Origin of the sequence: Micromonospora sp. H61 (genome assembly GCF_018070325.1) — a bacterium.
In the GTDB taxonomy this organism is placed as follows: Bacteria; Actinomycetota; Actinomycetes; order Mycobacteriales; family Micromonosporaceae; genus Micromonospora; species Micromonospora salmantinae.
The window spans coordinates 1-114504 of the sequence record NZ_JAGPXY010000003.1 but is presented as its reverse complement, the minus strand read 5'-3'; the positions used below and the strand labels follow the sequence as shown (position 1 = coordinate 114504).

Sequence of the window (114504 nt, the reverse complement as noted above, 5' to 3'; positions counted from 1 at the left end):
ACGTGGCTTTCGCCACTGTGCTGTTCCACAAGAGCCGTGGCGGCACGACGGCGCCCCGGATCTTCGGCCGCCCTCAGCCCCAGCCGCGCCTGCGGGCCATGATGCACGTCTGCCTGGGGCTGGGGACGGGCGTCGGCTGGCTCGCCAAGGACATCTTCCCGCCCCGCTCCACCGGCGACACGGTGCTGTTCAACGTGGTGATGGTCCTGCTGGTGGCTGCGGTGGCCTCGGCCCTGCTGAGCGCCTTCCGGCACTCGCGACCCACCGGTGACAGGGCCGCCCGCTAGCTCTGGCGCTGGCCGTCCGGGCGCGAACGGGGAAGTACCCGCAACGGCCGAGTGATGATCACCACCTTCGGTGAACTCTCCTCTGACGGAAGGGTAGGTTCGCTGTCGGCTATCAGGGCGAGGCCGGATGGCTCCCCCGGCGACCGTGACGTGTCCGGGCAATGGCGCCCTGAGGCCGCTCGACCGGCTGTCGCTGATCGTCGGGTAGCTGCCCCGATCCAGGGCGGAGCTGAGCGCGTCCACGGGACGCCCGAGTGGAAATGGCTGTATGTCTTCTGTGCTGTCCGCGGTCAACCGGCCGCGTCTGTCCCGTCCGTCCTGGTTGTCGCCGAAGGTGTTCCGCACCGAGGTCCTCGCCGGTCTGGTCGTCGCCCTGGCGTTGATCCCGGAGGCGATCTCGTTCTCGATCCTCGCCGGTGTCGACCCCCGCGTGGGGCTGTTCGCCTCGTTCACGATGGCAGTCACCATCGCGATCTGCGGTGGGCGTCCGGCGATGATCTCCGCCGCGACCGGAGCCATCGCCCTCGTCGTCGGGCCGCTGGCGAAGGAACACGGGCTGGACTACCTGATCGCGGCGGTGATCCTCGGCGGCGCGATCCAGATCCTGCTCGCCGTGCTCGGCGTGGCGAAGCTAATGCGGTTCATCCCGCGCAGCGTCATGGTGGGTTTCGTCAACGCCCTGGCCATCCTCATCTTCGCCGCCCAGGTCCCGCACCTGCTCGGCGTGCCGTGGCTGGTCTACCCGCTCGTCGCCGTCGCCCTGGCGATCATGGTGGGGCTCCCCCGGCTCACCCGCGCCATCCCGGCACCGCTGGTCGCCATCGTGGTCCTGACGCTGGTCACCGTCTTCGCCAGCGTGGCGGTGCCGACCGTCGGCGACGAGGGCGCCCTGCCGGACAGCCTGCCCACCCTCGGCCTTCCGCAGATCCCCTGGACCATGAACACCCTCACCCTCGTAGCCCCCTACGCCCTGGGGATCGCGCTGGTCGGGCTGATGGAGTCGCTGATGACCGCCAAGCTGGTCGACGACATCACCGACACCCCGTCCAGCAAGACGCGCGAGTCCTGGGGCCAGGGCGTGGCCAACATCGTCACCGGTTTCTTCGGCGGCATGGGTGGCTGCGCCATGATCGGCCAAACGATGATCAACGTGAAGGCATCCGGCGCCCGTACCCGGCTGTCGACGTTCCTGGCCGGCGTGTTCCTGCTGGTCCTGGTCGTCGCGCTCGGCGACGTCGTGGCGGTGATTCCGATGGCTGCCCTGGTCGCCGTGATGATCATCGTGGCGGTGTCGACCTTCGACTGGCACTCCGTCGCCCCGGCCACGCTGAAGCGGATGCCGTACGGCGAGACCACCGTCATGGTCGCCACCGTCGCCACCACCCTGGCCACCCACAACCTCGCCATCGGCGTCGTGGTCGGCGTCCTCACCGCCATGGTGATCTTCGCCCGGCGGGTGGCCCACCTGGTCGAGGTCACCAGCGTCCTGGACCCGGACGGCACCACACGGATCTACTCGGTGCGCGGCGAGTTGTTCTTCGCCTCCAGCAACGACCTGGTGGGCCAGTTCGACTACGCGAACGACCCCGAGACGGTGGTCATCGACATGACTTACGCCCACGTCTGGGACGCCTCATCCGTCGCCGCCCTCGACGCCATCACGCAGAAGTACGCCACCCGCGGCAAGACCGTCGAGATCATCGAACTGAACAAGCCCAGTGCCCGCATCCACGACACCCTCGCCGGCCAGCTCGGCGTCGGCCACTGATATGGCCACCACCACCACCCGGGAGACCGGGCCGGAGCAGCACGGCTCCGGCTCGGCCACCGGCCGGCTCATGCAGATCGGCGAGGCCGCCGAACGGGTCGGGCTGAGCATCCGCACCATCCGCCACTACGAGGAAGCCGGCCTGATCGTGCCCTCCGCCCGCAGCGAGGGCGGCTTCCGCCTCTACACCGAGCCCGACCTCGACCGCCTCGCCGTCGTCAAGCGCATGAAACCCCTCGGCTTCACCCTCGACGAGATGCGGGACCTCCTCACCGTCCTCGACGCCCTCGACACCGCCACCGGCGCCGACCGCGCAGCCCTGCTCGACCGGCTCGCCATGTTCCACACCGCCGCCACCACCCGCGTCACCGCCCTGCGCGACCAACTCGCCATGGCCGAAGGCTTCGCCGACACGCTCCGCGCCGAACTCGACCACCACCAAGGCCCAACTGTCTGAACGGCCCCGCATGGGTGGCACCCGAACGGCGGTGACCGGTCGACAAGCTTGCTGAGCGTTGGGCTTGCATCCGGTACTCAGGTACACGCTTACCGTCGTTGGTATGACCACTGACTCCCAGCCGTGGGTGCCCGAGTCGTGCACCCTGCCGAGCGGGCAACGGCCGCTGCGGCTGGCCGAATTCGACTACCTGTTCGCCACCGCCCTGTTGGCGCAGCAGCGGCTGTCCCCCACCGAGATGCGGTGGCGTCTCGACCCGACCGCCGAGGCCACCACACGGGACCTGATCGGCCGGGAGAGCTCCTGCTGCTCGTTCTTCTCGTTCACCCTCGCCGCCGACACCGGCACGCTGCGTCTCGACGTGCGGGTGCCGGCCGAACACGTCGACGTCCTCGACGCGCTCGCGCTGCGAGCCGCCGCCGGGATGACGGCGTGAGCGGATTGCGCAGCGGCCAGGTCGCCGCCGCAGCCGGGGTGCACCCGCAGACACTGCGCTACTACGAACGTCGCGGACTGCTCGCCGAACCGGACCGAAGCCTGGGCGGGCACCGCCTCTACCCAGCCGAAGCGGTCACCGTGCTGAGGGTGATCAAGGCGGCGCAGCGGCTCGGGTTCACCCTCGACGAGGTCGCCGAGCTGCTCGACGCGGGCCGGCACCGTCACGGCCGCCACACCGATGCCGGCCTGCGGGTCCGCGCCCAAGCGAAGCTCGCCGAGGTCGAGGCGAAGATCGCTGATTTGCAGGTCATCGCCGGCACACTGCGCGCCGCAGTGAAGGCCGGCTGCGACGACCTCGTCGAGTGCGCCGGCCAGCCGTGCTGTCCCATCCCCTTCCCCACCATCGCTCCAGGAGGTGCCTGTTCGACCGGGTCACCGGCATGATCGGGGTCCGCGGGCACATCGGTACGGTCCACGGATGACCGTCGTCCGCTCGATCCTGCTGTTCATCGTCGCCGCCCTGTTCGAGATCGGCGGGGCGTGGCTGATCTGGCAGGGCTGGCGCGAGCACCGCGGCCTGTGGTGGATCGCCGCCGGCGTCATCGCCCTCGGCGCGTACGGATTCGTCGCCACCTTCCAGCCCGACCCGAACTTCGGACGCATCCTCGCCGCCTACGGCGGCGTGTTCGTGGCCGGATCCCTCGCCTGGGGGGTGATCGTCGACAAGTTCCGACCCGACCGGTGGGACGTCATCGGCGCCGGCATCTGCCTGATCGGCGTCGCCCTGATCATGTACGCGCCGCGTTCGGCAGGCGGCTCCTGATCGTCACGGAGCCGATCCTGCACGCTCAGGCGCCTCGTCGAGGCGCACGCCTGGCACCGCGCCGTAGCGTGGCGGGGTGGCAGCACCCCAACATGGCCGCCCGCACGATCAGCGGCGCATCCGAGCCGCCCACCTCACCGGGTCGGCGTGAGCGACGCTGGTGGACGCGGGGCGCACGGCCAAGGCCACGGTCGCCGACATCAGCGCCCGACTCGCCGGGTAACCCGGGAGGAAAACCGCGGCCCGTGTGTCGTGGCCTGGGTCGTGGGTGGCCCGGCGGGCGGCGACGAGGGCGGCGTCAGGCGCTTGGGCGCAGCTCGGTGAGGAGCTTCTCCACCCGCCCCCGGATGTCGTCGCGGATCGGGCGGACGGCGTCGACGCCCCTGCCGGCGGGGTCGTCGAGTTTCCAGTCCTCGTAGCGCTTGCCGGGGAAGACCGGGCAGGCGTCCCCGCAGCCCATGGTGACTATGACGTCGGAGGACTCCGCGGTCTCGTACTCCAGAAGTTTCGGGGTCTGGTCGGTGATGTCGATGCCGACCTCGCGCATGGCCTGCACGGCGGCGGGGTTGACGGTGTCGGCGGGGGCGGAGCCGGCGGAGCGGACTTCGACGGTGTCGCCGGCGAGGTGGCGCAGCCAGCCGGCGGCCATCTGGGAGCGGCCGGCGTTGTGGACGCAGACGAACAGGACGCTGGGCTTGTCACTCACGGTGTTTCCCTTACCGGTTAGGCGGCTGTCGTGGCGGAAGGCGTAGACGTGAAGAAGCGGCGGCGTGCCCACAGCGAGACGTAGACGAGGCCGACGAGGACGGGCACTTCGATCAGGGGGCCGACGACGCCGGCGAGGGCTTGGCCGGAGGTGACGCCGAAGGTGCCGATCGCGACGGCGATGGCGAGTTCGAAGTTGTTGCCGGCGGCGGTGAACGCCAGCGTGGTGGTGCGCTGGTAGCCGAGGCCGATGGCCCGACCGAGGGCGTAGGAGCCGGCCCACATGAGTGCGAAGTACACCAGCAGGGGCAGGGCGATGCGGACGACGTCCAGGGGTCGGCTGGTGATGGCGTCGCCTTGCAGGGCGAACAGGATCACGATCGTGAACAGCAGCCCGTAGAGGGCGGCCGGGCCGATGCGGGGCAGGAAGCGGGCCTCGTACCAGGTGCGGCCCTTGGCGCGTTCGCCGAGGCGGCGGGTGAGGTAGCCGGCGAGCAGTGGGATGCCGAGGAAGATGAGCACGTTAGCGGCGATGTCCCAGGCCGAAACCGTCAACTCGGCGCCGGAGAGCCCCAGCCACTGGGGAAGCACGGCGAGGTAGAACCAGCCGAGCAGGCCGAAGGCGATGACCTGGAAGACCGAGTTGAGCGCGACCAGGACGGCGGCGGCTTCCCGGTCACCGCAGGCGAGGTCGTTCCAGATGATGACCATGGCGATGCAACGGGCCAGGCCGACGATGATCAGGCCGGTGCGGTACGCGGGTTGGTCGGCCAGGAACAGCCAGGCCAGGGCGAACATCACGGCGGGGCCGACGACCCAGTTGAGGACCAGCGAGGAGATAAGCAGCCGGCGGTCGCCGGTGACGGTGTCGAGCCGGTCGTAGCGGACCTTCGCCAGCACCGGGTACATCATGATCAGCAGACCGGCCGCGATCGGTAGCGAGATCCCGCCGATCTGCACCGCGTCCAGGGCGCTGTTCAACCCGGGGATCAGCCGACCGAGGAGCAGGCCGGCGACCATCGCCAGCCCGATCCACACGGGGAGGAACTGGTCGAGTCGGGAGAGGCGGCCGACGACGGCGTTCTCGCCGGAGTCGATGTCAGGGGCGGTGCGGGTGCTCACGGGCACTCCCGTCGGTTCTCGGTCGCTGGTGGTGTGGATCGGGTCTGTCATGCCGGGTGGGCGACGTGGAGGTCGTCGAGGAGGCGCCGGACGCGGCGTTCGATGTCGTCGCGGATCGGCCGGACGTCGGCGAGGTCGCGCCCGGCGGGGTCGTCGAGGTCCCAGTTCTCGTAGCGGGTGCCGGGGAAGACCGGGCAGGCGTCGCCGCAGCCCATGGTGATGACGACGTCGGCGGCGCGGATGACCTCGTCGGTCCACGGCTTGGGGAACTCCGCGGCGATGTCGATGCCGCGCTCGGCCATCGCGGCGATGGCGGCGGGGTTGACCTCGGCGCCGGGTTCGCTGCCGCCGGACCACGCGACCGCCTGGTCGCCGGCGAGGTGGGTGAAGAACCCCAACGCCATCTGCGAGCGGCCGGCGTTGTGGGTGCACAGGAACAGGGCGACGGGGCGGCCGTCGCGGTGGTGGCCCTCGACGCGGGCGAGGGCCTGCAGGCGCTGGCGGGCGAAGCGTTCGGCGAGCAGCGGCAGGTAGTGGGGGATGCTGCCGGCGGTGGCGAACTGGTCGTAGCTGGTGTGCAGGAACCGCTCGATGGTCTCGGTGCCGTAGACGCCGGTGAACTCCTCGGCGAGGCGGGTGGCGGCGGTGCGCAGGGCGAGCTGTTGGTCGATGGACAGCTGCGGATGGGCGTGAGTGTCAGTCATGGGGTCCTCGCGAGCTCATGGCGGGGGTGATGACGGGGGCGACCCGGTCGACGCGGGCTGCGAGGTCGGCGAACGCCGCCTCGAAGGCGTCGTCGGTGTCCAGGCGGACGGGGTCGGGCACCGACCAGTGCAGCCGGGGCTGGGCTGGGGCGGTGAGTTCCTCGTGGGCGTTGTCGCAGACGGCGATGACCAGGTCGTCGTCGCGCACGATGTCCGCGACACGGTTGGTGCTGCTCGGGTCGAGGGCCAGACCGTGCCGGTGGGCGACGGCGACGGCACGGGGGTGGACCCGCTCGGCGGGCTGTGTCCCCGCGGACGCGGCCGGGGTATGGGTGCGCTCGGACCAGAGAGCGGCGGCCAGTTGCGAGCGGGCGGAGTTGCGGGTGCACACGAACACCACCCGTCCCACGCCGGTCAGGGGCGTGGGGCGCAGTGCGGTGAGGGCTTCGGGACGCAGCCGCAGGTAGGTGCGGCGCCGGTCACCCTCGGAGCGGCCACGCACGACGAGGCCCGCGTCGGTGAGGACTTTGACGTGGTGGGCGACGAGGTTCGTCGGTATCTGCAGGTCGTGGGCGATTTCTCCGGGCGAGGCGTCGCCGAGGGTGAGCGCGTCCACGATCGCCAGGCGCGCCGGGTCGCCCAGCGCGGCGTGGATCCGGGCGCGCCCCCGCAAGGAAACAAGCTCAGTCATCATTGACTCAATGATTACTGAGCGATCGTGGGAGTGTCAAACGACGGTTGGGTGGCGGCGCGGGGCGGTCCGCAGCCCCCTCGGGGCGGGGGTCGGTGCAGCGGCAGGTCTTGAGGTAGGACTGTAGTTCGGCCAGCGCTGCCTGAGCCACCCACGTCGCAACCACCCTGGCCGACCCGGGTCGACGGCCAGACCTCAGGCCACGGCGGCCGGTTCGACGCTGAGCAGCCCGGCGAGCTGGCGCAGGATGGCCGGCCGGGCCCGGTAGTACACCCAGGTGCCGCGGCGTTCGGCGTCGACGAGGCCGGCCTCGCGCAGCGTCTTGAGGTGGTGCGAGATCGTCGGCCCGGTCAGGTCGAACGCCGGGGTCAGGTCACAGACGCACGCCTCCCCGCTCTTCGCCGAGGCGATCATCGACATCAGCCGCAGCCGCACCGGGTCGCCGAGCGCCTTGAACGCCGGCGCGAGCACCGCGGCGGTCTGCGCCGGCACCGGGCTCTGCGCCAGCGGCGGGCAGCACGGCGTGTCGGCGGTGAGGTCGATGACGGGAAGCAGCCCGGCTTGCTTTGACATGCCTCTAGGTTGACAGGTGTCTAAGCAGCGTGCAACTCTCTGATTCGACGAACGTCAAGACAGACGTCGCGGGGAAGGAGTCGGCATGTTCGGCACGACACGGCGTTCAGCGCAGGCTCAGGCGGCAGCGCGGTTCTGTGACTCCTGCGCCCGGGTGTCCACCGCGGCACAGCGGGCGCAGCGGCGCTACGACCAGGTCCGTGACACGGCCCCTGCCCTGATCGGCGTCCGATAACCCCTGATCGAAAGGTTGTGTGATGAGCGAGAACACCCAGACCAACCCCGCGACGGGAGACGGGTTCGCCGGTGATCCGGGGGCTGCCCTGGCCGTGACGGGCTCCGGTTCCTGCTGCGGCAGCCCCGCGCAGGCGGTCGGCTCGGTCCTCCCGCCCGCCGGGCAATCGCCGACGGCGGGACCGTGCTGCGGCAGCCAGCAGGCCGCCGAAGCGGCCGGCTCCTGCTGCGGCACCGAGGCGAAGACCGAAGCCGTCACGACGGGTCATGGGTGCTGCGGATGACCGCCGGATCGGGATCGGTCGCCCACCTCGACGCGACACTTCGCCTGGTCTCGGCCGAGCGGATGGCCGCCACGATCTCCGCTCTCGCCTCGGCTGAATTCACCGGCCGGCGGGTCGGCACGGCCGGCGGCGCCGCCGCCCGCGCCTGGCTCGTCGCGCACCTCGCCGACCTCGGCGCGGCGGTCGACACCGACGACTTCCGGGTCCGCAACGTGCCCGAGCTGTACGCGGCGCCGACCGTCGTCTGGGGCGACGGCGACACCTCGACGCGGCTGACGTTCGGCCGCGAGGTCGCGGTCCACTCCGCCTCGGCCGACACCTCTGAGGTCAGGCGTGGCCCGTTGGGTGTGACCGGCAGCGGGGACCCGACCGGCCGGTGGCTGGTGGTGCCCGCGGGCGGGAACCCTCTCGACGCCGCCCGCGACGCCTCGGGCGCCGCGGGTCTGCTGGTGAGCCGGGCTGTCGACGCCGGCGGCTGGCAGTACACCGTCCTCGCCGGCCCGGACCCGGGCCCGTTGCCCATGCTGACCCTCGACGCGGGCACCCACCGCTCCGTCCTGGCCGCCGCCACCGGTGCGGGTTGGTGGAGCGCGAACACCCCGCTGCGCCGCCGCGACGTTACCGGCGCCAACATCCACGCAAGGTTCCCGGCGGTTGCGCCGGGCGGGACCGAGGTGTTGCTGACCGCGCACTACGACGGCGTCGGCGACCATCCCGGCCTGCGTCAACCCGGCGCGTCGGACAACGCCAGCGGCGTCGCGGTGGTGCTGGAAGCCGCCCGAATCCTTGCCGCCGCCCGCCCTGCGGGGGTCGCGGTGGCGGTCGCGTTGCTCGACGCCGAGGAGGTTGGTGCGCTGGGCTCGGCCCACCACAGCCAGCAGTTGCAGGCGGGCGACATTCGGCCGCTGGTCATCAACGTCGACGGTGCCGGGCTGCTCGACCGGGCCGCCGCGGTCGAGGCTGGCGGGCCGGCCCACGCGCTGCTCGCGCTGCTCGATCAGGCCGGGCGGCACACCGGCCTTCCGCTCGCCGCCGGGCCGGTCGCCTCCGACAACCGCCGCTACGCCGCCGCGGGGCTCGCGGCGGTGGGCATCGGCGCCGGCATGGCCGGCTACCACAGCCCCGCCGACACCCCGGACCGCGTCAACCCGCACACCCTCGACGCGATCGCCCGCCTCGTTGTCGCCACCGTCGGCCTGGCCGCCTCCGCACCCGCTACAGTTTCATCGCCGATCGGCGATGAACGATAGAAGAGGTGAAGTCGTGGACGAGTTGCTCGACCGGAGCACCGCGCAGCAGTACGCGTCGTGGTTCCGGGCCCTCGCGGACCCGACCCGGGTTCAGATCGTCGAGTACCTCGCCCGTCACGCCCGACCGATGAGCGTCGGCGAGATCGTCGCCGCCGTCGGCCTGGCCCAGTCCACCGTCTCCCAACATCTGAAGATCCTCACCGACGTGCGGTTCGTCCTCGTCGAGGCGGTCGGCACCGCCCGGCACTACCGGACCAACGACGCCTGCGTCGACTGCCTCCCCTCCGCCGCCGACGTCGTCATGGGCCGACCTGCCCCCCACCCGAACGGAGCGTGCTGATGGTCGACATCACCGTTCGCCCCATGACGGCCGACGACGCCGCCCGGGTGCTCGCCATCTACCAGGCCGGCCTCGACGGCGGCGACGCCAGCTTCGAGACCACGGCACCGACCTGGGCGCAGTTTGACGCCGGCAAACTGCCCGAGCACCGCCTCGTCGCCGTCGACCGCACGGTGATCGGGTGGGTCGCCGTCTCGCCCACCTCAACCCGCGCGGTCTACGCCGGCGTGGTCGAGCACTCCGTCTACGTCGACCCCGCCGCCCGAGGCCGCGGCGTCGCCCGCCTCCTGCTGGACGCCCTGATCGCCTCCACCGAAGCAGCCGGCGTCTGGACCATCCAGTCGGGTGTCTTCGGCGAGAACACCGCCAGCCTCCGCCTGCATCAGCGCGCCGGTTTCCGGGTCATCGGCGTACGCGAGCGGGTCGCCCGCCACCACGGCCGGTGGCGCGACGTGATCCTGCTGGAGCGCCGCAGCCCCGTCATCACCTGACCAACCCTCGGCCCCGACGCACGGCTGCTGTCCACCTGCTTGATTCGACAATTCTCGACACAGAGGAGATAGCTGATGAGCACCCTGAACGATCTGCCCGTCGTGGTGATCGGCGCCGGACCGGTCGGCTTGGCCGCCGCCGCGCACCTGCACGAGCGTGACCTACCGTTCCTGGTCCTGGAAGCCGGTGACACCCCCGCCGCCGCGGTGCGGCAGTGGGGCCACGTCCGGGTCTTCTCTCCCTGGCGGTACAACATCGACCCCGCCGCCCGCCGCCTGCTCGACGAGGCCGGGTGGGTCGCCCCCGACCTGGAAGCCCTGCCCACCGGCGCCGAGTTGGCCGACGACTACCTCCAACCCCTGGCGATGGTGCCGCAGCTCAAGCCGCACCTGCGCTACGGCGCCCGCGTCGAGGCGATCAGCCGCCTCGGCCTCGACCGCCTACGCACCGTCGGCCGCGACAGCACGCCGTTCCTGATCCGCCTCACCGACGGCCAGGAGGTGCTCGCCCGCACGGTCATCGACGCCTCCGGCACCTGGGGCACCCCGAACGTCCTCGGCTCCTCCGGACTGCCCGCCCGAGGTGAGACCGCCGTCGCAGCGCACCTCGAGCACGCCCTGCCCGACGTCCTCGGCGTCGACCGGGACCGCTTCGCCGGCCGGCACACCCTCGTCGTCGGCGCCGGCCACTCCGCCGCCAACACCCTGCTCTCCCTCGCCGAGTTGGCCGAATCCGCCCCGGGCACCGAGGTGACCTGGGCGATCCGCACCAGCTCACCGGCACGCACCTACGGCGGCGGCGACGCCGACGCCCTGCCCGCCCGCGGCGCGCTCGGCTCCCGGCTACGCGCGCACGTCGACGCCGGCCAGATCCGCCTGCTCACCGGGTTCGCCGTGCACGCCCTCACCCCCACCGACGGTCGGGTCAACGTGGTCGTGCGCCACGCCGACGGCGGCGAAGAGCAGACCACAGTGGACCGCATCGTCGCGGCCACCGGCTTCCGCCCCGACCACTCCATCGCCGCCGAACTGCGCCTCGACCTTGACCCGGTCATGGGCGCCACCCGCGCCCTGGCCCCGCTGATCGACCCCAACGAGCACTCCTGCGGCACCGTGCCCCCGCACGGCGTCACCGAGCTCACCCACCCCGAGTCGGGCTACTACGCCGTCGGGATGAAGTCCTACGGGCGAGCGCCGACCTTCCTCATGGCCACCGGCTACGAGCAGGTCCGCTCCGTCGTCGCCGCCCTCGCCGGCGACTGGGCCGCCGCCCGCGACGTCCAACTCGACCTACCCGAGACCGGGGTGTGCAACAGCAACCCGGACGAGTCCGCCAACGCCGACAGCTGCTGCGGGCCGGCACCGGCCGCCCATGCCTCCGGCCGGGGCCTGGCCACCGGCATCTCCGGCGGCCTACTCGCCGCACCCGTGAGCCTGCTCGTCCTCGACGCCGCACCCGCCGACCCCCAGACCGGCGGCCTTCCGCAGGTCTGAGCTGGGATTCGATCCGGATGACGTGGGGCAGCAGGGGATCCCCACCCGCGCCCCACGCATGACCCAAGGGGACATAGCTAGTTAGCTATGTCCCCTGGGTATCGCTGGTGCGCCGCCAGGGACTCGAACCCCGAACCCGCGGATTAAGAGTCCGCTGCTCTGCCAGTTGAGCTAGCGGCGCTCGTCGGCAACGGGAGGACCGTACTGGTTCGCCCCCACCCCTCGACGACCGGGGCTACCCCCGACGTGCATCGGTCCGATATGTTTCCCGGCTCGGCACGATGGCGGGCCGGGGCCGCCTCGGGAGCATCACGCGTCGCTCCGGCCCACCGTCCGCTCAGCTCCGCAGGTCGAGGAGTGCCTTCCGTTCGACCTCGGTCAGCGGCCCACGGGCCTCGGCGGCGAGGCACTCGGCCAACTCGGTGCGGTTCTTCACGCCGAGCACCACGGTCGCCACGCCCGGGACGCTCAGCGCGGACCGGTGGGCCAACGAGGCGGGCGACTCGCCGAACTCGGCGGCGAGCGCGCGGAACCGCTCCGCCCGGGCGAAGTCGACCGCGACCGGGGCGTCGTCCGCCACGGACCGGTCGATCTCCCCAGTGAGCGCTCCCGCCGCCACGGCACGGATCGCGATCACGCAGACGCCGTCGTCGACCGCGGCTCGGCGGATCTCGTCATTCCGAGGCGCGGCCGACGCGCCGAGCAGCCACATGTCGCCACTGAGGTCAAGGGCGTTCACCACCGCCTGGACCGCATCCGGGCGCGGTTGCTGGTGCATGGCGTCGATCACGGTCTGCGGGTGGCCTACACCGGTCAACCCCCAGGCCCGGATCTTGCCCTCGTCCCGCAGCCGTTCGAAGGTCGGCACCACCTGGTCGCGGTACAGGTCCCAACCGAGAGTCCGGGGAGTGGGACCGGTCCAGCCACGCGGGTGTAGTTGGGAGTGGAGCAGGAAGAGATCCAGTTGCTCGCGGCCGAGACGCTTCAGGGTGGCGTGCAGGCTGCGGATCATCTTCTCCGGGAGATCACCACCATCCTGCTCGGGCAATTCGATCTTACTGGTGACGAGGACGTCCGAGGCCGGAATGGCGCGCAGGGCGGCACCGGCGACGTTCTCGGCCGCGTAGCCGTCACCGTAGGTCGGGGCCAGGTCGAGCATCGTGATGCCACCGTCGACCGCCGCCCGCACGGTCGCCACCGCCTCGGCGCGGTCGGTCGCCCCCCAGACACCGCCGATCCCGCCACCGCCCAGGGTGAGCGCGCTGACAGTGCCGAGACGACCGAAATCCCTGCTATGCATCTGCACCTCCGTGACGGAACGTTGCCGCCATCCTACTGACCGGATGAGCACTCACATCAATGCGCCGGCTCGCGCCCCGTGGACCCGGAACAGCGCCGCGTACCGGTCCAGACATCCGTCCACACTGAACTCCTCAAGGGCCCGCTTGGCACCCTCGCGTCGGGTGTCGGCGGCCCAGCCGAGCACGTCCAGCAGGGCCACGCGCAGTCCGGCCGGGTCCCGCGGCTGGACGACCCTCCCCATCCCGGTTGCCAGGACCGGATACCGGCCGCCGGGCAGGTCGGTGGTGACCGACGGGATACCGCACATCATCGCCTCAGCCTGCGCGATACCGAAGGACTCGGCGACTGAGGGCAGGGCGAAGGCGTCGATGGACGCGTAGAAATCACTGATCTGCCGGCCGCGGAGCAGCCCGAGGATCCGGATCCGGGGATCCCGTTCGGCGGCCGCCCGGATCCGGGCGATCACGCTACCGCCCTCGACGGTCAGATAGTCGCCGCCGATCAGCAGCCGCGCCTCACGATCCGGGATCTCGGCGAACGCGGCGACCAGGTAGTCCAGACCCTTGTCCGGCACGATCCGGCCGAGGAAGCCGATATGCGGGCCGCCGGTCTCCCGGTATGCGGCCTCCCCGCCGCGCCGGTCGAGGCAGGGCGCCGGGATCGCGGACCGCTGGCTGGACCGCAGGATCGACCAGAGCTCCGAGTACTGCGCCTGGTCGTCGCTGTTGACGACGACGGCGTCCGAGCGGCGCAGCGTGACCCGCGACGACACCCGTACCGCGGCCATCGCCGCCCGGGTCACCAGGGTGGGCGGCAGCCAGAGGTCGATGTGGTACGTCGTCACCACCGGCACCCGCAGCGGCAGGGCGGTGATCAGCGCTCCCTCCAGCATCGGCAGGTGCAGGTTGACCACCCGCGAACGCCGGGCGACCCGGCGCACCAGCGACGGGAAGCCGGGACTGACCGGGCCACGGCCGACCGAGGCGACCACCGGGCTGCGGTAGACGTCGACGCCGTTGCGGATCTCCCTCAGCGGAAGCGCCGGATCGTGCCGGACGGCGACCACCGCCACCCGCCAGCCCCGCCCGGCGAGGCCCTCGGCGAGCACCCGGGCCACCTCGGTCAGCCCGCTGACGTAGGGCGAGTAGTAGTTGACCGCGACGCAGAGGTCGTATTCGTAGGAGTCTTTGCTGCTCACGGGCATCTCCAAGGGGTGTCGATCGGTTACCAGACGGGCCAGGCGCTGGCCACCATCGCCTGCGCCAGCACCGCGGCCCAGAGGCCGAGATTGACCAGCATCGCGCGGTCCCGGACGAGGTCCTCGACCGGATCACCACCGGATCCACCCATGGTGATCATCTGCAGGTAGCGGTGTACCGCGAACGCGGCGAACGGAAAGGTCAGCCCCGCGGTGACCGGCCCGTACGGCGGTGTCTGGGTCCAGACGAAGCCGACGTAGCCGATCAGCGCCGCCACCAGGTTCACCACCACGACCTGGTCCAGGAAGTGGACCGAGTACGCGCGCAGCGCCGGCCGGTGATCGCCGGCCTCGCCGCCCGCGGCCGACAGGGCGGCGAGTTCGTGGCGTCGCTTGCCGAGGGAGAGCGCGAGGCACGCGCAGTAGACCCCGATCAGCAGCGCCGGATGAACGGCCGCGCCGACGGCGACGGTGCCGGCCAGCACCCGCAGGACGAAGCCGATGGAGACGACCGACACGTCGACCAGGGGCTGGTGCTTGAGCGCCAGGCAGTACCAGAGGTTGAGGGCGAGATAGCCGGCGACGACGACGCCGGTCAGGGCGGGTAGCAGGGTGGCCAGGGCGGCGGTGCCGGCGAGCAGGCCGACGAGGAGGATGACCGCGGCGGTCGTACTCACCCGCCCACTCGCCAGCGGACGGTTTCGTTTGACCGGGTGTAGCCGGTCGCGCTCCCGGTCTCTCAGGTCGTTGAAGACGTACACGGCCGAGGCGGCGGCCAGGAAGCTCAGCAGCGTGCCGAGCAGCGGCACGATATGGGTCACCGCGGCGCCGGGGGCCGCCACCAGCGGCGCCGCCAGCACCAGGCCGCCCTTGACCCACTGACGGGACCGCAGCAGGACGAACAGTCCGGTGACGCGGGCCAGCGGTTTCAGCGCCTGCACGGCGACGGCCGGGTCGACGGAGACCAGGGGCAGGTCCGACGAGGTGGGGTTCGGGACTTCCAGGGCGTGATTCATGGCGGACCTCTCCTTGCTCCGTGGAGTGTCAGAACAGCGCCTTCGCCAGGCGAAGGGCGCCCTGCTTCCAGGGGTCGCGGTGGGTACGTCCGGCGCTGCGTCGCGCCCCGGCGGCGTTCGCCCGCCACCACGAGTACGTCTTCAACAACGCCTGTTCGTTGCTGAACCGCGGATTGAACCCGAGCCGCTGGGTCGCCCGGTCGATCGAGACGTACGAGTCTCGGGTGAGCTTGTGTACGAGTCGTTTGTAGACCGGAGAGAGGCGCGTCGCGGCGAGCACGCGCAGCGCGGCGACGGCGGGCCCCACCGGCATGGCCAGGACCCGCCTGCCGTGGCCGGCGGCGTCCAGGACCGCCTGGAAGTCCTCCCGTAGCGTGCGGAACTCGCGCGCGCCGATGTTGAACGTGTCGTTGGCCCTGTCGTCGGGCGCCTCGCAGATCAGCTGAATCGCCGCGCAGAGGTCCTCGACGTCGAGCATCTGGGTGGCGACCTCGCCGCCGCCGATCAGCGGGAAGTGCCGGCCCTCCTCGGCCCACTCGAAGAGCATGGCGAAGAGACCGAGCCGCTCCTCGCCGAGGAAGGTCTTGGGCCGCAGGATCGGGGCGCAGAGGCCCCGTGAGCGTTGCCGGAGCACGGCGGTCTCGGCGCCGAGCTTCGCGGCCGAGTAGGGGTCCACCGGTTCACACGGGTAGTCCTCCGGCGTGGGGCAGTCCCGGGGCAGTCCGTAGACGGCGGTGGACGAGATGTGCACGAACCGGTCCACACCGGCCCGCCGCGCCGCGGCCAGCGCCGAACCGGTGCCGTCCACGTCCACCGATCGGATCTCCGCCGCCCGGTGGCTGGGCAACGCGGCGGCGGAATGGATGACCACGTCGGCGGAGCGGAAGGCGCGGGTCATCGCTTCGACGTCCCGGACGTCGGCGCGGACGAAGGTCGCCCGCTCTCGCACCCGAGGCGCGAGTGGACGGATGTCCACTCCGGTCCATGTCACTCCCGGCCAGGGGCGCGCCAACAGCGCGGTGCCCAACATGCCGGCGGCTCCGGTCACCACAACGTGCACTTCCACCTCCCGTTTCGAAAAGATGCCGCGCTCTCGACGGCAGTGTCACGACTGCAAGGCGGCCACGTTTCCGGCATTCGCCGTTATCGGATATATACCGACTGACCGTCCACCGGCCACAGTTACCGACCAGTCGGGCCGGCCCGCCAAATGCCGGGCAAGTCGCATGTCGGACCGACCAGCCCCGCCCCGCCCGCCGACGCCAACTCCGGGCGAGCGTCGAAATGCTGCGCCTGATCCATTCGGCGGCTCCTTCCTCGGTGGTGAATCCGGTATTGGCGCTCGTGACGCTAGTGAGCGACGATTGCCCCCTCCTTGGTGTCGGGAACAAGCTTCGAGCAAGGTGTCGATCGATACCTTTTTCCCGGCCGGCACCGACCTCGGCGGGAACCGGAGCCACGTAAAGGAGTTGCCATGACGGAAGCGGCGGCGAGAACGACCGCAATAATGGACGAAAAGGATCCGGAGTTGTCGCCGGATCCTTCTGCCCGGTCCCGGAGGGCCCGCTGGGGGGTGCGTCTCGCGGCCGTGGCCTGCGTGGGTTGGCTGGTCCTCGTCGTGCTGCACCACCTGCTCAGTGCCCGGACTTACGTATGGGGACCGGTGGACCTGCTCCCGCCGATCGCCTGGGCGGCGGTCCCGGTGTTGCTGCTGCCCGTCGCCTGGCTGGCGCGGCCGATACGCGGGCGGCTGGTCGGGGCGGCACTGCTCGCACTGGTGCTCGGTCTCGGCTACAGCGGGATCAACTTCGCGACGGTGCTCTACACCCCGCCGCCGGCGCCCGCCGACGCCGTCAAAGTGGTGACCTGGAACACCGAGTACTGGGACCAGGACCGGCGCAACGGCGGGGAGCAGCGCACCACCACGGGGCAGTTCTACGACTTCCTGCGGGAGATGGACGCCGACGTCTACATGCTGCACGAGTACGCCAACGTCGACGACTCGCTGGTCGACATCTTCGCGCAGGCGTACGAGATCGACCAGACGGCGCAGTTGACGGCCGCGTTCCCCGGCTACACGATCGTCCGCGAGGGGCGCAACGTCACGCTCACCCGGCTGCCGGTGGTCGGGCACGCGTGGCTCGACTCCCAGCCGTACCTGCCGGACGATCTGAAGCCGGTGCCGCCGGCCCTCGTCGACCGACCGCTGTTCTACACGTCACAGGCGCTGCGTACCGACATCCGGGTCAACGGCCAGGTCGTGTCGTTCTACAACTCGCACATCTTCCAGCCGCCGGTCCGGATCCTGTTGTTGCGTAGCGACGACGACCGGAACATGTTCGAGATCGATCGGTTCAACTTCGAGATCCGGCAGGCCAGCTACCAGGCCATCGCCGCCGACCTGGAGAAGAACCCGAACCGGGCGGTGATGGCCGGCGACCTCAACACCTCACCGTCGATGAATCTCCTCGACATGGTCTCCGACCGGCTGGTCGACCAGAGCAGGGCACTCTCGTCTCTCTATCCGGCTACCTGGCCGGTGGGCGACAAGCCACTAATGTGGCGTATCGATTGGCTCTTCACCACTCCGGACATCAAGGTGCACAGTTACGACCTGACCCTCCCCAAGGGCCTGTCCGACCACAAGGCCCAGCAGTTCGTCATCTCGGCACCCTGACCGAGATGAGCGTCACATCCGCGCGAAACATGCGGTGGCGGGACAACCCGAGCATTTAACGAGCATGAAATCAATCGATAGCTGTCTACCGGTGTCGATCAGGCACTAAGGTGGTCGACGGGTCTTCTCGACGACGAGAAACCGGCGAGTAGGTGCGATCGTCCACCTCCCAGCGCAGCCGAATTCCTGCCCGAGGAGCATCAATGAAGCCCGCCAAGACGCCACTGGTGTCAGTGGTAATCCCCTGCCACAACGGCCGAAAGACCATCGCCCTGAGCGTGCTCTCGGCATTGCACCAGACCCACCCGTCGGTCGAGGTCATCGTCGTCGACGACGCCAGCACCGACGAGACGCCGGAGATCGTCGGAAAACTCGGTTGCACACTCATCGAACTGACCGACAACGTCGGCGCCGGCCCCGCCCGCAACCGCGGCATCGCCGCGAGTAGCGGCGACATCCTCTTCTTCCTCGACTCCGATGTCGCCCTTGCCCCCGACGCGGTCGCCAACGCCGTGAAGATCTTCGAGGAGAACCCGTCCTACGGAGCCGTCTGGGGCGTCTACGGCGACCGCCCCCTGATCGACGACGGCGTGGTGGAGTGGGTGCAGGTGCTCTACGGCCACTACCGCGCCACCCGCAAGCTCGGGCCGGCCCGGACCGGCCACTTCGCCAGCGGCGCCGTGCCCCGCTGGGTCATCGACGAGATCGGGGCGTTCGACGAGCGGCTGCTCGGCCAGTACGCCAACGAGGACCACGAGTTCAGCCTCCGGATCGCGGAGCACCACCCGGTCATCCGCACCCTGTCCGTGGTCGGGTACCACGACGACGACGACCAGCTGTCCTCGATCCTGCGGAAGCTGTACCGGCGGGCCGGCTCACTGGTTCCCCTCGTCCTGAAGCAACGCGAGCTGAAGCCCGAGCGAGAGGCCACCCACCGGCCCGCCGAGGTCGCGGCCGCCTTCCTGGCCACCATCAGCCTCCCCCTGGCGCTGCTCTCCCCCTACCTGGCAGCCGTTCCGGTCGCCTTCCTGACGTGGTTCATCGGCGTCGACCTCCCCCTGTTGAACTACGTCCGACGCACCGCGGGCTGGCGGATGGTGCCGCCGAGCGCGCTACTCAGTTTTCTGTACAGTCTCGCGATTTCCGCGGGCGCGTTGAGTGGTGGCCTGCGCTACGTACTCGACGCGCGCTTCCGACAGAGGTACCGGACACCGGCCGGCGTCCATTAGTACGCCGGCCGTCGTCAGACGTGATGACCGGGGAGAGCATGTGAGGATCCGACTACTGGGACCCATCGAGGTGGAGTCAGCGGGGGGCCCGCTGGACGTGGGTCCACGTCAGCGTCGTGCGGTCCTGGCGGCCCTTGCCGTGGACGCCGGCACACCCGTGTCGATCGACACCCTGACCGAACGGGTGTGGGGGCCGGCGGCGCCCGAGGCGCCCCGCAGCGCCCTCTACGCCCACGTCGCCCGGCTCCGCCGGGCCCTGGCGCAGGTGGACGACGGCTCCGGCAAACCCATCGGCCTGAGTCGCCACGGGGACGGCTACGTGCTGAACGTCGAGCGCCAACAGGTGGACCTGCACCGGTTGAACAGCCTCATCGACACCGGCCGCGCGGCGACTCGGATCAGCGACGAAGAGCGGATCGCCGCGCTGCGCGAGGCGATGGACCTGTGGCGGGGGGATCCACTCACCACCCTGGCCAGCGACTGGGCCAACCGGGTCAGGCGCAGCGTGGCATCGCAATTGATCAGCTTGGCCGGCGCCTGGGGCACCGAGGAGCTACGGCTCGGCAGCCCGGAGGCGGTCGCCGAGCGGCTGGCCCGGATCCTCGGCTCGTATCCGCTCGCCGAACCGCTCGTGTCGCTGCAGATGCGGGCGCTCTGCGCGATGGGACGTACCCCCGAGGCGTTGCAGTACTACGTCGACACCCGCGCGCAGGTCGTCGAGCAGTTCGGCGCCGAGCCCGGCCCCGAGCTGCGCAACCTTCACGTCGCCATCCTCCGCGGCGAACTCGACGAGCCGTACCCGGGCAACGTCGGCCCGGTCGCCACGCCGATCCGGCACGTGCCGCGGCAGCTACCCGCCGACATCGCCCGATTCTCCGGCCGGCACGACGACCTCGCGCCGATCCTGAACTGGCTGAACCTCGCCAGCACGGGGGACTCGGCCCCGGTGGTGTCGATCTACGGGACCGCCGGGGTGGGGAAGTCCACCCTGGCAATCCACGCCGCGCACAAGCTCAGCGGCCGGTACCCGGACGGCCAGTTGTACATCGCGCTGCGCGGCACCAGCGTGGACGCGAAGCCACTGACGCCGGTCGACGCGCTCGCCCGGCTGCTGCGCACCCTCGGGGTCAGCATGAGCTACGACCAGGAGCAGGTCGACGAGGCCGCGGCCCTGTTCCGCTCTGTCGTCGCCGGGCGGCGGCTGTTACTGGTGCTCGACAACGCCGTCGACGCCGCCCAGGTGCGCCCGCTGCTGCCCAGCGGCGCCGGTTGCGGGACGCTGGTGACCAGCCGACAGCCGCTGGCGGGGCTCAGCGACGTGCGCCAGCTACGCGTCGGACCGCTCACCGTCCCGGACGCCATCGCGCTGCTGAGCCACTGGGTCGGGGCGGAACGGGTGGCGGCGGAGCCCGAGGCCGCGACCGCGATCGCCGAGTGGTGCGAGTGCCTGCCGCTGGCGCTACGTATCGTCGGTGCCCGCCTCGTGGCCCGCCCCGGATGGCCGCTCGCCGAGCTGCGCGACCGGCTCGCCGACGAGCGCCGCCGGCTGGACAATCTCGAGTTCGACGGGGTCGGCCTGCGGACCAGCATGGCCGGCTCCTACGACCGTCTCTCCGGCAGCTCGGACCGCTCCGAGCGCGCCATCGCCGAGGCATTCAAGCTGCTGGGCACGTCGCCTATGACGGAGCTCAGCCGGTCGACCGCCGCTCAGGTGCTCGCCCGCTCGGAGGCACACGCCGAACGCATCCTGGAGCGTCTGGTCGACGCGCAGCTGTTGGAGACCTCGACGCCGGGCAGTTACCGAATGGGTGAACTGCTGCGGCTGTACGCCCGGGAACGCTTTGCCGGGCCCGAGGGAGAAATGACCGGCGAACCGTCGGACAAGGAAGAAGCAAGCGGTTCGCGGTTAGCGTGAGCCACCAGCTCGATTCCTTTCCACGATCGGAGAAGGTGTCGCTTGTCAACAAAAGAACTGGACGCACCGCAGGCCTTCCCCGGAATCAACGTGACAGTGACCGCCGTGCCCCGGAAGCGTTGGCGTTCGGCGGCCCGGCGGGTGCTCATCGGCTTGTTGCTGGCGGTGACCGTGGTCTTCATCGTGCTCGCGCTGCGCGGTCAGGACTGGTCCACGGTCGCGGGCACGCTACGCGGGCAGCGGCCCGGCTTCGTCGTGACGATGGCGGCGCTGGCCGTCCTGGCCAATGCCGCCGGTCTGGTCGCCACGATGGTCTCCTGGCGGGCCATGCTCGCCGGCGTCGGCGAGCGGGTCTCCGCCGTGGACGCGGCCCGGATCTTCTACTTCGGACAGCTTGTCAAGTACGTGCCCGGCAAGGTGATGGGTTTCCTGGTCAGCGTCGAGATGGGCAGGGCCATCGGCGTACCGGCGGGCCGGATGAGCGCGGCCTGGCTGCTGGCCCTGGTGGTGAGCCTGCTGACCGGCGCCACCGTGGGGCTGGCCGCCGGGCCGGAGGTCTTCGGCGCGTCGTCCGGCTGGCTCCTGCTGGCCGTCCTGCCGGTGGCCGCGGTCCTGATCCGCCCCGGTCTGGTGGGCGGGGCGGCGTCCCTGCTCGGCCGGCTGCGCCGCCGCCCGGAGCCGCCGACGGCGATCTGCGGCACCGGCATCCGGCAGGCGGTCGTCGCCCAACTGCTGGCGTGGGTGATCGGGGGCGCCCACCTGTGGGTCCTCGCCGTGGCGATGGGGGCGCCGCCGCTGCGTGCGCTGCCGCTCTGCCTGGGCGCGTTCGGCCTCGGCGCGGTCGCCGGGGTGATCGCCGTCTTCGCCCCTGACGGCATCGGCGTCCGAGAGGTGGTGGTGACGGCCGCGCTCAGTGTCATCCTGCCGATTCCGGTGGCCGGGGTGGTGGCGCTGATCAGCCGGGTCGTGGTGACGCTGAGCGAACTCGCCACCGCCGGGGTCGGCCTGCTGGTGACCGCGGCGGTCATCCGGCGGCACCCGGCCGCGGCAGCTCCCGCCCTGCCCGCGGTGGCGGCGACGGGTCCGGAGCCCACGAATGCCGACTCACCGGCCCCCAAGAAATCGCCAAGAAGCTGGTCACAGGCGAACCACTAATGTGCTCAGGGATTAGGTAATCGGCCGTAGCGATACCTCAGAGAATGCGGTACCCATGCCGGACAGGAAATACGATCTGACGCTAGCGGCCACCCACTACGAGCCGTACGTCAGTGGATTCACGCAGACCGCACGCAGCATCGCCGAGGGAATGGCCAATCGGGGTTGGCGGGTCGCCGTCGTCACCGCCCAGCACGATCCCGAACTGCCGCTGCGGGACACTGTCGGCGGGGTGGACATCTACCGCTCCCCGGTGCTGATGCGGGCGAGGCAGGCGATCTTCGCCCCTCGCTACCCGATCCTGGCCGGCCAGCTGGCACGCAGCTCGTCGCTGCTGCACCTCAACCTGCCGATGCCGGAGGCGGCCCTGCTGATGCCACTGGCCCGCCGCGTACCGGTGGTGAGCATGCTGCACAGCGACCCGCACCAGCCGGCGGGCTGGTCGGGCCGGGCCCTCGCACGCGCCTCGGACGTCGCCTCCCGAGCGGCCATCCGCCGCTCCGCCGCCGTGGTGGCCAGCAGCCACGACCAGGCACACGCCTCGCGATTCTGGCCGGTCATCCGCAACCGCAACTTCACCCCGATCGCGCCGCCGTGCCTGGACCGGCGGGGCGGTGAGCCCCGATACCGCGAGACCGGCCGCCTGCACGTCGGCTTCCTGGGCCGGATCGTGGCGGACAAAGGGATCGGCTATCTGGTCCGGGCGTTCCAGCGGATCGCCGACCCCGACGCCCGGCTGTTGATCGCGGGCAACTACCACGAGGTGACCGGTGGCGATCTCACGGCGGTGCAGTCCGAGATCGACCGGGACAGCCGGGTACGGATCCTCGGCGAGCTGCGCGGCCGGGAGGTCAACGATTTCTACGCCTCGGTCGACGTGTTCGCGCTGCCGGCGGTCGCCAGTTCGTTCGGCACCGTACTGGCCGAGGCGATGATGAGCGGCATCCCGTCGGTGACGACCGATCTTCCCGGCAACCGTTACCCCGTGGCCGCGACCGGATTCGGCCGAGTGGTCCCGCCTCGGGATCCACAAGCGCTGGAACGGGCCATCTCCGAACTGGCGGCGGTGCCGCGGCATTGGAAGGAGCAGAAGGCCCGGGCGGCACGGGCGCGTTTCTCGATGGCGGCGTCGCTGGACGCGTACGAGGTTCTCTTCACCACCCTTCGCGGGCGCACTGCGGCACGGCAACACCGATGAGAAGAAAGAAAGGTTGGAGCCCGATGAACGAGCAGCCACTCGTCTCCGTGATCATTCCGAACTACAACTACGCCAGCACCATCGGCGAGTGCATCAGAGCGGCGAAGAACCAGACGTACCCGGCCGTCGAGGTGATCGTGGCCGACGACGCAAGCACAGACGACTCGGTGGCGATCGCGCGGGCGCTCGACGTCACGGTGTCGCAGGTGCCGGTCAACAGTGGGGTCTCCACGGCGCGGAACCTGGGCGCCCGGCACGCCAAGGGTGAGGTGCTGTTCTTTGTCGACTCGGACGTCGCGCTCGATCCCGACGCGGTCGAGCGGGCGGTGGACCACCTGCGGGAGGAGCCGCGACTCGGCGCGATCTGCGGCATGTACCGGGCCGAGCCGATGTTTCCCGACAGCCTGGTCAAGCGCTACCGCGCCATCCAGCAGTACGTCTGGTTCTGCGAGGTCGAGGGCGCCATCCCGGGTCTGCACTCGGCTCTGTTCGCGATAAAGAAGGAGACGTTCCTGGAGATCGGCGAGTTCAACGACCGACTCCGGTGGACCGAGGAGCAGGACTACGGCTTCCGGCTCAACGCCCGGTACGAGGTCAAGGCCGTACCCACCATCCGGGGACGGCACGACCACGACGGCACGCTGCGGGTGATGCTGACCAAGGTGTTCAACCGCACCCGGCTCGGCGCGCCGAACTGGCTGCGGCTGAACAAGCTTCCGGGGGGTGCCGGCACCGGATATCGGGCACTGGGCAGTGCCTTCCTTCTCGCCGCGGTGATCGCGCTGGTCTCGTCGGTGGTCCTCGGCCCGTGGGCTCTCCTCGCCGCCGCGGTGCTGACCGGGATCAGCATCGGGCTCGACAAGCGCACCTACGGCTACGCCTATCGTCACCACGGGATCCTTTTTGGACTACAATTCACGGTGCTTCACCTATTGGTGACGCTCACCTCGGCGGTGGCGGCCGGCATCGGCATTCTGCAAGGACTGCTGTTCCCACGCATGACGCAGCGGCTCTACCGCGTCGAAAACCCCGCCTGACCCACGCGCCAGCAGTAGCGGTGCCCGACCGGAAAGTTGAACATGACCCTTTCTGATCAGCCTGACGACCTGGGTTTCGGGATCGACAGCACAGCGACCGAGGTACTCGCCGGCATCGACCTCTCCGGTAGGTTCGCCATCGTCACCGGCGGATACTCCGGCCTGGGCCTGGCGACCACCCGCGCCCTCGCGGCCGCCGGCGCCCGGGTCCTCGTTCCGGCCCGCCGCACGGACGTCGCGCGGGAGGCGGTCGCAGGGATCGCCGGCGTGGAGGTCGACGAACTCGACCTCGCCGACCTCGGCAGCGTCCAGCGCTTCGCCGACCGCGTCCTCGACGCGGGCCGCCCCATCGACATCCTGATCAACAACGCGGGCATCATGGCTGCCCCGCTGACCCGGGTGGGCGAGGGCTGGGAGGCCCAGTTCGCGACCAACCACCTGGGGCACTACGCCCTGGTCAACCGGCTCTGGCCGGCGCTGACCGCGGCAGGCGGCGCGCGCGTCGTCGTCGTCGCCTCGGGCGCCGGGGAGACCCCGCGCATCAACTGGGACGACGTGCACTTCGAGAACGGCTACGACAAGTGGGCGGCATACAGCCAGTCGAAGTCGGCCAACATCCTCTTCGCCGCCGAACTCGACAGGCTGGGCCGGGCAGCCGGGGTGCGGGCCTTCTCGGTGAACCCCGGCTACATCCTCACCCCGTTGCAGCGGCACCTCTCCAAGGAGGAGATGGTCGGTGCCGGCTGGATCGACGAGAACGGCGCCCCACTGCTGCCCGAGTTCCGGGCACCCGAGCAGGGCGCCGCGACCCAGGTCTGGGCCGCGACGGCACCGCGACTGGCGGATGCGGGCGGCGGCTACTGCCAGGCGTGCGCGGTGGTCAAGACCTTCGATGGCCCCGCCGACCGCGAGGCGGCCGAGCGGCTTTGGGCCCTGTCGGCCGAGTTGACCGACGTCGACGCGTTCGGCAAGTCCGAGTAGTGGAGCGGCGGGCCGGCCGCCGGCCCGCCGGCACATGACACGTGGGGTGGACCCGGCCGGCCGGGTCCACCCCGTTCGACCCGACACCCGCCGCCACACCAACGTGCCGGCGCGACGCTGCGGCCGGGCGGGGCGCACGTCGCCAACTGGTGTCCCTGTCGGGAGCAAGGCCTGCACCGTATGGCGGCGAGCGCTGCGCGGAGTCGAAGAACGCATCCGCTGGCTCCGGTGACCTGGGCAGGCTTGCGGGACGACCCGGCAAGCCCGACCAGGCACCACCCGTCGCGACAACCACCCGGATGCCCAGCGCTGACAAGGCACAGTGCGGCACGTCGCGGCGCACCCGGTCCTCCAACGTGCCGACCAGCCGCACCATGGACGGGTCACTGCGGGTGAGCGTCGCGGCGTTCGCCTCCCGACAGAGTGCGACCACTCTCCGTGTACGGCGACATCTGCGAAGCCGTGGTGATCAGCGGTATGCGGCCGCCTGCAGGCTGAAGAACTCCGCGTACATCCCGTTGAGCGCCAGAAGTTCGTTGTGGCTGCCGGACTCTGCGATCCGCCCGTCCGACACGACCAGGATCAAGTCCGCCATCCGGACGGTCGAGAGCCGGTGTGACACGAAGACGGTGACGCCGCCGGTACGGATTCCCACGTCACGCGCCGCGTCGGAGTACCTGTCGAACAAGGCGTGTTCGGTCAGCGGGTCCAAGGCGGCGGCGGGCTCGTCGAGCAACAGCAGCAGCGGATCGTCGCGCATCATCGACCGGCTCAACGCGATGCGCTGCCACTGCCCGCCCGACAGTTCAGCGCCGTTGTCGTAGGACTTGCCAAGATAGGTCTCCAGGCCGATCGGCAGCCGGTCGATCACCTCCCCGGCGTCTGCTCGCCGAATCGCCCGCTCCACCGCCCCCGGTTCGTCGAGTCGAGGCAGGTCACCGAGGCCGATGCTGCTTCTGGCCCGCAGCTCCAGCCGGAGGTAGTCCTGGAAGCTGGCGGAGATCCGCTGGCGCCATCCCAGCGGGTTGAGCCGCCGCAGGTCGACGCCATCTATGGTGATCTCGCCTGCGGTCGGCCGGTAGAACTGGCAGAGCAGCTTGACCAGGGTGGACTTGCCGGAACCGTTGTCGCCGACGATGGCGACGATAGTGCCGGAAGGTATGCGCAGGCTGAGGCCCTGCAGCACGTCGGTGTCGGTGCCCGGGTAGCGGAACGCGACGTCACGCAACTCGATGCCGTCGGTGAGGACGGCGGGCGGTGTCTGGTCAGCCGGCGGGCCGGGTTCCGGCGGCGTGGCATCGCGGATCCAGCTCAACCAGCCGAAGGCGCGGGCGTTGCGTTGCAGCGCCTGGGCAAGCGCGACAGCGCCGGCAGCCTGCGCGTTGGTTTGCACGGCCAGCGTGATGGCGAGGACCACGTCGCCGACGGTGCGCTCGCCGCCGATAGCGGCGCGGACGACCAGGACGATGGAGCCGATGTACCCGAGCGCGAAGATCAGCTGACCGGTGAACCGCAGGGCCGCGCCGGCAAATTCAGCCCGGCGCAGGCGGCTGTCCACCTCGCGGCGGACCACCCCATGGCGGCGGCGGAGCTCTCCGCCGAGCCCGAAGAGCCGAATCTCCTTGGCGGCGATCGAGCTGAGGGCCAAATCGAACAGGTGCCAGCTCATGCGGGTCGACTCGGCGGTCACGAGTTCGGCGCGTCCCAGCCGCTTCTCGGCCAGCCGCCCGGCGATCAGCGGGGGGACACCGAAGATCGGCAGGAGGAGCAGCCACGGCTCGATGCGGGCGAGGAGCACGGCGGTCAGCGTGATCTGGGTGAGTAGCACCCCGATCGTCAGGACGGTCTGCACGCTCTGACCCAGCGTCCACGACTGCTGTCGGAGCAGCTCGAAGCGATCTGCGGCGTCCCGCCGTTCGTGCAGCGCCAGCCCGACCGGCCCGTGCGCCAGGTCGCCGAGCTGACGTTCGGTGTCCTGCCTGTGCAGATCACCGAGCTCGAAGAAGAAGATGTGGGCGAAGTGCTCCATCGTCAGGCTGAGCAGGACACTCACGGCGGCGGCCGCTGCCGTCCAGACCGCGACATCGGTCCGCCGGTCGAGGGCCGCGTCGACCGCCACACCCAGAAAAAGCGCCAGCAGCGGTCCACTCACGGCGCCGAGCATCATCAACAGGGCGGCGGTGATCAGCCTTCCCGGGCTGAGTCGCCACGCCGAGGCCAGCGTCGCGCCGGCACTGCGCAGTATTCTATTCACAGCCTTCGACCTCCTCCTCGGTGAACCGCGCAGCCTGCAGCCGAAACAGCTCCGCATAGCGACCGTCGAGGGCGAGCAGCTCTTCGTGGGTGCCCTCCTCGACGACGCGACCGTGTTCCAGCACGACGATCCGGTCGGCTCGACGCACCGTGGAGAACCGGTGCGAGATGACTACGCTGGTGACGCCCTGGGTCAGGTCGAGGAATCGCTCGAAGAACGCCACCTCCGACCGCACGTCCAGGTTGGCGGTCGGCTCGTCGAGGACGAGAATGCTGGCGCCACCGTCGACGGCGACGAGAGCACGGGCGATGGCGATGCGCTGCCACTGCCCGCCGGACAGTTCGGCGCCGCCGGCGTATCGCCGCGACAGTGGAGTCTCCAGGCCGCGGGGGAGATGGTTGACGAAATCCGCCGCGCCGGCCTTTTCCAGGGCAGCCCGGACCACCTTGTCGGCACGCTCCGGCTCCGCGAGCATCTCGATCGCGCCGAAAGCGATGTTGTCGCGCACCGGCAACTCGAAGTGGGTGAAGTCCTGGAAGATCGCGGCAACCCGGCGCTGCCACGCCGTTGCCGGGAAGGTCCGAATGTCGACGCCGTCAGCGGTGATCGCCCCGGCCGTCGGTTCGTAGAGCCGGGCCAGAAGTTTCACGAGGGTTGTCTTGCCTGCGCCGTTGAGGCCGACGATCGCCAGCGATCGGCCCGCCTCGATGGTGAGGTCGAGGCCGTTCAGCACCGGCGGCCCGCCCGGGTAGGCGAAGGACACCTTGTCGAATCGCAGCACCGTCCTGGGCAGTCCAGCCGGATCGCCCCTGCCGCTCTCGGTGGTGCGGGCGTCGGCCTCGCTCATCCTCTCGATCCGCTCCACCGACCGGTAGGCATTGAGGCCCTGCTCGGTCGCCACATCGGACTCGGCGATGAACCCGCCGATCCTCATGGCGGCCAGGGACGCCTGGAACACGAGTATTAACCCGCCCAAGCCGAGCAGTCCGGCCGCCGTTGCCTGAGCCGCTCCCGTCAGCAGCACGCCCAGCAGTACGAAGGCGACAAGAACGTAGAGTATGTAGGGGCCGTAGAACAGCCGGCGCCGGGCCCGCCAGACGGGGAGCACGGCGTCCATGGCGGCCGTCGTGTACTCCTGCTTCAACCAAGGTAGAAGGCCGAAGACCCGCAACTCCTTCGCCGCCGCGGGCTGGAGCAGCATGGTTCGGAGATATTCGCCGCGGCGCCGCAGCCGGGCGGTGCTCCGAAAGACCTCGGTGAACACCGACAGGCCGAGCCGGTAGCCGAAGCGGATCGTCAGGGCCGCGACGAGCAGAGCCGGCCCGGCCCACCACACGAAGGCGACCGACGTGACCCCGGCGGCGAGCACGGTCTGCAGGTACCGCGAGATCAGCGCGATCTGACCGGCACCCGCGGCACCCGGCGACCACATCTCGGTCCGCAGCCGGTCCGTGGCGTCAGCGACGTGATCGAGCAGCTCCGGATCCTCCATGACGGCCACGCCACCGCTCGCCTGGGAGGCCGCCATCAACCGGTCACGGACGAGATCGTCAAGGCGACGGCGGATCAGGTTGCCGAGCAGTTCCTGTACCGGCAGCAGCAACTGCACTCCGAAGAACGCGGCCGCCGCCAGAATCAATCTGGTCCGAAGATCGCTCCAGGCCGCTGAGCCGAGCCCGCCGGCTACTGCGTCCGGCACTCGGGCGACCACGGCCGAGGTGGCGAGGATGAACGCGACCGGCAGGATCCCTGCGGCAATCTGGATCATCACGGCGGACGAGACCAGCGACGAGCCGGCTTTGGGCACCAGGTGCAAGATTCTCATTCGCCCGCCGAGGCGCGATCTGTGGCCGTGGACAAGTTCCGCCCACACAGACCTTTCGTGCATCGTCACCACCAGGCGCCTCCCGTGCGGCTGTGAACCCTATCGGCGCATGGCAGAGCCCTGCACGCGACGCGCTGACCGGGGCCGGCAACATCGACGACTGTGGGTCCAACTTGTACTTCATCACTCTTGAATGACGTAGGGACATGTAGGCGCAGACGTTGATGGATTCGCCCCGGACCCGTACCCCAACCCTGCCTACGCGACAGGAACAGAAAATTCACCTTCCTTAACCTCAACCCGTGAACCAGGAAAGGCCGCTGGGGTCGACCTTGCGCAAAGTTCGAACTGCTCGTAAAGATCGATCCAGTTGGCGCCGACCGCAGGGTTGAAGATTGGCGCAAGCATGGCCTGCAGGATCACCTCGGGAACTTCCTTGTGCAGCGCGATGAATAGGCTCAAGTTCTTCAGCCAGCCCTCATATACAGACATGTTGGGGCTCAGCGGTGGCCCTTGATGGTAGGCGAAGCTTTCTTCGTCGAAGACGAGCTGGGTGCCGGAGCGGCCCAGCCTGTACCCCAACTCGGAATCCTCCAGGCCCCATCCTCGAAATCCCTCGTTAAATCCACCGACGCGCTTGTAGTCGACGCGTGGAACAGAGACGTTGCAGGTGAAGAACAGATGCCACGAGGTCTTCAGATCGCCGACACCGATATCACTCAGGCGACTCAGCACGTCCAGCCTGATGTCGCTCTTGATTATGCCGCCAAGGAATTCCTCACCGCCGTCTCTCATAAAGCGATCGTCGAACGCTTCCGGAGTCCGCAGGTACTTTCTGAAGCCGATGACGGCCTTCTTGGCGCCAATGACTCGGTAGTGACGAAGATGCCAATCGACGAAGGTGGGTGGAACCAGTTGATCGCCGTCCACGAAAATCAGGATGTCGCCGGTCGCCTCTTCTGCACCACGATTTCTTGCGGCACTTCTGGACGACGTTGCCGAACGAGGCAGATGCAGGTAGCGGAACCGGGAGTCCGCTGTCACGTGACGCTGCGCCGTCTCCGCAGTCAGGTCGGTTGATCCATCATCGACGATGAGCACTTCGAAGGAATCGGAGACAGTCAGAGTTTGTGCACGAAACGTGCGAAGGCATCTGTCCAGCAACACGGACGAGTTGAATGTCGGCACAACCACTGATGCCTTCATCGGCGGTCTCCATTCCAGAGCAGAAACCGGATTCCCAACGTGGGAAGCCGAGCAGCGGGTTCTCCAAGATTCGATGTCGAACCGCCGGCCGACAGCCGACGACCGGCGGCGCTGCTGTCGTTTTAATCTGAGATGCCGCCCCGGTCAGGTGACTCGGCCGCGCCGCCCCCCTGAAGCGTGAAGGGATTCCGCGCGCCAGGTGCATCCGTCGCCTGCCTGTTCGCACGACACTGTGACGTCCGATTCGACGTAACGGGCGGCGATGGCGGTGTTGAGTTCCTGACAGTACGGGCATGGTGATGCGAAAGTCAGTTTGACGCCGGCAGCGGCGGCCTGTTTGCGGTACCGCAGGATCCCACATTCGGCGTTGCGCAGGACGGTGCCAGAAGGCTGGGGCTCGCTGGTCACTGCCGAGTCGTAGAGCAGCAGTTGGCGCTGCAGCCGGTTCATGAAGTGGACGGTGGCAGACTCTCCGGCGGGCCGCTGCGACTGCAGGAGGTCGGCGGTGATGCGGGAGTTCGCCTGGATCCACGCGGACACACCCTCATCGCCGTGCACGCCTAGAATGAACTCTTCGGCGGCCGCCTGGGCCTCGAAGAACCGCTGGCGCCAGAGATCGACCTTGACTGCGGCGTCGAGGGAAGCAGGGTCACTGGTCATGGTCGGTGTCCTTGCCAGGGGCGAGCTCGGCGAATACCTCTTGGGCGATCCGCAGCCCGTTGTTGGCTACCGGCCAGCCCCCGTAGTAGGCGAGCTGGATGATGATCTCGATGATCTTCTCTGGTGGCATCCCGAGGTGCAGGGCGGCGCCGATGTGGCCGCGCAACTCCCAGTCGGTCCGGGCCAGGGTGACCGCGGTCAGCGCGATCAATTCGCGTTCCTCGACGCTCAGGTGCGGGCGGGTCCAGATCTCACCGAACAAGTGGTCGATGGTGAGCTGCAGGAAATCGGGGTAGGAGCCTGGGCGGGGTTCGCGGCCGAAGACGTGCTTGAACATGGCCTCACCCCGCTCATGTCGGGCAAGCGGCTGGTTCATCGATCACTCCTTCGTGATGCCAGGTGGCCTGTCGGACAGTGGTGGATTCCTACGACGCCACGGAGACGACGAGCAGCAGCGCGGGCGCAGATGTCAGTACCCATCGAGAAGGCAGCGACCAGCCGGCCCGCGCCGCCACCGACGTCACCGATCAGCGCGGCAGGTGCGGCGCAGCCTGAACTAGACCCACCCCTGCGCCAAAGCTGCGAGCAGGGCCGTGTCTCTGTCAGATCTCAGAGGATGATGCTGAGCTTTCCGTGTTCGCGAAGACTCTCGTGGTCGAGCACCACGAGACGTCGCCGGACCCGGAACGACTCGCCCTCGACGGCGAGTTCGAGCCGACATTTTCCGACGTAAGAGTCAGAGCGCCCGTGCCCGAACCGGTACACGACGACATTCGCCGCCACATCGAGGTGCGTGCCCCGATCAGCCAGAACCTCCACGTTGCTGATCATCCGATTTGTCCGCGACAGGGGGTTCTCGCACCACACCTCGCCGTTGAGGAGTTGCTCGATCCGCTGGCGCAGCCGGGCGGCGTTGTCGTCGATGAGCCCGAGCGCATCGGCCGACTCGCCCCGAACGTCGGTGGCCGGCACCAGGTAGCGGATGTCGTCGGTCAACATCTCGTCGTACCACTCGCGCAGGCGCCACTCGTCGAGCAGCCGCGCCTCACGGAAGAGGAACTGGCTCACCCGGTGCCACAACCGCATCTGGGCCGTCTCGTCAACCACCAGTTCGGTGTTGATCGTGTCGGTGGTCATCGCCGTTGCGCCCCTTGCCTCTCGGCCCGCTGAGTGACGTGGTGAGCTTCCTCGTGGTCGTCGCCGTCGTACATCAGCCGGTCCCACTGCCGCCAGAACTCGCGGGCTGGGAGCTCGTCGGTGGTCTCGGGGACCTCCTTGGCCATACCGCGTGACAGGTCCGAGTAGCGGAGCGTGCGATTGAGGTAGCCCCGTTGACATGACTCGATGATCTCGATGTCGTCGGGGGTGGCGAAGCCGGCGGGACCGAGGAAGGTCAGGTAGTGACTCTTCCGCAGTTCCCGTATGTCCGGATCCTCGTCCTTGGGGGCCAGCGCGACAGAGGTGATCGACATCTGGCCGGCGCCGACCGGGTCGATCTTGCGGATGGTTATCCCGATCGCGTCGATGATCATCAGATTGGGGAAGATCATCAACGCCCTGTTGGCGCCGGTGATCCGTTGGGCGCGTTCGGCGCCGAACCGTTCGACGAACCGTGCGGCCGTCGCCTCCATCCGCGACCTGACCTCAGGGGGAAACATCGGCGTCCAATAGGCGAGCGGTCGAGCTGCCGCCGGTACCAACTCATTGGCGCCATGCCCCCGGCCGAGAGCGCGGGCGAACCCGCCACGTCGTCGCGGCGCCATTGTCCCGAGCGACTCGATGTAGCTCACGTAACGCTTGTGCAGGGCGCGGAAGTGGTAGATGTCGACACTGTTCTCCATCATGAGCTTCCAGTTGGCCCGAGCCCCGTGCAATTGCGCACCTTGGATCACCTCCATTCCAACTTCGGACTGGTCGGCGACCAGATCGAGGTACTCCGTCGCGCCCGCCAAATATCCGGTCAAGGTGCGTGGCTGCTCAGGATCGAAGGTCGCGAACACGAAACCCCGGTAACTGTCGCTACGGTGCCGTGCCAGGTCGAAGTCGGACTTGCGGAAGCCTGGGCCGTACCCGTCCGGAAGCGGAACTCCGACCAGGTCGCCTTGGTTGGAGAATGTCCAGTCGTGGTACGGGCACCGGAAAGATCTGGCCTGCCCGGCTGACTGCGAGCAGATCAGAGCCCCGCGGTGCGGGCAGCTGTTGGCGAACACTCGAATCACCCCGTCGGAGCCGCGCGCCATGACCACCGGGCGCCCTCCGACATCACGTGACACGTAGGAGCCCAGCGCGGGCACCTCGGATTCGTGCCCGACGTACAACCAGCAGCGATCGAAGATCTTGGTCATCTCCTGTGCGGCCACGTCGTCGTCGGTGTAGGCCCGGCGGTCCACCCGGAATGAGAAGCTCTCAAGATCATCGAACACGATCTGGTCGGCCACCGGCCGCTGCAGTTCTATCGTCACTGCTCCCCCTCTCGCTGTAGCTTCTCGGCCGTGCTGATGACCATCTCTGCCGTGCGCGCGGCGGAATCGCCGCACTCGGGCTGCGCCGCGCGCAGCCGCGCCCGGTAGCTCCGGTCGGGATCAAGCAGATCGGTGACAGCGTCAGCGACCGCCTGTTCTGAGACGTCGGCCGGCTCCAATGCCGTCCCGAAGCCCGCGGTTTCCACGAAGTACGCCTGGATTGGCTGATCCACAGCTAGCGGGATCACCAGCATCGGTGTCGCCGCCCGGATCGACTCCGCCACCGAGTTGTAGCCGCCATGGGTGATGAACACGTCGGCGCGCTCAAGCACCTCACGTTGTGGCACGTACGGGGCGGTAAGCACGTCGGCGGGCAGCGCGAGTTCCTCAGCGAGATCTCCCACCGCGGCGACCACCTGCGCACCGGTCTTCACCGCTCCCATGATCACCGTGCGTAGGAGGTCGGGCCGCCTGAAGAAGATCGTGCCGAAGGAGACGAACACCAGCGGGCGACCGGGGCCGATCTCCTCCAGGCCGGGAAAGGCGACCTCGTCACCGCGCTTGCCTGCCGCACCCGGCAACCCGACCAGCTGCACACCGTCGTCGGTGACCGCCTCATCCCCGACGAGCGAGGGAATCGTCGGCATCAGATTGAGAAGCGGCGAACGCGCCGAATGAGTCCGGGTCGACCACAACACCCCGCGCCTGGTCAGATAGTCGCCAACCTGTTCGTCATACAGCCAGCGACCTTGGCGACGCTCCTTCGGGCATACCCCGCCCAGGTTTGCCCAGATCATCCCGTACGGCACACCCGATGCCTGCGCCCCGGCCATCGCTGCCGCCAATACCGGCAGCGAATCGAGCAGCGCGAAGTCCGGTGCCGTCGCCCGCAGCGCATCAGCCACCTGGTCCGCCACCGGTGACGATTCGAGCATCGGACCGATCTTTGCCGGATCGTCGCTCCACGGGGCCATCTCGACCTGGCCGACCAGGTGGACCTCCGCCGCACCCAGGGCCTGGCGACGCTGCTCGCCGAGCGCGCCACCGTCCGCAGACAACAACAGCAGCACAACCTCATTGCCGGCGGCTTGGAGCGCATTGACCACCGGAATGTACGGGTTGAGGTGACCATGCTGAGTTGTGGTGAGGAAGGCGATGCGCACTAGATCTCCGATCCAAGGGAAACGAACAGGCCAACTCAGGATTTGGGCCGGGGTCAACTGCATCGTCCACGATTACGACACCCGGCCTTCAGTGACGAGTCGAGACCGCGAGGCACGAGCGGCAGAAATCCGCCCGCAGGCACGCGAGAACGCCCGGCAGGGCGAAGTAACCATCAACGTCCAGATACTCTTACGAGGATCTACGCATTCCCCACCATCGCTGTGGGGACGCGGACCAATCTACGTTTACTACTCGGAAACAAACTTGCAATAAAGGAACCCGACGCCTGCGCCCGGCGGCTGCGAAAAGTGTGCCGCGAGCCGTGATCATTGTCAATGCCTTGAATTTGTCGGCACATCCACAACTCTGCCCACTTTGACCGGACTCCACCTCGACCCGCGGCACGCAGGTCCGGTTCCTCGGCGCGAAGGCGTGGAGGCGTGGAGGCCACGGTTTCGCAACCATTCCGGCCGAGTCGCCGGATTTCATGCAATGGTGTCGATGAGCTTTGAAAGACCGAGGCTACTGAGCCATTCCGTGCAAGGACTTGATCACGGGTGGTGATCATGTGGTTCGGGCATGGTCGAAGTGCAGCAGGGCGAGGGCGGCTGCCACGATCTCGCCGATGCGCCATGGGTTGAGGCTGACGTTCCGGAGTGCCTTGAATGTGGTCTTGAGCAGCGAGTTTCCGCGTTCACCGATGGCGCGCAGGTCGTCGGCGGCGGCTCGCAGCGCCGGGAGGGTCTCCGGATGGGTACGCGCAGCGGTGGTGTCGTGCTCGCCGCCGGGTCGCCGGGTCCAACGGCTCCCGAGCATCCACCCACCATCGACGTACGCGAAAAAGGCCCTAACCCAGTGTGAACCACCAGGTCAGGGCCTTGATCGTTGGTGCGCCGCCAGGGACTCGAACCCCGAACCCGCGGATTAAGAGTCCGCTGCTCTGCCAGTTGAGCTAGCGGCGCTCGTCGGCAACGGAGAGAACATTAGCACCCCTGGAACGCGGGCTCCAATTCGGTTCCCCGGGTCCCCCCTTCGGTCGAGCTTTGCCGGCAAAAAGCCCCAAACCGGCCACCGCCACCAAGATCGGGGCGTGGGTTGCGGCGGTGATGCGGCACGATGTCCGCCAGGTACGCGAGAACAGAGGTGGGCATGGCACGGTTCACGCGAGCCGGGGCGGTGGTGGGCGCCCTGACTCTGGCGGCGTCGCTGGCACTGACCGGATGCGGCGGCGACGAGAAGAAGCCGGAATTCGTTGGCGGGGCGTCCTCGGACGTGAGCGCCACCCCTGGCTCAGCCGCACCTTCGACGCCGAGCACACCGAGTGGGCCGGCGCTCACGCTGAGCCCGGCGAACGGCACGAAGAATCGGCCGGTGAGCACGGAGATCAGCGCGAAGCTCCCGGACGGCGGGAAGGTGTCCGCAGTCACCCTGACGGCGGACGGCGGCGGCTCGATCGAGGGCAAGCTGCGTACCGATGGTTCGTCCTGGGTGCCATCCGCTCCGCTGAAATGGGGCACCCGCTACACGGCCACGGTGACGGCGAGCGCGTCGGACGGCACGAGCAGCCAGGGCACCAGCAGCTTCACCACGATGGCCAAGCCGAAGTCGACAATCGGTTCGGGCCTGTACCTCTTCGACGACAAGAGTTACGGGGTGGCCATGCCGGTGGTCACCGAGTTCCACCCGGGTATCCCGAAGAAGGACCGGGCGGCGGTGCAGAAGCGGATGTTCGTCCGGACCGACCCGCCGCAGCCGGGCGCGTGGCACTGGGTCAGCAATGGCACGCAGGCCTACTACCGGGCCCCGGAGTACTGGAAGCCGGGCACCACCATCACCGTGCGGATCGCGCTGGCGGGGGTGCCGCTGAGCAACGGCAAGTACGGCGACATCGACCGCAAGGCCACCGCCAAGATCGGCCGGTCGTTCGAGATGAAGGTCGACAACGCCAACAAGAAGATGACGGTGTACGAGAACGGCGCGCCGGTACGCACCATTCCGGTGAGCCTGGGCAAGAAGAGCACACCGTCGTCGAGCGGCACGATGGTGGTGATGGAGAAGAAGGAAGCCACTGTCTTCGACACCCGCGACGACCCGGATCCGGCCAACCGCTACGTGACCGACATCCAGTTCGCCCAGCGGCTCACCTGGGGTGGCGAGTACATCCACGCCGCGCCCTGGTCGGAGCACGTGCAGGGGCGGCAGAACGTCTCGCACGGCTGCGTGAACGTGTCGATGGCGAACGCCAGGTGGTTGTTCGGCAAGACCCGGATCGGTGACCCGATCACGATCAAGGGCACCGAGCGCAGGATCGCCGCCGGTAACGGTTGGACGGCGTGGAGCCTGAGCTGGTCGGAGTTCATCAAGGGCAGCGCGTTGCCGGTGCCCAGTGGTGGGGCCGGCCCGGCGGTCTGAGCCGTCGGCCTCGTTGCGCCGGCTCGGCCGTTGGCCGGGCCGGCGTACCCTTGCACTCCCGCCGCTCGATGACGGCGCGGCGACCCCCGCGCTCCCGACACGGAGACGAACCAGGCTCACGAAACGCCGGATAGTAGCAGGATTCGGGCACAATTGATGGCGTGTTTCGGTTCACCCTCGGCAACCGGGGTCGGCTCTGGCGCGTCAGTAAGAGACGATGGGGCAGCGACCACAACTGTGAGGGAATTCATGCGAGCTAGCCAGGACCAGCTGATCAGGCCCGGTGGGCGACGCCGCGTGTTCGCGGCGGGGCTTCTCGCCGTGGCGCTGGCCTTCACCTCGGCCTGCACCGACGGCGACGGCGGCAAGCCGTCCTCGTGGCACGGCGGCGGCGAGAACCCGGCACCGAAGGCCGCCGCGACGATCAGTGAGCCGGCGGCCGACGCCAAGGACGTGCCCGCGTCCACCGGCATCACCTTCACCACGAAGGACGCCGTGGAGACCGCTGTCGAGCTGAAGGACGCCGCCGGCAAGGCGGTCGAGGGCGCCCTCGCCAAGGACGGCAAGTCGTGGCTGCCGACCGGCGCGCTGGCCTACGGCACGAGCTACACGGCCACCGTGACCGCCAAGGGCGACGACGGACGCCCGGCCACCGCGACGAGCACCTTCACCACGATGGCCAAGCCCGGCAATCAGGTACGGGTGAGCAGCTTCCTCGGTGACAACCAGGTGGTCGGGGTGGGCATGCCGCTGATCGTGAAGTTCAGCCGCGCCATCCCGGAGGACTACCGCGACGACGTGCAGCGCCGGATGACAGTCACCTCGACCCCGGCGCAGGAGGGGATCTGGCACTGGGTCAGCCCCACCGAGATCCGGTACCGGCCGAAGGAGTTCTGGAAGTCGAACAGCAAGGTCTCCTACCGGGTGCAGGCCGGTGGTCTGCCGATGGGTGCGGGCTGGTACGGCCGCGCCGACCTCTCGGTGGACGTCAAGATCGGCGCGGCGGTGGTCATGACGGTGGACAACAAGACCAAGCGGATGACGGTGACCCGCAACGGCTCCGTGATCAAGACCATCCCGGTCAGCCTGGGCAAGAAGAGCACCCCGTCGTCCAGCGGCACGATGGTCGTGATCGAGAAGCTGCGCAAGACGGTCTTCGACACGTTCGAGGAGCTGGGCCCGGAGGAGGGCTACCGCACCAAGATCGACTTCGCGCAGCGCCTCACCTGGGGCGGGGAGTTCATCCACGCGGCACCCTGGTCCGAGGGGCAGCAGGGCACCACGAACGTGTCGCACGGCTGCGTCAACGTGTCGATGGCCAACGGCGACTGGCTCTTCAAGAACACCCAGATCGGCGACCCGATCACGGTCAAGGGCACCGAGCGCAAGCTCCAGAACGGCAACGGCTGGACCGACTGGAACATGAGCTGGGACGAGTACGTCAAGGGCAGCGCCCTTCCGTACGAGCCTCCGGCCGACCCGGACGCCACCACCCCGACCCCGGACGGGACGGTCACCCCGTCCCCCACGCCGACCGCCTGAGCCAGCCGACGAAAGCCCCCTCTTCGGAGGGGGCTTTCGCGTGGTCCCCCTGTTTCGCCCCCACAACGACTCAGGCCCCCTCCGAGGAGGGGGCCTGAGCAGTGGAACCGCTGGGTGACTGATGGGAATTGAACCCACGACAACCGGGACCACAACCCGGTGCTCTGCCAACTGAGCTACAGCCACCATGCCGCCGTCGCCCGGTCGATCGCTCCGGGCGGGGTGCGGACCAATAATAGCCACACCGCGACGCACCTCGTCCAGCGGGTTCCCTGCTCCCCGGGACGAGGCGGCGCGGTCAGAGTTCGGCGGCGATGGCCTTGGCGGTCTCGACATCCGGGCCGGGCAGCGGAACGAAGACGGTGCGCCGGTAGTACTCCAACTCCCGGATGCTTTCCCGGATGTCGGCCAGCGCCCGGTGCGCGAGACCCTTCTGCGGCTGGCCGAAGTACACCCGGGGGTACCAGCGGCGGCAGAGTTCCTTGATCGACGACACGTCGATCATCCGGTAGTGCAGGTGGGCGTCGAGGCGGGGCATGTCCCTGGCGATGAAGCTCCGGTCGGTGGCGATCGAGTTGCCGCAGAGCGGAGCGGTACGCGGATCCTTGACGAACGTGCGGACGTAGTCCAGGACCAGGTCTTCGGCCTCGGCGAGGGTGACCGCCGAACGACGGACCTCCTCGGTGAGGCCGGACTTGGCGTGCATGGTCTGCACGATCTCCGGCATCCCCTCCAGCGCCGCCTCGTCGGCGTGGATGACCACGTCGACACCGTCACCCAGCACGTTGAGGTCGGGATCGGTGACCAGTGCCGCAACCTCGATCAGTTTGTCCCTGCCGAGGTCCAACCCAGTCATCTCACAGTCGATCCAGACGAGGAGATCAGCCACCGGGACAGCCTACGCGCAGCCCACGCCCGGCGGCTGCGCGCTCTCGGCGGACCGGACCGCTAGGGTTTCGGGGTGCCAGCAGAACCCGTCGCACCGCCCGCCGTCACCGAAGACGATCCCGGCGGCCGTACGGTCCGTCGTCTGGTCGCGGTGGTGGCCCTCGGCGCTGTGCTGCCAGCGCTGTACCTGCCCGGCCTCGTGCACAACTTTTTCGATCTCAAGATCTACATGTCCGCGATGGACTGGTGGCGCGTCGGCCACCCGCTCTACGACTACGTCCAGCCCGACCGGGTGCAGGGCGAGTTGTACTTCACCTACCCACCATTCAGCGCGCTGCTGCTGTGGCCGTTCGGTCTGCTGCGGCTCGGCGCCACCGTGGCGATCTTCACGGCGCTCACAGTGCTGGCCGTGGTGCTGACCACCCGGTGGCTGGTGGCGCCGGTGATCGCCCGACACGACCTGCCCCGGACGTTCACCCTGGTCGCCGCCGTACTGCTTGTGCTGGCGGTGGAGAGCATCCGCGAGACGATCACCTTCGGCCAGATCAACATGCTGCTGATCGTGCTGATCCTGGCCGATCTGCTGTTCGCGGTACCGCAGGCGCGACGCTGGGCCGGGGTGGGCGTGGGGCTGGCGACGGCGCTCAAGCTCTTTCCCGGCATCTTCATCGTGTACCTGCTGGCCACCCGGCGGTGGCGGGCGGCGGCGGTGGCGAGCGCGACCGCGGCGGCGGCGACCCTGCTCGCGGCGGCGATCGCCCCTCGCGACTCGTGGCGTTTCTGGACGCACGAGCTGTGGACCACCGAGCGGGTGGGACGCACCGACATCGTCGGCAACCAGTCGCTGTTCGGCCTGCTCAGCCGGTTCACCGAGCCGCAGAAGCCGGACCGGCTGCTCTGGCTGTTGCTGGTGGCCGCGGTCGCCGGCTACGGGCTGTGGCGGGCCGCCCGCGCGGCGCGGGCCGGTGACCCGCTGACCGGCCTGACGTTGACCGGGTTGGTCGGTTCCCTGGCGAGCCCGATCACCTGGACCCATCACATCTACTGGTTCGTGCCGGCGGTGGTGCTGCTCGCCGACGCGGCGTTGAGCGCGGACCGCCCGGAGGAGGCACGCCGGCGTCGGTGGCTGGCCGGGCTCGCGCTGGGCATCACCGCCGTGACCATCTACGGCGTGGTGACGTTCCAGGCCTGGGGCGCGGGAGCGGTCCGCACTCACGATCCGGTGGACTTCGTCGTGCAGAACACCTACGTGCTGCTCAGCCTGCTGCTGTTGGTGGCGCTGCCGGTGCGCTCGGGGCTCGCGGCGGAAAATCGCACCAATTGGACAGACCTCCCGAGTAACCATGTTCGGCGCTAATCTGTCCTCATCTACCTCAAGCGCCGCTCGGGTAGCACCGATCCCCCGGTGAGGGTGGCCCTCCGCGTCGGCAGCGCGGAGGGCCACTCGCCGTCTCACCCACCGCCACCGGCCGGGCCGTCATCCGACCGGGCCGTCATCCGGTGCGGCCGCCACCGGTCGGGCCGTGGGCTCGTCCACGTCGGCCGGCGGCCAGGCGAGACTCAGCGTCACCTCCGGCCGGCGTGGCAGCCGGACCGGTTCGTCCAGGTCGGCGAGGGTGGCCGCGCGTGCCGCGCCGATCGCCGAGCGCGCGGGTTCCGGGACTGCGGAGCCGACCGGGGCGAGTTGTCGTGCCGGCAACGGTGGGGTCGGATGGAGCTGGCGAGCGCCCAGGCCACTCAGCGAGGTGACCCCGAGCCGGCCGGCGAGCACCGGCACCTGGTCCGGCTCGACCACGAAGATCACCTCGCGTGGCCGTAGTGGCCGTAGCAGGAGCAGCGCCGCGCACACCACCAGCAGCACGCCGACGGTCAGCAGACCCCAGGTGGCCGGGGCGGTCCACCCGGCCCGCAACTCCGCGCGCAGGTCCAGGGCCAGGTCGTTCTCGCCGTCGGGGCGCATCACCACCAGGCTCATGGGTTCGCCGGCCAGGTCGTCCGCGCTCCACTCCACCGAGCCGATCCCCTCGCGTACCCAGAAGGGCCGGCCCAGCGGCGTGACCGGCCCGTCGGTCGTCCCGACGCCCGGGGTGTCGGCGGCCGGTCCGGCCGGATCGAGCCGGACCGGCAGCGGACCCCGGGCCAGCGCCACCCGGCGGACCGTGGCGTGCGGCACCGCCTCCAGCCAGCCACGCACCTCGGCGGTGGGCGCCAGTCCGACGAAGGCCGGCCCGCCCGTGGTGCGGGCGTCCAGGCGCAGCCGGGTCTGCGCGGTACGCGCGAAGGGCGCCTCCTGCCGCAGCAACCGGTCGAGGTCGGTGACGACGATCGCGTGACCGGGCGTGCGGACCGTTTCGAAACGGGCGGCGAAGGACCCGCCGGGGTCGGCGTGTCGGGTCACCAGCCACAGCCCGCCACCGGCGAACAGCGCCGGAATTCCCACTACCAACAGCAGCACTCCGGCGATCATCCGCACGAACCGCATCCGCACCGTCCCCCTCCGTAGCCAAATACCCGGCCGACCTTACCGACGTACACCGTCTGATCAGGGGATATCCACGGCACGGTCGGCATCGACTCCGGAAGGCACGCTGGCCCGCCGGAAGATCCGGCGGGCCAGCGGGTGGAACATGGTCAGGCCTTGGCGACCGGCTCCCGGCGGGTACGCGTGAACGCGAGACCGCCCAGCACCAGACCGGCCAGCCCGGCGACGAGACCGGCCACACCGAGGCCGACCGCGAGCCCGTTGCCGTCGTCGTCGTCATCGTCGTCGGGCGAGGCGACGGCTGCGGCCGACGAGGCCGAACCCGACGGCGCCGCGGCGGCGGCCAGGGTGAGCACCGGAGCCGGGTGCTCCGGCTCCTCGGCACCCGGCGCCGGGTCGTCGATCCACCGCGAGATGTTGCCGTCCGAGTAGGTCTGCAGGGTCTTGAAGACCATCGAGTCGACCTGCGGCAGCGGCCCCATCGAGACGGGGAACTCCTGGAACTGACCCGGCTTCACCCCCGCGTCGCCGGAGGCCGTCCAGGTGATCTTGGAGACCGCTTCGGTGAGCTGACTGCCATGCACCTCGATCGGCGGGTCCACCTTGCGCTTCTCCGTGGTGACCGTCCAGCCGGGCACCGGCATCGTCGACACCGAGCCGACCGGGGCGTTCTCCGGCAGTACCACCTCAAGCTTGGTGGTCGACGCGGTGTCGCTCTCGTTGGGCACCCGGAACGCCACCCGGGCGTAGCCACCCTGGGTCGCCTCCTTCGGGTTCACCGTGACGTGTGCCGACGCCGGTCCGGCGAAGCCGAGCACAGCGGTGGCGGCGGCGGTGAACGCCAGGGCGGCAGCGGCGGTTGCGGTACGCCGGAATCGGGTCATGGGTTTCGCGAACCTCTCTAACGGATGGGCACGGTGGCGGTCACCATGGCCTGGTCGATGTCGGTCGTTCGGGCGGTGATCTTCAGTTGCCACTCGCCGGGGGTCGGCAGGCTGATGTCGCCGTAGGCGTGACTGTCCGTCAACCGCAGCAACGGCACCTCGATCGGCTCGATCCCGGCCGAGGGCAGCGCGACGGTCGCCTTCCACTCCGCGACCAGCAGTGGCTGGTTGGCCTTGTCGTACGCGTACAGGTGCACCGAGTTGTTGCCCCGCTCGGCCGGGCTCACCTCGACCTCGACGGACAGGAGCGGGCTGGAGAGCCTGGTGCTGAAGAGGCCGGCCTCGGCCCCGGCGGACGGGCCGGCCGCGGCGGTGCGCGCGGGCGTGGTCTGCACGAGTGTGGCGGACACGGCCAGCACCACCACTGTGACGGCCAACTCCACCAGGACCGCCCGGCGCACCGGCACCGGGCGTTGCGCCGCGACGCGGCTGCGCACCAACTTCCGGGAGTACGCGGCAACGGCGATGACCAGCGCGAACAACCCGATCTTGGCGAGCAGCAAGCGCCCGTACGTGGTGTCGAAGAGCGCCTGCGGGGTGGCCACCTCGATCAGCGCCTGGACGGTGCCGGCCAGCAGCAGCGCCGAGACGGCGAGCGCCGCCCAGCGCGACCAGATCGGCAGGATCGCGCCCAACTCCCGCTCGTCGGCCTGACGCAGCAGGAAGACGGCGAGCATGAGTAGACCGCCCAGCCAGACCGCCATGCTGCCCAGGTGGACCGCGTCGACCACCACGGAGACCGCCGGCGCCGGGGACGCCGCCGCGTGCCCGGCCAGCGGCCAGGTCAGCAGGGCGGCGCCGCCGAGCACGGCCAGGATGATCGCGTCCGCGCGCCCGGCGGGCCGGGCCAGCAGCGGGCGGAGCAGGAAGACGGATGCCGCCAGCAGGCCGAGTCGGACCAGGTGGGCGGCACCGAAGGTGCTGCCGAACACACTGCCGAACCCCTCGCCGGTGACGTCGAAGAGACCACCACCGGCCGTGTAGGGCACCTGCAACCACAGGTCGGCGAGGGTGGCGACGGCCACCAGAGCCAGGCCGGTCCAGGCCAGCCGGGTCGGCCCCCGCCGGGAGAGCCGCCGTGGCCAGAGCGCGGCGAGCACCAGCGCCGGTCCCACCAGCAGCACCAGGCCGGCGTAGCCGAGGAAGCGGGCCACCTTCACCGCCGTCTCCACCACCGGGTTCGCGCGGCTGTCCGTGCCGGAGTCGACGGGTGGGGTCGAGGGTGCGCCGACCGAGTAGGTGTACGCCCCGGAGACCGGATGGCTGTCGGCGGAGATCACCCGGAAGCTGACCAGATAGGTGCCGCGGGCACCAGCCGGGTCCACCGGGATGGTCACCACACCGCCGCTGAACGCCGCTTCACCCCGGTCGGCCCGGGAACCGTCCGGAGCGATGACCCGGATCTTGCCGGGCACCTTGCGGACCGACTCGCTGAACGTGAGGACCACCTCGGACGGCCCGCTCGGCACGATGGAGGCGGCGGCCGGGCTGCTGCTCTCCAGCACCGCGTGGGCGCTGGCGGAGGTGGCCGGCGCGATCAACAAGGCGACGACGGTGACCAGGAGGCCGGCGGCTGCGGCCAGCCTGGCGGCCCAGCGGTGGGGGGCGACAGTCATGCCGGCCATGGTCGCCGATGGGTGTCCCATTCGGCGACCCGAGGGGGGTGGTCGCTTCTGTGGTCGCACGTCATGAACTGGTAGTCGGCCCGGGTCGGAAAAAAGTTCCCGACGTGGCGCAGACCATCCAAGGGCCGAACGACCCTGACGCGCCGCCGACCGCCGCGTAACCTGATGTGTCGTGATCCCTGTCCCGCGTGACTCCGGTGCCGCCGGTCCGGCGGAGCCGGTCGACGAGGTCGCCCGGGACCCGGCCACCGGGTGGGCGCTGACCGCCCGCGACGGTGACCCCACCGCCCAGGCGGCGTTCGTCCGGCTGACCCAGGCCGAGGTCTGGCGGTTCGCCGCCGCCCTGGTCGACCCGGACAGCGCCGACGATCTGACCCAGGAAACCTACCTGCGGGCGTTCCGGGCACTCCCCGCCTTCGAGGGACGCTCCAGCGCCCGCACCTGGCTGCTCGGCATCGCCCGGCGGGCCTGCGCCGACCACCTGCGCACTGTCATCAGGCGGCGGCGGCTCGACGAACGCCTGGCGGCGAACGCGTACACCGACCGACCGCACCCGGACCCGGCCGGCCAGTTCGGCGCCGCCGACCTCGTTCGTCGCCTCGGCCCCGAGCGGCGCTCCGCTTTCGTGCTCACCCAACTGCTCGGCCTGTCGTACGCCGAGGCCGCGGCCGTCGAAGGGGTGCCGGTGGGCACCATCCGGTCCCGGGTCGCCCGGGCCCGAGACGACCTGGTCGAGGCGGTCGGCGACGCCCTGACCGGCTGAACCCGGAACTTCCGGTGCGGACGGGACGACAAATGAGCGTGACAGCACCTTCCACCCGCTTCGGCCGTTGGCCAGTGGTCCGCCCGTGGCTCGGCATCGCGGCCCGACTCGGCCTCGCCGCCGTCTGGCTGGTCGCCGGCGCGTCGAAGGTCAGCGACCTCGCCGCCTCCGGGCGGGCGGTCAACGCGTACCAGGTGATGCCGTACGAACTGGCGACCGTGATCGGCGCGGCGCTGCCCTTCGTCGAGCTGGCGTTGGGCGTGCTGCTGCTCCTCGGGCTGGCCACCCGGCTCGTCGCCGGGGTGTCCGCCGCGCTGCTGGTGGTCTTCATCGTGGGGATCGTCTCGGCGTGGGCGCGTGGGCTGGCCATCGACTGCGGCTGCTTCGGCAGCGGCGGGCAGTTGGCCGCGGGGCAGGCACCCAGTTACCTCCCGGAGATCCTCCGGGACCTGGGATTCTTGGTTCTGGCCGGATTTCTGCTGATCTGGCCGCGTACGCCGGTATCGGTGGACGGATGGTTGTCCGGCGAACCCGTTGTGGAGGACGAGGATGAGTAGTCGCAAGGGGCAGCGGGACGCCGCCCGGGTGGTCCGCGAGCAGTTGGCCCGCGAGCGGCGCCGCCGCCGCACGATCTGGGTCTCCGCCGCCGCGGTCCTCGTCCTGGTCATCGCCGGCGGCATCGGCTGGGCCGTCTGGTCCAGCCAGCGCTCCGACAGCTTCACCACCCCGCCCGGCGCCAACGCGGAGGGCACCGGCATCGTCACCGGCGGCGGGCCGGTCACCGTCGACGTCTACGAGGACTTCCTCTGCCCGGCCTGCAAACAGTTCGAGCAGACCAGCGGGTCAACGCTCGAACAGTTGGTGGCCGAGAACAAGGCGAAGGTGGTCTACCACCCGGTCGCGTTCCTCAACCGTTTCTCCACCACCGACTACTCCACCCGCTCCTCGGCCGCCTCCGGCTGCGCGGCGGCGGGCGGCAAGTACCACGAGTACGCGAAGGCGCTCTTCGCCCAGCAGCCGCCGGAGGGCAGCGCCGGGCTCACCGACGACAAGCTCATCGACATCGGCACCAGCGTGGGCCTCGACCGGGGCTCCTTCGGAAGCTGCGTGAAGGACGAGACGTACCGGACCTGGACCGAACACGTCACCGAGGACGCCAGCCAGAGCAACGTCACCGGCACGCCGACCGTCAAGGTCAACGGTCAGCCCATCGAGAACCCCACCCCGGACGCTCTCACCGCAGCCGTGGCGGCGGCCGGCAAGTGATCCGTACCCTGCTGGGCCGCACCGGCCTGGTCGCCGCCGCAGCCGGCCTCGTGACGCTGATCAGCGCGGCGCCCGCCGCCGCCCACGGCGCGGACGCACCTGACGGCACCGACTACCGCACCCGGACCACCGGGGTCGCACCGGCGCGGCCAGGGCTCGAGGTACGCGTCATCGAGGCGGGCGCCCGACTGGAGCTGACCAACCGCACCGGCCGCACCATCGAGGTCATCGGCTACTCCGGTGAGCCGTACCTGCGCGTCGGCCCGGACGGGGTCTTCGAGAACAGCCACTCCCCCGCCACGTACCTGAACCGCACCATCGCCGGGGACACCGCACTCCCGGCCGAGGCGGACCCGGCCGCCGCACCCTCCTGGCAACGGATCGACGACGGCACCACCGCGCGCTGGCACGACCAACGCGCGCTGTGGCAGGAGTCGGCACCACCGGCCGCGGTACGCGCCGCACCGGACCGCGAACACCGGGTCCGGAACTGGACCATCCCACTGCGTGACGGCACCGACCCGGTGGTGATCGGCGGCACGCTGGACTGGGTGCCGCCGCCGGACGCGTACACCTGGTGGGCCGTGACCATCGTGGGGCTGCTCGCGGTGGGCGCCCTCGGCCTGTTCGCCGCCACCGCCCCGGCCGGCGGCCGCGCACTGTCCGCGCTCGGCGTGTTGCTGATCGTCGGCGGCGTGCTGGCCGTCGGGTACCCGGTGGGACGGGAATTGGACGCGGGCGCCCAGGGCGTGGGCGGGGTACTGGTCGGGCTGCTCTCCGGGCAGATCTGGTCCCTGCTCACCGGCCTCGGCGCGATCGCCGCCGGTTGGTACGCGCTGAGCCGCCGCCCGGCCGCCGACTTCGTGGTCGCGCTGGCCGGAGCCTGCCTGGCGCTCTTCGCCGGAGCGTCGAACGCCGCCGTCTTCGCCCGCGCCATCGCCCCGGTGCCCTGGTCACCCGCTGCCGCCCGGGTGATGGTGGCGCTCTTCCTGATCACCGGCGCCGGTGCGACAGCCGCCGGCATCCTGCGCCTACACGCCACCTCCCGCGCCACCGCAGCAGCACCTCGAGTGGAGACCGCCGAGAGTGGGTCTACGGGTGCGGGGTGAAGCCTCGGGGGAGTTCCAGGCGGTGTCTTGCCAGCAGGGGAGCGTCGTTGAGCAGGGTGTTGGTGGGGGCGTCGGCGACTATCCGGCCGTTGTCCAGGATCACCGAGCGCTCGCACAGCTCCGCCGCGTACGGCAGGTCGTGCGTGACCATCAGCAGGGTCACCGGCAGGCCGCGCAGGATCTCGGCGAGCTCCCGGCGGGCCGCCGGGTCCAGGTTCGACGACGGCTCGTCGAGCACCAGGATCTCCGGGTGCATGGCGAGCACTGTGGCCACCGCCACCCGGCGGCGCTGCCCGAACGACAGGTGCTGCGGGGACCGGTCCCGGTGCTCACTCATCCCCACCGCGGCGAGCGCCTCGTCCACCCGGGCGGCCAACTCGGCCCCGCGCAGACCCAGGTTCGCCGGCCCGAACGCCACGTCCTCCGCCACAGTGGGCAGGAACAACTGGTCGTCCGGGTCCTGGAAGACGATGCCCACCCGGCGGCGCACCTCGGCCAGGGTGGCCCGATCCGGGGTGACCGTCAGCCCGCCGACGCTCACGCTGCCCTCGGTCGGGGTGAGAATGCCGTTGAGGTGCAGCACCAACGTGGTCTTGCCGGCGCCGTTGGGCCCGAGCAGCGCCACCCGCTCGCCACGCGGCACGTTCAGGTCGACCCCCTGAAGGGCGACGTGCCCGTCCGGGTACGCGTAACGAACGCCCCGAACGTCCAGCGAGACAGCGGTCTGCACGACACCGATCATGACAGCACGACGGCGGTGGCGGCGATGGAGGCCGCCAACACCGGCACGGTCGCCGCGACCAGCCACTGACCGGCGCTCGCCGCACCCTCGCCCTGCCACACGGCGGGCATCCGCCCGGTGTAGCCCCGGGACAGCATCGCCAGATAGACCCGCTCGCCACGCTCGAAGGCGCGCAGGAACAACGCCCCGATCCCGGCGGCGAAACCGCGCAGCTGCCACAGGAAGCGCGGGTCGTCGCCCCGGGAGATCCGGGCCACCCGCATCCGCCGCGCCTCACCGACCAGCACGTCGAGGTAACGCAGCATGAACGTGGCGATCTGGGTGAGCACCTGCGGGCAGTGCAGCCGGTCCAGCCCCACGATCAGGTCCCGGGTGGTGGTGGTCGCGGCGAGCAGCAGCGAGGCGAGCACCCCCAGGGTGCCCTTGGCCAGGATGTTCCACGCGCCGTGCAGCCCGTCCTCGGACAGCCGCAGGCCCAGCACCTCGACCCGGTCGCCGCTACCGAGGAACGGCAGGGCGACAGCGAACAGCACGAACGGCAGCTCGATCAACGCTCGGCTGAGCAACCACCGTGGGCCCACCCGGGCCAGCGCCGCCACCGCCGCCACCAGCACGGCGTACGCGCCGAAGGCCCAGAACGCCTCGCGTGGAGTGGCCACCACGGCGAGGGTGAAGACCACCATCGCCACGATCTTGACCTCGGGCGGGAGCCGGTGCACCGGCGAGTCCGACTCGCGGTACAGCACGTGCCCGTGACCGGCCCCCATCCGCGTACCCCTGCTCAGCTGGCCGCGTCGGCGCGGCGCCGGACGTCGCCGGACGTCGCGGGGTCGCCCTCGGTGGGCGTCGCCGCGTCAGCGTCGGTCGGCGTGCCGCCTCGACGGCGCAACAGCCAGAACCCGCCGGCTCCGATCGCGAAGGTGACCAGCACCCCGAGCACCCCGGAGAGGCCGGTGGAGACGAAGCTGTTCCGCACGCCCCGTACGCCGTAGTCGGCGAGCGGACTGTCGGCCAACTCGTGGTCACGGGCCTGCTGGGCCGGGCAGGTCCCCCCGACGATGTTGTCGTCGGCGTCGACGGTGCAGCCCTTGAGCAGGGACGAGTCCAGCCCGTCCGGGTGGGAGGAGGCGTAGTTGCTCACCACGCCGGCGAGCAGCAGGGCGACCAGCAGGCCGCCGGCCAGGAAGGCCCAGGAGCGGTTCTTCATCGGGCACCTCCGGCGACCGGGACGGCGGGGGCGGCGGGCGCGCGCAGCGAACGCAGCGCGTACACCAGGTCGGGGCGTACCTTCGCGACGGTGAGCACCGTTGTCGCGGTGATCAGGCCCTCGCCGATGCCGATCAGCAGGTGGACGCCGGCCATCGTGCCGGCCAGGCCACCCAGGTTGTTGCCCAGGTCGGTGGTGCCACCCAGCCAGTACTCCAGGACGAAGCCCTGCGACGCCACCACCACGCTGAGCGTCGCGGCGACGAAAGCGGTAACGGCCAGACCGGCCCGCGTGCGGGGCAGCACCCGCAGCAGCAGCGCGATCAGCGCGTACGCCGCGGCGGTGCCGAGCAACGCCATGTTCGTGATGTTGAGGCCGAGCATCGCCACGCCGCCGTCACCGAAGATCAGTGCCTGTACGACAAGCACCACCGCCACGCAGAGCGCGCCGACCCACGGGCCGACCAGCATGGCGGCGAGCGCGCCACCGAGCAGGTGACCGCTGACACCGGCCGTGAAGATCGGGAAGTTGAGCATCTGGACGGCGAAGATGAACGCCGCCACCAGGCCGGCCATCGGGGCCAGCCGGTCGTCCAGGTCGCGCCGGCCGCGCAGCACGCAGGCGGTGAGCGCGGCAAGAGCGAGCGCAGCGAAGATCGCTGCCACGGGACCGTCGATGATCCCGTTCGAGATGTGCATCGCCAGTGTCTCCACGCGACCTCCCACGCGTCAGCGGGCCCGACCGGGCCGGCGTGGGTCAGCCTATTTCCCAACCATCGTTGTTGCCAGACTCTGGCAACAACGCATGGGCTTGATCACTCCAGGTCAGACCCCGCCGGCCCGCGCCGTGCCCCCACCGGCCGACGCGTCGCGCCGACGGCGGCGCTCGCCGGCACGGCGGTAGGGTCGAGGCCATGACCTCGCCCGACCGCCTCTCCCCCGGTGACCCCGCGCCCGAGTTCACCCTCGCCACCGACACCGGCGACCAGCTCTCCCTCGCCGACCTGCGAGGTCGCAAGGTCGTCCTGTACGCCTACCCGGCCGCGATGACCCCCGGCTGCACCAAGCAGGCCTGCGACTTCCGCGACTCGCTCGCCTCGCTCCAGGCCGCCGGCTACGAGGTCGTCGGCATCTCCCCGGACAAGCCGGAGAAGCTGGCGAAGTTCCGCGAGCGCGACGCCATCACCTTCCCGCTGGTGTCGGACCCGGACAAGTCGGTGCTGACCGCCTACGGCGCGTACGGCGAGAAGCGGCTCTACGGCAAGACCGTCACCGGCGTGATCCGCTCGACGTTCGTGATCGACGCCGACGGCAAGGTCGAGCGGGCGCTCTACAACGTCAAGGCCACCGGGCACGTCGCCAAGCTCCGCCGCGACCTCGGCCTGGACTGACCTGTCGTACCGGATCGCTACGGTCCGTCAGTGGTTCGATACAAGTACACGCCCGAAGCGCTGGCCGCCGCTGCCGCCGTCGCCCGCAACATCACCGAGGTGATGCGGTTGCTCGGCGTACGCGTCAGCGGTGGCTCGCACGCGCACATCAGCCGGCAGCTCAAGAGGTTCGGCATCGACACGTCGCACTTCACTGGCCAGGCACACAATCGAGGCGTGCGTTGGCGGCGCATGTCCCCCACCGAGTTGCTGGTAGTGCTGCCGGCCGGTTCCCGCCGAATCCCGGGGATCCGCCTCAAACGCGCCTTGGCGACAATCGGCCTGCCCGAGACCTGCGAGGTGTGCGGCACCGGGTCAACGTGGCAAGGTGCCAGATTGACGCTGCACGTGGATCACATCAATGGCGATTTTCTCGACAACCGGCCGCGCAACCTTCGCCTACTCTGCCCCAATTGCCACAGCCAGACCTCTACATACGCTGGTCAGCGACGGCCTGCACTCGTGGAGCCCGAGGTGGTCTACGATCCTGATGCGGTTACTCCGACCGGCTTTCCAATAGGCAGGCGACTGCCGCGTCGGCTGGAGTCGCCGTGGACGCTGGTGGAGTACAGCTTCAAGGGGCCGTAGCCCAACGGCAGGAGGCATGCGGTTTAGGTCCGCACCAGTGCGGGTTCGAATCCCGTCGGCCCCACATCGCCATTGAGTCGCGACGGATCCTGGCTCGGTCGGAGCCAGGATCGGCTGTCGGGCGCGTCACTGTCGCGGGTCGTGGGCCTGGTCGTTGGGTCAGGATGGCGAGCGTGAGTCTGCGCTTCGTCCTCGACCCTGACCTGACCCCGCAGCTGCGTGCCGAGATCGTCGACCTCTGGGTGGACGTCAGCAACGCCGGCGGCGCTGTCGGTTTCGTGCCACCGGTCACCGCCACCGACGTGCACGTCACCGCCGATCCGACCTTCGCCGGCATCGCCGACGGACCGGACCGGCTGCTGGTCGGCTACTCCGGGGACCGGTTGGCGGCAATGCTGATCTTCAGTGACAACCGCTTCCCGCTCACGGCGCACTGGTGTGTGCTGAAGCGGGTGATGGTCCACCCGGACACCCAGGGCACCGGCTACGGCTCGGCGCTGATGGTGGAGGCCGCCCGGCTGGGCAGGGCGTTGGGCCATGAGGCGCTGCACGTCACGGTGCGCGACGGCCTGGGGTTGGACAAGTTCTACGGCCGCCTCGGGTACCGGGAGATCGGCCGGCTGCCGGGCGCGTTGCGGGTGGCCCCCGATGACGACCGGGACGAGATTCTGATGTGGCTCGATCTGACGGTGGCCGACTGAGCGGTCAGCCCTCGCACCAGCGGGCGTTGGCGCGGGCCGAGCTGGTGGTCGGCGCGTCGGTGGCCGGAGCGCTCGTCCTCGCCACCTCGACCGAGCGACGGGTCGGCGTCGGCGTGACGGCGGGTCGGCTGCTCGACGGTCGGGCCGACGCGGACGGACGACGTGTGGCGGCTCCGGGTGCGTACATCCGGACCGTGCTGTTCTGTACCTGGCCCGGCGCCATCCGGATGCCCCCGACGGTGACCCGGTTGCCGTAAACGTCGGTGACCCGGACGTTGAACGGGCCCGGCCCGGCGCCGGAGGCGATCAGCCAGTAGTTGTAGTCCTGCCGGGCGGCCGACTGCCAGGGGTCGCTGTCACGCTGCCGGACCTCGACGGACCGCAGCGGGTTGCCGTGGTTGCCGACGCGGACGGCGAACCACCACTGTGACGCGCCCTCCTTGATCCGGAAGGTGAGTGGTCCGGGCAGCGGCGGGTTGACCACCGCACGGTAGGTGACCGGAACGAGACCCTGGACCGGGTCGGCGATCCGGGCGAACGCCTCGCGGGACAGGTCGAGGTGGCCGGGCTCGCACTCCGGGCACTGGTCCATGATGAGCACCCGGACGGTGCCCTTGGGGCCGACGACGTCGAGGAATCCGCCGCAGGCGGCACCGGCGGAGTATTCCGTCGGGCCGAGTGCGACGTAGAGCCGGTTGGCGGGGGCAGCCGGGTTCGAGCAGTTGCCGCCGGCGCCCTTGGAGTCGTAGAAGGTGGCCTTGCCGGTGTGCGTGGCGTTGCCGGTGGGTGGCGCGGCGGCCAGCGTCCGGCCGGCGGCGCAGGCCGGGGTGGAGCCGGAGCGCAGGGTGAGGGTGAGTCCGAGCGTCGCCGCGAGGACTGTGACGCCGGTGGCGACCAGCCAGGGTTTCGCGCCGGACGACGGCGCGGGCCGGTCCTCTGGAGGATGGTCCAGGTCGATGTTGATGTCGACAGCGCTTCCGTCCGTCACGACGGCGATGCTGCCGGACCCGGTCGGGTACCGACAAGCGGGCTAAGCCAAAGCTAAGACAGCATCGACGGACGGTGACCGTGGGGTGCCGATTGCTGGTCGGCGGCCCGGTCAGGGCGCGACGACGATCGGGGCGTGCACCGCCAGCGGTCCGCTGTCGAGCGGCACCAGGTTCAGTCCGAAGAGGAGTTTCTGCTTGACGTTGCGGTGCCGCCCGAGGGTGCGCAGCGGCTCTTTGGTGCGTACCCCGGTCTCCTGGTCGGTGGTGGTCACCACGCAGCGGTCGCACGGCCCGGCGGCCTGGAAATTCCGGTCGCCGATGCGCAGCCGCCGACCCACCCAGTCGTCCTCGGCCCAGGCCGGCGCACCGTCGACGACCAGGTTGGGTCGGAAGCGGGTCATCGGCACCGGTTCCTCGCCCGCCTCGGCCAGCCAGTCGTTGAGGGCGTCGAGGGAGGCGGCGTTCGCCAGCAGCACCGGGTAGGCGTCGGCGAAACTGACCTGGTCACCGGTGTCGTGTTCGCGGGTCCCGGCGGCCAGGTGGCGGGTCGGCTGGGCCAGCCAGACCAGTCGGACCAGTCGGCCGAGCAGGACGCCGAGCCAGTCGTCGGCCGCCTGACCGGCCGGCAGCGCGGGGACCGGGAAGGTGCGGCTGCGGAAGGTACGGACCGCGACCGGTTCGCCGCCGGCCGGCTCGGGCACGTCGAGGTCGGGTTGCCCGTCGGCGCGCAGCGACAGACCCCCGGGGCGCACGGCGGCGCGCAGGGTGACGAGCCGGGCCGTGTCCCGCTGGGTGACGCCGACGCCGTCGGCGTCCACGACCATCCAACGCCGGTCGCCGGCCAGGCCCCACTGGTGCACGAACGCGCCGTCGTGGTCGAGCCGGTGACAGCCCTTGATGGGGTACGTGTGAATCGAGGTCAGCCGCACCCGGCTACCATGCCACGCCGATCCCGTCGCCCGGGTACCAGTGGTTGGCCGGGCTCTCCCGGTAGGCGAGGAACCGCCGGCCGGTGCGTTCGGCGTGCTCGGCGAGCACGTTGGTGCTGGTGACGTTGTCGGTGAGCAGGATCGCGCCGGGGGCGAGCTTCGGCTCCACGGCGTCGAACTCACGCTTCTCGTGGGCGCGGCTGTGGTCGCTGTCGTGCAGGAACAGGTCGACCGGGCGGTCCAGCGCGCCGATCGAGGCGATCGAGTCGCCGATCACCAGGTCGACGACCTCCGACCATGGCGCGACCCGGGCGAGGTAGCCGGCCTCGGGGTTGATGTCCAGGGAGGTGACCCGGCCCGGGTGTCCCTCCTGGGCGTTGCGCAGCAGGGCGGACGCCAGGACGACGCTGCCGAGTCCCTTGTCGACACCGGTCTCGACGACGTGGGTGGGGCGGGTGGCACGGACGATGGCGTACCAGCCGATCCGCCGGGCGTAGCGGATCTCCTTGTCGGCGAGGCCGCGCCGGTCGGAGGCGGCGATCGCCGCCAGGAGGTGCTGGCGCAGGCTGTCGTCCGACTCGATCTCACCGAGGTACGCCCGTACCTGTTTGACCGGGATGTCGCAGACGACGCTGACGAACCAGGAGAGGTGGTTGCGGCTCAACGAGGTGAGGTCGTACGTGTAGTTGTGGTGCTCGCGGGAGGTCAGCAGCCAGCGCGCCGAGCGGCGCAGCACCTTCGCGTCGTGCCGTGCGATCGTGCGAAGCCTCTTGGGAAAGGCGGCAATCGGGGCGAGTGGGGTACGCGCGACGGCCCGTCGGAGCTTGATTCGATCCACGGGTGCCGTTGTAGCAGGGTTCGGGCGGCAGCGGGAGGGTCCTCGCGAAAGCCGATGGTCACGGTGTTTCCGCCCTCATGCCGGGGCAGCAGAATAGGGCCTTGAAAGCGCTCCCGGGCCGGCGTTACCGGCAGTCCGTCCGAACGCAGGGGCGGGTTCGCCACGCCGGTCGGCAGGCATGCGATACCCGAAAGGACGAGGGTGCACGTCAGGCGCACGCAATCAGTAGCATCGCCGGCATGTCTGGTGCTCAGCGGTACACCGATGCCGACACCGAGTTCGTCGATCCACATTCAGTCGATCCGCACGAGGATGTCCCGGCCGGGGGCAAGCGGCGACGTCGTGGCCCTCGCTGGCGTCGCGTCCTCGTCATCTGCCTGGTAGTCGCAGCGATCCTGGGCGGCGGCAGCATGATCGGTGGTGCCCTCTATCTCCGCTCGGTCGAGAAGGACATCGACCGGGTGGACGCCTTCGCCGACGTGCCCGAGGAGGGGCGTCCGCAGGCGGTGGCAAACGGTGCGATGAACATCCTGATCCTGGGAAGCGATTCCCGCGACCCGGAGAGCACGGGCGGCTCGCGCACGGACACCATCATCGTCGCGCACATCCCGAAGGACCGGGCCAGCGCGCAACTCGTCTCGATCCCTCGGGACACCTGGGTGAACGTGCCGAAGGCCAAGAACGGTCAGAACGGCGGCCGCGATGCGAAGATCAACGCAGCGTACGCCTGGGGTGGCATTCCGCTGATGGTGCAAACAGTCGAATCGTTCACCACGGTGCGAATCGACCACGTCATGATTGTCGACTTCGCCGGCTTCAAGGAAATCATCGACGCCCTGGACGGCGTCAACATCAACGCGGAGAAGTCGTTCACGTCGATCCACCCGCCGTTCCGCAAGTTCGAGCAGGGCATGCAGCGGATGGACGGTGAGACGGCCCTGGACTACTCCCGCCAGCGCAAACAGTTCGCCGACGGCGACTTCGCCCGCATCCGTCACCAACAGCAGGTCATCAAGGCCATCCTCGACAAGGCCGTGTCCGGCGGCATCGTCACCAACCCCGGGCGGCTCAACTCCTTCGTCAAGGCGACCTCGAGCGCAGTGTCGGTGGACGAGAAGATGTCGCTCGTCAGTATGGCGACAGACCTGCGGGGCCTCCGCGGCCGTAATCTCACCTTCGTCACCAGCCCGACGAAGGGCACCGGTCGAGTGGGCAGCGAGAGCGTCGTCTTCGCGAACACCGAGAAGGCAAAGACCTTCTACGATGCCGTGCGCCGGGACTCCGTCGACGAGATTCTCGCCAGCGCCAAGTAACACCCGGGCCGGTGGCTGTTACCGGCCGCTGCCTTGTCTCGAGTTACGGACCGGCCAGGTCAGCCGGCCCTCACGGGGAGGTCCACCATGTCCAATCAGCCCGCCATGTGGCATCGACCTGTACCGGTCGATGACCGCGACGGCAATGCCACCGATGCCCCGGGCGACGGTGAGGGGGACGACGAGGGGAGCCGCGGCGGGAGTCGCCCTCCCGCCTACCAATTCCCCGGTTACCAGCCTGCCGGCTACCAGACTTCCGGTTACCAGACCCCGGCCGTCCCGTCGCCCGCCGACCGGCGCTCGACCCCGCCAGCACCGGCGCCTGCGCCTGCGCCTGCGCCTGCAGAGCACGAGCCTCGCGCCGGCCTGGACACGACCGCTGTCCTGCCGTACGCCGGCTCGCGCGCCTCGACCCGGACCCGGTGGCTGCGGGCCTGGATGATGACCGCGCCGGTCGACGTCCTGGCACTGCTCACGCCCCTGCTTGTCACTCAGCAGTACTGGCGCGGCACCCTGGCCATGACGGTCCTGACCGTCATCATCTTTGCCAGCGGCGGCCTCTACCGGGCGCGACGGCACGTGAGCTTCCTCGACGAGGTGCCGAGCCTCTGCGGGCGCCTGCTGGCCGCGGCGTCCGCGGTGGCCATCGTCGCGGCGATGCGTCACGAATCCGCCGAGTACGTCTTCAGCTTCACCCGCGGTGTCGCCGCGTCGGCGGGGCTGGTCATCCTCGGGCGGGCTGTCACCCGCGAATTCGCCATCGTCGCCCGCAAGCGCCGGTGGGTCGAGCACAACACCATCATCGTCGGCAGTGGCCCCACCGCAGTGGAACTGGCCCGGCTCCTGCGCCGCTACCCCCAGTACGGCCTGCGCTTCGTGGGTTGTGTCGACACCCCGGACGGCCCGTCGGCGCTGCCGCTGATCGGATCCCTCGACGACCTCGACAGTCTCGTACGGCTGCGCGAGTGCGACGTGGTGATCGTCGCGGACGCGAGCTGCTCCGAGACCTCACTCATGGAGATCCTGGCCCGGCCGCGGACGGCGGAGTGCGACCTGTGGGCTGCCACCCCCCTCTGGGGGTCCCGTTCGCACGGCGACCACATCGGCGCGGTTCCGGTCGTCAGCATCGGCGACATCACCCTCTCCGGCCCACAGTCCGCGCTCAAGCGCGCGTCGGACATCGCGTTCGCCTCGGTGGCGCTGCTCCTGCTGAGCCCGGTGCTCCTCATCTGCGCGGTCGCCACGCTCATCGACGGTGGCCCCGGCATCTTCTTCTACCAGGAGCGCATCGGTCGGCACGGCCGACCTTTCAACATCATCAAGTTCCGGTCCATGCGCCCCGTCGACGAGCACGAGTCGCAGACCAACTGGTCCATCGCCAACGACCGGCGGGTGGGGCCGATCGGTCGGATCATGCGCAGGACCTCCCTCGACGAGCTTCCGCAGCTCTGGAACATCCTCCGTGGCGACATGAGCGTGGTCGGCCCCCGACCCGAGCGTCCCTACTTCGTCGAGAAGTTCTCGGCCGAATACCCCCAGTACGCGATGCGCCACCGCGTCCCGGTCGGGCTCACCGGCTTGGCGCAGGTCAGCGGGTTGCGCGGCGACACCCCGATTTCCGACCGGGCCCGCTTCGACAACTTCTACATCGAGAACTGGTCCCTCTGGCTCGACGTCAAGGTGGTGCTCCGTACGGTGACCGAGGTGTTCCGCGCCGGCGGCCGCTGATCCGCCCACGCACCGGCACTCCGCCGGGTACGGCCACGGCCGTACCCGGCGGCGGTGTGCCGGGCGTACCCCCAACGCATGGAGAACGCAATGCCGAACGTATCCGTCGTGATCCCCACCACGGGCCGCCCCAGCATCGCCGACGCGGTGCTCTCCGCCCGATCCCAGCAGGGCGCATCCGTACACATCGTGGTCGTCTGTGACACCCCGGAGGTGCCGCAGACGGTGCGGAACCTGGGACAGCACATCGACCGGGTGGTCTGCACCGGCGGCGGCCGACGCGGGTCGTACGCCCGCAACCTCGGCGTCACCCACGCCATCCCGGGCAGCCACGTCGCGTTCCTCGACGACGACGACACCTGGCTGCCGACCAAGCTGGCGGCACAGGTGCCCGCGCTCGAGCGGGTCGCGGCGGCCGGGTTCCGCCCCGTCGTGTCATCCCGGATCCTGCAACGCAAGGACGGCGCCGAGCCGCTGCCGACACCGGCCCCCGCCGAGGTGATCCCCGACGGCATGCTGCCGGAGGACTACCTGTTCCGCCGCCGTCACCTCGGCATCGGTCGGCAGTCGCTGCCCACGTCGACGCTCCTGACCACGTACGAGTTGGCGACCGAGTGCCGCTGGGACGAGACGCTCCCCCGGCACCAGGACTGGGACTGGCTGGTCCGGGTCGCCCGGCTGCCCCGGGTGAAGATCGTCCAGGTGGAGGAGGCGACGGCCGTCTACACGGTGGGCAGCCCCGGGTCGATCTCGGCCGGCGCGGACTGGCGTACCTCGTGGCACTGGGCCCAGCGCTGGGAGGGAGTGTGGGCGCCGGGGACCTTCTCGGACTTCATCGCGGCCCAGACCCTCCGCTACGCTCTGCAGGCCCGAGACCGGGAGGGCGTGCGGGAGATGGTGCGGGCGATCCGCCGCAACTCACCTCCGTCCGCCCGGAACGCGGTGCTGGCGGCGCTCGGGCTGGTACCCCGGTCGACCCTGGAACGGGTCGCCATGCGCAAGTCGAAGGCCCCCAGCAGCCCCACTCGACCGCTTGAGACCGAACGGCCACACTGATGCGTCTGCACTTCGTACTGCCGCAGCTCGAACCGCTCTACGGCATGGAACTGGCGGCGGCGCTGCTGATCCGTGGCCTCCAGGCCCGGGGCGTCGAGGTCTCGGCAACCGTCGTCTCCCGGGGGGTTCCCGCCGAACTGGCCGACCTGGCCGTCGACACCCTGGGCCTCGGTTCCCGGATCACCCGGTTGATGGAGTCTGTCCCGCCGCTGCGGCGGCGCCTGCAGAACCTGGCACCGGACGTCCAGATCGTGGCCAGCGGTCTGTGGGGCAGCGTGCCCGTCGGTGCCGCTCTCGCCGGGTCCGGCCGCAGCTACGTCGCCTGGGAGCACTCCCTGCTGCCGGAACGTCTGCGGATCGACCGACGGGTGCGCACGCTCGCCCGGTTCTCGCGGCTCAAGGGTCTGCGTCCACGGCTCGTCGTCGCCGTCTCCAACGGTGTCGCCCGCACGGTCCAGCAGTTGGCGCCGGGGCAGCCGGTGGTCACCATCACCAACCCGATGCCACCTCGGCCCTTCGTCGCACCGCGCGAGGTGGTGGACCACCGGCGGATCAACCTCCTCACCACGGCCGCCTTCCGCCCGTACAAGAACCACTCCTGCGCCATCTCCGCGCTGGCCCTGCTGCCGGAGGCGTACCACCTCACGCTCGCCGGCGACGGCGAGGAGCGGGATCTGCTGCACGCGAAGGCCCAGGAACTGGGTGTGCAACACCGGACCTCGTTCCTCGGACGGGTGCCGGGTGTCGCCCAGCTACTTGCCGAAGCGGATCTCCTGGTCCACCCGTCTCGTGCGGAGACCTTCGGGTTCAGCCTGGTCGAGGCCGCCGAGGCGGGCCTGCCGGTGGCGGCCCTCCCGGTGCCCGCGCTGGACGAGATGATCCCGACCTTCGTGCCTGGCGCGTTGGCGGCGGACACGTCGCCGGCCGCCCTCGCGGACGCGGTGCTCCGGCTGACCGGTGCCCAGCGGCCGACACTGGCCGACTTCGAGAAGTCCTGGCACGCCCGCTGCGCGGCACTGGATCCCGCCGAGGTCGGCCGCCAGTGGGTGGAGGCGTTGAACCGGTGAGTACGCCCTCCGGCGCGGTCGGCTCCGTAGAGCCGACCGCACCGCGGCCACGGTCGCATCGGCGTCCCCCGAGCGGACGCGACACCTTCCTGAAGCGGTCCGGGAAGTTCTTCACCGGCACACTGCTACGGACCCTCGCGCAGGGCGTGCTCTTCGTCCTGCTGGCCCGAGAGATGTCGATCGACACCTACGGGCTCTTCGTCGGCGTCACCGCCCTCGTCGCCGTGGTCTCCCCGTTCGCGTCCGCCGGCGCACCGAGTCTGATCTTCCAGAGCTACGCCGAGGCCCCCGGCGAGTGGGCCCGCCACCTCACGCGGGGCCTGGTCCTGACCGTCGTCTTCGGTGTGGGCGCGACCGTGGTGGTGAGCGCGGCCGGGGTGGCGATCTGGGGTAGCGAGATCGGTGCTGTCGACATGCTCTGCCTCGCTGCCGCCGACCTGGTGGCCTGGCGGCTCATCGAGGCCGTGGCCGCGTCGGTGCAGGCCCGGGGCAAGGTCTTCGTCGCGTCGGTCATCCCCGCCCTGCTGCACGTGTTCCGGCTGGTCGGCGCACTGGTCCTCGCCGCGGCGGACGAGCCGATCTCCCTTCGGAACTGGGCTCTCACCGCGCTGGCGGTCTCCGTCGTGGTCTGCCTGCTGACTACCTGGTACGGATTGCGCGGCGGCGGAGGCGGTTCCTGGTCCGTCGGGCCGGCGCTCAACCAGGCCCGCAGCGGACTGCTGTTCGCCGTCGGCCTCTCCGCCCAGACGGTCTACAACGACATCGACAAGGTCATGCTGTCCCGGATCGGCACCACCGAGGCGGCGGCGATCTACGCGGCGGCCTACCGGGTGGTGGACTTCGCGTACACGCCGGCCCGGTCGATGTCGGCGGTCGCCTACCCCCGCTTCTTCGAGGTCGGCCGCGAGGGACCCCGGGCGGCGCTCGGGCTCGCCCGTCGCCTTCTGCCTCGCTTCCTGATGTTCAGCGTGCCGAGCAGCCTGCTGCTGGTCGCGATGGCCTGGACCATGCCGCTGATCTTCGGACCCGAGTACGAGGCGGCGACCCTGGCGCTGCAGGGCCTCAGCGCGATCCTGGTGCTGAAGTCGATCCACTACCTGGCCGCGGACGCCCTCTCTGGAAGCCGACTCCAGGGCCGTCGTACGGTGTGCCAGATCGCGGTGGGCGTCGTCAACGCGGGGCTCAACGTGTGGCTCATCCCCGCTTACGGATGGCAGGGCGCGGTCGTGTCGAGCCTCCTGTGCGACGCTCTGCTCGGCATGCTGCTGTGGGGGTGCCTCGTCATCGCCCTGCGGCGACACCCGCACCGCGATGCCGTCGTCGAACCGGCAGCGGTACCTGACCGAGAAAGGGTCTGACGTGACCACCATCTTCGGTGTCCTACTGACCGTCGGTGGCGTAGCGGTGGCTCTGTGGTTGATCCGAACACGGCGGTCCGTCGCCACCGCATTCGGCGACCCCGCATCGGCGGTCGCCCTGGTCGGATTCGCGGTGCTCACCAACGCGGCCCCGGCGCTCGCCGGCAGCCACAGCTCGATGCTGATCGGCGTGCTGGTGGTCGCCCTGCTGGGCTGGCTGGTGCTCTCTGGCCGTGGTGTCCTCCGCGGCCCGTCCGACCTGTGGCTCCGGATCTCGCTGGCGATGGCCGGCGGCCTGCTCGTCTGGTGCGCCTTCATCGACGTCGTCACCGGCACCGGGATCTACGGGTCGCGGTTGCCGGCGTACGGGGCAGCCGGGCTCCTGCTGATCGCCCTCTGGATGATGGCCGCCCGCACCACCGTCAGCGTGCGGGCGATGGCCTACACCGGGCTGGCGGTCCTGGCGCTGCTGACCATTCCGACCGCTGTGTACGGGCAGGCGTGGCGGGCGTGCACCGGCGGGAAGCTGGAGAAGTGCTCTCTGGCCGGTGCGCTGTTCAAGAGCTTCTACAACTCCGAGAACTACGCGGCGATGCTGGCGTCGTTCACCCTGGTCGCCGCGTTCTGCGCGATGCGCCGCGTCGAACTGGTGGCGACGGCGTCGTTCTGCCTGCTGGTGATCGTCGCCACCGGCTCCCGCACCAGCTACCTGGCTGTCGGCGCGGTAGCCGTCTGGATGCTGGGCGCACTGCTCGTGCAGCGTCTGCGACCGAGCCCGCGGATCCCCTTCGCGCTCTGCGTGGCGCTCGTCGTCGGCGCACTGACAGCCGCCACATATTTGATGTGGAGCGCGTCGAAGACCACGCTGAGCAACCGCGGCAACATCTGGGTTGCCGCCCGCGAGTACCTCAGCGGCCGGGAGGCCGTCGGCGTGGGCGTCTCGAAGTGGTACTACCTGCAGGACATCGAGAAGGCACCGACCCACTTCTTCCACTCCGGGTACGTTCTGGTCATCTTCTCCGGCGGGCTGATCGCGCTGACCCTGTTCGGTCTGTGGATGGCCACCCTGCTGCACCGCAGTGTCGAGGACGGGCACGCCTTCACCGCCAAGGCACCGGTGGTGCTCCTCGTCGTCTACTCGTTCACCGAGGTCGTCTGGAACCCGCTGTCGGTGGACGGGCTGACCTGGATCGTCGTGCTGCTGGCCCTCACCGTGTCGGCGTCCGCCGCCCCGGCCCGCACCCCGGCACCGGGACCGGTGGATTTGGCGGAGCGTCCAGTTCGGTTCGCCACCCTCAAAAGGTTGACGGGACGGCACGACGCCGCCGCCGTCGCGCCGTGGTGACTAGGCGGCACCGATCGGCAGGCCCTTGAAGGCCAGCAGACCGACCCCGGTGGCGTTGACGCACCAGGGCCCGGCGTCGCCCCGGTAACTCAGCCCGGTTGCGCCGTCGGCCGGGCCGGACAGGCTCAGCACGAGCCGCCCGCCCTCGCGGTACTCGACGCCGGTGACGGTGGCGGTGCTGCCGTCGATCGTGAAGTCGGTGCCCGCGCCAGCCCGGACGGTCAGCGGGTCAACGCTACGGAGCTGAACCACCACCTGGGTACGCCGAGCGTCGGTGAAGGCGGCCGACCGAGGGTTCGGGGCAGACACGCCCCCGCCGGGGCCGCGGTGGATGTCGCGGGCCAACACGGCGAACGCCTGATCGCCCAACTCGCGGTAGCCCTCTTCCCAGGCGAAGTGGCACGCCTCCCGGCCGGTCAGAGCGCTGGTGGACAGCAGCGTCACCTTGAGAGTGTCGGCCATCCGCCGTTGCGCCTCACGCAGCGGGCCGGCGGAGGTGTTTCCGCACGGTGAGCTGCCGACCTGGACGACGTAGTACCGGGTGCCTCCGTCGACCCGGAAGCCCACCTCCCGGCGCCAGTCGGTCAACAGCGCGGTGAACCCGGCGACATGCCCGGTGGCGTCGTTGTTGTCGGCCTCGCCCTGGTACCAGAACACCGCCCGGACCTCGCCGATGACGTTGGCGGCGGTGAGTCGTTGCCGCAAGCGGCCGTAGTTGGTGCGCAGGTCACCGGGGTTGCCGTCGTTGCGTTGGAAGAACGACACGACCTTGCTGTTTTCCGCGCCGTTGATCACGGCTACCGGCACCTGGTAGGTGTCCATGAGTCGGTGGGCCGCGCGAATCCCCCACTGGCCGACGGAGCCGGGCTGCCGGACCGTACCCGAGACGGCGTAGTTCCAGGTACGGTCCGCGCCGGAGAGGACCCGGTCCCCGGTCGTCGAGCCGAAACTGCGGACGTACGGGGACTCCTCGCCGATCGACGATCCCCGGTAACTGGCCGCCACCGCGTTGGACTGGCCCTGGATGACGTACACGTCACCGGACACCACGCCCTCCCACAGGGCGGCCCGTCGGGCAACGCCGTCGCCGAGCACGTGCAACTCGAATCGGTACTCCCGCAGCGCGGCGGTGATCCGCTGCCGGAACGCGAAGTCCCCGCCGGCCCCGACGGGCACCGTCTCGTCCCAGGCGTCAGCCCCGCTGACGACCTTGAGGCGTACGGCCTTGACCCGTGGGTCGGTCGCCTTGCCGGCCACCGGCACGACCGCGCCGCCGGCCGCGTCCCGGGGGTACAACTGCCGATCCCGAGGGTGTTGGCCGACGGTGAGGACCGAGGCGCGGGCGTAGACCGTCAGCCGACGCTGGGTGTACGTGCCGGCGTTACCGGCGGCCGTCCAGTCGGGCTGACCGGTGGGGGCGGTCCCGATGCCCACCGACAGCGGCTGGACGTCCGAGGTGAAGCCATTGACCGCGAGAACCGTCTGCGGAGCCGCCGTGGCCGGGCGGGTGGCCGCGATCGTGTGGACCTGGAAAGAGCCGTACCCGATCGACGAGTAAACGTCGTCGTCGGCGTCGAACCGGTCGGCGGCGGCACCGGGGACCTGGCCGGAGTTGACCGGCCCGTACTTGTTCGGCCACATCTCCAGATAGCCGGTGAGACCGGTGCCGGTGGCCAGGCCCGGCGCGTTGGTGGCGACCTCCAGATCGGCGATCCGTTGCCGGACGATCTGACCGGCCCGGGTCGGTGGGCCGAGGCGTCGGGCGTCGGTCGTGAACGGCGACATGGCGGTCCACACCCACTGCGTACCGGTGGGGCTGGTCAACTCCAGGCAGTAGCCGATCCGGTCGAACCCGCGGGCCACAGTGCCGGCCCTGTCGAACGAGAGGGCAAGCGGCCTCTTGGGGTCGTTCCGCTCGGGCAGGTCGAGGGCGCTGACCGGGGTGAAGCCGGCCATACCGTGCGCGTTGGCGGCACAGGTGGTGCCGTCTATCGGCGCGACGGGCGGCGGGGTGTCCACGTCGGCGGCCGACCAGGCCGCGTCCGGTGCGCCGGTCCTCGACGGCGACCAGCCGAGCAGGGGGACGGCCGCCAGGAGCAGGACGACCACCCCGAAGCCGATCCAGGCCGGTCGGGGCACCGATCGGAGGCGGGCCCACGGAGGGTGGGGACGAGACACCCGGGAAACCTCCACAGTGTGGGCAGCGTGTCGTGCCCAGATTAGGCGATGCGCCATACCCGACGACGCCGGCACGACCTCCGGCCGAACCGGTGCCGATCCGGGGCGTAGGTCGGCCCCGCTGTCTGAAATGATGCCCGCCATGGCCGCAACGAGCACGACAACGGCGGCGGGTAACCGCTCCGCCGGTGTCGACCTCCTCCGGATTGTCGGAATCGCCGCGGTTGTCGCGGGCCACGTCTGGAGCGACAGCCTGACCCGCGCGTCCATCTACACCTGGCACGTGCCCGTGTTCTTCGTCCTGACCGGCTACTTCTGGTCGCCCGGTCGACCGCTCGGCGGGGAGTTGCGCAAGCGGTGGACGACCCTGGGCGTGCCCTACGTGGTGTGGTTCCTCATCCTGGTAGCGGCACTGCTCGCAGCGGACGCCGCGACAGGCCAGGTCGCACCGGGCACCATCGGTGACGCGCTCTACGGCGGCACGGCTGCGGTCCGACCGTTCTCCGCTTTCTGGTTCGTCTCGGTGCTCTTCATCGCGGCGGTCGCGTTCCGGTGGCTGGAGCGGTTCCCCGCCGCGGTGGCCTGGACGGTCGCGGTGGTCGGCCTGGTCACCGCGTACCTTGCGCCCGGCGTTGTCACCGCCGGCCCGCTCGGGCTCTTCCTGGTCCCGGCGTGCCTGGTCTTCGTGCTGGCGGGGCGGTTGCTGCGGCGACTCCGTCCGCGCCTTCCAGCCAGCGCCGGTGCGGCGTCACTCTCGATCGGCGTCGGCTTCGTGCTGCTCGGCCTCAACCGGGACCTGGACCTCAAGGCCGGCGACTTCGGCTCCCCGGTGCTGGGGGTGCTGACCGCGATCCTGATCAGCGTCGGCCTCATCCGGCTCGCGGAGGAACTCGACCTGCGCATCGGCGCGCGGGCGTCGGGGGTGATCAGTCGACTGGCCGGTTGCGGCATCGCCGTCGTGCTCAGTCACGCAGGCATCCTGTGGGTGCTGAAGACGCCCAGGTCCGGTGGGGTGGTCGACCTGGGCGCCGCTCTCGTGGTCCCCTGGGCGTTCGCGTGGATCGTCATCAGCACGCCGCTGGGGCCGTGGTTGACCGGCACCCGGATCGGCGGGTCCGCGCGGGCCGCCAGCAGCGTGGCTTCTCGGCCAGGCGCCGCGCAGACGCACTAGAAACGGCTGTTGCGCCGCCGCGCCAGGAGCATCGCCACCGCCACCACGATGGCCACCGCGAGCGCGCCTCCGGCTGCGGCGATCACCGGCACGGCCCAGCTCGACCCGCCTGAATCGCCGGACCCCCGGCTGTCGACGGCCGCCTGTCGATACGACTGGGCCAGCAGGTTGGTCGGGGAGTTCCGCGCGGCCTCGTCGAATCGGGCGATGGCTGTCGACTCGTCTCCGGCGAAGTACGCGTCGAGGCCGCTGCGGTACTGGTTGTCGGCCTTGCCGAGCGCGTTCGTGACGCCGGCAGCTTGGAGTAGGGCGGTCATGGCGGAGACCGGCACGACGAGGCGGTTCGCCTTGTCGGGCCGCAGAACGTCGTTGTCCAGCATGCCGACCACCCGGCCGCTCGGGTCGATGGCGATCCCGCCTCGTGAATAGAGCCCGAGATCCTCATTGATCCGGTACGGGTTCAGCGGAGTCGAGGAGTCGATCCCGGTCACTGTCACCGTCTTCGACACCACCGTGTAGGTGGCGGCGCGGAAGCTGGTGTCGGTGGTGCCATAGCCCAGCACGAGCAGTGACGTATCGGGGCTGACGCTGGCCGACGTGTTCAGCTCCGACGTGGGCAGGTTCTTCTGCTCCAGCTTGATCAGGGCGACGTTCCCCGCCTCGATCGGGAGGGCCCGGACGACGGTGCCGGCAATCGCCGGGCTGTCCGTCACCTCGCCCTTGGCGATGTTGAGCTGCCCGTACAGCCGGGTCTCCGGCTGATCGCCGGCATTCGCGCCGGTCAGGACCGAGGTGCTCAACCGGCTGCGGGTGTAGGTGCTGATGTCCTTGGCTTGCAGGCTGCCCTCGGCGACGAGCCGGTTCGCCACGGCGTTCAGGGCACCCCCGACCAGGACGTCCGGGGTGGGCTGCACGCACTGGCTGTTGCTGAGGACGTACCCCTCGTGTTGAACGACCACGCCACTACAGCGCCGGCTGAAGGTCACCGGGGCCTTGTCCAGCAGGGCGCCACCGGCCTTGTTGCGGACGTACCCGGTGAACATGACCTCCACGAAGACCATTGACGGACCGGCGACGGCCAGTGCGCGCTCCTCGGGGCTGCGCAGGGCGGCCTGCGCCCAGGGCTTGAGGCCGGGGGCGAGCGGGGTCGCGGCGGGAAAGCCGCTGGAGGTGGCGGTCGGCGGGGTGTCCGGTTCGTCGGGCTCATCCGAGCTGAGGGCGTAGATGCCGGCGCCGCCACCGACCACTGCCACCAGGGCCAGCGCGGCCACACCGGCCCAGAGGCCGGTACGCCGCTTGGGCGGCGCCGAGGGCTTGATCCGTCGTACCGGGGCGGCGTACGGGTCGAACGGAGGCACGTCGGCCGGTGGGCCCGACACGGTGGCCGGCGTCGGTGCGCCATCGTGGCCGGCCGGCGAGGCGGGTGCGCTCGACGCCGGCGCGGCCGAGACGGGATGGGCCGGCGGTTGGTTCGGGATCGCGGCCGACTGCACCGCCCACGGGGCATGCGGCATGTCGACGACCGGCTGCGGCGCGCCAGAGACCGGCTGCGGCACACCGGACACGGGTTGCGGCACGCCAGAGACCGGCTGCGGCACACCGGACACCGGCTGCGGCACACCGGACACCGGCTGGGGAGGGGCGGAGACGGGTCGGGGGGCGGCGGGCACCGGTTGGTACTCCACGCCGAGCGCGCGGAACAGCTTCTCCGGGGCGGGTCCGGCCTCGGCGGCGTACGCCACCCAGGGCGCGGCGGCCGAGAAGTCGGCGTACGTGATCGGGGGCCCGTCGGGCGACTGGGCGAGCGCGTTCGCGACCTCGGCGAACGCCTCCCGCCAACCGGGGGCGGCGGCAACCGTCGCGTCCAGCACGGCCACGCTCACGAACCGGCCCTGCTCGTCGATGGCGGCCCAGGCCTTGCCCACCGGTGAACCGCCCAGCAAGTGGGTGAACCTGTAGGGGCCTTCCGGCTGCATGCCAACTCCTCCGCTCGACCGCCAGGCGCATGGTACCGACCGGTGCCACAGTCAGTCGCCCGGCGGTCACCCGTCAGCTCGTCGCCGCCGTCACCTTTTGCTGATCACGACCACTGGCTCCGGTCCGGACGTGACGCGTTGCACGTGATAGTCGGCGAGCGCCGCCTGCCACACCGGCTCACTCGGGTGGGTGTACGTGCGGACCAGCCAGACCCGGGTGCCGGGCGGCCGTTTCGCGGCCCGGGCCAGAACCTCGTCGAGTACGTCCTTGATGGACTGCTTGTCGGCGGCGGCGGGTTTCGGGAGGATCACGTCGGCGCGGGTGGGCATGGTGAGGGTCCAACCGACGGTGCCGGTGACCGGCGCGACCAGCTTCAGCGGGTCCTTGTCGGAGTACAGCGTGAACCCGAACCAGGCGGGCCCACTGACCACGACGAGGTCGTGTGGCCCCTTGTGCGCCGCGACGTACCGGGTCGACGATCCGATGTCGGTGATGGCCTGGTGTGCCAGCCAGACCCCGGGTTCGTTGCCGTCCGTGCGGTACCAGCGGTGGTTGACGGCGGCGAAGCTGACGAGCAGGACGGCGCAGGTGACGGCGGCCACCACGCCCGGTGGTAGCCGGGGCAGCCCGCGGCGGACCAGGGCGACGGTCAGGTCGGCCAGACCGATGATGCCGATGCCGGCCACCAGGCCCGCCACCACGATCAGGAAGTGGGACGTGCGCGGGTCGAGCAGCGGGTAGATCCCCGCGACGCCCAGCCCGATGGCCGCCACCGGCAGCAGGAGGACGGCGATCGCCGGGGCGGCGTGTCCGCGTCGGAACAGCGTGAGGACGCCGAGCACGAGGAGGACGGCGAGGATCGACACGGGTGCGCCGAGCATCGGCGACAGGGCCTTGGTCTGCCGCACGAGGTGTGCGGGCAGTTCGGAGACGCTCGGCAGGAAAGCGTCCCAGTAGTCGCGCATGGCATCGCTGTTGCCCCGGGCGGACACTCCGAAGTAGACGGCGGCGACCAGCGCGCCGGCGACCAGACCGGCGACGGTCGCCTCGACCGTCCTCGCCCACTCCCGGCGCACGGCGACGGAGAGCAGCAGCCCGCCGAGTACGCAGACCGCGACGATGGCGGTGGTGTGACTCAGCAGCATGCCCAGGCCCACAGCGGCCACCACCACCGCGAGTCGCCGCCGGGACCAGGAGCGTTCCGTCCAGGTGGCCAGGGCGAGCAGGCAGACCGCCACGGCGGCGTCCGCTGTGTACTGCTTCAGGTCGTGGCGGGTCTGCTGGACCGGCAGGAGCAGGACGGCGATCCCGGTGACGACACCGATGAGGATGCCCCGAGCGCGCTCGGACGCCAGCGAGCGGCCCAGAAGGTAGGCCGCGACGACGGCCAGCAGTTGGAAACCCAGGGGTACGACCCGGAGGTGGTCGATGTCCGGGACCAGGCGGAGCAGGAAACTCCACCCGATCGGGCTCGACGAGGTCGTCACCGGCAGGTCGGCGAGGGGGAAACGGACCGACAGCGCGACCCACGCCTCGTCGCCCCAGTACTGGGCTGTCAGCCAGGACCGGATGTCGTTGACGACGAAGAAGGCCCCGAGAAGGGCGATGACCGGCAGCGTCTCCCCGACCGCCGCCCGGACGCGTCGAGGAGGCGACGGACGAGAGGCGCGAATGGGCGGGGCGTCCTCGACTGCGACCACGGCGCTCCTTCTCGACGACGCGAATCCTGCTCGCGCTGGACGCCCGCATGTTACGAGTCGCGACGGCTGAACGGGGGGCGGGGGTGACCCGAGGTGGTTGTCTATGAAAGTTTCTATGCATAGAGTCAGCTCATGAATGAAGGAGCTGTCGCAGCACCCGCTGACCGGGTGCTCGACCTGTTCCAAGGGGTGCGGCTCACCCCCACCCAGCGCCGAATCGCGCACTGTCTGGTGCAGCACGCCCCCGGCGTGGCATACCTGTCCGCCGCCGAGGTCGCCGAGCTGGCCGGCGTGAGTCAGCCGTCGGTCACCCGGTTCGCCGTCGCGCTCGGCCACGACGGCTACCCGGCGCTGCGCCGCCGGCTGCGGGACCTCACCGGCTCGACTCCGGGCGGATCGACGGACGCCGGCAACGAACTCCAGCAGGCGGTACGCGCGGAGATGGGCAACCTGGACCGACTGGCCGGTCAGCTCGCCGACCGGGACCGGATCGCCGAGACCGGGCGCCTGCTCGCCGAGAGTCGCCCACTGCCGGTGCTCGGCCTGCGCGCCGCCGCGCCGCTGGCCGCGTACTTCGCCTACTTCGCGGCGAAGGTGCACCCGGACGTGCGGGTCCTCGACGACGGCGGCAGCCTGCTCACCGATCGCCTGGAGCAGGCGGCCGAGGCCGGGGCGTCCGCCGTTCTGGCCTTCGTGCTGCCCCGCTACCCCCGGGAGACCCTTGACGCGCTGCGCGACGCCCGCCACGCCGGGTTGACAGTGGTGGCGATCACCGACTCGCCGGTCAGCCCGGCCACCGAGCACGCCGACGTGGTGCTCGCCGCCGCGGTCGGCGCGCAGCTCGTCTTCGACCTGCACACCGCCCCGATGACCCTGGCCATGGTGCTGTTGCAGGCGATCTGCGACGCCACGCCGGCCGACACCCAGCGCCGACTGGAGGCGTTCGAAGCCTCCGCGGCCCGCCGACAGTTGTTCCTCGGTTGACCGGAGGAGAACCAGAGATGACCCGACCCATTCGTGCCGCACGGGGCAGCCAGCTCACCACCCGCGGGTGGCAGCAGGAGGGCGCCCTGCGGATGTTGATGAACAACCTCGACCCCGAGGTGGCCGAACGCCCCGACGACCTGGTGGTCTACGGCGGCACCGGCAAGGCGGCGCGGGACTGGCCGTCGTACCACGCGTTGGTCCGCACGCTGACCGACCTGCGCGAGGACGAGACGATGCTGGTGCAGTCGGGCCGCCCGGTCGGGGTGATGCGCACCCACGAGTGGGCGCCCCGGGTGCTGCTGGCCAACTCGAACCTGGTCGGCGACTGGGCGACCTGGCCGGAGTTCCGCCGCCTCGAACAACTCGGCCTGACCATGTACGGGCAGATGACCGCCGGTTCGTGGATCTACATCGGCACCCAGGGCATCCTCCAGGGCACCTACGAGACGTTCGCGGCGGTGGCCGCCAAGATCGCCGACGCCCGGGGCGACGGGCAGGGGCAGAGCGACAGCACCCTCGCCGGCACGCTGACGCTGACCGCCGGCTGCGGCGGCATGGGCGGCGCGCAGCCACTCGCGGTCACCATGAACGGCGGCGTCTGCCTGATCGTTGACGTGGACCGCACCCGGCTCGACCGTCGGGTGCACGACCGCTACCTGGATGAGGTCGCCGACTCCCTGGACGACGCGATCGCTCGGGTGCGCGCCGCGAAGCGGGAGCGCCGGGCCCTGAGCGTGGGTGTGGTCGGCAACGCCGCCGAGGTCTTCCCGGAGCTGCTCAACCGGGGCGTCGAGATCGACATCGTGACCGACCAGACCAGCGCGCACGACCCACTGGCGTACCTGCCGGTGGGGGTGGAACTGGCCGAGGCCCGGGACTACGCCGCCGCGAAGCCGGCCGAGTTCACCGACCGGGCCCGCGCGTCGATGGCGACGCACGTCGAGGCGATGGTCGGCTTCCTCGACGCCGGCGCCGAGGTTTTCGACTACGGCAACTCCATCCGGGGTGAGGCGCAGCTCGGCGGCTACCAGCGCGCCTTCGACTTCCCGGGCTTCGTGCCCGCGTACATCCGGCCGTTGTTCTGTGAGGGTAGGGGTCCGTTCCGGTGGGCGGCGCTCTCCGGCGACCCGGCCGACATCGCGGCCACCGACCGGGCCATCCTCGACCTGTTCCCGGAGAACGAGTCGCTGGCCCGCTGGATCAAGCTGGCCGGTGAGCGGGTCGCCTTCCAGGGCCTGCCGGCTCGGATCTGCTGGCTCGGTCAGGGCGAACGGGACAGGGCGGGCGTGCGGTTCAACGACATGGTCGCCTCCGGCGAACTCTCCGCCCCGGTGGTGATCGGCCGGGACCACCTGGACACCGGCAGCGTCGCGAGCCCGTACCGGGAGACCGAGGGGATGGCTGACGGCTCCGACGCCATCGCCGACTGGCCGCTGCTCAACGCCCTGGTCAACACGGCCAGCGGGGCTTCCTGGGTGTCCATCCACCACGGCGGCGGGGTGGGCATCGGCCGGTCGATCCACGCCGGGCAGGTGTGCGTGGCCGACGGCACCGCCCTCGCCGGTCAGAAGATCGAGCGGGTGCTCACCAACGACCCGGCGATGGGCGTCATCCGGCACGTCGACGCCGGCTACGAGAGCGCCCGCGAGGTCGCCGACCGCACCGGGGTCCGGGTCCCCATGACCGAGGGAGCCGCATGAGCGACGACCTTTCCGCCCGGTTCCGGGCGCTGTGGGACGAGATCGCGCCGGTCGGACGGGACGCCGACAGCGGCGGCTATCTGCGGTACGCGTTGACCGAGCCGGAGCGGGAGCTGCGCGCCTGGTTCCGGGCGCAGGCCGAGCGCCGTGCCATGCCGGTCACCGAGGACGGCAACGGCAACCTCTTCGCCCACTGGGGTGACCCGGAAGCGTCCGACGCGGTGCTCACCGGCAGCCACTTCGACTCGGTGCCGCACGGCGGGGCGTACGACGGGCCACTCGGCATCGTGAGCGCGTTCCTCGCCGTGGACGAGCTGCGCGCCGCGGGCGTCACCCCCGGCCGGCCGCTGGTGCTGGGTGCCTTCGTCGAGGAGGAGGGAGCGCGCTTCGGCGTACCGTGTCTGGGGTCGCGGCTGCTCACCGGGGCGCTGCCGCCCGAACGCGCGGCCGTCCTGCGCGACGCGGCCGGGGTGAGCTTCGCCGAGGCGCTCGGTGACCGGCCGGCGGGCGCCCGCCCGGAGTTGCTGGGCCGGTTCGGCGCCTTCGTCGAGTTGCACGTCGAACAGGGCCGCGCGCTCGTCGACACGGACGCGCCGGTCGCGGTGGCCAGCGCGATCTGGCCGCACGGCCGGTGGCGCTTCGACGTCGTCGGCGAGGGCAACCACGCGGGCACCACCCGGATGGCCGACCGCCGCGACCCGATGCTGACCTACGCGTTCACGGTCCTGGCGGCCAACAAGGAGGCCCGGCTGCGCGGCGCGCACGCCACAGTGGGCCGGGTCGCCGTCGAACCCAACGCCACGAACGCGATCCCGTCGAAGGTTACCGGCTGGCTGGACGCCCGGGCGGCCGACCCGGAGACGCTGACCGGGCTGGTCGACGCGGTACGCGGCAAGCTCGCCGAGCGGGCCCGCCGCGACGGTACGACGGTGACCGTCACCGAGGAGTCGGCCACCCCGGTGGTCGCCTTCGACGGCGGGCTGGCCAACCGCCTGGCCACACTGCTCGACGCGCCGGTGCTGCCCACCGGCGCGGGGCACGACGCCGGGGTGCTCGCCGCGTACCTGCCCACCGCGATGCTCTTCGTCCGCAACCCGACCGGCGTCTCGCACTCCCCCGCCGAGGCCGCCACCGACGACGACTGCGCGGCCGGGGTACGGGCGCTGGCCCGGGTGCTGGAGGAGCTGACATGCCGGTGAACGACGTCGCGAGCCGCTCCGCGGACGGCACGGAGCTGCGGCGTCGGTGGGTGCGGAGTCTCCGGCGTGGCGAGGTGCGGCATCTCCTGTTGTCGTCCTTTGGAGCTGATGTCGTAAACGAATCAGCCGAAGCGCCCCAACTGTCGGCGTCACCGCGGCCGCCGGTGTCACCCCGGCCGCTGATGTCGCAGACGATTCAGCTCCAAAGGAGGCGAGGAGTATGACCACCGCCCGCTGGCTCGCTGAATACGCCTGGCTGCCCGAGCACGCCGAGCCCACGCCCGACGTGCTCATCGAGGTCGAGGACGGGCGGATCGCCGCACTCACACCGCTGGCGGGGGCTGGCGGCCCGGCCGCCGGCGTGGAGGTGTTGGGCGACGCCACCCGGCTGCCCGGCCTGACCCTGCCAGGGCTGGCCAATGTGCACTCGCACGCGTTCCACCGGGCGCTGCGCGGGCGTACCCACTGTGGACGGGGTGACTTCTGGACCTGGCGGGACCAGATGTACGCCGTCGCGGACCGGCTGGACCCGGACACCTACCTCGCGCTGGCCCGGGCCGTCTACGCCGAGATGGCGCTCGCCGGGATCACCTGCGTGGGCGAGTTCCACTACCTGCACCACCGGCCGGACGGCGGCGCCTACGACGACCCGAACGCGATGGGTGCAGCGCTGGTGGAGGCCGCCGCGCACGCCGGGATCCGGCTCACAGTGCTGGACACCTGCTACCTGACCTCCAGCGTGGACGGTCGACCCCTCGCCGGGCCGCAGCGCCGCTTCGGCGACGGCGACGCGGCCCGCTGGGCCGAGCGGGCCGCGGCGTTCCAACCGACGGACCCGCACGTCCGGGTCGGCGCGGCCGTGCACTCGGTGCGGGCCGTACCGGCCGATCAGTTGCGTACTGTCGCCGACTGGGCCGGGGAGCGGCAGGCGCCGCTGCACGTGCACCTCTCCGAGCAGCCCGCCGCGAACGACGAGTGCCGCGCCGTGCACGGGCGCTCGCCCACCGCCCTGCTCGCCGAGCACGGCGTGCTCGGGCCGCACACCACCGCCGTCCACGCCACCCACCCCACCAGCGCGGACCTGTCAGTGCTCGCCGACAGCCGGACCGGTGTGTGCCTCTGCCCGACCACCGAGCGGGACCTCGCCGACGGCATCGGCCCGGCCCGGCTGATGGCCGACGCGGGCATCCGGTTGAGCCTCGGCAGCGACAGCCACGCCGTGATCGACCTGTTCGAGGAGGCTCGGGCGGTGGAGCTGGACGAGCGGCTGCGTACCCGCCGGCGTGGTCACTTCGCGCCGCTCGACCTGCTGAACGCGGCCAGCGTCGCCGGGCACGCCGCGCTCGGCTGGGCAGACGCCGGAAGGATCGCGGTGGGCGCCCGCGCCGACCTGGTGACGGTACGCCTGGACAGCGCCCGCACCGCCGGGGTGCCGCCGGTGGGCGCGTTCTTCGCCGCCGGCGCGGCGGACGTCGATCAGGTGGTGGTGGACGGCCGGGTGGTGGTGGCCGAGGGCCGACATCTGACAGTGGACGTGCCGACCGAACTGTCGTCCGCGATCGAGGCGGTGACGCCCGCATGAGCGGCAGCCTGCTGGTCGACAACATCGGGGAGTTGGTCACCAACGGTGCCGGCGAGGGCCCGCTCGGCATCCGCCGCAACGCCGCGGTGCTGGTCGAGGAGGGCCGGGTGGTCTGGGTCGGCGCGTCCGCGTACGCGCCGGCCGCCGACCATCACGTCGACGCCGGTGGGGCCGCCGTGCTGCCCGGTTTCGTGGACAGCCACGCCCACCTGGTCTTCGCCGGGGATCGGGCCGCCGAGTTCGCCGCCCGGATGGCCGGTCAGCCCTACACCGGCGGCGGCATCCGGACCACTGTCGGTGCCACCCGGGCCGCCACCGACGACGAACTGCGCGCCACAGTGCGCCGGCTGCGCGGGGAGGCGCTGCGCCAGGGCACCACGACCATGGAGATCAAGAGTGGGTACGGCCTGACGGTCGCCGACGAGGCCCGCTCGCTGCGGATCGCCGCCGAGACCAGCACCGAGACCACCTTCCTGGGCGCGCACGTGGTGCCCGCCGAGTACGCCGACCGCCCCGACGACTACGTGGGGTTGGTCTGCGGGCCGATGCTGGCCGCCGCCGCCCCGCACGCGAAGTGGATCGATGTGTTCTGCGAGCGGGGCGCCTTCGACGTGGACCACGCCCGCGCCATCCTGGCCTGCGGTCAGGCCGCCGGGCTGGGCGTACGGCTGCATGCCAACCAGCTCGGCCCCGGCCCCGGGGTGCAGCTGGGCGTGGAGCTGGACGCGGCCAGCGTCGACCACTGCACCCACCTGAGCGACGCCGACGTGGCCGCGCTGGCCGACACGGCCCACAGCGACGGGTCGGGCACCCGCACGGTGGCGACACTGCTGCCCGGAGCGGAGTTCTCCACCCGCTCGCCGTACCCGGACGCCCGCCGGCTGCTCGACGCCGGCGTCACGGTGGCGCTGGCGACGGACTGCAACCCCGGCTCGTCGTACACCTCGTCGATGCCGTTCTGCGTGGCCCTCGCGGTCCGCGAGATGCGGATGACCCCGGCGGAGGCGGTCTGGGCCGCCACCGCCGGTGGCGCTCGGGCGCTGCGCCGCGACGACATCGGTGTGCTCACCCCCGGCGCGCGGGCCGACCTCGTCGTCCTCGACGCGCCGTCGTACCTGCACCTGGCCTACCGGCCCGGTGTCCCCCTGATCCGCCAGGTAATACGCAACGGAGCACCGCAATGACGCACGTGACCATCCAGCCCACCGGAATCACCGCCGACGACGTGTTCGCGGTGGCCCGCGGCACCGCCACTGTCGTCCTCGCCCCGGCCACCGTCGACGCGATGGCGACCAGCCGGGCCATCGTGGACGGCATCGAGTCGTCGGGCCGTCCCGTCTACGGGGTCTCCACCGGGTTCGGCGCGTTGGCCAACACCTTCATCGCACCGGAGCGGCGGGCCGAACTGCAACACGCGCTGATCCGCTCGCACGCCGCCGGGGTGGGTGCCCCGATGCCGCGCGAGGTGGTCCGGGCCATGATGCTGCTGCGGGTCCGATCCCTCGCCCTGGGCCGATCCGGGGTCCGGCCGCTGGTCGCGGAGGCCCTTGTCGACCTGCTCAACCACGACATCACCCCGTGGGTGCCGGAGCACGGCTCGCTGGGCGCCTCCGGTGACCTGGCGCCGCTGGCGCACTGCGCGCTGGTGCTGCTCGGCGAGGGTTGGGTGCTCGGCCCGGCCGGCGAGCGGCAGGACGCGGCCGACGCGTTGACCGCCGCCGGGCTCAAGCCGATCGAGCTGGCCGCCAAGGAGGGGCTGGCACTGATCAACGGCACCGACGGCATGCTCGGCATGCTGCTGCTGGCCATCCACGACGCGGCGCACCTGTTCGCCATGGCCGACGTGACGGCAGCGCTGGCCATCGAGGCGATGCTCGGCTCGGAGCGGCCGTTCCTGCCCGAGCTGCACGCGATCCGGCCACACCCCGGTCAGGCGGCGTCGGCGGCGAACATCCACCGCCTGTTGCAGGACTCCCGGGTGATGGACTCGCACCGCGACGACCTGGCGCACGCCGTGCAGGACGCGTACTCGATGCGCTGCGCGCCGCAGGTGGCCGGCGCGGCCCGCGACACCCTGGACTTCGTCCGCACCGTCGCCGGCCGGGAGCTGGTGTCCGTTGTGGACAACCCGGTGGTGCTGCCGGACGGCCGGGTCGAGTCGACAGGCAACTTCCACGGTGCGCCGCTCGGATTCGCCGCGGACTTCCTCGCCATCGCCGCCGCCGAGGTGGGCGCGATCGCCGAGCGGCGGGTCGACCGGCTGCTCGACGTCACCCGCTCCCGGGAGTTGCCGGCGTTCCTCTCCCCCGACGCCGGGGTCAACTCCGGGCTGATGATCGCCCAGTACACTGCGGCCGGGATCGTCGCCGAGAACCGTCGACTGGCCGCCCCCGCCTCGGTGGACTCGCTGCCCACCAGCGGAATGCAGGAGGACCACGTCTCGATGGGCTGGGCGGCGGCCAAGAAGCTGCGTACTGTCCTGGACAACCTGACCAGCCTGCTCGCGGTGGAGCTGCTGGCCGGCGTACGCGGCCTCCAGCTGCGCGCCCCGCTGGAGCCGTCCCCGGCCGGCCGGGCGGCCGTCGCCGCGCTCGGTGCGGCAGCCGGCGAACCCGGTCCGGACGTGTTCCTCGCCCCGGTGATGGAGGCGGCCCGTGCCGTCGTCGCCGGGCCGGAGTTGCGCGCCGCCATCGAACGGGAGGTCGGCCCGCTGGGCTGATCTCCAGCGGGTCGCTGTCGTCCGCCGCGGGTCAGGCGGCGGGCGACAGCACCTCGCGCCGTCAGGCGACGGGCGGCAGCACCTTGGCGATCAGTTTGGCCAGCTCGCGCAGCGCCTTGCCCCGGTGACTGATGGCGTCCTTCTCCGCCGGGGTCAGCTCCGCGTTGGTCCGGTCCTGTCCGTCGCCCAGGAAGATCGGGTCGTAGCCGAACCCGCCGTCACCGCGCGGGGCACGCAGCACCCGCCCGGACTGCCGGCCGTCGACGAGGTGCTCCTTGCCGCCCGGCAGCACCAACGCCACGGTGCAGACGAACGAGGCGGCCCGCTGCTCGTCCGGGACGTCGCCGATCTGGTCCAGCACCAGCTGAAGGTTGGCCCGGTCGTTGCCGTGCTGGCCGGACCAGCGGGCGCTGAACACGCCCGGCATCCCGTTCAGCGCGTCCACCGCGAGCCCGGAGTCGTCGGCGATGGTCGGCAGCCCGCTCTGCCGGCAGCCCTCCCGCGCCTTGATCAACGCGTTCTCGCCGAAGGTCAGGCCGGTCTCCGGCAGCTCCGCGTACTGCTCGACGTCGTCCAGCCCGAGCAGGGCGATCCGGTGCGCGCCGAGCGCGCCGTCCAGGATCCGCTGTAGCTCGACCAGCTTCTTGCGGTTACGGGTGGCGAGCAGGACCTTGTTCATGCGAGTGCCTTCCGCTGGGCTTCGGCCAACTCGGCGCAGCCGGCGACGGCCAGGTCGAGCAGGGCGTCGAGCTGGTCGCGGGCGAACACGCCCGCCTCGCCGGTGCCCTGCACCTCGACGAAGTCGCCCGCACCGGTGCAGACCACGTTCATGTCCACCTCGGCGGCGACGTCCTCCTCGTAGCAGAGGTCGAGCCGGGCCTCCCCCGCGATGATCCCCACGCTGACCGCGGCCACCGAGCGGTGCATCACCTTGTCCGGCTTGCCGGCCAACGACTTGCGGGCGGCAAGCCAGCCCACCGCGTCGTGCAACGCGACGTACGCGCCGGTGATCGCGGCCGTGCGGGTGCCGCCGTCGGCCTGGAGCACGTCGCAGTCGAGCACTATCGAGTTCTCGCCGAGCGCCTTGAGGTCGATGCTGGCCCGCAGACTACGGCCGATCAACCGGGAGATCTCGTGGGTACGGCCACCGACCCGGCCCTTGACGCTTTCCCGGTCGGAGCGGGTGTTGGTGGCCCGGGGCAGCATGGCGTACTCGGCGGTCACCCAACCGAGCCCTGAACCCTTGCGCCAGCGGGGCACCCCCTCGGTGACGCTCGCCGTGCAGAGCACCCGGGTGCCGCCGAACTCGACGAGCACCGAGCCCTCCGGATGGGTGCTCCAGCCTCGGGTCAGGGTCACCGGTCGAAGTTGAGAGGGCCCTCGCCCGTCAGGTCGCACCATCCCTGCACCCTATGCGGTGCGGCGATCCACCTCGCTCGCGGTGCCCCGGGGAACGTCCGCGCCGTGCACACCGAGGAACCCGGCGACCGCGGCCGGCCAGCCGAACTCCTCGGCCCGCGCCCGGGCGGCCTGCCGCCGCTGCGCCTCCGGCCGGGCCGCCAGGCGGGTAACCGCCGCCGCCATCGACACCCCGGAGCCGTACGCGGCCAGCCCCGCCTCGCCGACCACCTCGGGCAGCGCGCTGGCCGCGTTGACCACCACCGGAGTGCCACAGGCCAGCGCCTCCAGGCCGGCGAGGCCGAAGGTTTCCACCGGGCCGGGCGCCAGCACCACGTCCGCGCTGGCCAGCAATGCTGCCACCGCGCTGCGGTCCGGCAGGAAACCGGTGAACGTCACCGGCAGCCCCGCCGCCCGCCGGGCCAGCGCGCCGCGCAACGGGCCGTCGCCGACCATCACCAGCACCGCCGGTACGCCCTCGCGGCGCAGCTCGGCGAGGGCCTGCACGGCCAACTCCGGCCGCTTCTCCGCTGACAGCCGGGCGCAGTGCACCAACAGCATTTCGCTGGAGTCGCCGTACCGCTCGCGCACCAGCGGGTCGGCCCGGCACGGGGAGAAGGTGTCCAGGTCCACCCCGAGCGGCACCAGGTCCAGGTTGTCGACGCCGATCCGGTCGAACTCCTCGGCAGCCCATCGGGTCGTGCAGACGATCCGGTCGTACGCCCGAGCCGTCGCCCGGTTGAGCCGGTCGGCAATGGGCCGGCGCAGCGTGTCTGGCACACCCCACTGGCCGAGCAGCCCGGTCAGCGACTCGTGCGACACCATCACCGACGGCACCCCGCGCGCTCGCGCCCACCGGCCCGTCCACCGCAGTGTCGACCGGTCGGAGACCTCCAACCGATCCGGTGTCAGGTCGTCGAGGAGCTGGGCCAACCGGCGTCGGCCGGCCAGCAGCCGGTAGCCACCGCTGCCCGGCAGCCGCGGCCCGGGCACTGTGATCACCCGCCCCCACGGGTGCGTCTCGTCGGCGGCCCGCTGACCGGGTATCACCAGCACCGGATCGTGGCCGGCTGCCCGGTAGCCGGCACCGAGGTGCCGCAGCGCGGTACGCAGGCCGCCAGAGCGTTCCGTGACGAAGTTGGCGAGCCGCACGATCCGCAGCCCGCCGGTGGTCCCGGTCACGAGGCGGCCGGCAGGCCGACGGTGGCGGCGACGGCGCGTACCGCGTGGTAGTGCCCGATCAGCTCGTCGCCGACCGCCGCCCAGCTGCGGCGACTGACCGCGACGCGGGCGGCCAGCCCGTAGGCCCGCCGCCGGTCGGCGTCAGCGGTCAGTTCGGCCACCGCCGCGGCGAGCGCGTCGCCGTCGTTCGGTGGCACCAGCAGCCCGGTCACGCCCTCGTCGACCAGGTCGACCGGGCCGCCGCTGGCCGGCGCCACGACCGGCACCCCGGAGGCCAGCGCCTCCTGGATGGTCTGGCCGAAGGTCTCGTGCGGTCCGGTGTGCACGAACAGGTCGAGGCTGGCGTAGAGCCGCGCCAGGTCCTCGCCCTGCTGCACGCCCAGGAAGGTCACCCCGGGCAGCTCGCGGGCCAACTGGCGGCGGGTCGGGCCGTCGCCGGCCACCACCACCCGCACCCCGGGCAGTCGGGACGTCGCCGCCAGCAACTCGACCCGCTTCTCCGGGGCGAGCCGCCCGACGTAGCCGACCAGCAGCTCACCGCCGGGCGCCAGCCGGTCCCGCAGCGCCGCGCACCGCTTGGCCGGGTCGAAGCGAACGGCGTCGACACCGCGCCGCCACAGCCAGATCCGCTGCACACCGTTCGCGATCAGGTCAGCGGCGGCCCGGGTGGAGGGGGCGAGGGTGCGCTGCGCCGAGTTGTGGATCTCGCGGATCCGCCGCCAGGCCGCCGCCTCACCCCAACTCACCCGGTACGCCCGGGCGTACGCGGCCACATCGGTCTGGTAGACGGCCACCGTGGGCAGGCGGTTCCGGCTGGCCAGCATGGCTGCCCGGGCGCCGAGGACGAACGGGCTGGCCAGGTGCACCACGTCCGGCTCGGCCGAGAGCAGCGCTCCGGTCAGTCGGGCGTTGGTCGGTACGCCCAGCCGGAAGCCCTGGTAGCGGGGCAGCGGCACGCTCGGAATGCGCACCACCGGGTACGGCAGCCGGTCGACGTCCTGCCGGCCACCGGGCGGGGCGGGCGCGATGACCACCGGCTGATGGCCACTGTCGAGCAGGTGCTCCGCCGTCCGCACCACTGAGTGCGCGACGCCGTTCACATCCGGTGGGAACGACTCGGTCACGATGGCGATCCGCATGCCCACACCGTGCGGGTGCCACTGGTGCGCCAGACGACCGTCCGCTGACCGGCCGGCGAACAGTACGGCACAACACCGCGGCCCGGCCCCGCGAACCGGGACTCGGTGCGTCAGACGTCGTAGCTGGCGCCGGGCCGGACCACCTCGAGCGGCCCGGTGTACGCGGAGGCGGCCGACTCCAACGTGTGCGCCTCGCTGCCCCAGGCGGGCACCAGGTGGGTGAGCAGCAGCCGACCCACAGCGGCCTTTGTCGCCGCCTCGCCGGCCTCCCGACCGGTCAGGTGCAGATCCGGTGGATTGTCCATGCCGTCGAGGTAACTGGCCTCGCAGAGGAACACGTCGGCGTTCTGGGCCAGCCGCAGCAGCGCCTCACAGGGCGCGGTGTCCGACGAGTAGCACAGCGAACGGCCGTCGTGCTCCAGCCGCACACCGTACGTCTCGACGGGGTGGTTGACCCGGTCGACGGTGACGGCGAACGGGCCGATCGGGAAGGTGCCCGGCTGGAGCGCGTAGAACTGGTACACGTCCTCCACCGAGCCGTCATCGCCGTACGCGGCGCTGAGCCGGTCCGGCGCGCCGGCGGGCGCGTACACCGGCAGCGCCGGGTAGGGGCCGTCCGGGGCGTACCGGCGCACCACCACGTACAGCACTGCGTCGAACATGTGGTCGCAGTGCAGGTGGGTCAGCAGGATGGCGTCCGGGGCGTGCAACCCCGCGTACCGCTGGAGGCTGGACAGCGACCCCGAGCCGAAGTCGACAAGGAGCCGGAAGCCGTCGGCCTCGACGAGGTAGGCCGAGCAGGGCGACTCGGGGCCAGGGAAACTGCCGGCGCTTCCCAGAACGGTCAGTCGCATCGAGTGGTCTCGCTGTCACTATCAGTAGCACCCGCGCCGGCGATGGTCCCGGCCATGATCTCTACCGACGCGTACGCCACGCTGCGCAGCCTACGCTGGCGCACCCGGCAGCAAGAATCATCCAGCGGAAGTTGTCACGAACGTGACACCCGCTCGCGGTACGTCGGGACGGGTACGGGCCGCCGACGAATGTCGACGGCCCGTAGTCGGCAGACCAGATCGGTCAGGCCCAGAGCTGCCCCTCCAGGGCGTCCTCGGCATCGGCGAGTGTGCCGCCGTACGCGCCGGTGGACAGGTACTTCCACCCGCCGTCACAGACCACGAAGGCCACATCGGCCCGCCGGCCGTCGCGCACCGCCTCGTGCGCCACCGCCAGCGCGGCGTGCAGGATCGCACCGGTGGAGAACCCGGCGAAGATGCCCTCCACCTCCACGAGCTGGCGGGTGCGCAGCACCGCGTCCCGGGTGCCGACCGAGAACCGCCGGGAGAGCACCGAGGCGTCGTAGAGCTCCGGAACGTACCCCTCGTCGATGTTGCGCAGGCCGTAGACCAACTCGCCGTAGCGCGGCTCGGCGGCCACGATCTGAATACCCTCGACCTTTTCCCGCAGGTAACGCCCGGTGCCCATCAGGGTGCCGGTGGTGCCCAGCCCGGCCACGAAGTCGGTGATGCTGGGCAGGTCGTGCAGCAGCTCCGGCCCGGTCGTCTCGTAGTGCGCCCGCGCGTTCGCCTCGTTGCCGTACTGGTAGAGCATCACCCAGTCGGGGTGCTCGACGGCGATCTGCTTCGCCGTGGCGACCGCCTGGTTGGAACCACCCGCCGCCGGCGAGAAAATGATCTCGGCCCCGTACATCCGGAGCAGCTGCACCCGCTCGGTGGAGACGTTCTCCGGCATCACACAGACCAACCGGTAGCCGCGCAGCTTCGCCACCATGGCCAACGAGATGCCGGTGTTGCCGCTCGTCGGCTCGAGGATGGTGTCACCCGCGCGGAGCCGGCCAGCCTCCTCCGCCGCCCGGACCATGAACAGCGCCGCGCGGTCCTTGATGCTGCCGGTGGGGTTACGGTCCTCCAGCTTGGCCCAGAGCCGCACCGGAGGGGCCCCCTCGGGCACCGTCGGAGAGAGTCGGGGCAGGCCGACCAGCGGCGTACCCCCGCAGGCGTCGAGCAGGCTGTCGTACCGCGCCATGGCGGCCGACCTCAGCGAGCCGCGACGGCGTCGCGGGCCAGCGCGGCGGCGGCACCCTGCGAGCTGATGCTGTGCGAGCTGATCGCCGCCGCGGCGGCGAAGCCGAACGCGCCGCCCGCCACCGCCGGCAGAATGGTGACGCTGTCGCCGTCGGAGAGCTTCGCGTCGAGCGCGCCGAGGAAGCGGACGTCCTCGTCGTTCACGTAGACGTTGACGAAGCGGTGCAGCGTGCCCGCGTCGGTGATCAGCCGGCCGCGCAGACCGCCGTGCCGGGAGTCCAGGTCGTTGAGCAGGTCGGCGAGCGTGTCGCCGGTGCCGTCGACGACCTTGGCGCCGCCGGTGTAGCTGCGCAGGATGGTGGGGATGCGAACCTCAATAGCCATGATGGGGAACTCCTCGATCGGGTGTGCCTACGGTGACGGGACGAGACGGCTGCGGCGCTGACAGGTCAGCGGCCGGAACACTCGTAATCGACCGTCGCCGGGCTCTGCCCGAACATGTAGGACTGGACGGCGTGCGGGTCGACACCGGCCTCCACGACACGGACCGGCTCCTCGGTGACCACGCCGTCGACGATCCGGAACGACCGGATCTCCTCCGAGTCGGTCTCGCGGGTCGAGACGAGCAGGTAGTGCGCCCCCGGCTCACCGGCGAAGGAGACATCCGTCCGCGACGGGTACGCCTCGGTCGCGGTGTGCGAGTGGTAGATGACGACTGGCTCCTCGTCCCGGTCGTCCATCTCCCGCCACACGCGCAGGTGCTCCATCGAGTCGAACTCGTAGAAGGTCATCGACCGCGCGGCATTGTCCATCGGGATGTGCCGGGTCGGGGTGTCGCTGCCGACGGGACCGGCGACCACGCCGCACGCCTCGTCAGGGTGATCCCGGCGCGCGTGGGCGACGATCGCGTCAATGATCGACCGGTCGATGCTCAGCACGTGCACCAGCCTAACGCCTGCCGGGCACGGGCCGAAGTGGTGCCGGTCACCCCTAGTCGATCAAGGCGTTGAGCAGCGACTCCTGTAGATACCCGAGATAGGCGTAGACCGAAAGCTGGAACACCCGGCTGGAACCCGGGTCCTCAGCGACCGCGTCGTCCAACTCCTCGCCCAGATCCGTGCCGTCCTTGATCTCCAGGCGGACGCCCATCGCGAGCCGGGCGTCGTTCAGTGCCCGCAACCACGCCTCGGCGGCTTCGGCGTCCAGCCGCACCTCGCCACCGGCCTCGTCCGGCAACGCGGCCAGGATCGCCCCCGCCTGATCGATCTTCGCGGTCTTCAGGTCGCCCTCGGTGTAGCGGCGAAATTCGGCGGTGCCCGGAGCGTCCTGTGGGTAGACCGCCGGAAAGAGCCGACCGACCACCGGGTCGGTGTGGTCGAAGCCGTCGGTGAGCAGACCCACCACCTCGGAGGCGACCTTGCGCAGCACCCGCACCTCGTCGACGGCGAAGACGGCGACGTAGTGACCGGCCTGGCGATGGAACATGCTCATGACCTGTCCACCGTCGCCCACAGCCCGTACGCGTGCAACTGCGACGCGTCGTGCTCCATCCGTTCGCGGGCACCGGTGGAGACCACGGCGCGACCCTTGTGGTGCACGTCCAGCATCAGCTGCTCGGCCCTCTCCCGGCTGTAGCCGAAAAGCTTCTGGAAGACCCAGGTCACGTACGTCATCAGATTGACCGGGTCGTCCCACACGATCGTCACCCACTGCCGGTCGGACGCCGGCACCTCGTCAGTGTCCGGCGTCTCGACCGGTGCAACCTGCGGAGCCGCCATGCCCCCCATCGTGCCACCGGTTTCCCGGAACCGAGGAACCGGAACGCCGGCCCGGCGCGGATCACCCACCCCGGGCCCTCCCGACCCGCCTCGGACGCCATCGGAGGCGGGGTCCGGCCCGGACCCGGACCGACCGGTGGGCGCGCCGTCAGGCGAGCAGAATGCCGTGATCGACTGCATCGGAGAGCACCACGCCCAGCGAGAGGCGGATCACCTCGAACCGTCGGGAGATCTCCCTGGACAACCCCAACTCGACCTCGCGCACCGCCCGTTGGGACCAGGCCCGCGCCGCGCTGTGGTCGTCCTTGCCGGGCGTACGCCACTGCTGCCAGCACCCGCCGGAGAGCGCCACCGCGATCGGCGGGAGCACCTCGTCCCGGGACGCCGCCGGATAGCTGGCGGCCGCGTCGATCGCCTCCAGGCCGGTCAACTCGGCCACGCCGGCCGTGCTGGTGATCAACAGCACCTTGTCCAGTTCGTGGCCGGGCCGGTGATCGGCCAGGCCGTACTGCACGGCGGCGGCGATCCGACGTCGCACGCCTTCGGACGGCGGCGCGCCGAGCACCCGGGACGCAGCGTCGATCACGATGCCGCGCACCGCCTGGTCGCACTGCGCGGTGGCCAACAGCGACAACGCCGCCATCTCCCGGTCGAGGAGATCCGGTAGGCCGGCACAGCCGACGCCGAACACGATCTCCTGAACGGCCCGAAGGTGGATGTTCGCCAACTCCAGGGCGAGGTGCTGGCGGATCCGCTGGGCGCACGAGCGGGCCTGGCGGTCGAGCCGCTCGGACCAGTCACCCGGATCGGCGGCCACGGCGACGCGGCCCTGCTGGCCCGGCAGGACCGGTGGGTCGACACTGGCCCGCTGCAACCCCTCACGCGACGCCCAACCCACCAGCGCCCGCCGCAGGTCGGCGGCGGTGTCGGCACCGTCGACCGGAAACCACCGCGCACCGGCCAGCGCCGGCACCGCGGCCAGGAGCGCCGCCCGATGTGCCTCCACCGTCACCGCGACCGCATCCACCTCGGTCTCCGCACCACCGACCGGCGGGACGGACGCCCCCGCGCCCTCCGTAGTCGCCGTGCCGTCGGACAGCGGAGCCCACCCCGCCGCGCCGGGGGTGACCGCGAAGACGACCTCCACCGAGGTCGGGGCGACTTCGGCGAGCAGGTTCAACTCGGCGGCGGTGAAGGCCTGGTCGGCGGCGATCACGAAGAGCAGCGCGCCGGCTCGGCCCGCCGCCTCGAGCAGCACCCGGGTGCCGGACACCCCGAGGGTGGCGGTGTCCGGAACGTCGACCAGGGTGAAGTGCCGCAGCAGCGGCTGGGGCACGCTCAGCTCGACACGCCGGGGCGGGCGGGCCAACGCCGGACCGGCGGCGTCCCGGTCCGCGCCGTACGAGTGCGGCTGGCGGTAACCGGGAACGAACGCCGCACGGGTGGGCACCTTGGCGTCGCGCACCACCAGCCAGCTGCCCGCCGGCACGGTCAGCATGACCGGGTCGAGCCCGAGCAGGGTGGCGAGCACGGCACGCCGCTCGGCACCGGCCGGGCCGACGGCGACCACACCGAGCGGCTCGTCCGGGGCGGCGCCGGACACGCCGACCCGGGTGGGAAGAGGGCCGCAGGTGGGTAGGTCGGCTGGGCCGGTCATGTCGTCCGGCGAATCGACCGAGGGGAGAGGGCCCTGCATCATCAGGTGCCTCCCGTTGCAGGTGACCGGGGATCCGGTCGCGAAAATTCCGGTACGTCAACCCGGATGTCGGAAGACTACGGGCGGGCTGGCAACCGGGCGGAACACCTCGAATACTCACCGGTAATTGTGCGATTACTCAACTTCGCACGGTGACGGTACGGGCGCGGACGGATTCCGATCGATATGCTGCGCGAATGAGTCGATGGGAGTTCGTCGGCCGCACGGTTGAGCTCAACCGCCTGCTGGAGGCGGTGACCGGTGAGGCCGGCCGAGGGCTCTTCTTCAGCGGCAGCGCTGGCATCGGCAAGAGTCGCCTACTGCGCGAGGGCGTGGGCGCGTTGCCCACCGACCGGTTCGCGATCTGGTCCATCGCCGCCAGCGCCACCACCGCGGCGCTGCCGTTCGGTGGGCTGGTCCAGGTCCTCCCCGCCGAGCAACCCCAGGGCCTCTCCCCCGCCGGCATCCTGCGCTGGGCGCTCAACGTGCTGCAACAGCAGGCGGCCGGCCGGCGGATCGTGCTCGCCATCGACGATGCCCACCTGCTCGATCCCCCCTCGGCCGCACTTGTGCATCTGGTCGCCCGCGCCGAGAACGCCACAGTGGTCGGCACCCTGCGCGACGGCGAGCAGATCCCGCTGCCGATCCGCGCACTCTGGACCGACGACCTGGTCGAGCACGTCGAGCTGGCCCCGATGCCGCAGGAGGAGACCACCGACCTGCTGGCGGCGATGCTGGGCGGCCCGGTCGACGCCGGCTCCGCCGACCGGCTCGGCCAGCTGTCGGCCGGCAACCCCCTGCTGCTGCGCGAGCTGGTGCACGCCGCCAACGGCAGCGCCGAGCTGAAGCGCACGTACGGGATCTGGAAGTGGACCGGGCGACTGGAACTGGCGCCCAGCCTGACCGACCTCATCGACACCCGGGTCGGCAAGCTCACCGACGGCGTCCGCGCGGTCGTCGAGCTGGTCGCGTTCGGCGAACCACTGGGCCTGCACCTCCTCAGACAGGCCGCCGAGCAGTCGGACGTGGAGACCGCCGAGGAACGCGGGCTGATCACCGTCGATCAGCACGACCGGCGCACCAACGTCCGGCTGGCGCACCCGCTCTACGGCGAGGTGATGCGCCGTCGCTGCCCGGTCAGCCGCACCCGCCGACTTCAGGCACACCTCGCCGAGCTGCTCGAGCAGGTCGGCAAACGCCGACGCGACGACCTGTTGCGGGTGGCCGTCTGGCGACTCGACTCGGGCACGGCACAGGATCCGGCTCTGCTGCTGGACGCCGCGGTGCAGGCGTTCACCCGCTACGACGTGCCGCTGGCGACCCGCCTGGCGCGGGCCGCGCTGCACGCCGACGGCGGCTACGACGCGGCTGAGCTGCTGGCCACCATCCTGATGTTCGCCGACCGCCCCGACGAGGCGATCGACGTCCTCGACGCGGTCACCCCCGAGCCCGGCGACGAGCGGCGGCTCTGCCGCTGGCTGACCGTACGTGGCATGGTCAGCTACTGGGGGCTGAGCCAGGAGTCCACGGTGGAGGAGATCGCCAGCCGGGTCGAGCAGCTCAGCGATTCCGCCGACCGGTCCCGGGTGCACGCGTTCGAGGCGATCATGCGTCTGCACCGACTGGACACGGCCACCGCGGTACAGCTCAGCCGACGAGTACTGGACCGGCCGGCGGCCGGCGTCGCCGCCCGCGAGCTGGCCCGTTCCACCATCGCGTACGTCCAGGCCGCGCAGGGCGAGCTGACCCGCAGCGGTACGGCGATCGCCCAGGTGCACTCGGCCGCGGCGAGCTGGCGCACCGACATGCCGTACCTCCAGTTGGCCCTGGAGCTGGCCCGAGGCACCCGGCTCATGCTCACCGGCGACCTCGCCGGGATCGACTCGATAGTGGCCGACGAGTTCGCCGATCTCGCCGGAGCCGGCGACTTCCGCCTCGGCACCGGCTACCTGGCCATCCTCCAGGCGTACGCGGCTCGGCTGCGCGGGCAGAGCGACGCGGCCATGCGGACCTCCCTGGGTGCCTGCGCGGTGCTGGCCACGAGTCGGGTCTACGCCGGTCTGGCCCAGGCCGAACGCGCCCAGGCGGCGGCGCTGCGTGGTGACGCCGTGCAGGCGGTTGCGGCGATGGCCGAAGCCGACCGCACCCACGCGCCGGGCATGTCGGTGCTCTACCCGTGGCTGGAGCAGGCCCGGGGCGCGTCGCTCGCCGCCTCGGGCGACCTGCCGGGCGCTGTCAAACACCTCGGTGACCTGGTGGATCGGCTGCGCTCGGACGGCTTCGCCGGGCACGAGGTGCACGTCCTGCACGACCTCGTCCGACTCGACCAGGCAGGAATGGCGGTCGGCCCCACCTGCTCCGACGGTGGTCGGCGCACCGTCGCGCAGCGCCTCGCCGAGCTCTCCGAGCGGGTCGACGGGGTGCTCCCGCCGCTGCTGGCGCGGCACGCCCGCGCCGCGGTGACCGACTCTCCCACCGATCTGCTCGCGGTCGCCGACGACTATGCCGCCCTGGAGTTGACCGTGTACGCCGCCGAGGCCACCTCCCAGGCCGTCCAGCGGTTGCGCCGGCAGCACTCGGTTGCCGCCAACGACGCCCGGGAGCGCCTCGCCGGGTTGCTCGGGCGCTGTGACCTGATCCGGACGCCGGCGCTCCAGGCCGGCGCGCCAGTGCTCACCGAACGGGAGTGGCAGGTGGCGCGACTCGCTGCGCACGGCGCTCCCAGCCGGGCCATCGCCGAACGGCTCTACCTCTCGGCGCGCACCGTGGAGAACCACCTCCAGCGGATCTACGCCAAGCTCGGCGTCACCGGCCGGGCCGAGCTGTGGGCGGCGTTGCGCTCGATCCCGGGCCACGACGGCGGCGACCCGAGCTGAACCTTAGGCTGGGGCGGTGAGCATCCACCGCCCCGCGCTCCTGACCGACCACTACGAGCTGACAATGGTCAGCGCGGCACTGAAGGACGGCACCGCCGACCGCCGGTGTGTCTTCGAGGTGTTCAGCCGCAGGCTGCCCAGCGGGCGCCGGTACGGCGTGGTCGCCGGGACGGCCCGACTGATCGAGCTGATCCGCGACTTCCGGTTCGACCCCACCGAGGTGGAGTTCCTGTTGCGGACCGGGGTGGTCGACGAGACGGCGGCGGCGTGGCTCACCGACTACCGCTTCACCGGCGACATCGACGGGTACGCCGAGGGTGAGCTGTTCTTCCCCGGTTCACCGATCCTCACCGTCTCCGGCGGCTTCGCCGAGTGTGTGGTGCTGGAGACGCTGGCGCTGTCAGTGCTCAACCACGACTGCGCGGTGGCCGCCGCGGCGGCCCGGATGGTGACAGCGGCGCGGGGCCGGACGCTGATCGAGATGGGGTCGCGTCGGGCACACGAGGAGGCGGCGGTGGCCGCGGCGCGGGCCGCGTACCTGGCCGGGTTCCGGTTCACGTCGAACCTCGCCGCCGGCGCGCGCTACGGCATCCCGACGGCGGGCACGGCGGCGCACGCGTTCACCCTGCTGCACGACGACGAGCGGGCGGCGTTCGCCTCGCAGGTCGCCACGCTGGGCAAGGACACCACGCTGCTGGTCGACACATACGACATCAGCCAGGGCATCCGCAACGCCATCGCGGTGGCCGGGCCGGACCTGCGGGCGGTACGGATCGACTCCGGCGACCTCGCGGTGATCGCTCAGCAGTCCCGGGAGTTGCTCGACTCGCTGGGCGCCACCGAGACCAAGATCATAGTCTCCGGTGACCTGGACGAGTACGCGATCGCCTCGCTGGCCGCCGAACCGGTGGACATGTACGGCGCCGGCACGGCAGTGGTCACCGGCTCCGGGGCACCGACCGCCGGGCTGGTCTACAAACTGGTCGAGGTCGAGGGACGGCCGGTGGTGAAACGCTCCGAGCACAAGGCCACCATCGGCGGCCGGAAGGTCGCGGTCCGCCGGCACAAGCCGACCGGCACCGCCACCGAGGAGGTCATCGTCCCGCAGGGCGTCCCCGACCGGCAGCCCAACGACCGCGTGCTCCAGCAGTCGTACGTGGTCGCCGGTGAGTCGGTGTCGCTGCCCACCCTCGACGAGTCACGGGAACACCTGCGGGAGTGCCTGATCTCCATCCCGTGGGAGGGACTGAAGCTCTCGGCCGGCGACCCGGCCGTGCCGGTCACCGTCGTACCCGCTGGCTGAGTCATCCCCGAGCGCCACCGACCGACGTGCGGAGAGAGGAAACCCCCCGATGGCCAACGCGCTGATCATCGTGGACGTGCAGAACGACTTCTGCGAGGGCGGCTCGCTTGCCGTCGCCGGCGGCGCAGGGGTGGCCGCCGGCATCTCCCGGTTACTGGCCGCCGAGCCGGACCGGTGGACGCACGTGGTCGCCACCAAGGACTACCACGTCGACCCGGGTGCCCACTTCGGCGATCCGCCGGACTTCGTGGAGTCCTGGCCCCGGCACTGCGTGGTCGGCACCACCGGTTCGGAGTTCCACCCGGAACTGGACACCGCCCGGGTCGAGGCGATCTTTCACAAGGGCGAGCACGCGGCCGCGTACTCCGGTTTCGAGGGCCATGCCGACGACGGCGAGTGCCTGGCCGACTGGCTGCGTCGGCGCGACGTGGACCGGGTCGACGTGGTCGGCATCGCCACTGACCACTGCGTCCGGGCGACCGCGCTGGACGCCGCCCGGGAGGGTTTCGCCACCACCGTGCTGCTGGAGCTGACCGCCGCCGTCGCCCCGGCAACCACCGACGTGGCCCTGCGCGCGATGGAGGGCGCCGGGGTGATCATGCACGGCCAGCCTGTGATCAGGGCCGCATGAGGCGCTAATTGGTTGGCCAAGGGGCCGCCACCGGTCGAAGATGTCGCCGGAGGTACGGACCCACGTGAACATGAAGCCTTACCGGCGGGCGCTCGCCCTGCCCGGTCTGCGGTCGCTGCTACTGGTTGCCGTCCTCGCCCGCATCCCGCTCACCGCGACCGGGGTGACGTTGACCTTCCACGTGGTGCTCGATCTTGATCGGGGCTACGGGGCGGCCGGCCTGGTGGGTGCGGCGGTCACAGTGGGCGCGGCGATCGGCGGGCCGTTGCTCGGCCGACTCGTGGACCGGCGTGGACTGCGCCCGGTCCTGGTGCTCACCGCCATCGCCGAGGCGATCTTCTGGTCCACCGCGCCGACGCTGGCGTACCCCGTGCTCCTGCCGGCCGCCTTCGTGGCCGGCTCCCTGGCCCTGCCCATCTTCTCCGTGGTCCGTCAGTCGATCGCCGCACTGGTCCCCGAGGACCAACGCCGACCGGCCTACGCACTGGACTCGATGTCGGTGGAGCTGTCCTTCATGATCGGCCCGGCGTTGGCGGTGGCCCTGGTCACCGCGATCTCCGCGCAGACCACCATGTACCTGGTCGGTGGCGGCATCGTCGCCGCCGGGATCGCCCTGTGGGTGGTCAACCCACCGATCCGGGAGGCCACCGAGCCCACCGGCCCACAACGCCGGGTGCCGCGCCGGGAGTGGCTGACCCCCCGACTGCTCGCCGTCCTGGCGCTCAGCGCGGCGGCGACCCTGGTGCTCGGGGGCACCGACGTGGCGGTGGTCGCCGTCCTGCGGGCCAGCGGCGAGGTCGGCTGGACCGGCGTGGTCCTGGCCATCTGGGCGGTCGCCTCGCTGGCCGGCGGTTTCGCCTACGGGGCCGTACACCGCTCGTTCTCCCCGCTGACGCTGACCGCCGCACTGGCAGTGTGCACCATTCCGGTGGGGTTGGGCGGTGCGCACTGGTGGCTGCTGTGCCTGGCGCTGATCCCCGCCGGAGCGCTCTGCGCGCCGACCATCGCGGCCGGCTCGGACGCGGTCAGCCGCCTGGTTCCGGCCGAGGTACGCGGTGAGGCGATGGGTCTGCACGGCTCCGCGGTCACCGTCGGCATCGCGGTCGGCGCGCCGCTCGCCGGCGCGGTGATCGACGCCAGCGCGCCACTCTGGGGCTTCGTGGTGACCGGTGCGCTCGGCGCTCTGGTCACAGTGGTGGTGCTCCCGATCGAGCTGCGCCGCCGCCGCATCGCCGAAGCGGCCACCCCGCCGCCCGCCGAGGCCGACCTGACCCCCGCCGCCCGCTGACGGCCCCACCGTCGCAGCAAGCTGTCCTCCGCCTGGTCCGGCTGGGCCTGCTTTGGCCCGCCTGGCTTACGGAGCCGGCGTCGCTCCTGCGGGGCGCATCTCCGGGTGGCGGTAGTGCCGACGAGCGATATACCTGTGAGGCATAAATATGACTCACAGGTATATGCGTTGTGAGCATGTGTGCCGGCTGGCGGCGGTCGAGGTGATCGCCGACCGGCGCCTGTCGCGGTGGTTCAAGCAGCCGGACAGGCGGACCAGGCCGGGCCCGCGTGGTGGATGGCAGCCGCCGGTCAACGGGATGGAACTGCGGGAACGAGGCCAGACGCGAGAGTGACAGCGGGCTGGACATGGCGACGGGCGCCGCTCCCGGTGTCCCGGGGGCGGCGCCCGTCGTACTGCTGAGCTTTGCGCGTCAGTGCCGGTCGACGTCGCTCGCGGTGTCCTCGCGGTAGCTGGCTCCGCCGTCCGACTCGCTGGTGAGGGGCTTGGCGCCACCCTCCGGCGGGCCGGCCAGGCTCTGGCCACCGGCCGCCAACTCCGGGAACTTCGCGTCGAACGCCGGCCGCTCGGAACGGATCCGCGGCATCCGGTCGAAGTTGCGCAGCGGCGGCGGGCTGCTGGTCGCCCACTCCAGCGAGTTGCCGTGACCCCAGGGGTCGTTCACCTCGACCACCGGGCCGGTCTTGTACGACTTCCAGCAGTTGTAGATGAACGGCAGCGTGGAGATACCGGTGATGAACGCACCGATCGTGGAGATCGTGTTCAGCGTGGTGAAGCCGTCGCTGGGCAGGTAGTCGGCGTACCGACGGGGCATGCCCTCGTTGCCGAGCCAGTGCTGCACCAGGAACGTGGTGTGGAAGCCGATCATGGTGAGCCAGAAGTGCACCTTGCCGAGGCGCTCGTCGAGCATCCGGCCGAACATCTTCGGGAACCAGAAGTAGATGCCCGCGAAGACGGCGAACACGATGGTGCCGAAGAGCACGTAGTGGAAGTGCGCCACCACGAAGTACGAGTCCGACACGTGGAAGTCGATCGGCGGGCTGGCCAGCAGCACACCGGTGAGACCACCAAACAGGAAGGTGACCAGGAAGCCGACCGCCCAGAGCATGGGCGTCTCGAAGCTGATCTGGCCCCGCCACATGGTGCCGATCCAGTTGAAGAACTTCATACCGGTCGGCACGGCGATCAGGTAGCTCAGGAAGCTGAAGAACGGCAGCAGCACCTGACCGGTGGCGAACATGTGGTGCGCCCAGACGCTCATGGAGAGCGCGGCGATCGCGACGGTCGCGGCGACCAGACCCTTGTAGCCGAAGATCGGCTTGCGGGAGAAGACCGGGATGACCTCGCTGATGATGCCGAAGAACGGCAACGCCACGATGTAGACCTCGGGGTGCCCGAAGAACCAGAACAGGTGCTGCCAGAGCATCGGCCCACCGGTTGCCGGGTCGTACACGTGCGCGCCGAGGATGCGGTCCGCGGCGAGCGCGAAGAGCGCGGCGGCCAGCAGCGGGAAGACCAGGATCACCAGGAGGCTGGTGACCAGGATGTTCCACGTGAAGATCGGCATCCGGAACATGGTCATGCCGGGCGCGCGCAGGGTCAGCACCGTGGTGATCATGTTCACGGCGCCGAGGATGGTGCCCAGGCCGGAGATGGCCAGACCCATGATCCACATGTTGGCGCCGACGCCCGGCGAGTGCTCGACGCTGCTCAGCGGCGCGTACGCGAACCAGCCGAAGTCAGCGGCGCCACCCGGGGTGATGAATCCGGCGGTCGCCATCGTCCCGCCGAACAGGTACAGCCAGTAGGCGAAGCTGTTCAGCCGGGGGAAGGAGACGTCGGGCGCGCCGATCTGGATCGGCACGATGTAGTTCGCGAACGCGAACACGATCGGCGTCGCGAAGAACAGCAACATGATCGTGCCGTGCATCGTGAAGAGCTGGTTGTACTGCTCGGGCGACAGGAACTGCAGCCCGGGTCGGGCCAGCTCAGCACGCATGACCAGAGCCATCAGGCCACCGATCATGAAGAACACGAACGCGGTGATCATGTACATGATCCCGATTTGCTTCGCGTCCGTGGTTCGCAGCAGCCGCGCGATGGCCGACCCCTTGACCGGCTCCCGGACCGGCCAGGGCCGGGTCACGACCGGCTTGGGTGCGACGGTGGTCACGAGTGGCCTCCGGTTCTCGGTTGTCCCGCTCGGCACACGCTGGTTATCGGCGGGCCGTCATCCGCAAGGAGGATAGTCCCCGGCAGGTCGCAGCGCCGCGTGGGGTGGCGTGACACGATCTACTACGGGCCTACAGCGGGCCGAGCAGGAGCCGGTAGTGCTCCCCGAAGATCCGGTCGCCGCGTCCGCGCAGCAGCGGGTCGCGCAGCGCCGGCGGGACGTCCCTGGTGCGGTTGCGGTCCCGGGTCCGGTCCCGCACCCATCGGGTACGCGGACGGCGACGACTTTCGTACGCCACGAGCGCCGCTTCCACGCTGTTGGCGGCCCGCAGCGACTCGGCCAGCACCACGGCGTCCTCCAGGGCCATGGCCGCACCCTGCGACAGCGTCGGCGCGGTGGCGTGCGCCGCGTCGCCGACCAGCAGGACCCGCCCCCGGTGCCAGCGACCCAACTCCACCTCGTCGGTGATCCCGACGTGCACCTCGTCGAGGGCCGCCAGCACCTCGGGTACCGGGCCGCGGTAGTCGGCGAAGAGGTCCCGCAGCCGGGTCAGCGGGTCGGCGGGTTCCTCGGTGCCGGCCTCGTCGGCGTAGAGGTGCAGCCGCCCGGCACCGATCGGCACCATCAGGAACCCGGAGCGCTGGCCGAGCAGTGCGGTCCACTCGGTGACCGGTGGGCCGTCGCGCAGGACGGCCCGGTAGACCACCTGCCCGACCGGGCGCGGCGGCCCACCGAGCGCGGCCAGCGCACGGACCGAGGAACGTGGCCCGTCGGCGCCGATGACCAGGTCGTACTCCGTGGTGGTGCCGTCGGTGAAGGTGACGCCGACAGCGCCCGGGAGCAGGTCCAGGGTGCGGACCTCGGCGCCGTGCCGGACGGCGCCGCCGGCACCGCTGAGCAGCACCCGGTACAGGTCGGCCCGGGGCAGCGCCCGGCACTCGCCGACGCCGGCCCAGAGTGCGTCGAGGTCGACCTCGCAGAGTTGCGCGCCCGCGGCGTCGAAGAACCGCTGCCGGCGGATCACCTGACCGATCGGCCGGACCGGGTCGTGCAGGTCGAGCCGGTGTAGCGCGCGGGCGGCGTTGCCGGGCAGGTAGAGACCGGTCTCGGTGGACTCCCCCGGCGGCAGCTTGTCGGTGACGTCGGGCCGGAAGCCAGCCAGGCGCAGTGCCCTGGCGACGGCCAGGCCGGCGATGCCCGCGCCGACGACGAGGATGCGCAGGGGGGAGCCACCCATGGTGGTGTACGCCTCCGGAGGGGGAGCGGCACGCGTTGGAGGCAACACGCTACTCGGAGCGATCGGCGCACACCAGGCCCAATCGGCCCGTACCCCGCCGCTCGTCGGTGGCCCGCGCCGCTTGGCTGGCCGTGTGTGGCCAGCCGTCCGGCGGGGCATGGCAATCCTCACAATTCACCAGTTCGACGCGGACGGTTGCGCAGCAGTTTCAGACATGTAAATGTGTCGTTGAGCGTGGGAGCGCTCCCGCACTGCCCCACCACATCCGGCGCCCGGCACGCGCCGAGTCGAGGAGTGTCATGAAACGTCAACTTCGGGCCCTGGCCGCCGCCGGGTTGCTGGTCGCCAGTTCGCTGGTGGCAGTAGCCCTCGGCGGCAGCGCCTCCGCCGACACCCAGATCTGCGAACAGTACGGCTCGACAGTCATCCAGGGCCGCTACGTGGTGCAGAACAACCGCTGGGGCACCACCGCCCAGCAGTGCATCAACGCCACCAACAACGGCTTCGAGATCATTACTCAGAACGGCAGTAGCCCCACCAACGGGGCGCCCACCGCGTACCCCTCGGTGTTCCTCGGTTGTCACTACACCAACTGCTCCCCCGGCACGAACCTGCCGATCCAGGTCAGTCAGATCAGCAGCGCCACCAGCAGCATCTCCTACCGCTACGTCAGCGGCGCCACCTACAACGCGTCGTACGACATCTGGCTGGACCCGTCGCCGAAGCGGGACGGGGTGAACCAGATGGAGATCATGATCTGGCTCAACCGGCAGGGTCCGATCCAGCCCATCGGCTCGGTCGTCGGCACCACGAACCTGGCCGGCCGCACCTGGGAGGTCTGGCGGGGCAGCAACGGCTCCAACAACGTCATCTCCTACGTGGCGTCGTCGGCGATCTCCAGCCTGAACTTCAGCGTGCTGGACTTCATCAACGACACCCGCAACCGGGGCGCGATCACCAACTCCTGGTACCTGACCAGCATCCAGGCCGGCTTCGAGCCGTGGCAGGGCGGCGTCGGCCTCGCGGTGACCTCGTTCTCGGCCAACGTCAACGGGGGCGGCCAGCCGCCGACCGACCCGACGACCCCGCCGCCGGGCGGTGGCGCGAGCTGCGCGGTGAAGTACACGGCGAACTCGTGGAACAACGGCTTCACGGCCGACGTGCAGATCACCAACACCGGGTCCAGCGCGATCAACGGTTGGACGCTCACCTACGGCCTGCCCGGCGGGCAGCAGGTCACCAACGCCTGGAACGCCACGGTGAGCCAGAGCGGGTCGACGGTGACCGCCCGGAACGTCGGTCACAACGGGTCGGTCGCACCCGGGGGCACGGCCAGCTTCGGCTACCAGGGGACGCTGAGCGGCTCGTACTCGTCGCCGACCAGCTTCTCGCTCAACGGGGCAACCTGCTCCCGCTCGTGAACTGACGGTGGGGGCGCGCCCATCCCGGCGCGCCCCCACCGCTCACGAGGCCGGGGTCAGACCCGGGTGAGGCGTACGGCGTCGGCGATGACCAGGCCGGCGGTGTTGCTCCACCGGCTCACGCCCACCCGGTTGGCGTCACCGGCCGGGAGTGTGAACGTGCCGAGGACCCGCCACTGCCCGCCGGTGGCCCGTTGGTCGACCCGGACGGTCTGGTTGCCGGCGCTGGTGGCGACGATGTACGGGGCGGCGCTGTTGTAGCCGGAGTTCGCCGGCCACCATGCCTCGACGCGGTAGCTGGCGGTGGCCGGGACGTTGAACCTGTACCACGCGACGTCGCTGGCGGCGACCGGATCCGCGTAGCGGTAGTCGGCGCCGTAGCGCTGACTGGAGTACGACGACACGCCCCAGTTGGCGCTGGCGGCGAATCGACCGGTGGTGGTGTTGTCCACAGTGGAAGACCAGGCCGTGCCGCCACCGGCCATTCTCGCCGCCACGTCGGCGCGCATGACGTTCAGGTCGATGAAGGACGGGTCGATCTTGCCGGTGGTGCTGGTCTCCCGGTGGCCCCGGGCGTAGCTGCTGTCCCGGCCGAGCCGGGTGAGCACGGCGGCGGTGGCGGCGAGCGACGCGTTGTACTGCGCGGCCGTCATCTCCTGGTTGACGCCGTTGTAGTCGATCTCCCATCCGATCATCAGGGTGTTGCCGTCCCCGGCCGGGATCGGCCCGCTGCCGCCGCTGACCCCGGCGTGGTTGCACCGGCCGGCGGAGATGACGTGGAAGACGCCGTTGTAGTCGACGAGCGCCTGGCACAGCGGGCCCGGCAGGTCGGACCGGCCGTTGATGCAGATGCCGAGCGCCGGGTGCGGGTTGCTGGCGCTGGAGGTCGAGGCGGTGTGGTGCCAGAGCACCCCGATCGGGTCGAACGAGCCGGGCCGCATCCGGTTGAGCCAGTCCCCCTCGACCACGACCTGGACCCCGGCGGCGCGCAGCACGTCCACCAGCCAGGGAATGGTCGCCATCAGGCGTCCTGAAGCAGGTCGGCGAGGCACTCGGCCTTCGGCGCGGCGCTCGCGGAGGCGGGTCGGGTGACGACGGTCAGCGCGGCGACCACCAGGGCGGGGATGCCGAGCAACCCTCGGCGGGGCAGACGGATGGACGGGGTTCGGGCCATGGCGATCCTCCAGCGACGGCGGGTACGAACGGATCGACGAACGTGATGACGGGACGCTATACCGTCACGTGCGTCGATGTCGATACCCTTCATTGCCGGGTCACGCGCTGAAGGAATTCGCCGATTCAGACCTCGCCGAGCGCGTCGATGTCGCGCATCTCCTCCGCCGTGAGCGAGAAGTGGAAGACGTCGAAGTTGGCGGTGATCCGCTCCGGGGTCACCGACTTCGGGATCACCACGATCTCGTGGTCGATGTGCCACCGCAGCACCACCTGCGCCGGGGACACGCCGTGCGCGCCGGCGATCCTGGTCAGCACCGGGTCACTGAGGTCGCTGGTCTTGAACGGGCTGTACCCCTCCAGCACCACGCCCCGGTCCCGGTGCTCGGCGTGCCGCTGCCGGTCGTACAGCGACGGGCTCCACCGGATCTGGTTGACCGCCGGGTTCTCCTCGGTGGACTGGATCAGCTCGTCGATCTCCGCGGTGCTGTAGTTGCTCACCCCGACCGCCCGGGCCAGGTTCTCGTCGCGAGCGGCGAGCAGCTCGCGCCAGAGTGGGATGCTGTCCCCCGGCGACGACGGCGGCCAGTGGATCAGCCAGAGGTCCACGTGCTCGACGCCGAGCGCCTCCAGGCTGGCCTCCAGCGTCGCGCGCTCCCGGCCCACCCGGTCCGGCGGGAGCTTGGTGGTGATGAAGAGGTCCTCCCGACGCAGCCCGCTCTCCCGTACCGCCCGGCCGACCTCCCGCTCGTTGCCGTACACGGTGGCGGTGTCGAGGTGCCGGTAGCCGGTGTCGAGCGCGGCCAGCACGGCGTCGTAACCGGCCTGGCCGGTGGCCTGCCAGGTGCCGAAGCCGAGCAGGGGCATCCGCACGTCACCGGGGAGCAGTGCGGTGGGCTGGTCGGTGAGGTCCATGAGGTCCGTTCTACCCCGCCGCGCCCCCGGCCGCCGAGCGAACCGGACACTCCGGCGTCCAGCGCACCGGTCCGGTTTGCCGGAGAATGCGGGTGTGACCGACCGGCTGGACGAGTACCGGCGACGGCGGGACGCGGCCCGCACACCCGAGCCGGTGCCGTCGGAGAGCCCGTCGACGTCCGGCGCTGACGCCGACGCCGAACGCTTCGTCATCCAGCAGCACCACGCCCGCAGCCTGCACTGGGACCTGCGCCTGGAGCACGAGGGGGTGCTCGCGTCCTGGGCGGTGCCACGCGGCCTGCCCCGCGATCCGGGTCGCAACCACCTCGCCGTGCACACCGAGGACCACCCGATGGAGTACCTCGACTTCGCCGGTGAGATCCCCGCCGGTGAGTACGGCGGCGGCCGGATGCTGATTCACGACCGGGGCACCTACCGCTGCGAGAAGTGGCGCGACGACGAGGTGATCGTGAGGCTCTCCGGAGAGCGGACCGCCGGCCGTTACGTCCTCTTCGCCACCGGAGGACGGGACTGGATGGTCCGCCGCACCGACCCCGCGCCGCCGGGCTGGACGCCGATGCCGGACGTGGTCCGACCGATGCACACCACGCCCGCCGCCGGGCTTCCCCGCGACCGCGCCGCCTGGGGGTACGAGCTGCGCTGGGACGGCGTCCGGGCGATGGCGTACGTCTCCGGTGGGCGGCTGCGGCTGCTCTCCGAGACCGACGAGGAGATCACCGGCGGGTATCCGTGGCTGCGCGCGATGGCCGAGGCGCTCGCGCCCACCGAGGCGGTGCTCGACGGTGTGCTGGTCCGCATCGACGGCGCCGGGCGGGTCCGCCCGGTCCGGCCGGCCACCGGCAGCCGGGTCCCCGCCGGCGCCCAGTACCTGATCGTCGACCTGCTCTGGTTGGAGGGCGTGAGCAGCGTAGACGTGCCGTACGCGCAACGCCGGGAGCTGCTCGATGGGCTGGTCTTGTCCGGTACGCACTGGCAGACTCCGCCGTGGTTCCCGGGCGCGGGCGACGAGGCCCTGCGTGCCGGGCGGGAACAGGGCCTGCCGGGCGTGGTCGCCAAGCGACTGGACTCGGTCTACCAGCCGGGGCGGCGCAGCCGGCACTGGCTGAGCATCGACGCGGTGTGACGGCGAGGAGCGACGTGTACCTGACTCACCTGGACTGCCCGCGTTGCGGCAAGGAGTACGCCGCCGACCGGTTACAGAATCTCTGCGAGTGCGGGTCGCCGCTGCTGGCCCGCTACGACCTGCCGGCCGTGGCGAAGGCGGTCACCCCGGAACGCTTTCCGCTGCGCCCGGCCGACCTGTGGCGTTACCGGGAGGTGCTGCCGGTCGCCGACCCTCGGCACGTCACCACGCTGGGTGAGGGCTGGACGCCGCTGTTGCGGACTCCGGCGTACGGCACCGAGATCGGCATCGCGGACCTGATGGTCAAGGACGAGGGGCTGGTCCCGACCGGCTCGTTCAAGGCCCGGGGCGCGGCGGTCGGGGTGAGCCGGGCCCGCGAGCTGGGCGTCGAGCGGATCGCGATGCCCACCAACGGCAACGCCGGGTCGGCCTGGGCCACCTACGCCGCGCGGGCCGGAATCGGCGCGACCATCGTCATGCCGCTGGAGGCGCCGAGCATCTGCCGGCGCGAGTGCGTGGCCGCCGGTGCCGACCTGCGCCTGGTCGACGGGCTGATCGGCGACGCCGGTCGGCTGGTGGCCGAGCTGATCGCGGAGTCGAACGGGGCGTTCTTCGACGCCGGCACGCTGCGCGAGCCCTACCGGCTGGAGGGCAAGAAGACGATGGGGTACGAGATCGTCGAGCAGCTCGGCTGGCAGACGCCGGACGTGATCATCTATCCGACCGGCGGTGGGGTCGGCCTGATCGGCATTCACAAGGCGCTGCACGAGTTGCGCGAGCTGGGCTGGATCGGCGACAAGCTGCCCCGGCTGGTGGCGGTGCAGTCCACCGGCTGCGCGCCGATCGTGCGGGCCTTCGCCGCCGGCGAGGATCGGGCGCAGCCGTGGGCGGGCGCGCACACTGTGGCGTTCGGCATCACGGTGCCGGCCCCGCTGGGTGACGAGCTGATCCTGGCGGCGCTGCGGGAGTCCTCCGGCACGGCGGTCGCCGTCGACGACGCGGACATCCTGGCCGATCTGCGGGACTTCGCCGCCCGGGAGGGGCTGCTGCTCTGCCCGGAGGGGGCGGCCTGCCTGACGGCGGCCCGGCAACTGCGCGCGGGCGGGTGGATCCGGGCCGGCGAACGGGTGGTGGTGCTCAACACCGGTGCCGGGCTGAAGTATCCGGACACTGTCGACGTCTCCGGCGTACCCCTGATGGGGTGAGGTGGCGGCGCCCCGCGGACCGGGCGGTACGCGGGGCGCCGTCGTGCCGCTCTACTGGTAGGTGATGTCCGAGGGTGAGTAGAGGCAGTTGACGCCGTCGGCGCCCTCGCCGATCTCGGTCGGCTCGCTGCCCTTCGGCACACCCTTGTACTTCACGCAGATCGAGGTCTCCCGGTCCGGGTCGCCGACGATGGTGATCCGGCTGAACCGGGCGGTGTCGCCCCAGTTGGTGTTGATGCCGGCGATCGCGTCGGTGTTCCGGACGATCACGTTGTCGATCACCACGTGCCGCTGGTACGACGTGGAGCAGTTGCCGCAGGCGCGGTAGAGCTTGCCGGCGTTCTCCACCCGGAAGTTCTTGATGTGGACGGTGCCCGAGCCGTTGTGCTGGAAGACCTTGTCGCTGGCGGAGCGGGCCCCGCCGCCGTCGACGGTGTACGTCGTGCCGCCGCGGAAGGTCGCCGCGTCCTCGCCGACGTCCTCCCACCAGACGTTGATCAGGGTGCAGTTGCCCTCGCAGTGCACGCCGTCGCCGGCCGGAGCACCGATGATCACGTTGCGCAGGGTGGCTCCCGCGGCCAGCTCGAACATCGGGTCCTGGCTCTCGCTCTGCCCGCCGTCGCCGATGCCGTAGTAGCGCTTGAGCCCACCGTCGAAGGAGCCGGAGACCGGGATCGTGGCGTCCACCTTCTGGCTGCCGGTGGGCGTCGGCCAGCCAGCCGGCGGAGGTGTGGTGGTCGGCGGCGGCGTGGTGGGTGGCGGAGTGGTGGTCGGCGGCGGCGTGGTCGGGGTGCCTCCGCCGGACGAGTCGACCAGCACGTCGTCGAAGCCGCCACTGGCGTACGCGGTGACCAGGCCGATCCGGCCCGCGCCGGCCAGGCTGTTGCTGCCGGACGCGATCTGGGTGCCGTTGACGAAGCCACGGATGGTGCTGCCGCTGGTCTCGATGCGCAGGTTGTACCAGGTGCCGGTGCCGATGCTCAGCGCGGCGGAACCGATCGCCGTGACGGAGCTGCCGTTGACCGCCTGGAGCTCGGCGCGTCCGGAGCCGAGCAGGGCCAGCCGGTACATCTTGGTGCTGCTGGTGGAGCGGGCGGCGAGCCCGACCAGGGCACTGGACGAGCCGAAGCTCGTCGGCCTGACCCGGGCCTGCACGGAGTAGTTGGTCCAGCTGGTCTGGCCGGCGAACTGCCGGGCCAGCTCGCTGCCGGCGTTGGACTGGTTGAGCACGCCCGAGCCGTCGACGGTCCAGGTGCCGCCGGACTTGGACCAGCCGGAGGTGTCGCCGTCGGTGAAGTCGTCGCTGAAGACGGTGGCCGCGAAGGCCGAGGTCATGCCGGCGGCGAGGGCCGCCGCGGTCACCCCGGCGCCGACCGCCAGCAGGAGTGGTCGGCGGCCGGAGAGTCGTCTTTTCTGCACAGGTGTCCTCCTTGACGCATGTGGTGGCGATCCCTCGGCGGCCGTACCGAGACGTGTCGGCACGGCGTGCTGCGCTGAACGGGATCGGTGTGCGCCCCGCCGGACGCCCGGATCCGAAGCGGAGCGAAGTGGGATCAAAGCCCTGGGGAAAGGGCTTTCCCACTCCTTCGAGGCTAGGACTGCCCAACCATAGGCGTCAATGCCTGGCGCTTGCAGGTCTGTTGCAGGATTCCGGCCGGGACGAAACCCGGACCGATCAGTAGCTCTCCGGCTCGGTGATCCGCCAGGCCGCGTTGATCAGCCCGATGTGCGAGAGCGCCTGCGGGGTGTTGCCGAGCTGCGCGCCGGTGGTGAGGTCGATCTGCTCGCTGAACAGCCCCACGTCGTTGGCGTACCCGACGACCCGCTCGAAGAGCGCCTCGGCGCGCTGCGGCTCACCCGTCATCACCAGGCACTCCACCAGCCAGAACGAGCACAGCAGGAATCCGGCCGGGTCGGTCGTCCAGCGCCGCAGCAGGCCGTCCTCGGTGCCCAGCTCGCGCTCGACCATCGCGATCGTCGAGCGCATCCGCGGGTCGGTGGCCGGCAGGAAGTGCGTGACCGGCAACGCGAGCACCGAGGCGTCCAGCTCCGCCGATCCGAACGCGCCGGTGAACGCCCCGATCCGTTCGTTCCACCCCTCGCGCAGCACCGTGTCGCGGATCTCGTCGCGTATCCGCGCCCAACGATGGAGGTCGGCCCGATCACCGAGCCGGTCGGCGAGCCCCACCGCCCTGTCCATCGTCAACCAGCAGGACACCTTGGACGAGACGTAGTGGCGCTCCTCGTCGCGGGTCTCCCAGATGCCCCGGTCCGGCAGGTGCCACGTCGCGGCCACCTGCTCGGTCAGCCCGAGCACCATCTCCCGCAGCTCCTCCTCGAACCGCGCGCCCAGATAGTCGCGCAGCCGCCACACCGCCGACATCACCTCACCCGGCACGTCGAGCTGCCGCTGCCGCCAGGCGTCGTTGCCCACCCGCACGGGTCGACTGTCGCGATAGCCGCGCAGGTGGTCGCAGTGGTGCTCGGAGAGGTCACGCTCCCCCTCCAGCCCGAAGATCACCGGCACGGGCTCATCGCCGAACCGGCCGATCGAGCGGGTCGCCCAGGCGAACAGGCGGGACGTCTCGTCGGGGCAGGCCGCCACCCAGAGAGCCCGCATGGTCAACGAGAAGTCCCGCAACCAGGAGTAGCGGTAGTCGTAGTTCCGGTCGCCGCCGATCTGCTCCGGCAACGAGGTGGTCAACGCGGCGGCGACAGCGCCACTGCGGGCGTACGTGAGGCCGGTCAGGACCGTCGAGCTGTGTTTGACGAGTTCGGGGTAGCGGCCGGAGTACCCGTGCGTCTCCCGGAACGCCTGCCACGCCTCTGTCGTCTCGGCGAGGGTGGTCAGCGGGTCCACCCGGGCCGGCGGGTCGCCGTACGCCTCGCCGAACGCGAGGTCCATCCCGATCACCTGACCGGCGGAGACCTCGAACTCGTGGGTCACCCGGTCGGTGCCCGCCCGCAGGTGCAGACCGGCGGCGCGCAACATCAGCACCACCGGGCCGGCGCCGGCCAGCACGCCGCCGTCCGGCTGCTCGTGCAGGTACGGCGTGAGCAGGCCGTACTCCGGGCGGGGCGCGAAGTCCAACGCCATCCGTACCCGCCCGGAGAGCCCCTCGACCACCCGGATCAGCACGGCGGGTGAGTTCTTGCCCAGCTCGTGGGCGCGGGCACCGACCTCGGCGGCCAGCGCGTCGGTGACCGCCACGCTGCCGTGCGGGGTGTGGTGCACCGTCCGCAGCACCAACGTGTCCGGCAGGTACGCGCGCTCCATCCGGTGACCCGGGCCGCCGACCCCGACCGGCGCCAGCCGGAAGTGGCCGGCTCCCGGGTCGAGCAACCGCGCGAACACGGACGACCCGTCGAACCGGTGCGGGCACCACCAGTCGATCGAGCCGTCCTTGCCGACCAGGGCACCCGAACGAGAGTCCGAGAGGAACCCGTAGTCGGAGATCTGCGGCTGCTGCTCCACCCGCCGGGGGTACCCGCATCGGCCCGGATCAGACGGATCACTCGGTCGGTGGCTCGTCCTCGCCCGCCGCCTCGGCCGCGTCGGCCTCTTCCTTGGTCTTGTGCACGGCCTTGTCGGCGTGCTCCGGCGGCCCGTAGACCGTGTAGAGCACCAGCGGGTTGGGACCGGTGTTGACGAAGTTGTGCTTGGTGCCCGCCGGCACCACTACCAGGTCGCCCGCGACGACCTTCCGCTTCGCCCCGGCGACCCGCGCCTCGCCGACGCCGCTCACGAAGGTGAGGATCTGGTCGATGTCCTCGTGCACCTCCTCGCCGATCTCGCCGTCGGCGGGGATGGTCATGATGACCAGCTGGGTGTGCTCACCGGTCCACAGCACGCGCCGGAAATCCGGGCTCTTCTCGGCGACAGTCGCGATAGTGAAATGCTCCATGTCCACGCTCATACCCCGTCCGGGGGCGCGTCACGCCGGGACTGGCGAATGGTGCAATTCCCCACTGCTGGCGGGTTTGGATCCTCCCGGACCGGGGATCGACAACGCTGACCGGCGCGAACGGCCGGTCGAGCCAGGTCCCCGCCGACGTACCGCCGAACGGCTGCGGTGGTGGGAGACGGCCAGAGCACGGCGACGTTCCGACCACTGTCGAAACGGCGCCGTGCGCTCTTGTGGGCCTGGGGCCTAGCGGTGCAGCCAGGTGAGCAGATCGGATGGGGCCAGCGCCGCGACCCGTTGCTGGTAGCGGGCCAGACCGGTCTCGTCCAGCAGGTCGCGTCCCTGGCCTGAGCCTCCCCGGCGAAAGAACGCCTGTCGGTCACGCAGCACGCCGAGCGTGTCCGGTGCGAGCCGGTCGGCGCGCTCCCGCATGCGAGCGAAGGTGGCGGCCTCAACCAACTCCGGCCCCGGGCTGGGGAGTCTCCACCTGTCGGCCAGCCGGCGCATCTCACCGCCCAGATCCGCCAGCAGGTCGTCGTAGTGCACCAGCTCGACGTTCGGCTCGTGCCGGCGGGCCCACCCGTCACTGAGGTGCATCAGCACCCCGGGCAGCGAATCCAGCTCGGCGCGGGGGTCCACCTCCCGGTCGACCCAGCTCAGCAACCACTCCCGCACCGGGGGCCGCTCCCGGGGCGGCCCGTCCGGGGCGGGTTGGCCGGTCAGCTCGGCGATGCGCGCCCGGTCCAGGTTGGCGCTCTGGTGGTAGAGGGAGACCGCCAGGTCCAGCGGGTGCCGGGCCACCACCACGTAGTGCGCCCGAGGGTCGAGCGGCACCCCGTCCAGCGGGGTGTGCGTCTTGATGAACCGCCGGTGTGGTTGGGCGGCCAGCCGGGCGTACACAGTGGCCTGCGGCTCGCCCAACCAGTCCAGCCACGGGGACAGGACGGTCAGCGGCGCCGGCAGCTCCGGGGTACGAAGCACCAGGAGCGCGCAGATCATCTGCATCCAGGTGGTGCCGCTCTTGGACCGGGTGCTGATCACGAGGTCGCCGTCGCGGAACGGGAAACCGGTCCATCGCGCGCTGTCCTCTTCGTCGGACTGGTAACGGCGAATCGGCGTGGGCACCGGTGGATGGTAGTCGCCGAACCGACAGTCGAGCAGCCGAATTCCGGCTTACATTCCTGGGGCATGTGCGTATGCCTGGCTAGATTGAAGTATGGTGCCCGCCCACGGGGGCCGGGCGGCGACACCGGTCTACCGCCCCATCCTCGCCAACCGACGAGGCGAGCTTGAGGCCCTGAGCCACCTCGATCCCGCGTACGCCGCACTGGTCGCCCCGGTCCTGGAGATCGGCGCGATCGGTCGGTCCACGATGGACGCCATTCGCCGGTTGCCGTCCGGCCTGCTGCCCGCCATCGACGTCAGCGCGCTGCCCGACATCCCCGAGGCGGAGCTGACCCGTTGGGGCGTACCGGTGGTGCCGGTGATCGGGCTCTCCGAGAGCGACCACCGGCTGGTCGCGCACGGCGCGGCGGCGCGGGCGTACGGCCGGTGCGCGCTCGTCCGGCTGCGGACCGGTCGGGACCGGGCCGGGCCGGACGCGAGCACCACAGCTGTGGAACGAATCTGGCGGTTCACCGGCCTCGCACCGGAGGAGTGCGACCTGCTGGTTGACGCGGGGGACGTCTGCTGCCCGGCGGACGTACGGACCGCCGAGCCCCGGATACGCCACCTGCTGGACTGGGCACGCCGACACGCCTGGCGGTCGGTGACGGTGGCGGCAGGCGGTATGCCGCCGACGCTGTCCCGCTTGCCCACCGACGAGCCGGTCCGGCTGGACCGCTGGGACTGGCAACTGTGGCGACGACTGGCCGACGCCGGGGTCGACTACGGCGACTACGGCGTCCACCCGGCAGGGCCGGGCACCGGTGACCCTGGCGACCGGCTGCCGACCGTGCGCTACACCGACGACGGCAGCTGGTGGGTCTACCGGTGGGCGCGACGCGGCGGCCGGGGCGACGACCGGTTCGCCGACCTGTGTCGCACGCTGGTGTCGGCACCGCACTGGCCGACCACCGGGGCAGCCTTCTCCTGGGGTGACCATGAGCTGCTGCGCCGGGCCCGCCGGGGCGCCGGGGCCGGCTCGACCGCCAACTGGGCGGCGTGGAGCACCTCGCACCACCTGGCCCACGTGCTGACCACGCTGTTGCACCCGGCTGGGGAGGGCGCGCCGCGGTGGCACCCCGGGCAGGGGCCACCGCAGCGGGGACGATCGCTGCGGTGAGGCCGGGTCTACTGCTTCTCGGTGAAGCCGAACTGGATGATGCCCTCGTCGTCGACGGTGGCGTCCACCGACGCGTCGCCGAGCAGTTCGGCGGCGTCCTCGTCCAGGAAGATCCGGGCGCCCTGGTTGTCGACCACCCGATCGCCCTGTACCGGTTCGGGCACCAGCTCGACGGTGAGCGAGCCGGCCTCGGTGTCGGCGGCGATACGCACGCCGCCGTCCTGGGCGACGTCCTGTTGGTTGGCGAGGTCACGGATGACGAGCACGGCGTTATCGGTCATGGTGAGCATTTATGGAACTCCTCGTGAATTGTCGGCTCGCGGTCGGAAACCGCGCGGACCGGACAGTCGGCCCGCGTACGAGCACACGTGGGAGGCGACAGAGGGGCGAACGGTCATCACCGTCGCATCGAATCGGGGCAGCTGACGGCCCCGTCACTCCCACCGTGCCCGCTGGCCGACCATCCGTCAAATAGAGCCAGGTCAGTGGAGAGCGGCGGCCGGCGCCAGCCAGGCGCGAATCTCGTTGACCGCCGCGCGGCCGGCCCGGTTGGCACCGATCGTGCTGGCCGAGGGGCCGTACCCGACCAGGTGAACCCGCGAATCGGCGACCACCCGGGTGCCGTCCATCGTGATACCGCCCCCGGGCGCGCGCAGCCCCAGCGGGGCGAGATGGTCGATGGCCGCCCGGAAGCCGGTGCACCACAGGATCACGTCCGCCGGCACGAACCTCCCGTCCGTCCAGGCCACCCCGTCGGGCGTGATCCGGTCGAACATGGGTAGCCGGTCGAGGACGCCGCGCTCGCGCAGTCGGCGTACCTCCGGGGTGACCGGAAGCCCGGTCACGCCCACCACACTGCCCGGCGGCCGGCCGGAGCGGACCGCCTGGTCCACCCGAGCCACAGCGGCGCGGCCCAGTTCCGGGCCGAACTCCTCGTCGTTGAACGTCGGCGGCCGGCGGGTCACCCAGGTGGTGGCCGCCGCGACGGTGGAGACCTCGCCGAGCAGTTGCACGGCCGAGGTGCCGCCGCCGACCACCACCACGCGCAGGCCGGTGAACTCGGCCGGCCCTCGATAGTCGGCGGTGTGCAACTGGCGTCCCCGGAACGTGGACCGGCCCGGGTAGTGCGGCCAGAACGGTCGGGTCCAGGTGCCGGTGGCGTTGATCAGGGCGCGGGCGGTCCAGGTGCCCCGGTCGGTGTGCACGTCCAGTCGTCCGTCCGGGCGGGAGTGCACCCCCCGGACCCGCACCGGCCGCCGCACCGGCAGGTCGAAGGCCCTCTCGTACGCGGCGAAATAGGCGGCGATCTGCTCGGAAGCGGGGCGATGCGGCTCGGTGGGCGGGAGCGGCAGCCCGGGCAGGTCGTGGAAGCCGTGCACCCGATCGAAGACCAGCGTCGGCCAGCGGTGCTGCCAGGCGCCACCGGGCCCGTTGTCGGCGTCGAGGATGACGAAGCCGCTGCCGGGCGCGAAGCCGGTGCGGTGCAGGTGGTAGCCGGCGCTCAGGCCGGCCTGCCCGGCGCCGATCACCGCGACGTCCGCGGAGTGGGTGTCCACGTGGGCTACAACGCGCCGGCCGTCACCGCTGTGCCCGTCCTCGACCGTCGCGCCGATCACAGCCGGCCATTCCGGCTTCGGCCACCTGACCTGCACCTACGCTGAGTGAATGAGCGACTTCCGTCGGTACGCGGGCGAGTTCCTCGGCACCCTGCTGCTGGTGTTCTTCGGGGTGGGCAGTGCAGTCGCCGCACGGGTCCAGGGCGGCGTGGTGGTGGTGGCGCTGGCCTTCGGGTTCGTGATGGTGGCCCTCGTCTACACGATCGGCCCACTCTCCGGCAGTCACGTCAACCCGGCGGTGACGCTCGGTGTGCTGCTCTCCGGCAAGATCTCGGTGCTCGGGGCGGTGGCGTACTGGATCGCGCAGTTCGTCGGCGCGACCGTAGCGGGCTTCGTGCTCTGGGCGCTGACCCGATGGGGTGACGTCGCGGACCAGACCGGGGCGCTGGGCACGAACGGTTACGGCGCGCACATCAACCGGGGCGGCGCGGCCGTGCTGGAGGTCGTGCTGACCTTCCTCTTCGTGCTGGTCGTGCTGGTGGTGACGAGTCGGAGCGAGAATCCGGGCACCGCCGGGCTGGCCATCGGGCTGGCCCTGGCCGTGACCCAACTGGTGGGCGTGACGCTGACCGGCGCTGCGGTCAATCCGGCCCGCGCGTTCGGTCCGGCGGTCTTCGAGGGCGGCGTGGCGCTGCGGCAGCTCTGGGTGTTCATCGTCTTCCCGCTGCTCGGTGGGGCACTCGCCGCACTGGTGGCGCCGCTGGTCATGGGGGCGCAGCGGCACTACTGGGGTGGCCACGAAAAAACGGTCGGTGGGCCGAAGTAGCCCAGACGGCATTTTCTTTCGCCTGAGGGCCTTCTCCGGCGAATATCTCCGTGACAGCATCAGCGGATGCATCGCCGTCACTTTCCCCGGGCCCTCGCGCTGCTCGCGCTGGTAGCCACTGCGGCCACCGCCGCTGCGCCCGGTGCCACGGCCGAATCGCCCACCCCCGCGACGACCCACCTGCGTGCCACCATCGACACGATCCTCGCCGACGCCCGCTTGGCCGGCGCGCAGGCGTCGGTGGTCGTGGTCGACACCAGCACGGGACAGCCGCTCTACGACCGCAACGGTGACCGCCGGCTGGTCCCGGCGTCCAACACCAAGCTGCTGACCTCGACGGCCGCCCTTGAGCTGCTCGGCCCGGGCCACCGCTTCAGCACCGACGTACGGGCCAGCGGCAAGCGCCGGGCGGGCCTGCTCTCCGGCAACCTCTACCTGCGTGGCGGGGGCGACCCGACAATGCTCGCCGCCGACTACGACGCGCTCGCCGCGCAGGTCGCCGCCGACGGCGTACGGGTGGTCACCGGAAACCTGGTCGCCGACGACACCCGCTACGACCGCACCCGGCTCGGCCCCGACTGGACCTGGGACGACGAGCCCTACTACTACGCCGCCCAGGTCTCCGCGCTGACCGTCGCCCCGGACACCGACTACGACGCGGGCACCGTAATCGTGCACGCCGCACCGGCCGACCGGGCCGGCGCACCGCCGGTGGTCACCACCACCCCCGCCACCGGGTACGTCCGCGTCGACAACCGCGCCCAGACGGTCAGCGACGGCGACACCTCGATCTCGATCGAGCGCGAGCACGGCGACAACACAGTCGTGGTGACCGGTCAGATCGCCGTCGGCGACGAGCCCGCCAGCGACTGGGTCACCGTCTGGGAACCCACCGGCTACGCGGCCGACGTGTTCCGGGCGGCGCTGCACCGACACGGCGTCCGGGTGCTCGGCCGGACCGTGCTCGGTCAACCCACCCCGGAGACGGCCGACCCGGTGGCGCGCCACGACTCGATGAGTCTGGGCGAGCTGATGACGCCGTTCTTGAAGCTGTCCAACAACGGGCACGCCGAGGTGTTGACCAAGGAGATCGGCCGGGTGCTCTCCGGTTCAGGCACCTGGACGGCCGGTCTCACAGCGATCAGCGAGTACGTCGCCGACACCGGAATGGACACCGGGAGACTGCGCCAGCGTGACGGCTCAGGACTGTCCCGGCGCAACCTGATCCCGGCGGCGGAATTCGTCGACCTGCTGAGCGCCGTCCGCGCCGAACCGTGGTTCGCGACCTGGTACGCGGCGCTGCCGATCGCCGGTCAGCCCGAGCGGTTCGTCGGCGGCACCCTGCGCAGCCGGATGGCCGGCACGCCGGCCGCGGGCAACGTGCACGCCAAGACCGGCAGCCTGACCGGTGTCTCCGGGCTCTCCGGCTACGTCACCAGCGCCGATGGTCGGCTGCTGGCGTTCTCCATCCTGCTGAACAACTACCTCACGGCGTCGGTGAAGTCGTTGGAGGACCAGATCGCCGTGGCACTGGCCGGCTTCCGCGAGGGTGGTGCGTCGACGGCTCGGGTGGCCGCGCCGGCGGTGCCGGAGACGCCGCGCACCCCGGAGGGCGTCGAATGCTCCTGGGTCAAAGCGATCACCTGCTGAGCGACGGCCGGGAGGCGCGAACGCGCCTCCCGGCCCGGCGAGCGCTCAGGCCGGACGGTCCGGTGGGGGGACCACCGCCGTCGGGTCACCACGTTCGATGAGCGCGGCGATCTCAGCGGCCCGCAGCCCGCGCAGCGCCAGCACCCGGGTGCCCCAGCGGTGCAGGCGGCACGGGTGCGGGCTGGCATCGTTACGGCAGACCACGCCCCCGGACCACCGTCGGGGGGCGTGCACCACCACCGCCCGTACGGCGAACTGGGTGTCCTCGCCCGTCACGTACGGCGGCAGGGGAATGTCGCGAAGAACCTCCCCGGACGCTTCACCGGTGCCGGACGAAGCGGCACGACGGACGCGGTGGGCGGTGCTGCTACTCATCTCCGCTGCCTCCACACTGGATGGTCGGATGGGGACAGCAGAAAGTTACGGCGCATTCGACGGTCCGCGACGGACAAACTGTCCCGCTGTCCGAACGCACAGCGATCAGTCAGTCAGTCAACGCACCGCCACGGCCTGGAGGCCGACGTTGCCGCAGTGCGGCGTGAAGACCTTCTCGACGGTCCAGTTCAGCAGCAACCGGGCACCCTTCGGCAGTGTGAAGCGGATGGTGAACTGGGCGCTCTGACTGGTGTACGGGTCTTCCAGTCGGGCGGTGCTGGCCGGCCCGCCGGTGGACAGCCGCGCTTCCAGTCGCCCCCGCGCCATCCAGATGCCGCCGTAGAGCTGGACCGTGCGCGGCTCACCACTGCCGGCGACGGCGAGGCTGAACCCGTTCCCGGCACCGCAGGCGTAGACGCCGTTGGAGCTGCCGTTCGTCGACCGCTCCGGCGTGCCGTCGGCCCAGCGCACGTACTCCTGGTTGCCGTCCCAACCGACCCGCCGGCCCGGGCCACCCCGGTCGACGATCTCGCCGGAGCCGGAACGCTTGCGGTTCGTCGACCTGCCGCCGCGCTCCCCCCAGTGCACCCAGTCCCGGGCGCCCACGGCGGTGAGGTCGACGATGGCGGGCATCTCGCCCCGGCTCACCGTCAGCGCCGGCGAACCGGGCTTCGGCGGTGGCGGGGCGGGCGCGCTGGCCGACGGCGTCGGGTCCGGCGAGGGTGGGCGCTGGCGCGGACGCAGGCCGGGCGTCGCCGGCCCCGCCTCGCCGGTGCGCGCGTCGGCGGCCGGAAAGCCGGGGGAACGGGCGGGGACAACGCCCGGACCGGACT

The 114504-nt window shown here is 70.9% G+C and carries 107 protein-coding genes, 4 tRNA genes and 1 pseudogene (1 of these 112 only partly in view); 53 read left to right on the top strand and 59 right to left on the bottom strand.

Annotation, left to right across the window (positions count from 1 at the left end):
• The 6 genes from KBX08_RS03330 to KBX08_RS03305 all read left to right on the top strand — a co-directional run.
• Positions 1 to 287 carry the 3' portion of a hypothetical protein gene (locus KBX08_RS03330; RefSeq protein WP_210781023.1) on the top strand. The gene continues 46 nt to the left of window position 1, outside the view, so only the last 287 of its 333 coding nucleotides appear in the window; its start codon lies beyond the left edge, outside the window; it ends in the stop codon at positions 285 to 287.
• Between the two features lie 268 nt (positions 288 to 555).
• Positions 556 to 2055 carry a SulP family inorganic anion transporter gene (locus tag KBX08_RS03325; RefSeq protein WP_210781022.1) on the top strand — a complete coding sequence of 500 codons (1500 nt, stop codon included), beginning with the start codon at positions 556 to 558 and terminating at the stop codon, positions 2053 to 2055.
• A 1-nt stretch (position 2056) separates the two neighbouring features.
• On the top strand, positions 2057 to 2512 hold the full coding sequence (locus KBX08_RS03320) for a MerR family transcriptional regulator (protein ID WP_210781021.1): 456 nt from the start codon (positions 2057 to 2059) through the stop codon (positions 2510 to 2512).
• A 103-nt stretch (positions 2513 to 2615) separates the two neighbouring features.
• Positions 2616 to 2948 carry a hypothetical protein gene (locus tag KBX08_RS03315; protein ID WP_210781020.1) on the top strand — a complete coding sequence of 111 codons (333 nt, stop codon included), beginning with the start codon at positions 2616 to 2618 and terminating at the stop codon, positions 2946 to 2948.
• Positions 2945 to 3394, top strand: coding sequence for a MerR family transcriptional regulator (locus KBX08_RS03310; protein ID WP_210781019.1), 450 nt, complete (start codon positions 2945 to 2947; stop codon positions 3392 to 3394). Before KBX08_RS03315 ends, KBX08_RS03310 begins: the two co-directional genes overlap by 4 nt.
• A 34-nt stretch (positions 3395 to 3428) precedes the next feature.
• Positions 3429 to 3773, top strand: coding sequence for a YnfA family protein (locus KBX08_RS03305; protein WP_210781018.1), 345 nt, complete (start codon positions 3429 to 3431; stop codon positions 3771 to 3773).
• A gap of 298 nt (positions 3774 to 4071) precedes the next feature.
• On the opposite strand, the gene KBX08_RS03300 is transcribed toward KBX08_RS03305, so the two are convergent.
• The 5 genes from KBX08_RS03300 to KBX08_RS03280 form a co-directional block, all read right to left on the bottom strand.
• On the bottom strand, positions 4072 to 4479 hold the full coding sequence (locus tag KBX08_RS03300; RefSeq protein WP_210781017.1) for an arsenate reductase ArsC: 408 nt from the start codon (positions 4477 to 4479) through the stop codon (positions 4072 to 4074).
• Positions 4480 to 4496: 17 nt separating this feature from the next.
• Positions 4497 to 5600 (bottom strand): ACR3 family arsenite efflux transporter, encoded by a 1104-nt coding sequence (arsB, locus tag KBX08_RS03295; RefSeq protein ID WP_307850432.1) that lies wholly within the window; start codon positions 5598 to 5600, stop codon positions 4497 to 4499.
• Between the two features lie 47 nt (positions 5601 to 5647).
• Positions 5648 to 6304 (bottom strand): arsenate reductase ArsC, encoded by a 657-nt coding sequence (locus tag KBX08_RS33555; protein WP_210781016.1) that lies wholly within the window; start codon positions 6302 to 6304, stop codon positions 5648 to 5650.
• Complete coding sequence (locus KBX08_RS03285) at positions 6297 to 6998, bottom strand: helix-turn-helix domain-containing protein (RefSeq protein WP_210781015.1); 702 nt, start codon at positions 6996 to 6998, stop codon at positions 6297 to 6299. The genes KBX08_RS33555 and KBX08_RS03285 overlap by 8 nt, the downstream gene beginning before the upstream one ends.
• Positions 6999 to 7190: 192 nt before the next feature.
• Positions 7191 to 7568: a metalloregulator ArsR/SmtB family transcription factor gene (locus KBX08_RS03280; RefSeq protein WP_210781014.1), complete on the bottom strand. Its 378-nt coding sequence runs from the start codon at positions 7566 to 7568 to the stop codon at positions 7191 to 7193.
• 85 nt (positions 7569 to 7653) lie between these two features.
• Here KBX08_RS03280 and KBX08_RS03275 point away from each other — a divergent pair, with 85 nt between their 5' ends.
• The 6 genes from KBX08_RS03275 to KBX08_RS03250 all read left to right on the top strand — a co-directional run bounded on the left by KBX08_RS03275 (position 7654) and on the right by KBX08_RS03250 (position 11661).
• Positions 7654 to 7803, top strand: coding sequence for a hypothetical protein (locus KBX08_RS03275; RefSeq protein WP_210781013.1), 150 nt, complete (start codon positions 7654 to 7656; stop codon positions 7801 to 7803).
• A gap of 22 nt (positions 7804 to 7825) precedes the next feature.
• The gene (locus tag KBX08_RS03270) at positions 7826 to 8086 is read left to right on the top strand and encodes a hypothetical protein (RefSeq protein WP_210781012.1); all 261 of its coding nucleotides are present in this window, start codon (positions 7826 to 7828) and stop codon (positions 8084 to 8086) included.
• Positions 8083 to 9336 (top strand): M28 family metallopeptidase, encoded by a 1254-nt coding sequence (locus tag KBX08_RS03265; RefSeq protein ID WP_210781011.1) that lies wholly within the window; start codon positions 8083 to 8085, stop codon positions 9334 to 9336. Before KBX08_RS03270 ends, KBX08_RS03265 begins: the two co-directional genes overlap by 4 nt.
• The gene (locus tag KBX08_RS03260) at positions 9326 to 9676 is read left to right on the top strand and encodes a metalloregulator ArsR/SmtB family transcription factor (protein ID WP_210781010.1); all 351 of its coding nucleotides are present in this window, start codon (positions 9326 to 9328) and stop codon (positions 9674 to 9676) included. Before KBX08_RS03265 ends, KBX08_RS03260 begins: the two co-directional genes overlap by 11 nt.
• A complete protein-coding gene (locus KBX08_RS03255; protein WP_210781009.1) occupies positions 9676 to 10167 on the top strand; it encodes a GNAT family N-acetyltransferase in 492 nt (163 codons plus the stop codon). Before KBX08_RS03260 ends, KBX08_RS03255 begins: the two co-directional genes overlap by 1 nt.
• A gap of 75 nt (positions 10168 to 10242) precedes the next feature.
• Positions 10243 to 11661 (top strand): NAD(P)-binding domain-containing protein, encoded by a 1419-nt coding sequence (locus KBX08_RS03250; protein WP_210781008.1) that lies wholly within the window; start codon positions 10243 to 10245, stop codon positions 11659 to 11661.
• Between the two features lie 105 nt (positions 11662 to 11766).
• Here KBX08_RS03250 and KBX08_RS03245 read toward each other — a convergent pair.
• The 5 genes from KBX08_RS03245 to KBX08_RS03225 form a co-directional block, all read right to left on the bottom strand.
• Positions 11767 to 11842: transfer RNA gene (locus KBX08_RS03245), tRNA-Lys, on the bottom strand.
• 156 nt (positions 11843 to 11998) lie between these two features.
• Positions 11999 to 12961 carry an aldo/keto reductase gene (locus tag KBX08_RS03240; protein WP_210781007.1) on the bottom strand — a complete coding sequence of 321 codons (963 nt, stop codon included), beginning with the start codon at positions 12959 to 12961 and terminating at the stop codon, positions 11999 to 12001.
• 51 nt (positions 12962 to 13012) lie between these two features.
• Positions 13013 to 14167: a glycosyltransferase family 4 protein gene (locus tag KBX08_RS03235; RefSeq protein ID WP_247668784.1), complete on the bottom strand. Its 1155-nt coding sequence runs from the start codon at positions 14165 to 14167 to the stop codon at positions 13013 to 13015.
• Positions 14168 to 14187: 20 nt separating this feature from the next.
• A complete protein-coding gene (locus tag KBX08_RS03230; protein ID WP_210781005.1) occupies positions 14188 to 15177 on the bottom strand; it encodes a UbiA prenyltransferase family protein in 990 nt (329 codons plus the stop codon).
• Positions 15178 to 15205: 28 nt separating this feature from the next.
• Positions 15206 to 16237, bottom strand: coding sequence for an NAD-dependent epimerase/dehydratase family protein (locus KBX08_RS03225; protein WP_210781124.1), 1032 nt, complete (start codon positions 16235 to 16237; stop codon positions 15206 to 15208).
• Between the two features lie 513 nt (positions 16238 to 16750).
• Between KBX08_RS03225 and KBX08_RS03220 the strand changes: the two genes are divergently transcribed.
• From KBX08_RS03220 to KBX08_RS03190, 7 genes are all read left to right on the top strand, one after another.
• Positions 16751 to 17854 carry an endonuclease/exonuclease/phosphatase family protein gene (locus KBX08_RS03220; protein ID WP_210781004.1) on the top strand — a complete coding sequence of 368 codons (1104 nt, stop codon included), beginning with the start codon at positions 16751 to 16753 and terminating at the stop codon, positions 17852 to 17854.
• 203 nt (positions 17855 to 18057) lie between these two features.
• Complete coding sequence (locus KBX08_RS03215) at positions 18058 to 19083, top strand: glycosyltransferase family 2 protein (RefSeq protein WP_210781003.1); 1026 nt, start codon at positions 18058 to 18060, stop codon at positions 19081 to 19083.
• Positions 19084 to 19180: 97 nt separating this feature from the next.
• Positions 19181 to 20998, top strand: coding sequence for a BTAD domain-containing putative transcriptional regulator (locus KBX08_RS03210; protein WP_210781002.1), 1818 nt, complete (start codon positions 19181 to 19183; stop codon positions 20996 to 20998).
• A gap of 42 nt (positions 20999 to 21040) precedes the next feature.
• Positions 21041 to 22153: a lysylphosphatidylglycerol synthase domain-containing protein gene (locus KBX08_RS03205; protein ID WP_210781001.1), complete on the top strand. Its 1113-nt coding sequence runs from the start codon at positions 21041 to 21043 to the stop codon at positions 22151 to 22153.
• A gap of 55 nt (positions 22154 to 22208) precedes the next feature.
• Positions 22209 to 23351 carry a glycosyltransferase family 4 protein gene (locus KBX08_RS03200; protein ID WP_210781000.1) on the top strand — a complete coding sequence of 381 codons (1143 nt, stop codon included), beginning with the start codon at positions 22209 to 22211 and terminating at the stop codon, positions 23349 to 23351.
• 23 nt (positions 23352 to 23374) lie between these two features.
• The gene (locus KBX08_RS03195) at positions 23375 to 24388 is read left to right on the top strand and encodes a glycosyltransferase family 2 protein (RefSeq protein WP_210780999.1); all 1014 of its coding nucleotides are present in this window, start codon (positions 23375 to 23377) and stop codon (positions 24386 to 24388) included.
• A gap of 42 nt (positions 24389 to 24430) precedes the next feature.
• The gene (locus KBX08_RS03190) at positions 24431 to 25369 is read left to right on the top strand and encodes an oxidoreductase (protein ID WP_210780998.1); all 939 of its coding nucleotides are present in this window, start codon (positions 24431 to 24433) and stop codon (positions 25367 to 25369) included.
• A gap of 469 nt (positions 25370 to 25838) precedes the next feature.
• Here KBX08_RS03190 and KBX08_RS03185 read toward each other — a convergent pair whose 3' ends face one another.
• From KBX08_RS03185 to KBX08_RS03140, 10 genes and pseudogenes are all read right to left on the bottom strand, one after another.
• Positions 25839 to 27680, bottom strand: coding sequence for an ABC transporter ATP-binding protein (locus KBX08_RS03185; RefSeq protein WP_210780997.1), 1842 nt, complete (start codon positions 27678 to 27680; stop codon positions 25839 to 25841).
• Positions 27616 to 29511 carry an ABC transporter ATP-binding protein gene (locus KBX08_RS03180; protein ID WP_247668810.1) on the bottom strand — a complete coding sequence of 632 codons (1896 nt, stop codon included), beginning with the start codon at positions 29509 to 29511 and terminating at the stop codon, positions 27616 to 27618. The genes KBX08_RS03185 and KBX08_RS03180 overlap by 65 nt, the downstream gene beginning before the upstream one ends.
• Positions 29512 to 29706: 195 nt before the next feature.
• Positions 29707 to 30654 carry a glycosyltransferase gene (locus KBX08_RS03175; protein WP_210780995.1) on the bottom strand — a complete coding sequence of 316 codons (948 nt, stop codon included), beginning with the start codon at positions 30652 to 30654 and terminating at the stop codon, positions 29707 to 29709.
• Positions 30655 to 30798: 144 nt separating this feature from the next.
• The gene (locus KBX08_RS03170) at positions 30799 to 31314 is read right to left on the bottom strand and encodes a hypothetical protein (protein ID WP_238691201.1); all 516 of its coding nucleotides are present in this window, start codon (positions 31312 to 31314) and stop codon (positions 30799 to 30801) included.
• The gene (locus KBX08_RS03165) at positions 31304 to 31690 is read right to left on the bottom strand and encodes a carboxymuconolactone decarboxylase family protein (RefSeq protein ID WP_210780994.1); all 387 of its coding nucleotides are present in this window, start codon (positions 31688 to 31690) and stop codon (positions 31304 to 31306) included. The genes KBX08_RS03170 and KBX08_RS03165 overlap by 11 nt, the downstream gene beginning before the upstream one ends.
• 233 nt (positions 31691 to 31923) lie before the next feature.
• A complete protein-coding gene (locus KBX08_RS03160) occupies positions 31924 to 32451 on the bottom strand; it encodes an aromatic-ring-hydroxylating dioxygenase subunit beta (protein ID WP_210780993.1) in 528 nt (175 codons plus the stop codon).
• A complete protein-coding gene (locus KBX08_RS03155) occupies positions 32448 to 33752 on the bottom strand; it encodes an aromatic ring-hydroxylating dioxygenase subunit alpha (RefSeq protein ID WP_210780992.1) in 1305 nt (434 codons plus the stop codon). Before KBX08_RS03155 ends, KBX08_RS03160 begins: the two co-directional genes overlap by 4 nt.
• Before the next feature lie 20 nt (positions 33753 to 33772).
• Entirely contained in the window at positions 33773 to 34939 is a 1167-nt protein-coding gene (locus tag KBX08_RS03150) for a glycosyltransferase (protein WP_210780991.1), read from the bottom strand.
• Between the two features lie 565 nt (positions 34940 to 35504).
• Positions 35505 to 35762: pseudogene (locus KBX08_RS34855) on the bottom strand (IS5/IS1182 family transposase); the annotation flags it as partial.
• A gap of 64 nt (positions 35763 to 35826) precedes the next feature.
• A tRNA-Lys gene (locus tag KBX08_RS03140) sits at positions 35827 to 35902 on the bottom strand.
• Positions 35903 to 36089: 187 nt separating this feature from the next.
• On the opposite strand from KBX08_RS03140, the gene KBX08_RS03135 reads away from it, so the two are divergent.
• Together KBX08_RS03135 and KBX08_RS03130 are read left to right on the top strand one after the other, a co-directional pair.
• Positions 36090 to 37352 carry an Ig-like domain-containing protein gene (locus tag KBX08_RS03135; RefSeq protein WP_210780990.1) on the top strand — a complete coding sequence of 421 codons (1263 nt, stop codon included), beginning with the start codon at positions 36090 to 36092 and terminating at the stop codon, positions 37350 to 37352.
• 249 nt (positions 37353 to 37601) lie between these two features.
• On the top strand, positions 37602 to 38894 hold the full coding sequence (locus KBX08_RS03130; protein WP_210780989.1) for an Ig-like domain-containing protein: 1293 nt from the start codon (positions 37602 to 37604) through the stop codon (positions 38892 to 38894).
• Positions 38895 to 39007: 113 nt separating this feature from the next.
• Here the strand turns inward: KBX08_RS03130 and KBX08_RS03125 are convergent.
• A tRNA-His gene (locus KBX08_RS03125) sits at positions 39008 to 39080 on the bottom strand.
• Between the two features lie 112 nt (positions 39081 to 39192).
• Positions 39193 to 39783: an oligoribonuclease gene (orn, locus tag KBX08_RS03120; protein ID WP_210780988.1), complete on the bottom strand. Its 591-nt coding sequence runs from the start codon at positions 39781 to 39783 to the stop codon at positions 39193 to 39195.
• 72 nt (positions 39784 to 39855) lie between these two features.
• Here orn and KBX08_RS03115 point away from each other — a divergent pair, with 72 nt between their 5' ends.
• Positions 39856 to 41139: a glycosyltransferase 87 family protein gene (locus KBX08_RS03115; protein WP_210780987.1), complete on the top strand. Its 1284-nt coding sequence runs from the start codon at positions 39856 to 39858 to the stop codon at positions 41137 to 41139.
• A gap of 120 nt (positions 41140 to 41259) precedes the next feature.
• On the opposite strand, the gene KBX08_RS34850 is transcribed toward KBX08_RS03115, so the two are convergent.
• The 3 genes from KBX08_RS34850 to KBX08_RS03100 all read right to left on the bottom strand — a co-directional run bounded on the left by KBX08_RS34850 (position 41260) and on the right by KBX08_RS03100 (position 44833).
• Positions 41260 to 42264 carry a hypothetical protein gene (locus KBX08_RS34850; RefSeq protein WP_210781123.1) on the bottom strand — a complete coding sequence of 335 codons (1005 nt, stop codon included), beginning with the start codon at positions 42262 to 42264 and terminating at the stop codon, positions 41260 to 41262.
• Between the two features lie 149 nt (positions 42265 to 42413).
• Entirely contained in the window at positions 42414 to 43148 is a 735-nt protein-coding gene (locus KBX08_RS03105) for a YcnI family protein (protein WP_210780986.1), read from the bottom strand.
• A gap of 17 nt (positions 43149 to 43165) precedes the next feature.
• Positions 43166 to 44833, bottom strand: coding sequence for a copper resistance CopC/CopD family protein (locus KBX08_RS03100; RefSeq protein ID WP_210781122.1), 1668 nt, complete (start codon positions 44831 to 44833; stop codon positions 43166 to 43168).
• A 172-nt stretch (positions 44834 to 45005) separates the two neighbouring features.
• Here KBX08_RS03100 and KBX08_RS03095 point away from each other — a divergent pair, with 172 nt between their 5' ends.
• The 4 genes from KBX08_RS03095 to KBX08_RS34340 are packed head-to-tail and all read left to right on the top strand — an operon-like array spanning position 45006 to position 47971.
• Complete coding sequence (locus KBX08_RS03095) at positions 45006 to 45596, top strand: sigma-70 family RNA polymerase sigma factor (RefSeq protein WP_210780985.1); 591 nt, start codon at positions 45006 to 45008, stop codon at positions 45594 to 45596.
• A gap of 32 nt (positions 45597 to 45628) precedes the next feature.
• Entirely contained in the window at positions 45629 to 46153 is a 525-nt protein-coding gene (locus KBX08_RS03090) for a MauE/DoxX family redox-associated membrane protein (protein ID WP_210780984.1), read from the top strand.
• Positions 46146 to 46862: a thioredoxin domain-containing protein gene (locus tag KBX08_RS03085; protein WP_210780983.1), complete on the top strand. Its 717-nt coding sequence runs from the start codon at positions 46146 to 46148 to the stop codon at positions 46860 to 46862. Before KBX08_RS03090 ends, KBX08_RS03085 begins: the two co-directional genes overlap by 8 nt.
• On the top strand, positions 46859 to 47971 hold the full coding sequence (locus KBX08_RS34340; RefSeq protein WP_210780982.1) for a hypothetical protein: 1113 nt from the start codon (positions 46859 to 46861) through the stop codon (positions 47969 to 47971). The genes KBX08_RS03085 and KBX08_RS34340 overlap by 4 nt, the downstream gene beginning before the upstream one ends.
• Here KBX08_RS34340 and KBX08_RS03075 read toward each other — a convergent pair.
• Genes KBX08_RS03075 through KBX08_RS03060 form a run of 4 tightly spaced genes read right to left on the bottom strand, consistent with a single transcriptional unit; the run spans position 47955 to position 50633 of the window.
• On the bottom strand, positions 47955 to 48713 hold the full coding sequence (locus KBX08_RS03075; protein ID WP_210780981.1) for an energy-coupling factor ABC transporter ATP-binding protein: 759 nt from the start codon (positions 48711 to 48713) through the stop codon (positions 47955 to 47957). The two genes, KBX08_RS34340 and KBX08_RS03075, sit on opposite strands and share 17 nt — an antisense overlap.
• Positions 48710 to 49480, bottom strand: a complete 771-nt coding sequence (cbiQ, locus tag KBX08_RS03070) for a cobalt ECF transporter T component CbiQ (RefSeq protein WP_112601774.1) — start codon at positions 49478 to 49480, stop codon at positions 48710 to 48712. Before cbiQ ends, KBX08_RS03075 begins: the two co-directional genes overlap by 4 nt.
• Positions 49481 to 49494: 14 nt before the next feature.
• Positions 49495 to 49920 (bottom strand): PDGLE domain-containing protein, encoded by a 426-nt coding sequence (locus KBX08_RS03065; protein WP_210780980.1) that lies wholly within the window; start codon positions 49918 to 49920, stop codon positions 49495 to 49497.
• Positions 49917 to 50633, bottom strand: coding sequence for an energy-coupling factor ABC transporter permease (locus KBX08_RS03060; RefSeq protein ID WP_210780979.1), 717 nt, complete (start codon positions 50631 to 50633; stop codon positions 49917 to 49919). Before KBX08_RS03060 ends, KBX08_RS03065 begins: the two co-directional genes overlap by 4 nt.
• 200 nt (positions 50634 to 50833) lie before the next feature.
• Here KBX08_RS03060 and bcp point away from each other — a divergent pair, with 200 nt between their 5' ends.
• From bcp to KBX08_RS03040, 4 genes are all read left to right on the top strand, one after another.
• Positions 50834 to 51310: a thioredoxin-dependent thiol peroxidase gene (gene bcp, locus KBX08_RS03055; RefSeq protein WP_210780978.1), complete on the top strand. Its 477-nt coding sequence runs from the start codon at positions 50834 to 50836 to the stop codon at positions 51308 to 51310.
• A gap of 30 nt (positions 51311 to 51340) precedes the next feature.
• Positions 51341 to 51937, top strand: coding sequence for an HNH endonuclease (locus KBX08_RS03050; protein WP_210780977.1), 597 nt, complete (start codon positions 51341 to 51343; stop codon positions 51935 to 51937).
• Positions 51928 to 52001: transfer RNA gene (locus tag KBX08_RS03045), tRNA-Leu, on the top strand. Before KBX08_RS03050 ends, KBX08_RS03045 begins: the two co-directional genes overlap by 10 nt.
• Positions 52002 to 52110: 109 nt before the next feature.
• The gene (locus KBX08_RS03040; RefSeq protein WP_210780976.1) at positions 52111 to 52638 is read left to right on the top strand and encodes a GNAT family N-acetyltransferase; all 528 of its coding nucleotides are present in this window, start codon (positions 52111 to 52113) and stop codon (positions 52636 to 52638) included.
• Between the two features lie 4 nt (positions 52639 to 52642).
• Here the strand turns inward: KBX08_RS03040 and KBX08_RS03035 are convergent, their stop codons facing one another.
• The 3 genes from KBX08_RS03035 to KBX08_RS03025 all read right to left on the bottom strand — a co-directional run bounded on the left by KBX08_RS03035 (position 52643) and on the right by KBX08_RS03025 (position 55394).
• Positions 52643 to 53626, bottom strand: a complete 984-nt coding sequence (locus KBX08_RS03035; protein ID WP_210780975.1) for an expansin EXLX1 family cellulose-binding protein — start codon at positions 53624 to 53626, stop codon at positions 52643 to 52645.
• A gap of 111 nt (positions 53627 to 53737) precedes the next feature.
• A complete protein-coding gene (locus tag KBX08_RS03030) occupies positions 53738 to 54556 on the bottom strand; it encodes an MOSC domain-containing protein (protein ID WP_210780974.1) in 819 nt (272 codons plus the stop codon).
• A 4-nt stretch (positions 54557 to 54560) separates the two neighbouring features.
• Positions 54561 to 55394: an O-methyltransferase gene (locus KBX08_RS03025; protein WP_210780973.1), complete on the bottom strand. Its 834-nt coding sequence runs from the start codon at positions 55392 to 55394 to the stop codon at positions 54561 to 54563.
• A gap of 239 nt (positions 55395 to 55633) precedes the next feature.
• Here KBX08_RS03025 and KBX08_RS03020 point away from each other — a divergent pair, with 239 nt between their 5' ends.
• From KBX08_RS03020 to KBX08_RS34570, 6 genes are all read left to right on the top strand, one after another.
• Positions 55634 to 56707 carry an LCP family protein gene (locus KBX08_RS03020; RefSeq protein ID WP_210781121.1) on the top strand — a complete coding sequence of 358 codons (1074 nt, stop codon included), beginning with the start codon at positions 55634 to 55636 and terminating at the stop codon, positions 56705 to 56707.
• A 441-nt stretch (positions 56708 to 57148) separates the two neighbouring features.
• Complete coding sequence (locus tag KBX08_RS03015; RefSeq protein ID WP_247668781.1) at positions 57149 to 58435, top strand: sugar transferase; 1287 nt, start codon at positions 57149 to 57151, stop codon at positions 58433 to 58435.
• Between the two features lie 90 nt (positions 58436 to 58525).
• A complete protein-coding gene (locus tag KBX08_RS03010) occupies positions 58526 to 59491 on the top strand; it encodes a glycosyltransferase family A protein (protein WP_210780971.1) in 966 nt (321 codons plus the stop codon).
• Positions 59491 to 60558: a glycosyltransferase gene (locus KBX08_RS03005; protein ID WP_210780970.1), complete on the top strand. Its 1068-nt coding sequence runs from the start codon at positions 59491 to 59493 to the stop codon at positions 60556 to 60558. The genes KBX08_RS03010 and KBX08_RS03005 overlap by 1 nt, the downstream gene beginning before the upstream one ends.
• Positions 60555 to 61916 carry a lipopolysaccharide biosynthesis protein gene (locus KBX08_RS03000; RefSeq protein WP_210780969.1) on the top strand — a complete coding sequence of 454 codons (1362 nt, stop codon included), beginning with the start codon at positions 60555 to 60557 and terminating at the stop codon, positions 61914 to 61916. The genes KBX08_RS03005 and KBX08_RS03000 overlap by 4 nt, the downstream gene beginning before the upstream one ends.
• Before the next feature lies 1 nt (position 61917).
• The gene (locus tag KBX08_RS34570) at positions 61918 to 63261 is read left to right on the top strand and encodes an O-antigen ligase (protein ID WP_210780968.1); all 1344 of its coding nucleotides are present in this window, start codon (positions 61918 to 61920) and stop codon (positions 63259 to 63261) included.
• Here the strand turns inward: KBX08_RS34570 and KBX08_RS02990 are convergent, their stop codons facing one another.
• Entirely contained in the window at positions 63262 to 65400 is a 2139-nt protein-coding gene (locus KBX08_RS02990; RefSeq protein ID WP_210780967.1) for a sialate O-acetylesterase, read from the bottom strand. It abuts the gene before it with no gap.
• 181 nt (positions 65401 to 65581) lie between these two features.
• Here KBX08_RS02990 and KBX08_RS02985 point away from each other — a divergent pair, with 181 nt between their 5' ends.
• Positions 65582 to 66610 (top strand): acyltransferase, encoded by a 1029-nt coding sequence (locus tag KBX08_RS02985; protein ID WP_210780966.1) that lies wholly within the window; start codon positions 65582 to 65584, stop codon positions 66608 to 66610.
• Here the strand turns inward: KBX08_RS02985 and KBX08_RS02980 are convergent.
• Entirely contained in the window at positions 66607 to 68586 is a 1980-nt protein-coding gene (locus tag KBX08_RS02980; protein WP_210780965.1) for a trypsin-like peptidase domain-containing protein, read from the bottom strand. The two genes, KBX08_RS02985 and KBX08_RS02980, sit on opposite strands and share 4 nt — an antisense overlap.
• Positions 68587 to 68676: 90 nt before the next feature.
• Entirely contained in the window at positions 68677 to 70287 is a 1611-nt protein-coding gene (locus KBX08_RS02975) for a DUF6541 family protein (RefSeq protein ID WP_210780964.1), read from the bottom strand.
• 132 nt (positions 70288 to 70419) lie between these two features.
• Between KBX08_RS02975 and KBX08_RS02970 the strand changes: the two genes are divergently transcribed.
• From KBX08_RS02970 to hutH, 6 genes are all read left to right on the top strand, one after another.
• Complete coding sequence (locus KBX08_RS02970; protein ID WP_112582219.1) at positions 70420 to 71271, top strand: MurR/RpiR family transcriptional regulator; 852 nt, start codon at positions 70420 to 70422, stop codon at positions 71269 to 71271.
• A 17-nt stretch (positions 71272 to 71288) separates the two neighbouring features.
• Complete coding sequence (hutU, locus tag KBX08_RS02965) at positions 71289 to 72974, top strand: urocanate hydratase (protein ID WP_210780963.1); 1686 nt, start codon at positions 71289 to 71291, stop codon at positions 72972 to 72974.
• Complete coding sequence (locus tag KBX08_RS02960; protein ID WP_210780962.1) at positions 72971 to 74173, top strand: allantoate amidohydrolase; 1203 nt, start codon at positions 72971 to 72973, stop codon at positions 74171 to 74173. Before hutU ends, KBX08_RS02960 begins: the two co-directional genes overlap by 4 nt.
• A 220-nt stretch (positions 74174 to 74393) precedes the next feature.
• Positions 74394 to 75755, top strand: a complete 1362-nt coding sequence (locus KBX08_RS02955; RefSeq protein WP_210780961.1) for a formimidoylglutamate deiminase — start codon at positions 74394 to 74396, stop codon at positions 75753 to 75755.
• The gene (gene hutI, locus KBX08_RS02950; protein ID WP_210780960.1) at positions 75752 to 76939 is read left to right on the top strand and encodes an imidazolonepropionase; all 1188 of its coding nucleotides are present in this window, start codon (positions 75752 to 75754) and stop codon (positions 76937 to 76939) included. The genes KBX08_RS02955 and hutI overlap by 4 nt, the downstream gene beginning before the upstream one ends.
• Complete coding sequence (hutH, locus tag KBX08_RS02945) at positions 76936 to 78474, top strand: histidine ammonia-lyase (RefSeq protein WP_210780959.1); 1539 nt, start codon at positions 76936 to 76938, stop codon at positions 78472 to 78474. The genes hutI and hutH overlap by 4 nt, the downstream gene beginning before the upstream one ends.
• Positions 78475 to 78535: 61 nt before the next feature.
• Here the strand turns inward: hutH and rdgB are convergent, their stop codons facing one another.
• The 11 genes from rdgB to KBX08_RS02890 all read right to left on the bottom strand — a co-directional run bounded on the left by rdgB (position 78536) and on the right by KBX08_RS02890 (position 87712).
• Positions 78536 to 79153, bottom strand: a complete 618-nt coding sequence (gene rdgB, locus KBX08_RS02940) for an RdgB/HAM1 family non-canonical purine NTP pyrophosphatase (RefSeq protein WP_210780958.1) — start codon at positions 79151 to 79153, stop codon at positions 78536 to 78538.
• Positions 79150 to 79875: a ribonuclease PH gene (gene rph, locus KBX08_RS02935; protein WP_210780957.1), complete on the bottom strand. Its 726-nt coding sequence runs from the start codon at positions 79873 to 79875 to the stop codon at positions 79150 to 79152. Before rph ends, rdgB begins: the two co-directional genes overlap by 4 nt.
• A gap of 9 nt (positions 79876 to 79884) precedes the next feature.
• The gene (locus tag KBX08_RS02930; protein ID WP_307850429.1) at positions 79885 to 81054 is read right to left on the bottom strand and encodes a glycosyltransferase; all 1170 of its coding nucleotides are present in this window, start codon (positions 81052 to 81054) and stop codon (positions 79885 to 79887) included.
• Positions 81051 to 82193, bottom strand: coding sequence for a glycosyltransferase family 1 protein (locus KBX08_RS02925; protein WP_210780956.1), 1143 nt, complete (start codon positions 82191 to 82193; stop codon positions 81051 to 81053). Before KBX08_RS02925 ends, KBX08_RS02930 begins: the two co-directional genes overlap by 4 nt.
• Before the next feature lie 110 nt (positions 82194 to 82303).
• Entirely contained in the window at positions 82304 to 83047 is a 744-nt protein-coding gene (locus tag KBX08_RS02920) for an MBL fold metallo-hydrolase (protein ID WP_030331266.1), read from the bottom strand.
• A 223-nt stretch (positions 83048 to 83270) separates the two neighbouring features.
• Positions 83271 to 84236 (bottom strand): PLP-dependent cysteine synthase family protein, encoded by a 966-nt coding sequence (locus KBX08_RS02915; protein WP_210780955.1) that lies wholly within the window; start codon positions 84234 to 84236, stop codon positions 83271 to 83273.
• An 11-nt stretch (positions 84237 to 84247) separates the two neighbouring features.
• Positions 84248 to 84619: a MoaD family protein gene (locus KBX08_RS02910; protein WP_210780954.1), complete on the bottom strand. Its 372-nt coding sequence runs from the start codon at positions 84617 to 84619 to the stop codon at positions 84248 to 84250.
• Positions 84620 to 84684: 65 nt separating this feature from the next.
• Positions 84685 to 85173 carry a Mov34/MPN/PAD-1 family protein gene (locus tag KBX08_RS02905; protein WP_210780953.1) on the bottom strand — a complete coding sequence of 163 codons (489 nt, stop codon included), beginning with the start codon at positions 85171 to 85173 and terminating at the stop codon, positions 84685 to 84687.
• A 52-nt stretch (positions 85174 to 85225) separates the two neighbouring features.
• The gene (locus KBX08_RS02900; RefSeq protein ID WP_210780952.1) at positions 85226 to 85726 is read right to left on the bottom strand and encodes a DUF2017 domain-containing protein; all 501 of its coding nucleotides are present in this window, start codon (positions 85724 to 85726) and stop codon (positions 85226 to 85228) included.
• Positions 85723 to 86013 (bottom strand): ATP-dependent Clp protease adapter ClpS, encoded by a 291-nt coding sequence (gene clpS, locus KBX08_RS02895; RefSeq protein WP_088946433.1) that lies wholly within the window; start codon positions 86011 to 86013, stop codon positions 85723 to 85725. Before clpS ends, KBX08_RS02900 begins: the two co-directional genes overlap by 4 nt.
• A gap of 148 nt (positions 86014 to 86161) precedes the next feature.
• Positions 86162 to 87712 (bottom strand): hypothetical protein, encoded by a 1551-nt coding sequence (locus tag KBX08_RS02890; protein WP_210780951.1) that lies wholly within the window; start codon positions 87710 to 87712, stop codon positions 86162 to 86164.
• A gap of 194 nt (positions 87713 to 87906) precedes the next feature.
• Between KBX08_RS02890 and KBX08_RS02885 the strand changes: the two genes are divergently transcribed.
• Genes KBX08_RS02885 through KBX08_RS02870 form a run of 4 tightly spaced genes read left to right on the top strand, consistent with a single transcriptional unit; the run spans position 87907 to position 93807 of the window.
• Positions 87907 to 90585 carry a LuxR C-terminal-related transcriptional regulator gene (locus KBX08_RS02885; protein ID WP_210780950.1) on the top strand — a complete coding sequence of 893 codons (2679 nt, stop codon included), beginning with the start codon at positions 87907 to 87909 and terminating at the stop codon, positions 90583 to 90585.
• Positions 90586 to 90601: 16 nt separating this feature from the next.
• Positions 90602 to 91888 carry a nicotinate phosphoribosyltransferase gene (locus tag KBX08_RS02880; protein ID WP_210780949.1) on the top strand — a complete coding sequence of 429 codons (1287 nt, stop codon included), beginning with the start codon at positions 90602 to 90604 and terminating at the stop codon, positions 91886 to 91888.
• A 49-nt stretch (positions 91889 to 91937) separates the two neighbouring features.
• Entirely contained in the window at positions 91938 to 92519 is a 582-nt protein-coding gene (locus KBX08_RS02875; RefSeq protein WP_112672439.1) for an isochorismatase family protein, read from the top strand.
• Positions 92520 to 92559: 40 nt separating this feature from the next.
• Positions 92560 to 93807 carry an MFS transporter gene (locus KBX08_RS02870; RefSeq protein WP_210780948.1) on the top strand — a complete coding sequence of 416 codons (1248 nt, stop codon included), beginning with the start codon at positions 92560 to 92562 and terminating at the stop codon, positions 93805 to 93807.
• A gap of 412 nt (positions 93808 to 94219) precedes the next feature.
• On the opposite strand, the gene ctaD is transcribed toward KBX08_RS02870, so the two are convergent.
• Positions 94220 to 95980 carry a cytochrome c oxidase subunit I gene (gene ctaD / locus KBX08_RS02865; protein WP_210780947.1) on the bottom strand — a complete coding sequence of 587 codons (1761 nt, stop codon included), beginning with the start codon at positions 95978 to 95980 and terminating at the stop codon, positions 94220 to 94222.
• Between the two features lie 130 nt (positions 95981 to 96110).
• Positions 96111 to 97217, bottom strand: coding sequence for an FAD-dependent monooxygenase (locus tag KBX08_RS02860; protein WP_210780946.1), 1107 nt, complete (start codon positions 97215 to 97217; stop codon positions 96111 to 96113).
• A 299-nt stretch (positions 97218 to 97516) separates the two neighbouring features.
• Between KBX08_RS02860 and KBX08_RS02855 the strand changes: the two genes are divergently transcribed.
• Entirely contained in the window at positions 97517 to 98638 is a 1122-nt protein-coding gene (locus KBX08_RS02855; RefSeq protein ID WP_210780945.1) for a cellulose binding domain-containing protein, read from the top strand.
• A 56-nt stretch (positions 98639 to 98694) separates the two neighbouring features.
• Here the strand turns inward: KBX08_RS02855 and KBX08_RS02850 are convergent, their stop codons facing one another.
• The 3 genes from KBX08_RS02850 to KBX08_RS02840 form a co-directional block, all read right to left on the bottom strand.
• The gene (locus KBX08_RS02850; protein WP_210780944.1) at positions 98695 to 99660 is read right to left on the bottom strand and encodes an N-acetylmuramoyl-L-alanine amidase; all 966 of its coding nucleotides are present in this window, start codon (positions 99658 to 99660) and stop codon (positions 98695 to 98697) included.
• Entirely contained in the window at positions 99660 to 99812 is a 153-nt protein-coding gene (locus KBX08_RS02845) for a hypothetical protein (RefSeq protein ID WP_210780943.1), read from the bottom strand. Before KBX08_RS02845 ends, KBX08_RS02850 begins: the two co-directional genes overlap by 1 nt.
• A gap of 125 nt (positions 99813 to 99937) precedes the next feature.
• The gene (locus KBX08_RS02840; protein WP_203120964.1) at positions 99938 to 100726 is read right to left on the bottom strand and encodes an aldo/keto reductase; all 789 of its coding nucleotides are present in this window, start codon (positions 100724 to 100726) and stop codon (positions 99938 to 99940) included.
• A 94-nt stretch (positions 100727 to 100820) separates the two neighbouring features.
• On the opposite strand from KBX08_RS02840, the gene KBX08_RS02835 reads away from it, so the two are divergent.
• Entirely contained in the window at positions 100821 to 101870 is a 1050-nt protein-coding gene (locus KBX08_RS02835) for a DNA polymerase ligase N-terminal domain-containing protein (protein ID WP_210780942.1), read from the top strand.
• 14 nt (positions 101871 to 101884) lie between these two features.
• Entirely contained in the window at positions 101885 to 103075 is a 1191-nt protein-coding gene (locus KBX08_RS02830; protein WP_210780941.1) for a threonine synthase, read from the top strand.
• A gap of 51 nt (positions 103076 to 103126) precedes the next feature.
• Here the strand turns inward: KBX08_RS02830 and KBX08_RS02825 are convergent, their stop codons facing one another.
• The 4 genes from KBX08_RS02825 to KBX08_RS02810 form a co-directional block, all read right to left on the bottom strand.
• The gene (locus KBX08_RS02825) at positions 103127 to 104494 is read right to left on the bottom strand and encodes a pectate lyase (protein WP_210780940.1); all 1368 of its coding nucleotides are present in this window, start codon (positions 104492 to 104494) and stop codon (positions 103127 to 103129) included.
• 256 nt (positions 104495 to 104750) lie between these two features.
• The gene (locus KBX08_RS02820) at positions 104751 to 106550 is read right to left on the bottom strand and encodes a glycoside hydrolase family 15 protein (RefSeq protein WP_210780939.1); all 1800 of its coding nucleotides are present in this window, start codon (positions 106548 to 106550) and stop codon (positions 104751 to 104753) included.
• A gap of 37 nt (positions 106551 to 106587) precedes the next feature.
• Positions 106588 to 106980: a cupin domain-containing protein gene (locus tag KBX08_RS02815; protein ID WP_091397116.1), complete on the bottom strand. Its 393-nt coding sequence runs from the start codon at positions 106978 to 106980 to the stop codon at positions 106588 to 106590.
• Positions 106981 to 107226: 246 nt separating this feature from the next.
• Entirely contained in the window at positions 107227 to 108105 is an 879-nt protein-coding gene (locus KBX08_RS02810) for a sulfotransferase domain-containing protein (RefSeq protein ID WP_210780938.1), read from the bottom strand.
• A gap of 91 nt (positions 108106 to 108196) precedes the next feature.
• On the opposite strand from KBX08_RS02810, the gene KBX08_RS02805 reads away from it, so the two are divergent.
• Positions 108197 to 109264, top strand: a complete 1068-nt coding sequence (locus KBX08_RS02805; RefSeq protein ID WP_210780937.1) for a beta family protein — start codon at positions 108197 to 108199, stop codon at positions 109262 to 109264.
• Positions 109265 to 109272: 8 nt separating this feature from the next.
• Here KBX08_RS02805 and KBX08_RS02800 read toward each other — a convergent pair whose 3' ends face one another.
• Entirely contained in the window at positions 109273 to 109554 is a 282-nt protein-coding gene (locus KBX08_RS02800) for an adhesin (RefSeq protein WP_091393621.1), read from the bottom strand.
• 192 nt (positions 109555 to 109746) lie between these two features.
• Positions 109747 to 110820 (bottom strand): NAD(P)-binding domain-containing protein, encoded by a 1074-nt coding sequence (locus tag KBX08_RS02795; RefSeq protein ID WP_210780936.1) that lies wholly within the window; start codon positions 110818 to 110820, stop codon positions 109747 to 109749.
• Positions 110821 to 110929: 109 nt separating this feature from the next.
• Between KBX08_RS02795 and KBX08_RS02790 the strand changes: the two genes are divergently transcribed.
• Positions 110930 to 111646, top strand: a complete 717-nt coding sequence (locus tag KBX08_RS02790; RefSeq protein WP_091393624.1) for an MIP/aquaporin family protein — start codon at positions 110930 to 110932, stop codon at positions 111644 to 111646.
• Between the two features lie 66 nt (positions 111647 to 111712).
• The gene (gene dacB, locus KBX08_RS02785) at positions 111713 to 113296 is read left to right on the top strand and encodes a D-alanyl-D-alanine carboxypeptidase/D-alanyl-D-alanine-endopeptidase (protein WP_210780935.1); all 1584 of its coding nucleotides are present in this window, start codon (positions 111713 to 111715) and stop codon (positions 113294 to 113296) included.
• 45 nt (positions 113297 to 113341) lie between these two features.
• Here the strand turns inward: dacB and KBX08_RS02780 are convergent, their stop codons facing one another.
• Together KBX08_RS02780 and KBX08_RS02775 are read right to left on the bottom strand one after the other, a co-directional pair.
• The gene (locus KBX08_RS02780; protein WP_030331319.1) at positions 113342 to 113671 is read right to left on the bottom strand and encodes a hypothetical protein; all 330 of its coding nucleotides are present in this window, start codon (positions 113669 to 113671) and stop codon (positions 113342 to 113344) included.
• A 117-nt stretch (positions 113672 to 113788) separates the two neighbouring features.
• The coding region (locus KBX08_RS02775) for a hypothetical protein (RefSeq protein WP_210780934.1) at positions 113789 to 114504 on the bottom strand (716 nt) is incomplete at its 5' end.

Coding starts and splice junctions, on each gene's coding strand:
- KBX08_RS03325 (WP_210781022.1), top strand. CDS start 556: ATGTCTTCTGTGCTGTCCGCGGTCAACCGGCCGCGTCTGTCCCGTCCG.
- KBX08_RS03320 (WP_210781021.1), top strand. CDS start 2,057: ATGGCCACCACCACCACCCGGGAGACCGGGCCGGAGCAGCACGGCTCC.
- KBX08_RS03315 (WP_210781020.1), top strand. CDS start 2,616: ATGACCACTGACTCCCAGCCGTGGGTGCCCGAGTCGTGCACCCTGCCG.
- KBX08_RS03305 (WP_210781018.1), top strand. CDS start 3,429: ATGACCGTCGTCCGCTCGATCCTGCTGTTCATCGTCGCCGCCCTGTTC.
- KBX08_RS33555 (WP_210781016.1), bottom strand. CDS start 6,304: ATGACTGACACTCACGCCCATCCGCAGCTGTCCATCGACCAACAGCTC.
- KBX08_RS03285 (WP_210781015.1), bottom strand. CDS start 6,998: ATGATGACTGAGCTTGTTTCCTTGCGGGGGCGCGCCCGGATCCACGCC.
- KBX08_RS03280 (WP_210781014.1), bottom strand. CDS start 7,568: ATGTCAAAGCAAGCCGGGCTGCTTCCCGTCATCGACCTCACCGCCGAC.
- KBX08_RS03275 (WP_210781013.1), top strand. CDS start 7,654: ATGTTCGGCACGACACGGCGTTCAGCGCAGGCTCAGGCGGCAGCGCGG.
- KBX08_RS03270 (WP_210781012.1), top strand. CDS start 7,826: ATGAGCGAGAACACCCAGACCAACCCCGCGACGGGAGACGGGTTCGCC.
- KBX08_RS03265 (WP_210781011.1), top strand. CDS start 8,083: ATGACCGCCGGATCGGGATCGGTCGCCCACCTCGACGCGACACTTCGC.
- KBX08_RS03260 (WP_210781010.1), top strand. CDS start 9,326: ATGAACGATAGAAGAGGTGAAGTCGTGGACGAGTTGCTCGACCGGAGC.
- KBX08_RS03255 (WP_210781009.1), top strand. CDS start 9,676: ATGGTCGACATCACCGTTCGCCCCATGACGGCCGACGACGCCGCCCGG.
- KBX08_RS03250 (WP_210781008.1), top strand. CDS start 10,243: ATGAGCACCCTGAACGATCTGCCCGTCGTGGTGATCGGCGCCGGACCG.
- KBX08_RS03240 (WP_210781007.1), bottom strand. CDS start 12,961: ATGCATAGCAGGGATTTCGGTCGTCTCGGCACTGTCAGCGCGCTCACC.
- KBX08_RS03235 (WP_247668784.1), bottom strand. CDS start 14,167: ATGCCCGTGAGCAGCAAAGACTCCTACGAATACGACCTCTGCGTCGCG.
- KBX08_RS03230 (WP_210781005.1), bottom strand. CDS start 15,177: ATGAATCACGCCCTGGAAGTCCCGAACCCCACCTCGTCGGACCTGCCC.
- KBX08_RS03215 (WP_210781003.1), top strand. CDS start 18,058: ATGAAGCCCGCCAAGACGCCACTGGTGTCAGTGGTAATCCCCTGCCAC.
- KBX08_RS03200 (WP_210781000.1), top strand. CDS start 22,209: ATGCCGGACAGGAAATACGATCTGACGCTAGCGGCCACCCACTACGAG.
- KBX08_RS03195 (WP_210780999.1), top strand. CDS start 23,375: ATGAACGAGCAGCCACTCGTCTCCGTGATCATTCCGAACTACAACTAC.
- KBX08_RS03190 (WP_210780998.1), top strand. CDS start 24,431: ATGACCCTTTCTGATCAGCCTGACGACCTGGGTTTCGGGATCGACAGC.
- KBX08_RS03185 (WP_210780997.1), bottom strand. CDS start 27,680: ATGCGGAGCTGTTTCGGCTGCAGGCTGCGCGGTTCACCGAGGAGGAGG.
- KBX08_RS03180 (WP_247668810.1), bottom strand. CDS start 29,511: ATGCACGAAAGGTCTGTGTGGGCGGAACTTGTCCACGGCCACAGATCG.
- KBX08_RS03175 (WP_210780995.1), bottom strand. CDS start 30,654: ATGAAGGCATCAGTGGTTGTGCCGACATTCAACTCGTCCGTGTTGCTG.
- KBX08_RS03170 (WP_238691201.1), bottom strand. CDS start 31,314: ATGACCAGTGACCCTGCTTCCCTCGACGCCGCAGTCAAGGTCGATCTC.
- KBX08_RS03165 (WP_210780994.1), bottom strand. CDS start 31,690: ATGAACCAGCCGCTTGCCCGACATGAGCGGGGTGAGGCCATGTTCAAG.
- KBX08_RS03160 (WP_210780993.1), bottom strand. CDS start 32,451: ATGACCACCGACACGATCAACACCGAACTGGTGGTTGACGAGACGGCC.
- KBX08_RS03135 (WP_210780990.1), top strand. CDS start 36,090: ATGGCACGGTTCACGCGAGCCGGGGCGGTGGTGGGCGCCCTGACTCTG.
- KBX08_RS03130 (WP_210780989.1), top strand. CDS start 37,602: ATGCGAGCTAGCCAGGACCAGCTGATCAGGCCCGGTGGGCGACGCCGC.
- KBX08_RS34850 (WP_210781123.1), bottom strand. CDS start 42,264: ATGCGGTTCGTGCGGATGATCGCCGGAGTGCTGCTGTTGGTAGTGGGA.
- KBX08_RS03105 (WP_210780986.1), bottom strand. CDS start 43,148: ATGACCCGATTCCGGCGTACCGCAACCGCCGCTGCCGCCCTGGCGTTC.
- KBX08_RS03100 (WP_210781122.1), bottom strand. CDS start 44,833: ATGGCCGGCATGACTGTCGCCCCCCACCGCTGGGCCGCCAGGCTGGCC.
- KBX08_RS03090 (WP_210780984.1), top strand. CDS start 45,629: ATGAGCGTGACAGCACCTTCCACCCGCTTCGGCCGTTGGCCAGTGGTC.
- KBX08_RS03085 (WP_210780983.1), top strand. CDS start 46,146: ATGAGTAGTCGCAAGGGGCAGCGGGACGCCGCCCGGGTGGTCCGCGAG.
- KBX08_RS03075 (WP_210780981.1), bottom strand. CDS start 48,713: ATGATCGGTGTCGTGCAGACCGCTGTCTCGCTGGACGTTCGGGGCGTT.
- cbiQ (WP_112601774.1), bottom strand. CDS start 49,480: ATGGGGGCCGGTCACGGGCACGTGCTGTACCGCGAGTCGGACTCGCCG.
- KBX08_RS03065 (WP_210780980.1), bottom strand. CDS start 49,920: ATGAAGAACCGCTCCTGGGCCTTCCTGGCCGGCGGCCTGCTGGTCGCC.
- bcp (WP_210780978.1), top strand. CDS start 50,834: ATGACCTCGCCCGACCGCCTCTCCCCCGGTGACCCCGCGCCCGAGTTC.
- KBX08_RS03020 (WP_210781121.1), top strand. CDS start 55,634: ATGTCTGGTGCTCAGCGGTACACCGATGCCGACACCGAGTTCGTCGAT.
- KBX08_RS03015 (WP_247668781.1), top strand. CDS start 57,149: ATGACCGCGCCGGTCGACGTCCTGGCACTGCTCACGCCCCTGCTTGTC.
- KBX08_RS03010 (WP_210780971.1), top strand. CDS start 58,526: ATGCCGAACGTATCCGTCGTGATCCCCACCACGGGCCGCCCCAGCATC.
- KBX08_RS03005 (WP_210780970.1), top strand. CDS start 59,491: ATGCGTCTGCACTTCGTACTGCCGCAGCTCGAACCGCTCTACGGCATG.
- KBX08_RS02985 (WP_210780966.1), top strand. CDS start 65,582: ATGGCCGCAACGAGCACGACAACGGCGGCGGGTAACCGCTCCGCCGGT.
- KBX08_RS02980 (WP_210780965.1), bottom strand. CDS start 68,586: ATGCAGCCGGAAGGCCCCTACAGGTTCACCCACTTGCTGGGCGGTTCA.
- KBX08_RS02970 (WP_112582219.1), top strand. CDS start 70,420: ATGAATGAAGGAGCTGTCGCAGCACCCGCTGACCGGGTGCTCGACCTG.
- hutU (WP_210780963.1), top strand. CDS start 71,289: ATGACCCGACCCATTCGTGCCGCACGGGGCAGCCAGCTCACCACCCGC.
- KBX08_RS02960 (WP_210780962.1), top strand. CDS start 72,971: ATGAGCGACGACCTTTCCGCCCGGTTCCGGGCGCTGTGGGACGAGATC.
- KBX08_RS02955 (WP_210780961.1), top strand. CDS start 74,394: ATGACCACCGCCCGCTGGCTCGCTGAATACGCCTGGCTGCCCGAGCAC.
- hutI (WP_210780960.1), top strand. CDS start 75,752: ATGAGCGGCAGCCTGCTGGTCGACAACATCGGGGAGTTGGTCACCAAC.
- hutH (WP_210780959.1), top strand. CDS start 76,936: ATGACGCACGTGACCATCCAGCCCACCGGAATCACCGCCGACGACGTG.
- rdgB (WP_210780958.1), bottom strand. CDS start 79,153: ATGAACAAGGTCCTGCTCGCCACCCGTAACCGCAAGAAGCTGGTCGAG.
- rph (WP_210780957.1), bottom strand. CDS start 79,875: ATGGTGCGACCTGACGGGCGAGGGCCCTCTCAACTTCGACCGGTGACC.
- KBX08_RS02925 (WP_210780956.1), bottom strand. CDS start 82,193: ATGCGGATCGCCATCGTGACCGAGTCGTTCCCACCGGATGTGAACGGC.
- KBX08_RS02920 (WP_030331266.1), bottom strand. CDS start 83,047: ATGCGACTGACCGTTCTGGGAAGCGCCGGCAGTTTCCCTGGCCCCGAG.
- KBX08_RS02915 (WP_210780955.1), bottom strand. CDS start 84,236: ATGGCGCGGTACGACAGCCTGCTCGACGCCTGCGGGGGTACGCCGCTG.
- KBX08_RS02910 (WP_210780954.1), bottom strand. CDS start 84,619: ATGGCTATTGAGGTTCGCATCCCCACCATCCTGCGCAGCTACACCGGC.
- KBX08_RS02900 (WP_210780952.1), bottom strand. CDS start 85,726: ATGAGCATGTTCCATCGCCAGGCCGGTCACTACGTCGCCGTCTTCGCC.
- clpS (WP_088946433.1), bottom strand. CDS start 86,013: ATGGCGGCTCCGCAGGTTGCACCGGTCGAGACGCCGGACACTGACGAG.
- KBX08_RS02890 (WP_210780951.1), bottom strand. CDS start 87,712: ATGATGCAGGGCCCTCTCCCCTCGGTCGATTCGCCGGACGACATGACC.
- KBX08_RS02885 (WP_210780950.1), top strand. CDS start 87,907: ATGAGTCGATGGGAGTTCGTCGGCCGCACGGTTGAGCTCAACCGCCTG.
- KBX08_RS02875 (WP_112672439.1), top strand. CDS start 91,938: ATGGCCAACGCGCTGATCATCGTGGACGTGCAGAACGACTTCTGCGAG.
- KBX08_RS02870 (WP_210780948.1), top strand. CDS start 92,560: ATGTCGCCGGAGGTACGGACCCACGTGAACATGAAGCCTTACCGGCGG.
- KBX08_RS02860 (WP_210780946.1), bottom strand. CDS start 97,217: ATGGGTGGCTCCCCCCTGCGCATCCTCGTCGTCGGCGCGGGCATCGCC.
- KBX08_RS02855 (WP_210780945.1), top strand. CDS start 97,517: ATGAAACGTCAACTTCGGGCCCTGGCCGCCGCCGGGTTGCTGGTCGCC.
- KBX08_RS02850 (WP_210780944.1), bottom strand. CDS start 99,660: ATGGCGACCATTCCCTGGCTGGTGGACGTGCTGCGCGCCGCCGGGGTC.
- KBX08_RS02845 (WP_210780943.1), bottom strand. CDS start 99,812: ATGGCCCGAACCCCGTCCATCCGTCTGCCCCGCCGAGGGTTGCTCGGC.
- KBX08_RS02840 (WP_203120964.1), bottom strand. CDS start 100,726: ATGGACCTCACCGACCAGCCCACCGCACTGCTCCCCGGTGACGTGCGG.
- KBX08_RS02815 (WP_091397116.1), bottom strand. CDS start 106,980: ATGGAGCATTTCACTATCGCGACTGTCGCCGAGAAGAGCCCGGATTTC.
- KBX08_RS02805 (WP_210780937.1), top strand. CDS start 108,197: ATGGTGCCCGCCCACGGGGGCCGGGCGGCGACACCGGTCTACCGCCCC.
- KBX08_RS02800 (WP_091393621.1), bottom strand. CDS start 109,554: ATGCTCACCATGACCGATAACGCCGTGCTCGTCATCCGTGACCTCGCC.
- KBX08_RS02790 (WP_091393624.1), top strand. CDS start 110,930: ATGAGCGACTTCCGTCGGTACGCGGGCGAGTTCCTCGGCACCCTGCTG.
- dacB (WP_210780935.1), top strand. CDS start 111,713: ATGCATCGCCGTCACTTTCCCCGGGCCCTCGCGCTGCTCGCGCTGGTA.
- KBX08_RS02780 (WP_030331319.1), bottom strand. CDS start 113,671: ATGAGTAGCAGCACCGCCCACCGCGTCCGTCGTGCCGCTTCGTCCGGC.